The sequence below is a fragment of the Caloramator mitchellensis genome, from assembly GCF_001440545.1.
GTDB lineage: Bacteria > Bacillota > Clostridia > Clostridiales > Caloramatoraceae > Caloramator > Caloramator mitchellensis.
Genome location: NZ_LKHP01000005.1, coordinates 1 through 115,343, shown reverse-complemented (window position 1 = coordinate 115,343; position 115,343 = coordinate 1). Strand labels below are relative to the sequence as shown.

At 31.9% G+C, this 115,343-nt stretch carries 115 protein-coding genes; 15 read left to right on the top strand and 100 right to left on the bottom strand.

Annotated elements, in window-relative coordinates; translation table 11 throughout:
* Positions 1-41 precede the first annotated feature (41 nt).
* Together ABG79_RS06005 and ABG79_RS06000 are read left to right on the top strand one after the other, a co-directional pair.
* On the top strand, positions 42-1,436 hold the full coding sequence (locus tag ABG79_RS06005; protein ID WP_057978167.1) for an MBL fold metallo-hydrolase: 1,395 nt from the start codon (positions 42-44) through the stop codon (positions 1,434-1,436).
* Positions 1,437-1,463: 27 nt separating this feature from the next.
* Positions 1,464-2,309, top strand: a complete 846-nt coding sequence (locus tag ABG79_RS06000; protein WP_057978165.1) for a GNAT family N-acetyltransferase — start codon at positions 1,464-1,466, stop codon at positions 2,307-2,309.
* 90 nt (positions 2,310-2,399) lie between these two features.
* Here the strand turns inward: ABG79_RS06000 and ABG79_RS05995 are convergent, their stop codons facing one another.
* Positions 2,400-3,587, bottom strand: coding sequence for an aminotransferase-like domain-containing protein (locus ABG79_RS05995; RefSeq protein WP_057978163.1), 1,188 nt, complete (start codon positions 3,585-3,587; stop codon positions 2,400-2,402).
* Between the two features lie 156 nt (positions 3,588-3,743).
* Between ABG79_RS05995 and ABG79_RS05990 the strand changes: the two genes are divergently transcribed.
* The 7 genes from ABG79_RS05990 (at position 3,744) to ABG79_RS05960 (ending at position 12,965) form a co-directional block, all read left to right on the top strand.
* Entirely contained in the window at positions 3,744-4,415 is a 672-nt protein-coding gene (locus tag ABG79_RS05990) for a PrsW family glutamic-type intramembrane protease (RefSeq protein WP_057978161.1), read from the top strand.
* A gap of 88 nt (positions 4,416-4,503) precedes the next feature.
* Positions 4,504-5,847 (top strand): tRNA (N6-isopentenyl adenosine(37)-C2)-methylthiotransferase MiaB, encoded by a 1,344-nt coding sequence (gene miaB, locus ABG79_RS05985; protein WP_057978160.1) that lies wholly within the window; start codon positions 4,504-4,506, stop codon positions 5,845-5,847.
* Positions 5,848-5,936: 89 nt separating this feature from the next.
* A complete protein-coding gene (mutS, locus tag ABG79_RS05980; protein WP_057978157.1) occupies positions 5,937-8,522 on the top strand; it encodes a DNA mismatch repair protein MutS in 2,586 nt (861 codons plus the stop codon).
* Positions 8,523-8,526: 4 nt separating this feature from the next.
* The gene (gene mutL, locus ABG79_RS05975; protein ID WP_057978155.1) at positions 8,527-10,329 is read left to right on the top strand and encodes a DNA mismatch repair endonuclease MutL; all 1,803 of its coding nucleotides are present in this window, start codon (positions 8,527-8,529) and stop codon (positions 10,327-10,329) included.
* Positions 10,330-10,337: 8 nt separating this feature from the next.
* Positions 10,338-11,282: a tRNA (adenosine(37)-N6)-dimethylallyltransferase MiaA gene (gene miaA, locus ABG79_RS05970; RefSeq protein WP_057978153.1), complete on the top strand. Its 945-nt coding sequence runs from the start codon at positions 10,338-10,340 to the stop codon at positions 11,280-11,282.
* A 35-nt stretch (positions 11,283-11,317) separates the two neighbouring features.
* Entirely contained in the window at positions 11,318-11,566 is a 249-nt protein-coding gene (gene hfq, locus ABG79_RS05965) for an RNA chaperone Hfq (protein WP_057978151.1), read from the top strand.
* 124 nt (positions 11,567-11,690) lie between these two features.
* Positions 11,691-12,965 carry a methionine gamma-lyase family protein gene (locus ABG79_RS05960; RefSeq protein ID WP_057978148.1) on the top strand — a complete coding sequence of 425 codons (1,275 nt, stop codon included), beginning with the start codon at positions 11,691-11,693 and terminating at the stop codon, positions 12,963-12,965.
* 156 nt (positions 12,966-13,121) lie between these two features.
* Here ABG79_RS05960 and lexA read toward each other — a convergent pair whose 3' ends face one another.
* On the bottom strand, positions 13,122-13,727 hold the full coding sequence (gene lexA, locus ABG79_RS05955) for a transcriptional repressor LexA (protein ID WP_057978147.1): 606 nt from the start codon (positions 13,725-13,727) through the stop codon (positions 13,122-13,124).
* A 141-nt stretch (positions 13,728-13,868) separates the two neighbouring features.
* Here lexA and yneA point away from each other — a divergent pair, with 141 nt between their 5' ends.
* Together yneA and ABG79_RS05945 are read left to right on the top strand one after the other, a co-directional pair.
* On the top strand, positions 13,869-14,135 hold the full coding sequence (gene yneA / locus ABG79_RS05950) for a cell division suppressor protein YneA (RefSeq protein WP_057978145.1): 267 nt from the start codon (positions 13,869-13,871) through the stop codon (positions 14,133-14,135).
* A gap of 355 nt (positions 14,136-14,490) precedes the next feature.
* On the top strand, positions 14,491-14,829 hold the full coding sequence (locus tag ABG79_RS05945; RefSeq protein ID WP_057978143.1) for a hypothetical protein: 339 nt from the start codon (positions 14,491-14,493) through the stop codon (positions 14,827-14,829).
* Between the two features lie 83 nt (positions 14,830-14,912).
* Here ABG79_RS05945 and ABG79_RS05940 read toward each other — a convergent pair whose 3' ends face one another.
* The 73 genes from ABG79_RS05940 to pta all read right to left on the bottom strand — a co-directional run bounded on the left by ABG79_RS05940 (position 14,913) and on the right by pta (position 87,040).
* Entirely contained in the window at positions 14,913-15,881 is a 969-nt protein-coding gene (locus tag ABG79_RS05940; protein WP_057978141.1) for a tyrosine recombinase XerC, read from the bottom strand.
* Positions 15,882-16,083: 202 nt separating this feature from the next.
* Entirely contained in the window at positions 16,084-16,875 is a 792-nt protein-coding gene (proC, locus tag ABG79_RS05935) for a pyrroline-5-carboxylate reductase (protein WP_057978139.1), read from the bottom strand.
* Between the two features lie 491 nt (positions 16,876-17,366).
* A complete protein-coding gene (purB, locus tag ABG79_RS05930) occupies positions 17,367-18,797 on the bottom strand; it encodes an adenylosuccinate lyase (protein ID WP_057978137.1) in 1,431 nt (476 codons plus the stop codon).
* Positions 18,798-18,946: 149 nt separating this feature from the next.
* The gene (locus ABG79_RS05925) at positions 18,947-20,131 is read right to left on the bottom strand and encodes a pyridoxal phosphate-dependent aminotransferase (RefSeq protein ID WP_057978135.1); all 1,185 of its coding nucleotides are present in this window, start codon (positions 20,129-20,131) and stop codon (positions 18,947-18,949) included.
* 13 nt (positions 20,132-20,144) lie between these two features.
* Entirely contained in the window at positions 20,145-20,519 is a 375-nt protein-coding gene (locus tag ABG79_RS05920) for a PadR family transcriptional regulator (RefSeq protein ID WP_057978133.1), read from the bottom strand.
* Between the two features lie 401 nt (positions 20,520-20,920).
* Positions 20,921-21,181 (bottom strand): stage V sporulation protein S, encoded by a 261-nt coding sequence (locus tag ABG79_RS05915; protein WP_057978131.1) that lies wholly within the window; start codon positions 21,179-21,181, stop codon positions 20,921-20,923.
* Between the two features lie 104 nt (positions 21,182-21,285).
* On the bottom strand, positions 21,286-22,851 hold the full coding sequence (gene rny / locus ABG79_RS05910) for a ribonuclease Y (RefSeq protein ID WP_057978254.1): 1,566 nt from the start codon (positions 22,849-22,851) through the stop codon (positions 21,286-21,288).
* Between the two features lie 260 nt (positions 22,852-23,111).
* Positions 23,112-23,777, bottom strand: coding sequence for an ATPase (locus ABG79_RS05905; RefSeq protein WP_057978252.1), 666 nt, complete (start codon positions 23,775-23,777; stop codon positions 23,112-23,114).
* Between the two features lie 4 nt (positions 23,778-23,781).
* Positions 23,782-24,045, bottom strand: coding sequence for a hypothetical protein (locus ABG79_RS05900; RefSeq protein ID WP_057978129.1), 264 nt, complete (start codon positions 24,043-24,045; stop codon positions 23,782-23,784).
* Between the two features lies 1 nt (position 24,046).
* Positions 24,047-25,498: an AAA family ATPase gene (locus ABG79_RS05895; protein ID WP_057978127.1), complete on the bottom strand. Its 1,452-nt coding sequence runs from the start codon at positions 25,496-25,498 to the stop codon at positions 24,047-24,049.
* Positions 25,498-26,481: a metallophosphoesterase family protein gene (locus tag ABG79_RS05890; protein ID WP_057978125.1), complete on the bottom strand. Its 984-nt coding sequence runs from the start codon at positions 26,479-26,481 to the stop codon at positions 25,498-25,500. The genes ABG79_RS05895 and ABG79_RS05890 overlap by 1 nt, the downstream gene beginning before the upstream one ends.
* 1 nt (position 26,482) lies before the next feature.
* Positions 26,483-27,103 (bottom strand): regulatory protein RecX, encoded by a 621-nt coding sequence (locus ABG79_RS05885; protein WP_057978123.1) that lies wholly within the window; start codon positions 27,101-27,103, stop codon positions 26,483-26,485.
* Positions 27,104-27,141: 38 nt separating this feature from the next.
* On the bottom strand, positions 27,142-28,179 hold the full coding sequence (gene recA / locus ABG79_RS05880; RefSeq protein ID WP_057978250.1) for a recombinase RecA: 1,038 nt from the start codon (positions 28,177-28,179) through the stop codon (positions 27,142-27,144).
* Between the two features lie 465 nt (positions 28,180-28,644).
* Positions 28,645-29,163, bottom strand: a complete 519-nt coding sequence (gene pgsA / locus ABG79_RS05875; protein ID WP_057978121.1) for a CDP-diacylglycerol--glycerol-3-phosphate 3-phosphatidyltransferase — start codon at positions 29,161-29,163, stop codon at positions 28,645-28,647.
* On the bottom strand, positions 29,147-30,481 hold the full coding sequence (gene rimO, locus ABG79_RS05870) for a 30S ribosomal protein S12 methylthiotransferase RimO (protein ID WP_083490354.1): 1,335 nt from the start codon (positions 30,479-30,481) through the stop codon (positions 29,147-29,149). The genes pgsA and rimO overlap by 17 nt, the downstream gene beginning before the upstream one ends.
* Before the next feature lie 275 nt (positions 30,482-30,756).
* Positions 30,757-32,958: an FtsK/SpoIIIE family DNA translocase gene (locus tag ABG79_RS05865; protein ID WP_057978117.1), complete on the bottom strand. Its 2,202-nt coding sequence runs from the start codon at positions 32,956-32,958 to the stop codon at positions 30,757-30,759.
* A 93-nt stretch (positions 32,959-33,051) separates the two neighbouring features.
* Positions 33,052-33,783 (bottom strand): ClpP family protease, encoded by a 732-nt coding sequence (locus ABG79_RS05860; RefSeq protein ID WP_057978115.1) that lies wholly within the window; start codon positions 33,781-33,783, stop codon positions 33,052-33,054.
* Between the two features lie 91 nt (positions 33,784-33,874).
* Entirely contained in the window at positions 33,875-35,056 is a 1,182-nt protein-coding gene (gene dapG / locus ABG79_RS05855) for an aspartate kinase (protein WP_057978113.1), read from the bottom strand.
* A gap of 83 nt (positions 35,057-35,139) precedes the next feature.
* Positions 35,140-35,385: a YlmC/YmxH family sporulation protein gene (locus tag ABG79_RS05850; protein WP_057978111.1), complete on the bottom strand. Its 246-nt coding sequence runs from the start codon at positions 35,383-35,385 to the stop codon at positions 35,140-35,142.
* A gap of 52 nt (positions 35,386-35,437) precedes the next feature.
* Complete coding sequence (gene dut / locus ABG79_RS05845) at positions 35,438-35,878, bottom strand: dUTP diphosphatase (RefSeq protein ID WP_057978109.1); 441 nt, start codon at positions 35,876-35,878, stop codon at positions 35,438-35,440.
* Complete coding sequence (locus ABG79_RS05840) at positions 35,853-37,139, bottom strand: M16 family metallopeptidase (RefSeq protein ID WP_057978107.1); 1,287 nt, start codon at positions 37,137-37,139, stop codon at positions 35,853-35,855. The genes dut and ABG79_RS05840 overlap by 26 nt, the downstream gene beginning before the upstream one ends.
* A 141-nt stretch (positions 37,140-37,280) precedes the next feature.
* On the bottom strand, positions 37,281-39,389 hold the full coding sequence (locus ABG79_RS05835) for a polyribonucleotide nucleotidyltransferase (protein WP_057978105.1): 2,109 nt from the start codon (positions 39,387-39,389) through the stop codon (positions 37,281-37,283).
* Positions 39,390-39,498: 109 nt separating this feature from the next.
* On the bottom strand, positions 39,499-39,762 hold the full coding sequence (gene rpsO, locus ABG79_RS05830; RefSeq protein WP_057978104.1) for a 30S ribosomal protein S15: 264 nt from the start codon (positions 39,760-39,762) through the stop codon (positions 39,499-39,501).
* 116 nt (positions 39,763-39,878) lie between these two features.
* Positions 39,879-40,799 carry a bifunctional riboflavin kinase/FAD synthetase gene (locus ABG79_RS05825; RefSeq protein WP_057978102.1) on the bottom strand — a complete coding sequence of 307 codons (921 nt, stop codon included), beginning with the start codon at positions 40,797-40,799 and terminating at the stop codon, positions 39,879-39,881.
* Between the two features lie 9 nt (positions 40,800-40,808).
* Positions 40,809-41,672 carry a tRNA pseudouridine(55) synthase TruB gene (gene truB, locus ABG79_RS05820; RefSeq protein WP_057978100.1) on the bottom strand — a complete coding sequence of 288 codons (864 nt, stop codon included), beginning with the start codon at positions 41,670-41,672 and terminating at the stop codon, positions 40,809-40,811.
* 4 nt (positions 41,673-41,676) lie between these two features.
* Complete coding sequence (locus ABG79_RS05815) at positions 41,677-42,636, bottom strand: DHH family phosphoesterase (protein WP_057978098.1); 960 nt, start codon at positions 42,634-42,636, stop codon at positions 41,677-41,679.
* Positions 42,623-42,979 carry a 30S ribosome-binding factor RbfA gene (gene rbfA / locus ABG79_RS05810; RefSeq protein ID WP_057978096.1) on the bottom strand — a complete coding sequence of 119 codons (357 nt, stop codon included), beginning with the start codon at positions 42,977-42,979 and terminating at the stop codon, positions 42,623-42,625. The genes ABG79_RS05815 and rbfA overlap by 14 nt, the downstream gene beginning before the upstream one ends.
* Before the next feature lie 12 nt (positions 42,980-42,991).
* On the bottom strand, positions 42,992-45,112 hold the full coding sequence (gene infB / locus ABG79_RS05805) for a translation initiation factor IF-2 (RefSeq protein ID WP_057978094.1): 2,121 nt from the start codon (positions 45,110-45,112) through the stop codon (positions 42,992-42,994).
* Complete coding sequence (locus tag ABG79_RS05800) at positions 45,090-45,431, bottom strand: L7Ae/L30e/S12e/Gadd45 family ribosomal protein (RefSeq protein WP_083490352.1); 342 nt, start codon at positions 45,429-45,431, stop codon at positions 45,090-45,092. Before ABG79_RS05800 ends, infB begins: the two co-directional genes overlap by 23 nt.
* Entirely contained in the window at positions 45,424-45,690 is a 267-nt protein-coding gene (gene rnpM, locus ABG79_RS05795) for an RNase P modulator RnpM (RefSeq protein ID WP_057978090.1), read from the bottom strand. The genes ABG79_RS05800 and rnpM overlap by 8 nt, the downstream gene beginning before the upstream one ends.
* Before the next feature lie 20 nt (positions 45,691-45,710).
* Positions 45,711-46,769 carry a transcription termination factor NusA gene (nusA, locus tag ABG79_RS05790; protein ID WP_057978088.1) on the bottom strand — a complete coding sequence of 353 codons (1,059 nt, stop codon included), beginning with the start codon at positions 46,767-46,769 and terminating at the stop codon, positions 45,711-45,713.
* A 12-nt stretch (positions 46,770-46,781) separates the two neighbouring features.
* The gene (locus ABG79_RS05785; RefSeq protein WP_057978086.1) at positions 46,782-47,237 is read right to left on the bottom strand and encodes a ribosome maturation factor RimP; all 456 of its coding nucleotides are present in this window, start codon (positions 47,235-47,237) and stop codon (positions 46,782-46,784) included.
* A gap of 146 nt (positions 47,238-47,383) precedes the next feature.
* The gene (locus ABG79_RS05780) at positions 47,384-51,643 is read right to left on the bottom strand and encodes a PolC-type DNA polymerase III (RefSeq protein WP_057978084.1); all 4,260 of its coding nucleotides are present in this window, start codon (positions 51,641-51,643) and stop codon (positions 47,384-47,386) included.
* Between the two features lie 18 nt (positions 51,644-51,661).
* Entirely contained in the window at positions 51,662-52,288 is a 627-nt protein-coding gene (locus ABG79_RS05775; protein WP_057978248.1) for a glycosyltransferase, read from the bottom strand.
* Positions 52,289-52,305: 17 nt separating this feature from the next.
* The gene (ispG, locus tag ABG79_RS05770) at positions 52,306-53,352 is read right to left on the bottom strand and encodes a flavodoxin-dependent (E)-4-hydroxy-3-methylbut-2-enyl-diphosphate synthase (protein ID WP_057978082.1); all 1,047 of its coding nucleotides are present in this window, start codon (positions 53,350-53,352) and stop codon (positions 52,306-52,308) included.
* A 15-nt stretch (positions 53,353-53,367) separates the two neighbouring features.
* On the bottom strand, positions 53,368-54,375 hold the full coding sequence (rseP, locus tag ABG79_RS05765) for an RIP metalloprotease RseP (RefSeq protein ID WP_057978080.1): 1,008 nt from the start codon (positions 54,373-54,375) through the stop codon (positions 53,368-53,370).
* A 13-nt stretch (positions 54,376-54,388) separates the two neighbouring features.
* Positions 54,389-55,537: a 1-deoxy-D-xylulose-5-phosphate reductoisomerase gene (locus ABG79_RS05760; RefSeq protein ID WP_057978078.1), complete on the bottom strand. Its 1,149-nt coding sequence runs from the start codon at positions 55,535-55,537 to the stop codon at positions 54,389-54,391.
* 29 nt (positions 55,538-55,566) lie between these two features.
* On the bottom strand, positions 55,567-56,355 hold the full coding sequence (locus ABG79_RS05755; RefSeq protein ID WP_057978076.1) for a phosphatidate cytidylyltransferase: 789 nt from the start codon (positions 56,353-56,355) through the stop codon (positions 55,567-55,569).
* 13 nt (positions 56,356-56,368) lie between these two features.
* Complete coding sequence (locus tag ABG79_RS05750; RefSeq protein WP_057978074.1) at positions 56,369-57,133, bottom strand: isoprenyl transferase; 765 nt, start codon at positions 57,131-57,133, stop codon at positions 56,369-56,371.
* Positions 57,134-57,175: 42 nt separating this feature from the next.
* Positions 57,176-57,358 (bottom strand): hypothetical protein, encoded by a 183-nt coding sequence (locus ABG79_RS05745; RefSeq protein ID WP_057978072.1) that lies wholly within the window; start codon positions 57,356-57,358, stop codon positions 57,176-57,178.
* The gene (gene frr / locus ABG79_RS05740; RefSeq protein WP_057978069.1) at positions 57,358-57,912 is read right to left on the bottom strand and encodes a ribosome recycling factor; all 555 of its coding nucleotides are present in this window, start codon (positions 57,910-57,912) and stop codon (positions 57,358-57,360) included. The genes ABG79_RS05745 and frr overlap by 1 nt, the downstream gene beginning before the upstream one ends.
* A gap of 12 nt (positions 57,913-57,924) precedes the next feature.
* A complete protein-coding gene (pyrH, locus tag ABG79_RS05735) occupies positions 57,925-58,638 on the bottom strand; it encodes a UMP kinase (RefSeq protein ID WP_057978067.1) in 714 nt (237 codons plus the stop codon).
* Between the two features lie 94 nt (positions 58,639-58,732).
* Positions 58,733-59,650, bottom strand: a complete 918-nt coding sequence (gene tsf / locus ABG79_RS05730) for a translation elongation factor Ts (protein WP_057978065.1) — start codon at positions 59,648-59,650, stop codon at positions 58,733-58,735.
* Between the two features lie 66 nt (positions 59,651-59,716).
* Positions 59,717-60,415 (bottom strand): 30S ribosomal protein S2, encoded by a 699-nt coding sequence (gene rpsB, locus ABG79_RS05725; protein ID WP_057978063.1) that lies wholly within the window; start codon positions 60,413-60,415, stop codon positions 59,717-59,719.
* Between the two features lie 172 nt (positions 60,416-60,587).
* Positions 60,588-61,370: a GTP-sensing pleiotropic transcriptional regulator CodY gene (gene codY / locus ABG79_RS05720; RefSeq protein WP_057978246.1), complete on the bottom strand. Its 783-nt coding sequence runs from the start codon at positions 61,368-61,370 to the stop codon at positions 60,588-60,590.
* 19 nt (positions 61,371-61,389) lie between these two features.
* Positions 61,390-62,778, bottom strand: a complete 1,389-nt coding sequence (hslU, locus tag ABG79_RS05715; protein WP_057978060.1) for an ATP-dependent protease ATPase subunit HslU — start codon at positions 62,776-62,778, stop codon at positions 61,390-61,392.
* A gap of 23 nt (positions 62,779-62,801) precedes the next feature.
* Positions 62,802-63,332 carry an ATP-dependent protease subunit HslV gene (gene hslV, locus ABG79_RS05710; protein WP_057978058.1) on the bottom strand — a complete coding sequence of 177 codons (531 nt, stop codon included), beginning with the start codon at positions 63,330-63,332 and terminating at the stop codon, positions 62,802-62,804.
* A gap of 154 nt (positions 63,333-63,486) precedes the next feature.
* Positions 63,487-65,547 (bottom strand): type I DNA topoisomerase, encoded by a 2,061-nt coding sequence (gene topA, locus ABG79_RS05705; RefSeq protein WP_057978056.1) that lies wholly within the window; start codon positions 65,545-65,547, stop codon positions 63,487-63,489.
* 103 nt (positions 65,548-65,650) lie between these two features.
* Complete coding sequence (gene dprA / locus ABG79_RS05700; protein WP_057978054.1) at positions 65,651-66,715, bottom strand: DNA-processing protein DprA; 1,065 nt, start codon at positions 66,713-66,715, stop codon at positions 65,651-65,653.
* A 9-nt stretch (positions 66,716-66,724) separates the two neighbouring features.
* Positions 66,725-68,245: a YifB family Mg chelatase-like AAA ATPase gene (locus ABG79_RS05695; protein ID WP_057978052.1), complete on the bottom strand. Its 1,521-nt coding sequence runs from the start codon at positions 68,243-68,245 to the stop codon at positions 66,725-66,727.
* Between the two features lie 75 nt (positions 68,246-68,320).
* Positions 68,321-68,683, bottom strand: coding sequence for a YraN family protein (locus tag ABG79_RS05690; RefSeq protein ID WP_057978050.1), 363 nt, complete (start codon positions 68,681-68,683; stop codon positions 68,321-68,323).
* Between the two features lie 9 nt (positions 68,684-68,692).
* Positions 68,693-69,451: a ribonuclease HII gene (locus ABG79_RS05685; protein ID WP_242859313.1), complete on the bottom strand. Its 759-nt coding sequence runs from the start codon at positions 69,449-69,451 to the stop codon at positions 68,693-68,695.
* A gap of 1 nt (position 69,452) precedes the next feature.
* Positions 69,453-70,313 carry a ribosome biogenesis GTPase YlqF gene (ylqF, locus tag ABG79_RS05680; protein ID WP_057978046.1) on the bottom strand — a complete coding sequence of 287 codons (861 nt, stop codon included), beginning with the start codon at positions 70,311-70,313 and terminating at the stop codon, positions 69,453-69,455.
* Positions 70,314-70,411: 98 nt separating this feature from the next.
* Positions 70,412-70,759, bottom strand: coding sequence for a 50S ribosomal protein L19 (gene rplS, locus ABG79_RS05675; RefSeq protein WP_057978044.1), 348 nt, complete (start codon positions 70,757-70,759; stop codon positions 70,412-70,414).
* Positions 70,760-70,874: 115 nt separating this feature from the next.
* Positions 70,875-71,687: a TPM domain-containing protein gene (locus ABG79_RS05670; RefSeq protein WP_057978042.1), complete on the bottom strand. Its 813-nt coding sequence runs from the start codon at positions 71,685-71,687 to the stop codon at positions 70,875-70,877.
* Between the two features lie 11 nt (positions 71,688-71,698).
* Entirely contained in the window at positions 71,699-72,259 is a 561-nt protein-coding gene (locus ABG79_RS05665; RefSeq protein ID WP_057978040.1) for a LemA family protein, read from the bottom strand.
* Positions 72,260-72,347: 88 nt separating this feature from the next.
* Complete coding sequence (gene trmD, locus ABG79_RS05660; protein WP_057978038.1) at positions 72,348-73,085, bottom strand: tRNA (guanosine(37)-N1)-methyltransferase TrmD; 738 nt, start codon at positions 73,083-73,085, stop codon at positions 72,348-72,350.
* Positions 73,082-73,591 carry a ribosome maturation factor RimM gene (gene rimM / locus ABG79_RS05655; RefSeq protein WP_057978036.1) on the bottom strand — a complete coding sequence of 170 codons (510 nt, stop codon included), beginning with the start codon at positions 73,589-73,591 and terminating at the stop codon, positions 73,082-73,084. Before rimM ends, trmD begins: the two co-directional genes overlap by 4 nt.
* 52 nt (positions 73,592-73,643) lie before the next feature.
* Positions 73,644-73,871 carry a KH domain-containing protein gene (locus ABG79_RS05650; RefSeq protein ID WP_057978034.1) on the bottom strand — a complete coding sequence of 76 codons (228 nt, stop codon included), beginning with the start codon at positions 73,869-73,871 and terminating at the stop codon, positions 73,644-73,646.
* Between the two features lie 13 nt (positions 73,872-73,884).
* Positions 73,885-74,130 carry a 30S ribosomal protein S16 gene (gene rpsP / locus ABG79_RS05645; RefSeq protein WP_057978032.1) on the bottom strand — a complete coding sequence of 82 codons (246 nt, stop codon included), beginning with the start codon at positions 74,128-74,130 and terminating at the stop codon, positions 73,885-73,887.
* A 31-nt stretch (positions 74,131-74,161) separates the two neighbouring features.
* The gene (gene ffh / locus ABG79_RS05640; protein WP_057978030.1) at positions 74,162-75,508 is read right to left on the bottom strand and encodes a signal recognition particle protein; all 1,347 of its coding nucleotides are present in this window, start codon (positions 75,506-75,508) and stop codon (positions 74,162-74,164) included.
* 14 nt (positions 75,509-75,522) lie between these two features.
* Positions 75,523-75,852 (bottom strand): YlxM family DNA-binding protein, encoded by a 330-nt coding sequence (gene ylxM / locus ABG79_RS05635; protein WP_057978028.1) that lies wholly within the window; start codon positions 75,850-75,852, stop codon positions 75,523-75,525.
* A 63-nt stretch (positions 75,853-75,915) separates the two neighbouring features.
* Positions 75,916-76,824 carry a signal recognition particle-docking protein FtsY gene (gene ftsY, locus ABG79_RS05630; RefSeq protein ID WP_057978027.1) on the bottom strand — a complete coding sequence of 303 codons (909 nt, stop codon included), beginning with the start codon at positions 76,822-76,824 and terminating at the stop codon, positions 75,916-75,918.
* Entirely contained in the window at positions 76,824-80,369 is a 3,546-nt protein-coding gene (gene smc / locus ABG79_RS05625; protein ID WP_160318223.1) for a chromosome segregation protein SMC, read from the bottom strand. Before smc ends, ftsY begins: the two co-directional genes overlap by 1 nt.
* 92 nt (positions 80,370-80,461) lie before the next feature.
* Positions 80,462-80,722, bottom strand: coding sequence for a stage V sporulation protein S (locus ABG79_RS05620; protein ID WP_057978025.1), 261 nt, complete (start codon positions 80,720-80,722; stop codon positions 80,462-80,464).
* Positions 80,723-80,786: 64 nt separating this feature from the next.
* Complete coding sequence (locus ABG79_RS05615) at positions 80,787-81,857, bottom strand: elongator complex protein 3 (protein WP_057978023.1); 1,071 nt, start codon at positions 81,855-81,857, stop codon at positions 80,787-80,789.
* Complete coding sequence (rnc, locus tag ABG79_RS05610) at positions 81,850-82,566, bottom strand: ribonuclease III (protein WP_083490349.1); 717 nt, start codon at positions 82,564-82,566, stop codon at positions 81,850-81,852. The genes ABG79_RS05615 and rnc overlap by 8 nt, the downstream gene beginning before the upstream one ends.
* A 43-nt stretch (positions 82,567-82,609) precedes the next feature.
* Entirely contained in the window at positions 82,610-82,843 is a 234-nt protein-coding gene (gene acpP, locus ABG79_RS05605; protein ID WP_057978019.1) for an acyl carrier protein, read from the bottom strand.
* Between the two features lie 132 nt (positions 82,844-82,975).
* Positions 82,976-83,974, bottom strand: a complete 999-nt coding sequence (gene plsX / locus ABG79_RS05600) for a phosphate acyltransferase PlsX (RefSeq protein WP_057978016.1) — start codon at positions 83,972-83,974, stop codon at positions 82,976-82,978.
* A 94-nt stretch (positions 83,975-84,068) separates the two neighbouring features.
* Positions 84,069-84,245, bottom strand: coding sequence for a 50S ribosomal protein L32 (rpmF, locus tag ABG79_RS05595; protein ID WP_057978014.1), 177 nt, complete (start codon positions 84,243-84,245; stop codon positions 84,069-84,071).
* Positions 84,246-84,257: 12 nt separating this feature from the next.
* Positions 84,258-84,749 carry a YceD family protein gene (locus ABG79_RS05590; protein WP_057978012.1) on the bottom strand — a complete coding sequence of 164 codons (492 nt, stop codon included), beginning with the start codon at positions 84,747-84,749 and terminating at the stop codon, positions 84,258-84,260.
* Positions 84,750-84,819: 70 nt separating this feature from the next.
* Positions 84,820-86,022 (bottom strand): acetate/propionate family kinase, encoded by a 1,203-nt coding sequence (locus ABG79_RS05585; RefSeq protein WP_057978011.1) that lies wholly within the window; start codon positions 86,020-86,022, stop codon positions 84,820-84,822.
* Between the two features lie 25 nt (positions 86,023-86,047).
* A complete protein-coding gene (pta, locus tag ABG79_RS05580; protein WP_057978008.1) occupies positions 86,048-87,040 on the bottom strand; it encodes a phosphate acetyltransferase in 993 nt (330 codons plus the stop codon).
* Positions 87,041-87,204: 164 nt separating this feature from the next.
* Between pta and ABG79_RS05575 the strand changes: the two genes are divergently transcribed.
* Both ABG79_RS05575 and ABG79_RS05570 read left to right on the top strand, forming a co-directional pair.
* Complete coding sequence (locus ABG79_RS05575) at positions 87,205-88,419, top strand: nucleotidyltransferase (protein ID WP_057978007.1); 1,215 nt, start codon at positions 87,205-87,207, stop codon at positions 88,417-88,419.
* Positions 88,420-88,481: 62 nt separating this feature from the next.
* Positions 88,482-89,654 carry a hypothetical protein gene (locus ABG79_RS05570; protein ID WP_057978004.1) on the top strand — a complete coding sequence of 391 codons (1,173 nt, stop codon included), beginning with the start codon at positions 88,482-88,484 and terminating at the stop codon, positions 89,652-89,654.
* Between the two features lie 129 nt (positions 89,655-89,783).
* Here the strand turns inward: ABG79_RS05570 and coaD are convergent, their stop codons facing one another.
* The 7 genes from coaD to ABG79_RS05535 form a co-directional block, all read right to left on the bottom strand.
* Complete coding sequence (gene coaD / locus ABG79_RS05565) at positions 89,784-90,284, bottom strand: pantetheine-phosphate adenylyltransferase (protein ID WP_057978002.1); 501 nt, start codon at positions 90,282-90,284, stop codon at positions 89,784-89,786.
* Between the two features lies 1 nt (position 90,285).
* Complete coding sequence (gene rsmD / locus ABG79_RS05560; protein WP_057978000.1) at positions 90,286-90,840, bottom strand: 16S rRNA (guanine(966)-N(2))-methyltransferase RsmD; 555 nt, start codon at positions 90,838-90,840, stop codon at positions 90,286-90,288.
* 69 nt (positions 90,841-90,909) lie between these two features.
* A complete protein-coding gene (locus ABG79_RS05555) occupies positions 90,910-91,131 on the bottom strand; it encodes an alpha/beta-type small acid-soluble spore protein (protein WP_057977998.1) in 222 nt (73 codons plus the stop codon).
* Between the two features lie 149 nt (positions 91,132-91,280).
* A complete protein-coding gene (locus ABG79_RS05550; protein WP_057977996.1) occupies positions 91,281-91,496 on the bottom strand; it encodes an alpha/beta-type small acid-soluble spore protein in 216 nt (71 codons plus the stop codon).
* An 88-nt stretch (positions 91,497-91,584) separates the two neighbouring features.
* Positions 91,585-93,621: an ATP-dependent DNA helicase RecG gene (gene recG / locus ABG79_RS05545; RefSeq protein WP_242859312.1), complete on the bottom strand. Its 2,037-nt coding sequence runs from the start codon at positions 93,619-93,621 to the stop codon at positions 91,585-91,587.
* 229 nt (positions 93,622-93,850) lie between these two features.
* On the bottom strand, positions 93,851-95,479 hold the full coding sequence (locus ABG79_RS05540; RefSeq protein WP_057977991.1) for a DAK2 domain-containing protein: 1,629 nt from the start codon (positions 95,477-95,479) through the stop codon (positions 93,851-93,853).
* An 18-nt stretch (positions 95,480-95,497) separates the two neighbouring features.
* On the bottom strand, positions 95,498-95,848 hold the full coding sequence (locus ABG79_RS05535) for an Asp23/Gls24 family envelope stress response protein (RefSeq protein WP_057977989.1): 351 nt from the start codon (positions 95,846-95,848) through the stop codon (positions 95,498-95,500).
* Between the two features lie 275 nt (positions 95,849-96,123).
* Here ABG79_RS05535 and rpmB point away from each other — a divergent pair, with 275 nt between their 5' ends.
* On the top strand, positions 96,124-96,315 hold the full coding sequence (gene rpmB, locus ABG79_RS05530; RefSeq protein WP_057977987.1) for a 50S ribosomal protein L28: 192 nt from the start codon (positions 96,124-96,126) through the stop codon (positions 96,313-96,315).
* 244 nt (positions 96,316-96,559) lie between these two features.
* Here rpmB and ABG79_RS05520 read toward each other — a convergent pair whose 3' ends face one another.
* The 18 genes from ABG79_RS05520 to dapF all read right to left on the bottom strand — a co-directional run bounded on the left by ABG79_RS05520 (position 96,560) and on the right by dapF (position 113,523).
* Positions 96,560-97,216, bottom strand: a complete 657-nt coding sequence (locus ABG79_RS05520) for a thiamine diphosphokinase (RefSeq protein WP_057977984.1) — start codon at positions 97,214-97,216, stop codon at positions 96,560-96,562.
* Positions 97,194-97,871, bottom strand: coding sequence for a ribulose-phosphate 3-epimerase (gene rpe / locus ABG79_RS05515; RefSeq protein WP_057977982.1), 678 nt, complete (start codon positions 97,869-97,871; stop codon positions 97,194-97,196). The genes ABG79_RS05520 and rpe overlap by 23 nt, the downstream gene beginning before the upstream one ends.
* Positions 97,868-98,749 carry a ribosome small subunit-dependent GTPase A gene (gene rsgA, locus ABG79_RS05510; RefSeq protein WP_057977980.1) on the bottom strand — a complete coding sequence of 294 codons (882 nt, stop codon included), beginning with the start codon at positions 98,747-98,749 and terminating at the stop codon, positions 97,868-97,870. The genes rpe and rsgA overlap by 4 nt, the downstream gene beginning before the upstream one ends.
* Before the next feature lie 26 nt (positions 98,750-98,775).
* The gene (gene pknB, locus ABG79_RS05505) at positions 98,776-100,440 is read right to left on the bottom strand and encodes a Stk1 family PASTA domain-containing Ser/Thr kinase (RefSeq protein WP_057977978.1); all 1,665 of its coding nucleotides are present in this window, start codon (positions 100,438-100,440) and stop codon (positions 98,776-98,778) included.
* On the bottom strand, positions 100,437-101,162 hold the full coding sequence (locus tag ABG79_RS05500) for a Stp1/IreP family PP2C-type Ser/Thr phosphatase (RefSeq protein WP_057977976.1): 726 nt from the start codon (positions 101,160-101,162) through the stop codon (positions 100,437-100,439). Before ABG79_RS05500 ends, pknB begins: the two co-directional genes overlap by 4 nt.
* A gap of 9 nt (positions 101,163-101,171) precedes the next feature.
* On the bottom strand, positions 101,172-102,188 hold the full coding sequence (rlmN, locus tag ABG79_RS05495) for a dual-specificity RNA methyltransferase RlmN (RefSeq protein WP_057977974.1): 1,017 nt from the start codon (positions 102,186-102,188) through the stop codon (positions 101,172-101,174).
* A gap of 6 nt (positions 102,189-102,194) precedes the next feature.
* Positions 102,195-103,535, bottom strand: coding sequence for a 16S rRNA (cytosine(967)-C(5))-methyltransferase RsmB (gene rsmB / locus ABG79_RS05490; protein WP_057977972.1), 1,341 nt, complete (start codon positions 103,533-103,535; stop codon positions 102,195-102,197).
* 9 nt (positions 103,536-103,544) lie between these two features.
* Complete coding sequence (locus ABG79_RS05485; RefSeq protein ID WP_057977970.1) at positions 103,545-104,228, bottom strand: zinc metallopeptidase; 684 nt, start codon at positions 104,226-104,228, stop codon at positions 103,545-103,547.
* Positions 104,229-104,242: 14 nt separating this feature from the next.
* A complete protein-coding gene (gene fmt / locus ABG79_RS05480) occupies positions 104,243-105,172 on the bottom strand; it encodes a methionyl-tRNA formyltransferase (RefSeq protein WP_057977968.1) in 930 nt (309 codons plus the stop codon).
* Positions 105,169-105,624, bottom strand: coding sequence for a peptide deformylase (gene def / locus ABG79_RS05475; RefSeq protein ID WP_057977966.1), 456 nt, complete (start codon positions 105,622-105,624; stop codon positions 105,169-105,171). Before def ends, fmt begins: the two co-directional genes overlap by 4 nt.
* 12 nt (positions 105,625-105,636) lie before the next feature.
* A complete protein-coding gene (gene priA, locus ABG79_RS05470; protein WP_057977964.1) occupies positions 105,637-108,051 on the bottom strand; it encodes a primosomal protein N' in 2,415 nt (804 codons plus the stop codon).
* A 30-nt stretch (positions 108,052-108,081) separates the two neighbouring features.
* On the bottom strand, positions 108,082-109,275 hold the full coding sequence (gene coaBC / locus ABG79_RS05465; protein ID WP_057977962.1) for a bifunctional phosphopantothenoylcysteine decarboxylase/phosphopantothenate--cysteine ligase CoaBC: 1,194 nt from the start codon (positions 109,273-109,275) through the stop codon (positions 108,082-108,084).
* A gap of 12 nt (positions 109,276-109,287) precedes the next feature.
* Positions 109,288-109,518, bottom strand: coding sequence for a DNA-directed RNA polymerase subunit omega (rpoZ, locus tag ABG79_RS05460; RefSeq protein WP_057977960.1), 231 nt, complete (start codon positions 109,516-109,518; stop codon positions 109,288-109,290).
* Positions 109,519-110,130: a guanylate kinase gene (gene gmk, locus ABG79_RS05455; protein WP_057977957.1), complete on the bottom strand. Its 612-nt coding sequence runs from the start codon at positions 110,128-110,130 to the stop codon at positions 109,519-109,521. It abuts the gene before it with no gap.
* Between the two features lie 18 nt (positions 110,131-110,148).
* Positions 110,149-110,436 (bottom strand): extracellular matrix/biofilm regulator RemA, encoded by a 288-nt coding sequence (gene remA, locus ABG79_RS05450; RefSeq protein ID WP_057977955.1) that lies wholly within the window; start codon positions 110,434-110,436, stop codon positions 110,149-110,151.
* 16 nt (positions 110,437-110,452) lie between these two features.
* A complete protein-coding gene (locus tag ABG79_RS05445) occupies positions 110,453-111,331 on the bottom strand; it encodes a YicC/YloC family endoribonuclease (RefSeq protein ID WP_057977953.1) in 879 nt (292 codons plus the stop codon).
* A 133-nt stretch (positions 111,332-111,464) separates the two neighbouring features.
* A complete protein-coding gene (locus ABG79_RS05440) occupies positions 111,465-112,643 on the bottom strand; it encodes an aminotransferase class I/II-fold pyridoxal phosphate-dependent enzyme (protein WP_057977951.1) in 1,179 nt (392 codons plus the stop codon).
* Positions 112,644-112,698: 55 nt separating this feature from the next.
* Positions 112,699-113,523: a diaminopimelate epimerase gene (gene dapF / locus ABG79_RS05435; RefSeq protein ID WP_057977949.1), complete on the bottom strand. Its 825-nt coding sequence runs from the start codon at positions 113,521-113,523 to the stop codon at positions 112,699-112,701.
* A gap of 75 nt (positions 113,524-113,598) precedes the next feature.
* On the opposite strand from dapF, the gene ABG79_RS05430 reads away from it, so the two are divergent.
* On the top strand, positions 113,599-115,343 hold a 1,745-nt coding region (locus tag ABG79_RS05430), incomplete at its 3' end, for an Rqc2 family fibronectin-binding protein (RefSeq protein WP_057977947.1).

Here is a 115,343-nt window from a genome sequence, read left to right as displayed (position 1 = left end):
TAATACATGTCAACACTTTTTTAAAATTTTAGGGGGAAATTATGATTAAAATAAGATTTTTAGGCGCTACAAGAGCTGTTACTGGGTCATGTTATTACATTGAAACTTCTAAGAGAAAATTTTTAGTAGATTGCGGTATGTTTCAAGGAAAGGACGCTAAGTTGAATGTTAATGATTTTGTTTTTAATCCATCCGATATTGATTTTATTTTAATTACTCATGCTCATATAGACCATACAGGAAGATTGCCATTGCTAGTAAAACAGGGATTTAAGGGCTCTATTTTTTGCACAACTGCTACTGCAGATTTACTAAAGATTATGCTTGTGGATAGCGGACATATTCAAGAGATGGATGCTATTTCAGAGAACAAAAAAAGGCAACGCAAAGGACTACCTCCAATTGAGCCACTATATACTGCACAGGATGGAGATAGGGTAAAAGATTTTGTAACTTCAGTTCCATATAATTATACAATACAGGTTGATAAAAATATAAGCGTGAATTTTAAAGATGCAGGACATCTTTTAGGCTCGTCAATAATAGAAATTAATATTCTAGACGATGGTCAAAATAAGAAAATTGTATTTTCCGGAGACCTAGGCAATACTAATATACCAATAATTAAGGACTATGAGTTTGTTGATTATGCTGATTACTTGATTATCGAATCTACTTATGGCAATAGATTACATCCATCGTTAGATGAGGCATTAAATTTATATGATATAATTGAAAAGACTACTTCAAAGGGCGGCAATGTAGTTATTCCTTCCTTTGCTGTCGGAAGAACACAGGAATTACTATATATTTTAAATCATTACGTCGATATTGAAAAAATAAAAAGGATGTCTGAAATTGAAATATATCTTGATTCACCTCTTGCTGAAGAGGCAACTGGAGTTTTTGAAAGACATAAAGAATGTTATGATGAGGATGCACTAAAGAATTTAGCTCTTGATATTGATGTGCTAGACTTTAAAAATTTGCACTATGTGAAGACTAAGGAAGAGTCGATGGAGTTAAATAAAAAAAATGGGGTTGTTATTATATCATCAAGTGGTATGTGTGAAGCTGGAAGAATTAAGCATCATTTAAAATACAACCTTTGGAAAAAAAATTCTACAATCTTATTCGTAGGATACCAAGCAGAAGGAACATTGGGAAGAAGAATTTTAGATGGCGCCAAGAAAGTAAAAATATTTGGAGAAGAAATTGCAGTAAATGCAGAAGTTATAAATATGCCTGGACTTTCAGGCCATGCTGATTTAAATGGATTAGTAAATTGGTTTAAAAATATTAAAAATGGAGTAGGAAAAAGAGTCTTTATAACTCATGGAGAAGTGGAGGCAAGTTTTAATTTAAAAAAAGTATTTGAATCAATTTCGAATGTAAGCTGTTATATCCCTGATTTTATGGAAGAAATTATACTTTAATTCATTAATAATTTGAAAGGAGCAGCTATGCTTTCGCTTGAAGTAGCTAGAATAAGGGATTATTATATGATATTAAAATTATTAAAAAAACATAACAGAAAGAGCTTTGAATATTATAGTAATTTTAATGACAATATTTTTTCATATTTTATTACAAAAAACATTTATAAAATAAAAAGGCGAGAAAGAGTAGTCGGATTGATTATATGTAATTTTATAAAAAGAGAAGTATATTTTGTCCCAACAGTGAATATAAAAATAGATTTTAATGATATTTATAAGCTTCTCGTATCTAACTTTAAAGGGTATGATTTTCCTTTCGTTTATTATGGATTTGACTTAATAAATTCTTTGGGAATAGAAAATCAACTTGCCATTATCAAGAATTATAAAATAATGGTTAATAATATAAGTAATTTGAATTTTATAAATTCTAATATTGAAAATTTATCAGTTGAAAGAATGAAAATAACAGAGCAGGAAAGCTTGAGAGTAGAACTTCAAAATAAAATTTTTGGTAATTTAATTAACCGAAAAGTGCTTACTGTAAGCGAAGTAATTGCGGAAGAAAAAAAGAAAGAATTTTTGAAAGATTTATGTTTCTTTTTGAAATATCAGGATAAATATATAGGTTATGGACAAATTGTAATTAATAATGAAGGATATTTTTTAATTAATTTTGGTATATTAGAGGAATTTAGAGGGAAGGGCTATGCAAAGCTTTTTTTAAGTGAAATACTAAAAAATGCAAAGAATTACGGTGTGGAAACATTGTATTTAAAGGTTGATAATTATAATCTTAAAGCTATTAAACTTTATGAGGATTTAGGTTTTGAGGAACTGATCAATGTTGCAACAATTAAAATTTTTTAACAATCTATTAAAACGAAATTAGGCACCATGCATGAATTTTAGGCTCACATCATGGTGCCTTTTACAACTTAAATGCTTTCCGAAAAGTTTTTATCTATAAACTTCTTTTAAAACTTTTCCTAAACGTTTCATGCCTTCAACAATTTTTTCTTCGGTCATATTAGAAAAATTAAGTCTAAAATGGTTTGGATGTCCTCCATTAGGGAAGAAGGAACCGCCTGGAACAAAAGCTACTTTTTCCAAAAGAGCAGTCTTTAGAAGTTCTGCAGTGTCAATATCTTCTCTAAGTGAAACCCATGTAAACAATCCACCATGAGGATAGGTATATTTAACTTCTTCAGGGAATTCACTTTTTATCATTTCAATCATCAAATCTCTACGTTTTCTGTAAATAGCTTTTATTTTTTCAATATGTTCTTCAAGACTATATGTTGTCATAAAGAAGGCTGCTTCTCTTTGCGATATAGAGCTTGATTGCAAATCGGCTCCTTGCTTAACGATAATAAACTTATTTAACATCTCAATTTCAGCACAAATCCAACCCAATCTTAAACCAGGACAGAATGTTTTAGAGAATGTTCCAAGATAAATTACAAGTCCATTCTTATCCATGCTTTTTATAGTAGGAATATGTTCTCCTTCAAATCTAAGTTCCCCATAAGGATTGTCTTCAACTATTGGAATATTATATTTTTCGGCAAGTTGTAGCATTTTTACTCTTCTCTCATAGCTTAAAGTTTTGCCTGTTGGGTTTTGAAAGTCTGGTATTGTATAAATAAATTTAGCATTTGGATATTTTTCAATGGCTTTTTCAAGTTCCTCTACTATCATTCCGTCATCATCCATAGGAATCTCAACAAACTTTGGCATATATGCTCTAAAAGCATTTATAGCACCGAGATAGCTTGGACTTTCGCATATAACAACATCGTCCTTATCTAAAAATACTCTCCCTATAAAGTCAAGCCCCTGTTGTGAACCATTCGTTATTAAAATGTTTTCAAAACTTACATTTACCCCTACCGCTTTCATTCTTTGTTCTGCTATAATTTTTCTTAAAGGAGTGTAACCTTCAGTTGGTCCATATTGAAGTGCATTTTTTCCTTCAACATCGAGAACTTTGTGCGAGATTAGTTTCAATTGCTCAATTGGGAAAAGTTCTGGAGCTGGCAAGCCTCCTGCAAAGGATATGATGTCAGGTTGTTCAGTTAATTTTAATAATTCTCTGATTTCTGATGCTTTTAGATAGTTCATTCTTTCAGATAACCTCAGTTCCATAAAGGCACCCCCAAATATATTATACTTTTTTATGGGTAAAATATTAATGTATCTTTAACTGCCATTTTTATTATAACAAATAATAATAAGATAAACAACAAATATTGAAAGATTCTGAATTATTTTTTTAATCAAAAAATGAAATGAGGTGTTTTTATGTTAAAATTATTTGCAATTGCACTTGCACCTTCGATAGCTTTATTGATTTTTATCTATCAAAAAGATAGATATGATAGGGAGCCTGCTAATATATTGCTTACATTGTTTTTATTCGGTTTTCTTTCAACTGTTCCAGTATATTTTGTAGAAAGATTTTTGAGTTATTTTGGAAAAGGGCCATTTTATACTGCTTTTATAGTTGCGGGACTAACAGAAGAATTATTTAAATTTATTATTATTTATTCTATTACATTTAAATTGGTGGAATACAATGAAAAATTAGATGGAATTGTCTATAGTGTTTTTACTTCATTGGGTTTTGCCTCGGCTGAAAACATTCTTTATATATTGAATCAAAAAAATTTCATTGCGACAGGCATAATGAGGGGCTTATTTGCTGTTCCGGGTCACATGTTATTTGCAATCACTATGGGTTATTATTTGTCGCTTGCAAGGTTTGCAGATGATAAAAGACCGTTTTTCTTGATTAATGCGCTTTTAATGCCGATTCTGTTGCATGGAATTTATGACTTTATTTTGTTTTCAAGAATATATGGATATTTCGTTATATTTATTTTGTTCATCATATATCTTTGGAGGATAAATTTAAATAGATTGAACCGATATGTAAAGGAGTCAAGAGCCATATACGATAAAGATAACATATAAATTATTATGTTAACAAAAACTAATTATTGATTAATACAATTTATAATAGTATAATAACTTCGTATAATTTTATTCGGGAGGAATTTAAATGAATTTAAATAAAGCACGTTATTATCATATTATTACAATGGGATGTCAGATGAACGAGGAGGATTCCGAGAAAATTGCCGGAATGCTTGAGAAAATGGGGTATGTTAAAACTGAAGATAAGGAAAAAGCAGATGTTATTGTTATGAATACATGTGCGGTAAGAGAAAACCCCGAGACTAAAACTTATGGAAACTTAGGACAATTAAAGGCACTTAAATCCAAAAAACCTGATTTAATATTGGCTATAGGCGGTTGCATGATGCAACAAAAAGGAGTAGGCGAATTGGTTAAAAAGAAGTTCCCCTATGTGGACATTATCTTTGGAACTTTTAATATTCATAGATTCCCAGAACTATTGAATAATGCAATACAGAGCAACGATACTATACTTGAAATTTGGGACAAAGAGGGAGAAATTGTTGAAGGACTTCCTGTCCATAGAGAAAGCGATATAAAGGCATTCGTTACAATAATGCACGGGTGCAATAACTTCTGCACATACTGTATAGTTCCGTATACAAGAGGCAGGGAAAGAAGTAGAAAACCAGAGGCAATAATCGAAGAGATTAGAAATTTAGCTAAGGAAGGTTATAAAGAAATTACACTTTTAGGTCAGAATGTTAATTCGTATGGAAAAGACCTTGAAAACATGAGTTTTGCAAAACTTTTAAGATTGGTAAATGAAGTTGAAGGTATTGAAAGAATTCGCTTTATGACTTCGCATCCTAAGGATTTAACTGATGATGTTATTGATGCAATTAAAGAATGCGATAAGGTATGTGAACAGATTCATTTACCTGTTCAATCCGGCAGCACAAGAATTTTAGAAAAAATGAATAGAAAATATTCCAAAGAGCAATACCTTGAACTTGTAAATAAGATTAAATCAAAATTTGAAGATGTATCAATTACTACTGACATAATAGTTGGTTTCCCTGGAGAAACCGAAGAGGATTTTGAAGAAACTATTGATGTAGTAAAAAAAGTGGAATATGATTCAGCTTTTACCTTCATATATTCTATAAGGTCAGGAACCCCTGCTGAGAAATTTCAGGAACAGGTTCCAGAGGATGTTAAGCATAATAGATTTAACAGACTTGTAGAAGTTGTAAATCAAGTTGGAGAATTGAGGGGAAAAAGATATCAAGACAAGATAGTTGAAGTTTTAGTGGAAGGCCCTAGCAAAACTGATGAGAATAAGCTAACCGGACGAACTAGAACAGGAAAACTCGTTCATTTCACTGGTGGAGATAAATCACTAAAGGGAAAGTTAGTCAATGTTAAGGTCACTCAGGCACAAATGTTTATATTAATTGGAGAGTTTGTTGAAGTGATTAGATAAAAATAATGCCGCTATTAAAGTTTATCTTTAAGCGGCATTATTTTTGTAATATAATAATTATACATCTATATCTTGGGGAGGAATATAAATTGGGACTTACACCTATGATGCAGCAGTATCTTGAAATAAAAGATAAATATAAAGATTGTATATTGTTCTTCAGGCTTGGGGATTTTTATGAAATGTTTTTTGAAGATGCTGAAATTGCCTCGCGAGAGTTAGAAATAGCACTAACTGGAAGGGACTGCGGACTTGAAAAGAGGGCTCCAATGTGCGGAGTGCCGTTTCATTCAGCCGATACATATATCGCAAGATTAATAGAAAAGGGATATAAAGTAGCCATTTGTGAGCAGTTAGAGGACCCTAAATTTGCAAAGGGCATTGTGAAAAGGGATATAACAAGGATAATAACCCCTGGAACTATAATCGACTCAAATATGCTTGACGAAAAAGTTAATAATTTCATTGCAAGTGTTTATTTTAATATAGATAAAGTTGCTATTTCAATTGCTGATGTTTCAACTGGTGATTTCTATGTTACAAGTTTTATAGAAGAAAATAACAAGTTGATGAATGAGTTATCAAAATTCAAACCATCAGAAATGTTAATAATAAAAAATAGTTTTACTGAAAGATTTGAAACGTTAGTGTTAAACATTAAATCAAGATTTAATCTACTAATCAATTATGTTGAAGATAAAAGCAGTGAAAGTCTTTCAAACAAAGATTATAGCCATTTAAACGAATATGAAAAGGTTTCGGCTGTAAACCTATTAAAATATTTAAACGAGACTCAAAAAAGCAGCCTTGATCATATATCTAGTATTACTAGATATAAAACTGAAGATTTTATGCTCATTGATTCATTTACACGAAGAAATCTTGAACTTACTGAGACAATGAGGTCAAGAAGTAAAAAGGGGACACTTATTGACGTATTAGATAAAACTCAAACTGCTATGGGTGGAAGGTTGATTAGAAAATGGATTGAAGAACCATTGTTAATTAAGGATGAAATAGAAAAAAGATTAGAAGCCGTTGAGGAATTAATCGATAATATTTATATTTCTTCTGATTTAAGGGAATTTTTAAGAGGTATCTATGATATTGAGCGAATCATGGGAAAAATTAGCTGTGAGACTGCTAATGCCAGGGATTTGATATCATTAAAGCAGTCAATTAGATTTTTGCCAGATATAAGAGCAGCTATTTCAAATTGTAAAAGCATCCTTTTAAGTGAAATTTATAGGGATTTTGATGAACTTGGGGATATATTTCAATTAATTGATGAGTCTATTGATGAGAATCCTCCCATAACAATTAAAGAAGGGGGAATAATAAAAACTGGTTTTAATCAAGAAATTGATAAATTGAGAGATGCAATGACGAATGGCAAGAATTGGATAGCTGAATTGGAGCAGAAGGAAAGAGATTTGACTGGCATAAAATCATTAAAAATTGGTTATAACAAAGTGTTCGGTTATTATTTAGAGGTTACTAAATCTAACCTATCAAGCATTCCTCAGGATAGATATATAAGAAAACAAACCCTTGCTAATGCAGAAAGATTTATAACTCCGGAACTTAAGGAGATGGAGGAGATTGTTTCAGGTGCTGAAAGCAAAGTTGTTGATTTAGAATATGATATATTTGTGCATATAAGAAATAAAATTTATGGTGAAGTTTCAAGGATTAAAAAAGTTGCTCATTATCTTGCTATAATAGATAGCTTGCTATCCTTTGCAAAGGTTTCATTTGAGAATAATTATACAAAACCTAAAATTACTGATGATGGTGTCATTGAAATAAAGGAAGGAAGACACCCTGTTGTTGAAAAGATGATTAGTGGTGTTTTTGTTCCAAACGATACAATGCTTGATAATAAGGAAGATATGGTAATTATTATAACAGGACCTAATATGGCAGGTAAATCTACTTATTTAAGGCAAGTTGCTCTAATCACTTTAATGGCGCAAATAGGCTGCTTTGTGCCTGCTGCAAGTGCTAAAATATCAATAGTTGATAGAATATTTACAAGGATTGGTGCTTCAGATGATTTGTCATTAGGACAAAGCACATTTATGGTTGAAATGTCGGAGGTTTCAAATATATTAAACAATGCTACTAAAAATAGCCTGCTCATTTTGGATGAGGTGGGAAGGGGAACAAGCACATTTGATGGTTTAAGTATTGCATGGGCTGTTATTGAGTTTATAAGTCAAAGAATTGGGGCGAAGACTCTGTTTGCAACTCATTATCACGAGCTTACAGAGCTTGAAGGTAAAATAGATGGAGTTAAAAATTATTGTATATCTGTTAAGGAACATGGGGAAGATATAATATTTCTTAGAAAAATTATTCGAGGGGGAGCCGACCAAAGTTATGGTATTCAGGTTGCAAAACTTGCCGGTTTGCCTTCTGAGGTAATCGATAAAGCTAAAGAGATACTTGAAAAACTTGAGGAGAGCGATATAAGCAAAAAATTAAAAACAAAAACTAAGCCCGCTGTTGTTAAAGAGGCTGCCGCAACATTGTCTAATGAAATTAATCTGTTTAATTATAAAGAAAATGAATTAATTGAAGAAATTAAATCTATAGATGTTTTAAATATTACGCCAATTGAGGCTATAAATAAATTGTATAGTTTGGTGAATAAAGCAAAAGGTTTAAGGTGATATGATGGGAAGGATAAGAATATTAGATGACGATACTATAAGTAAGATTGCTGCCGGAGAAGTTGTTGAAAGACCTGCTTCTGTTGTTAAGGAACTTATTGAAAATTCAATTGATGCTGGTTCTAAAAATATTTATGTTGAAATACAAGATGGTGGAATTTCTTATATTAAGATAACCGATGATGGAAGTGGTATAGACTATGACGATGTTGAAATAGCTTTCTTAAGGCACGCAACAAGTAAAATTAGTAGTGATGAAGATTTATTTAATATTAGAACTTTAGGTTTTAGAGGTGAAGCGTTAGCAAGCATTTGTGCTGTATCAAAAGTTGAGCTTATTACAAGGACTAAAGAAAATGATTTAGGTGTTTTTATTAGAGTTGAAGGCGGGGAAATAATTGAAAAAAAAGAATGCGGTGCTCCATTAGGAACGACAATTATAGTAAGGGATTTGTTTTATAACACTCCAGCAAGATTGAAATTTTTGAAATCTCCAGGAAGAGAAGGAACAATTATTACCGAGATTATTCAAAATCTTGCTTTTTCGAATTCATCCATTTCTTTTAAATACAAGAACGGTGATAAACTGATTTTCGCAACCAAGGGAGATGATAATTTAAAAAACACCATGTTATCAATTTATGGTAAACAGGTAAATGACAACTTATTAGAAGTGAATTATGATGATGGTTCAGTTAGCATCAATGGCTATATTGGAAATAATGCCCTTGCAAAAAATAGCAGAAATTATCAATCGCTTTTTGTAAACAATAGGTATGTGAAGAATAAAACTATAAATGCAGCAATTGAAAACGCATTTAGGACTTTTACTACGGGCGATAAATTCCCAATGTATGTGTTGCACATAAATGTCGAACCATCAATAATTGATGTTAATGTTCACCCTACAAAGGCAGAAATTAAGTTTCAAAATGAACAGGAAATGTATAAAATTGTTTTTGATAGCATAAAAAAAGCATTTTCAACAACTAAGACAATTCCGAATATAATTTTTGAACCTAATGTTGTAAGCAAATCACCTTTGACTGCTAATCAGGAGAGAATAGATTTTGCTATTAATGAAAAAAGGGATTATAATATACCAGATGATAGTTCAAAAGAATATAAATATATAAATAGTGATTTTTCTTTTAATGAAGAATCCTCTTTGGATGATTTAAAGAAGGAAAAAGAGGAAATAATAATAACTGGTTCTAATGTTGAAAATAAACTACCAAGGTTAGCAGTTGTTGGTCAAATACATTTTATGTATATAATCGCAGAAGGTGAAGAAGATATGTTTATAATAGACCAACATGCAGCACACGAGAGGGTTTTATATGAAAAATATTTGTCAGAGTTTAGTGATGCAAAAATACAAAGTCAAACTTTATTGACTCCTATAATAGTGGAGTTGAGTAGCACTGAGAAGAATATTGTAGTTGAAAATTTAGATAATTTTGCTAAAATAGGATTTGGTATCGAGGATTTTGGTGGTAATACAGTTTCAATAAGAGCTGTTCCTGTTATATTAGGAAACCCTAACTATAAAGAACTTATATTTGATATCATAACTGAAATTCAAGAAGTTTCAGGTAATTTTTATAAGTCGATAAACAAAATAATTTATACAATGGCATGTAAGAGTGCGATTAAAGCAGGAGATAGGTTAACGATTGCCGAAATGAATAAACTTATAGAGGATCTAAGAAGGTGTTCAAATCCATTTGCCTGCCCCCATGGTAGGCCAGCGATAATAAAGATGAGCTATAACGAACTTGAAAGAAAATTTAGAAGGATACTTTAGGTGATTATATGAAAAAAAACATAGTTATTATAGCTGGACCAACAGCTTCCGGAAAAACAAAATTAGGTATAGAACTGGCTAAGAGAATAAATGGAGAAGTAGTATCGGCAGATTCCATGCAAATATATAAATATATGGATATAGGTTCTGCAAAACCGACAACAGAAGAAATGCAGGGAATACCTCACCATATGATAGATGTCGTTACGCCAGATGTTGAATTTAGCGTAGCAATGTATAGAAAAATGGCAGTTGAGTGCATTGATGACATTATTAAAAGAGGAAAAATTCCAATCGTGGTTGGCGGAACAGGACTTTATATTAATTCATTAATTTACCCCTTAGATTTCACTGAAACATCAAGAGATGAGGATTATAGACTTTATCTTGAAAATTTAGCTAAGGAAAAGGGAAATGCATATGTTCATGAAATGTTAAAGGAAGTTGATAATGAATCATATATAAGATTGCATCCAAACGACTTAAAAAGAATAATAAGAGCACTTGAAGTATACAAAAATACAGGGAAACCAATATCGGAATATCAAAGAGAATCTAAACTTAGGGATGTTGATTTTAATTTTGCATTTATTTGCTTGACTATGGATAGGGCAAAGTTGTATGATAGAATAAACAAAAGAGTTGATATTATGTTTGAAATGGGGCTTGTAGATGAAGTAAAAAGGCTAAAGGACATGGGATATACAAGGAACATGACATCTATGCAAGGAATAGGTTACAAGGAAGTTTTTGATTATCTTGATGGATATTTTACATTAGATGAAATAAAAGAATATATTAAACAAAGCACAAGACGATATGCTAAAAGGCAATTAACATGGTATAGAAGGGAGGATAGGATTTATTGGGTTAATCTCGATGAATACGACTCTTTTGACGAAGTTTTGGAAAATATTATAGGATATATAGAAGGAAAATTTAAAAATTTATAGAATTATATATTATAACTTAATTGGAGGATGATGGTATGGTTAAGAACGTAAATAATTTACAGGATGTTTTCTTAAATCAAGCACGTAAAAACAAGATTCAAGTTACGATATTCCTTGTATCAGGAGTTCAACTAAAAGGAAATGTTAAGGGTTTTGATAACTTTACTGTTATATTAGAATCAGAAGGAAAGCAAATGATGGTTTATAAGCATGCTATTTCAACGATAGTTCCTGCAAAACCAATCCTTTATACACCACAGTCCCAAGAAGAACTTGGTGAATAAAACTCGCATTTAGCGAGTTTTTTTAATGGGTGACATTCACTTGATTTCTTGACTTCTTGAATTGTTTGTCAATTTAATTTCGATGTTCAGATATTTTTACAAGCTGTTAAAATGGAGGTAAAAAATGCTGGATTTAACTAAGCAATTTATGTTAGAAAAATATGGATTTACAGAAAAAGCAATTGATTTAAGTGAAAAAGCAATGAAGGATATTTCTGATTTGTTTAATAAAATTGATGAAATAAAAGAGTATAATCAACTAAAAGTATTAAAAGCCATGCAGGACGAAAAGTTATCCGATGCTCATTTTACTCATTCAACAGGATATGGTTATGGAGATATTGGACGCGATACGTTAGATAGGGTGTATGCGAGGGTTTTTAACTCTGAGGATGCTCTTGTAAGGCCGCATATAGTATCAGGAACCCATGCTATAACCATAGCTTTGTTTGGCAATTTGCGTCCAAATGATACTTTACTTGCTATAACCGGAAGACCATATGATACATTGCTGCAAGTTATCGGTATCGAAGGTAGTAATATGGGTTCATTAAAGGAATATGGAGTTAATTATAAACAAATTAATTTGTTGGAAAATGGAAAAATAGATTTAGAATCAGTTGTTAATGAACTTTTGAATGATGATTCGATAAGAATGGTTGCTATTCAGCGTTCTACAGGCTACGGGTGGAGACCATCTCTTAGTATAAACGATATTGAAACTGCAATAAAGGAAATTAAAAAGATACGAGAGGATGTTATTATATTTGTAGATAACTGTTATGGGGAGTTTATTGATGTTAAGGAACCAACTGACGTCGGTGCAGATTTGGTTGCAGGGTCTCTTATTAAGAATATTGGAGGAGGTATTGCTCCAACAGGTGGTTATGTAGTTGGAAGAAAAGAATTAGTAGAAAATGCAGCTTATAGATTAACAGCCCCTGGAATAGGTAGGGAATGCGGTTCAACATTTGGTGTTATAAGGCCTATGTTTCAGGGGTTATTTATGGCACCGCATATAACTGCTGAAGCATTAAAAAGCGCTATATTTACATCGAGGATTATGGAGCTTGCTGGATATGAAGTTTCTCCAAAGTATTATGAAAGCAGAAGCGACTTAATTCAGGCAATAAAATTTAACAATAAAGAGCATTTAATTAAATTTATAAAAGGAATACAGAAAGGCTCTCCTGTAGATTCTTATGTAGATTGCGAGCCGTGGGACATGCCTGGCTATACTGACCAAGTTATTATGGCTGCAGGCGCTTTTATACAGGGCTCATCAATAGAATTAAGCGCTGATGCACCAATTAGACCACCATATATTGCCTATGTCCAAGGTGGGCTAACATTTGAACATGCCAAAATTGGAGTTTTAAAAGCATTATCAAATATTTAAATTTCCATAAAAATCAATATTCAAAGGAAAATCAAACAATCACATAGTTAAGTCTAAATTAAAAGGCCGCATAAACATGCGGCTTTTTTAAAATAATTGACTAGTCCAAATTGACAAACAATTCAAGAACTCAAGAAATCAAGTGAATGTCACCAATTACATTTTTCTTATTAAACCTTTTACTTTACCAAGTATTTTACATTCGTTAACAATAATTGGTTCCATGCTTGAATTTTCAGGTTGTAATCTAATATAGCCGTTTTCTTTGTAAAATGTTTTAACAGTAGCACTGTCATCAACCAATGCAACTACTATATCTCCATTATTTGCAGTTGATTGTTGTTCTACTATAAGTAAATCACCTTCAAATATTCCTTTTTCTATCATCGAATCTCCCTTAACCTTTAAAATGAAAGTGTTATTATTTGTTCGAATAAAATCTACTGGTAATGGAAATGTATCTTCTATATTTTCTACCGCAAGTATAGGTTGACCTGCTGCAACTTTACCAACTACAGGGACATTTATTATTTCTTTATCAACTTGCCCATCTAATACTTCAATAGCACGAGGTTTACTTGGGTCACGTCTTATTAATCCCTTCTTTTCAAGTCTCTCCAAATGACCATGAACGGTAGAAGTTGATCTTAAACCAACCGCATTGCATATTTCCCTTACTGAAGGAGGATATCCTTTAGATTGTAGTTCTTTTCTTATAAATTCTAATATTTCATGTTGTTTATCGCTATTTATATTTGACATGTAATTCCACCCCTTAGTATTTTATAAATAAATTATAGCATATATCAAAAAAAATAGCAAACTTATGTTCGCATAGCTATTGACAATCGAACATGTGTTCGTTATAATGATAATAGAACAAATGTTCGAGGAGGCGTTAAAATGAAAAAAGGAAAACTATTAATTTTTGTCCTAGTTATTATTTTAGTGGTATTTCCAGTATTCAAAAAAGTTAAAAGCGAAAAAATAAAGAACCAGGAATACATATACGTTACTGTTAAAAGTGGAGATACAGTTTGGAAGATTGCAAAAAAACATAACATAAATAAAAAAGATATTAGAAAATTAGTTTATGAAATAAGAGAAATAAATAAGCTTGACACATTGATTATTCACCCAGGTCAACTTATAAAGGTCCCCATTGAGTGACATTCACTTGATTTCTTGACTTCTTGAATTGTTTGCCAATTTGAACAAGCTAAATCTAATGAAATTAAGTGAAGAAATACATTGAAATTATTGTTTTTTAAGGAGTAGTTGCTACTCCTTAAATTTATATTATTTCATTTGTTTCTGCAATATTTAATACCAGCACTTAAATTTCCAATATTACTTACTAATACTTTAATAGACTAATACTTTAATTGAGAGAGGTTTGCTAGATCTCTCATCATTAGTCATTTCCTTTAAGATAGTTTTATTTAACTGTATTCCTTAACACTCTTGAGCAAAAATAATAATAATGCTATAATTTATCAGTAAAATTACACAAGGAGCTGATAATATGCAGAAATGTATTTTTGATGATAAAAAGATTTGTAATAATTGCAGCGATTGCAATATTTGCGATTTAGACCAAAGCAAAACATGTGACAACTGTGGAAAATGCATTAGTGTTGATTCCGAATACTTTGAAATTAAAGTTGAAGGTATTTTAGAGAACGAAAGTGAATTTGACGATTATATTTATGAAGAAGATTTAGCATTTGACGAAAAAAGCAATAATAATTCGAGCGAATATGAAGATTCTTGCGATGAAGTAGAGGAGTTGTTTATAGAAGATTTTCCTGAATTGAGAGACAAATATTATAAAAATTTAGAGAAAATATTCTTTAAGAAATAGCCTTGGCGACAGTAAAACCAAGGCTATTTTATCACATGTCCCATTTGACAAACAATTCAAGAACTCAAGAAATCAAGTGAATGTCACTCATTAAGAGGGTTGGACTTAACTGCATCTCTGAGTATTTCATCATCTAAATGGGTATAAATTTGGGTAGTTGAAACGCTTTCGTGTCCTAAAATGTGTTGCAGCGTTCTGATATCAACTCGCCCGTATTTATACATTAGAGTTGCAGCAGTGTGTCTTAATTTATGGGGTGTATATTTATCATCAAATAGACCCGCATTAACTATATATTTTTTAACGAGTAGTTCTACAGTTCTTTTATCAATTCTCTTTTTTCTTTCGCTTAAAAATAATGCATCCTTGTCTATAACTCCATCTTTTGGTCTAACTGTAAGATATGAGTTTATTGCTTTTATAACCAGTTCGTTAAGGTAAACAGTCCTTTCCTTATTACCTTTTCCAATAACAGTAAGTGTATCACCTTTAATTTTACTGATATCTATATTCACGAGCTCAGATAATCTAAGACCACAATTTAAAAATAAAACTATAATTGCATAATCTCTTTCCTTATTTCTACCGTTTATAGAATTTAGAAGAGCTTTGCTTTGCTCAAGAGTTAAATATATAGGATGCCTTTTATTAATTTTAGGGGATTCAAGTTCTCGTGCAGGGTTTTCCTTAAGTATTTTTGCTTTGGTTTCAAGGTAGTTAAAAAAAGACCTTATAGCAGCAGTTTTTCTTGCACGAGCATAGTTGCTGTTGTTTCTTTTGATCGATACATAATTGATAAATGAGTAGATATCATTTAGCTTAATCGATTTTATAAATTCCTCATCAACATCGTAGATATCAATATCTTCAATTTCATTTTTTAATCTATTTTTTATCTTTTTTAAATATTTTAAGAAGAGCCGTATTTCAATTTTGTAACCTGCAACTGTGTTAATGGATTTGCCTTTAACAGTGAACATATAACCTAAAAAATCGTTTAAAATAGGAGGCAGGTTGTCATCAAATATCAATTCCAGTTTATGGCTTTCCATAGCTACTCCCCCATCAATCAGAACTTTAACATTTCGCTAAATTAATATTTAGCGAAATGTTTTCTTCCACTACTTTTATTTATTTCAGTCACATTTTTTGATTTTTTTCTTTTTGAAAGACCTGAGAATAGTAATATACAAAAAGATATATAGATAATTGCAATGAATATAAATAATAAATACCTCAGTATAATCATTAAAATCACCTTATATTCTTTATATCTAAATTTTTCTTATATGTATTAATTATACACTCAATTATTGCACTTCTTAAACTTTTTTCTTCAAGAGTTCTAATACCTTCAATTGTTGTGCCTCCTGGTGATGTTACCATGTCTTTGAGTTCAGCTGGATGCCTTTCTGTTTTCAAGGCTAATTCAGCGCTACCGAGAATCATCATTTCAACAGCAGCATATGCATCCTTTCTTGGAATACCTAATAAAACAGCTGCATCAGCCATAGCTTCCATAAAATTAAATACAAAGGCTGGTCCGCTACCAGTAACCGCTGAATATGCATTCATTAAATCTTCTTTAATAACTTTAATCAAACCTATGTTTCTTAACAAACCTTCAAAATATTGTTTTTCACTATCATTCACAAACTCATTATAGGAAACAGCAATAAAACCTTTTCCTACTAATGATGGTGTATTGGGCATTGTTCTTATTATCTTCTTATACCCTACTACTGCTTCTACTCTTTTAATTTCATATCCTGCTGCCATTGTAATAATTATTTTTTCATCATCCAAAACATCCTTTATCTCATGTAATACATTATCATAAGCATAAGGTTTTACTGCAATAAATATATACTTTGATTTTGCTACAACATCTTTTTCGCTAATGCACACGTTTATACCTGCACTAATATCTTCAATTTTATTTTTATTATGGTCATAGGCAAATATTATATTTGGTTCCACTCCTCCTTGTATCATACCTTTAATAATAGCAGCTCCCATATTGCCACAACCAATAAATCCTATCATAAATTCAGCTCCTTTATTATTTTAAGTTATAATAATATTTTAGTCTATTTTAACTAATAAGAAAAGTTATTTTTGATTTATCAACAACGGTGAATAAGTCTGTTGATTATAATGCATTTTTTGAAGCAAACAAATTCTAATCTCATATTATCTTTCGACTTTTCAGATGAAAATAATTTTCAAATTATAAATGAGTAAAATATGTAAAATTATAGAGAATCCCTATGTAGCTATTTCGACTCATTTCTATTTCGTCCGGGACATTGTTAACATTTCAACAAAGTCTTATTTAAAATAGGATGAACATAAAGATTATGTCCATCCTAACTTTTAACATACTATGCAATTTTATTAATCGTTCATAAAGACAAAAGACTGATTGAATTAAATATCCCCTTATACAAATAAACAACCTATAATTATAGAGATTCTTGAATGCTTGTTTAAATTGACAAACAATTCAAGAACTCAAGAAATCAAGTGAATGTCACTCATACATTGATTTCAACTTTTATGTTTTTTTCTAAAAATTCATTTAAAACAGGGTTTACTTCTTGTTCTAAAAATTCTTCAACCTGTTCTTTGGAACGTCCTATATAATTAGATGGAATAATAGCAGCTTTAATTTCTTCTATATTTAGTTTAAATAAAGGATCTTCAGCAATTCTTGAAATCAAATCGTTATCAAGGCCCATTTCCTTTACTCTTTTGCCTGCCTCCATAGAATGCAATCTTATACGTTCATGCAGCTCCTGCCTGTCACCGCCTTTTTTTACTGCTTCCATCATTACATTTTCTGTAGCCATAAAAGGCAGTTCATCCATAACTCTTTTTTCAATTATTTTAGGATATACAACTAAATTTTCAGTAATGTTAATGTATAAATTTAATATTCCATCTAATGCTAGAAAAGATTCAGCAACTACTATTCTCTTGTTAGCAGAATCATCAAGAGTTCTTTCAAACCACTGTGTAGCTGCCGTTATTGCAGGATTTATAACGTTAGCAATAACATATCTTGAAAGGGATGAAATTCTTTCGCTTCTCATTGGGTTTCGCTTATAAGGCATTGCCGATGAGCCTATTTGATTTTCTTCAAATGGCTCTTCGATTTCTTTAAAACTTTGTAAAAGCCTTAAATCGTTGCTGAATTTATATGCACTTTGCGCGATACTTGCCAATACGTTTAAAACCATTGTATCCTGTTTTCTTGGATATGTTTGCCCGGTAATCTTAAAATATCTATCTTTAAATCCAAGCTTCTCGCAAACTAAATCATCCAATTTCTTCACCTTTTCATGGTCACCATCAAATAAATTTAAAAAGCTCGCCTGTGTTCCTGTTGTTCCTTTTACACCTAATAATTTTAATGAGTTTATTGTGTAGTTTAGGTATTCTAAGTCAATTAATAGGTCTTGAATCCATAGACATGCTCTTTTTCCGACTGTTGTTAATTGAGCAGGTTGTAGATGGGTGTAAGCTAGTGTTGGAAGTTCTTTATAATTTTCTGCAAACCTTTTTAAATTATCTATTACTTTAACTAGCTTCTTTCTTATTAATAGTAAAGCATTATACATTATTAAAACATCTGTATTGTCGCCTACATAACAGCTAGTTGCTCCAAGATGAATCATTGGTTTTGCCTTAGGACATTGTTCTCCATAGGCGTAAACATGTGACATAACATCATGGCGTGTTTGTTTTTCTCTTTCAATTGCAACCTCATAATTTATAGCATCAACATGTGACCGTAATTCATTTATTTGTTCATCTGTTATGTTAAGACCTAGTTCCTTCTCAGCTTCTGCTAAAGCTATCCAAAGTTTTCTCCATGTAATAAATTTATTGTCATCTGAAAATATGTATTGCATTTCATATGATGCATATCTGGTAGAAAGTGGACTTTGATATCTATCATGCATTTTCTTCACCTCATATAATTTATTACTTTATGATTATTATATAGTATTTATTTTAATACAAAAAATATTCTTCATAATATTGTGGACAATAGAATTGTTATTCATTTTATATTTCGGAATGATTGTAAAAAAATAAGAGGATTAACCTCTTATTTTAAGAAATTTTCAATTCTATCTAATCCTTTTTTAATATTTTCCATTGATGTTGCGTATGACAATCTTATAAAATCATCAGTTCCAAAACCTTCTCCAGGAATTGCTGCAACATGTTCTTCATTTAAAAGAGCGTTGCAAAAATCAACTGAACTATTTATTTTATAACCTTTGATTGTTTTACCCTTAATCTTTGTGATATTTATCATTACATAAAATGCTCCAGCAGGTTTTCTACATGAAAGACCTTCTATATTATTTATTCTATCAACCATATAATTTCTTCTCTTCTCAAATTCTTGTTTCATTTTTAAAACTTCATCTTGTGGTCCGTTTAAAGCCTCAACGCTTGCATATTGAGCTATAGTATTTGGGTTTGAAGTAGCATGGCTTTGTATATTAGCCATCAGCTTAGCTATTTCTTCACTGGATGCGGTATAACCAATTCTCCAGCCAGTCATAGCATAAGCCTTTGATACTCCATTTATTATAATTGTTCTGTCTTTAATGTCTTGTCCTAAAGAGGCAATGCTAATATGTTGTTTATCATCATAAATAAGTTTTTCATAAATTTCATCAGATATAATAATCAAGTCATATTTAATTGCTATTTCCGCGATAAATTTCAAATCGTCTAATGTATAAACGGAACCTGTTGGGTTGTTTGGACTGTTTAAAATAATTGCCTTGGTTTTGGATGTAATTGCCGCTTCTAAAACTTCCTTCTTATATCTAAAGTCATCTTCTTCCTTTGTTTCAACAAAAATAGGAACAGCGTCAACCAATTTAACCAACTCAGGATAACTTACCCAATATGGAACTGGAACTATAACTTCGTCACAAGGATTGCAAATAGCAGCAAGCGCATTGAATATGGAATGCTTTGCACCATTTGATATTACAATCTGTGATGGTTTGTATTCTAAATTATTTTCACTCTTTAGCTTTTTGCAAATTGCTTGTTTTAGTTCAATTATACCTGAAGCTGCTGTATATCGTGTTAAACCTTTCCTTATAGCTTCAATAGCTGAATCTTGAATGTTTTCAGGAGTGTTAAAATCAGGTTCACCTGCTCCAAAACTAACAACGTCGATTCCATCTTCCTTCATCTTTTTTGCTTTAGCAGTTATCTCCAAAGTAACTGAAGAAGATATTTGCTTTGCCTTTCTTGATAGTTCCATAAATATTGCCCCCTTAGTATTTATAAATCTCGTTTAAAGTATATTTAATAATATCAAGCGATTCTTCTAATAAAGGTTTATACATTGACTTTATTTTTTCATAATGCTTTAATCCGTTTTCGGTTATTTTATAATTTCTTTTAGTTTTTTTATCAGGCTCTTCCCACCAACCTTCTATTAACAAGTTTTCCTCCATATCCCTCAGCAATGGATAGACCATCCCTGGACTAGGCTTCCATCTGTAGTTTAAAGATTTTTCAATTTTATCTATCAATTCATTTCCATAATGATTTTTTTCCTTCAAAAAATGCAGCACAAAAAGTTTAACCAATGTCGTTGTATTTACCTTGCTTATAATTTGTCTATTCCTGTAGCTTCCATCATTCATAATTCCACCTCAATTTCAGGTATATTTTTAATATAGCATTAATTTATTCATGTGTCCATATGATTATGAAATTTTTCTTTCAAATTAGTGACATTCACTTGATTTCTTGACTTCTTGATTTGTTTGTCAATTTTAAATATAAAGCTTTCATAATATATTTTACGTCTACCTATAAATAAAATCGGCTCTACTGGTCATCTAAGGGTAACAAAACAATAGATTAAGTCCTCTAAATTACAATTAATCAGTTAAGCTTCGTCTAAATTAAAGAACCCCATGAATGATTCCTTTTGATTACTCTCATTAACCATTTTGTGTTTTAACACATTTGGCCAATGATTTAATAACAAAATCATTCAGGGGCTTTACAGACTTTAGAATAGAATTATTAAATAAATCCTTTATCTAGGTTGAACAATAAACTTGATAGCTGTTCTTTCTTCACCTTCTATTTCTATATCAGTGAAGGCAGGTATGCAAATTAAGTCTACTCCGCTTGGAGCAACGAAACCTCTAGCGATAGCCACAGCCTTAACAGCCTGGTTTATGGCTCCTGCACCTATCGCTTGAATTTCTGCAGTGCCTTTTTCTCTTATAACACCTGCTAAAGCGCCTGCTACTGAGTTTGGATTTGATTTTGCTGAAACCTTTAATACTTCCATTTTAATACCTCCTCGAGTTCTATTGTGTAGTCATATTTAATAAATTCTACAAAAATTTAGATTTTCCTGCTAATTAATAAAAAAAACCCCAAAATTATTGGGGTTTATTTTGCATATTCAATTGCTCTTACTTCCCTGATAACATTGACCTTTATTTGACCAGGATATTCGAGCTCGTTTTCAATCTTTTTAACTATGTCTCTTGCTACATGGATGATTTCATCATCGCTAATTTGTTCAGGTTTCACCATTATTCTAATTTCGCGACCTGCTTGTATAGCAAATGACTTTTCAACACCTTCAAATGAGTCTGCAATTTCTTCAAGTTTTTCAAGTCTTTTAATGTATGCTTCAAGTGTTTCTCTTCGTGCACCAGGTCTAGCAGCTGATATGGCATCGGCTGCCTGAACTAGAACCGCTTCTATTGTTAATGGTTCAACATCACCATGGTGTGCCGCAATTGCGTTAACAACAGCAGGTGATTCATTGAACTTCTTTGCAAGCTCACTACCAAGCAAAGCATGTGGTCCTTCTGTCTCGTGATCAATCGCTTTTCCAATGTCATGAAGAAGTCCTGCTCTTTTAGCTATATTAACATCTGCACCTAATTCAGCGGCCATAAGACCAGCTAAATATGCTACCTCAATTGAGTGTTTTAATACATTTTGACCATAACTAGTTCTGTATTTTAATCTACCTAACATTTTAACAAGCTCAATATGAAGTCCATGAACACCCGTCTCAAAGGCTGCCTGTTCACCCTGCTCTCTAATTTCATTGTCTATTTCTTTCTTTGCTTTATCAACCATTTCTTCAATTCGTGCTGGATGAATTCTTCCATCAGCAATTAATTTTTCGAGAGCAAGTCTTGCAACTTCTCTACGAATTGGGTCAAATCCTGAAAGAATAACTGCCTCAGGAGTGTCATCGATAATCAAATCTATACCTGTTAATGTTTCAAGAGTTCTTATGTTTCTGCCTTCTCTACCTATAATTCTTCCCTTCATTTCATCATTTGGTAGAGTTACAACAGAGACTGTTGTCTCAGCTACATGATCAGCTGCACATCTTTGAATAGCATATGAAATAATTTCTCTTGCCTTTTTATCAGCTTCTTCTTTTGTTTTGGTTTCGATGTCTTTTATTAGCAGTGCAGCTTCATGTCTAACCTCTTGTTCAACATTTTTTAATATTATTTGCTTTGCTTCTTCAGCAGTTAATCCAGCAATTCTTTCCAATTCTTCATTTTGCTTTTTATAGAGTTCTTCAACCTCATTTTGTAAATGTTCTATTTCTTGAAGCTTTTTATTTAGGCCATCTTCTCTTTGTTCAAGAGATTCTACTTTTTTATCAAGAGTTTCTTCTCTTAATATAAGCCTTCTCTCCATCCTTTGAAGTTCATTTCTTCTTTCTCTAACTTCTCTTTCAAATTCGTTTCTGAGCCTATGAACCTCTTCCTTAGCCTCTATAACAGCTTCCTTCTTTTTAGATTCAGCTTCTTTTTCTGCTTCTTGAATAATTCTATTTGCTTCTTCTTCAGCGCTCTTGATTTTGTTTTCTGCAATATTCTTTCTAATTATATATCCAGCTATAAAAGCTATTACCCCAACAACTACTATAGCTATTATCCAAATAATAGTTTGAATAATTACACCTCCTTTGTTTATCATATATTTATTGATATATAAATTCAAATAGCTTAAAATCTATTTGATTTACTCTCCAAGTTAATGAATTTGATACCTGGAGAACTAACGAGAAACAAATACTTGAAGCACATTTCACTTCCCATGACATTAGAAAATTTCAAATTCTTAATTAGGAAAAGCCTACCAAACATTATTATATCATGTCATCATGATATTGTGCAAGAATATTAGATTTCATTCCTGCATATGTTTGTTTAATTAATTGTATTATAGATTAATATTCATGTCAAGCTACCCTTGAGCTGTTCAACTTGGCTTATCCCATTATTTAATGTAACCCTGTATACATAGTCACCATTCTCTAATAGATGAACATTGTGAGTGACCATTATTACTTGCCTATTAAACATATCCGATAAATTCTTAATAAACTCGGCAACATTGACTATGTAATCATCACTTACATGTTTAGCTGGTTCATCTAAAACAAGTGGGCCTTCAATCTTAGGAGAATGAATTTCCATCATGGCTACTCTAATTGCAAGCGAAATAATGTCAACTACTCCCCCACCCCTGGCTTCTTGAGGTTTAGTTGCTACGATTGTTCCATTATGATTTGAAACAACATAAAATTCTGCATCTATTTTATCTGCTTTTTCTCTAAGCTCAATTTTAAATTCGATATTGCCATCAAAAATATATTGAAGACATTGAGTTATCAAATATTCCATCTGACTCTTTGACTGTTCTCTAGCAAATTCGGATGTCTTTTTTAGCAATACCTTCACTTTTCGTAATCTTTCCAACTCATCTTCTATTTGAATCAATTTTTCATTTTGCTCCTTTAAAGTTAGGAGCAAATTCTGTTTAATACCTTCTTTTATATAGTAGTTCTTATACTCATTTTCTAAATCTTGACTATATTTTGCTATTATATCGTCATACATGCTATCACCTGTTTCCATTGCCGTAAAGTATATTGTCTGGAGGCAGTGCTCCCTCAATTTCTTTTATTATTTGTTCAATTTCTTGCTTTAGCTTATCAATTTCAAGCTCAAGTTCATCAGGCTTAACGCCCATTTCTTCTAACTGCTTTATCAAATCATATTTTTGCTTTTGCAACGATTCAAGTTTTGTTTCTGCCTTTATCTTAAGGTTTTTTGCCCTTTCAATTTTTTCCTTTAATAATTGAAGCTTATCTTCGTAATTATTCATTTTAAATTTCTCCTTTCAATTCGTTTAGAACATGTTCTATAGAATTTTCATTAATCTCCGATAGGCACACTGGACACTTTCCAAGTTTTTTTAGATACTGAGCATATTCTTTTATATATTTTTCATTTTCTTTACTATGAGTTTCTATATTGTTTTTTTCCGTTTCAATTTCTAAATTTAATTGTTTTAACTTCGAAAATAATTCATTAATCCTATTAAATTTTTCTAATTGCTCACTAGCTTCATTAAAGTTTTGATTAGCTTTATTTATTAATCTAAAATATCCAATATATTCTTCTCCCTTTGAAATAGACTTGTTCAAAGAATTAAAGTCATTTAATTTGTCATAAAGTGTCTTTAATTTATTTATTCTATTCTCAACAAAATCTCTGTATTTTTCAGCATTTGAAACTTTAACAAGCAAATTTAAAATATAAAACAATTTTTCAATATCCTTTACTGTTGTAGAATATTTGTTAAGTTTATCTACCATAAAAGTAAGCTGGTTTGCTTTTTCAATAAATGTTTGGTATTTTTCAACGGCAAATTCCGTGTGTTGAGTAAGCTCTAAAACATTTTGGTTGTTATTAATCTCATCTGTCAAATTACACAGCTGCATATTCAGCTTTTGAAATTTCTTATATTTTTCATTTAAATTTATTAGATTATTTACAATTAAATATAATTCGTTTGCAGGCTTCAGATAATTTAAATAATAATTTATTTTACTGATTTCTTTATTAATTTCTTCAATTTCATATTTATATTTTAATAAAATTTTAATTTTTTCATCAAGCAGCTTGATTTTATCGACTAATTGTTCTTTTAACTTTAAGTAATTCAACTCTTCTTCTAAATTTTCATATTGTTTCAGGTCTTGATTAGTTTTATCTATACCTTCAATTATCTTTTTTCTGCTTACTTCAAAATTTAATATATCCCTATCGAGCATCTTCAAAGCAGCATCAATATAATGAACGCCTACTAGTTTTCCTATAGCCTTTGCCTTAATTGGTCCTGACTCGCTTAATAAAAAAGGGCCTTGTAACTGTTCGGCTATATTAATGCTTTCAACAGATTTTTCATCAATATAAACCTTTCTAATGCCATGCGCCTTTATAATATCTTCGGGAATATCATTACCAAAACCCTCAAATCTAGTTTCATGGCCTTCGGGATTAACTAAAATATATATATTCTTATTTTTACTTTTTTCTCTAATAATAACAGTATTATCATCTAACGTTAAGGTTACCTTGCAATTGCTTTCGCCCTGCCTTATAAAATCTGCTCCTTTAGGTTCATTATATAGAACCCATTTGAGAGCTCTTATTATAGCTGTCTTACCATTGTCGGACGGTCCAGAAATTACATTCAATCCATTTACAAAATCTATTTTTGAATGTTTATGTGATTGAAAATTTTCTATTTCAATAGTCTTTATATATCTCATCAATCAATCACTTCCTCTAAAGAGATTAGTTCCTGTGCCTTAGTTAATCTGTCCAGAGCTTCCTTTTTAATATCTTCTGGAATGTTTTCAATAGTTGCTATTTCATTTATCAATTTTTCTAATTTTAGCGTTTCAAAGTTTCCGTAGGATGTAATTTGATTTGCAAATTCATTAATTAAATTCATCTTCTTGTATTCTTCTTGTAGCTTCTCTTTATCTAAAACTTCTTCTCCCTTTTTAGCACACTTCAATTGCCTCAATTCTATAGAAATGTCATCATTTATTTCAATTACTAAATAAGAAGGCATTCTGTCTATTTCTGAGATTGAATTGCTTACTCTTGCTATTGCACCTGGATTAATAAAATACTTTTTATCATATTTTTTTATTCCAAACCCTGAGTGATAGTGACCGGCTATTGTTATATCAGCCATCGTCTTATTGCATATTTCATCAATTAGTGTATGATGTATTCCTTTGATAAAAGGTCTGTCAAGTAGAAAACCATGAACGATGTGAATTGCAAAATCAGCTGATTTTTCATTCAATATATATGAATCTTTATTTTCATCATCAACTCCATAAAAATAATGCCCACCTGTAATTTGAACAGTTTTACCCTCCCCAGCAAATAGTTTTGGTTCTTTGCTTAAAAATTCAATTATCCCCGTTTCTTCAAGTATTCCCAACATAGTTTTTCCAACAACTTCAGGATTTTGTCCAAAAACATCGTGATTTCCTATAACTGAATAAATAGGCAACGGAAATCTTTTTATGATAGATAAAAATTCTTTAACAACAGATATGGATACATCTGGCCTTTCAAATAAATCTCCGCCAAATAATACCGCATCTATTTTTTCTGACTTAGTCACTTCAACAAGTTCAATAAACTTGTTTTTTAATGTTTCAACAAAATTATCTTTTCTCGACTTAGGATTATTTCCTCTGATATGAGTATCGGTAAAAAACAAAAACTTCATATTAATCACCATCTTCAAAATTATCATTTAATATTTCTCTTAATACCTTTAATACTAAATCACTTTCATAACCTTTATAAGATAAAAAATTATAGAGCCTGCCTTTAATGTGTTTACTATCTTTAATATTTCTTAGTTTTTTTAGAGCTAATGTTTTGGCATTTTTATAAATTTCATCTTCATCAATATCTATTTCTTTTAAATCTACTTTGATTCCCTTATTTAATAATTTTAATCTAATATTTCTTGTTCCAACTTTTTTATTTAAACAATCATTTATAAACATTATAGCATATTTTTCATCGTCCAATAAATTATAGTCTGTAAGTTTTTCAATAACTTTGTTAACTATATCATTTGAAAAACCTTTGTTTATCATTTTTTCTCGAACTTCTTTTGTGGTATATCGTTTGATTCCTAATATTTTTAAAGAGTAATTATATGCTCTACTAAATTCACAGTTATAAATTATTTCATTAATTTCATCAACTGTATAATTTCTTCCTTCTTTTATGTCATACTTAATTAAATCTTCGATAGTTGATGTAAAAGAAACTTGATTATCCAATTTAATAATATAATAATCGTTATACTTGGATTTTTGAATATCAACAATTTTCATTTAAACCACTCCAAAAAAAACATCCCCTAAGGGATGTATTATTCAGCCTGCTTCAATTCATGATTTTCAATCGTGCTTAATTGTATCAAAGGTAAATTATACTTTTCACGAATTTTGTTTTCTATTTCAACTGCAATTTGAGGATTGTCCTTTAGATATACTTTGGCATTTTCTCTTCCTTGACCTAATTTAACGTCCTTATACGAAAACCAAGCTCCGCTCTTTTGAACTATATCGCAAGACACACCAACATCGAGTATGTTACTTTCTCTTGAAATACCCTCACCATACATAATATCAAATTCGGCTTGCTTAAATGGAGGAGCAACTTTATTTTTTACAACCTTTACCCTTGTTCTACTTCCAGTTATATCTTCACCCTGCTTAATTCCGTCAACCTTTCTAACGTCAAGTCTAACCGATGCATAGAATTTTAAAGCTCTACCACCTGGAGTAGTTTCGGGATTTCCAAACATAACGCCTACTTTTTCTCTTAATTGGTTTATAAAAATTGCAACACATCTCGATTTATTAATAGCTCCGGCAAGTTTTCTTAATGCTTGTGACATAAGTCTTGCTTGCAATCCAACATGGGCGTCTCCCATTTCACCTTCTATTTCAGCCTTTGGAACAAGCGCAGCAACAGAGTCGATTACTAAAACATCTATAGCACCCGACCTTACTAGCGCTTCAGCAATTTCAAGAGCTTGTTCTCCTGTATCTGGTTGTGATACGATAAGATTTTCGATATCAACTCCAAGTTTTCTAGCATAAACTGGGTCTAACGCATGCTCAGCATCAATGAATGCTGCTGCACCGCCAGTCTTTTGTGCTTCTGCAACAATATGAAGTGCAACAGTAGTTTTTCCTGACGATTCAGGACCATAAATTTCAACTATTCTTCCCCTTGGAACTCCACCAATACCAAGTGCAATATCTAAATCTAAAGAACCTGTAGAGATAGCTTCAACGTTTAATTTAGAGTTTTCACCAAGCTTCATTACAGAACCTTTACCAAATTGCTTTTCAATTTGGCTCATCGCCAATTCTAGTGCCTTTAATTTTTCGTTGTTCATCATTATCTCTCCTTTGCGAACATCTGTTCTTATTGTATTATACATTATTTTAATTATAAGGTCAATAAAAATAGTTTATTATTTAAATTATTTCATATTTATTTGTATGATAAACATATTTTTAAAATATTATTAAACCTTTATATCATTTATGATAATATCAGTTCTGATTATGTTATTTTACTTAGTCATTTAATAACATTTATTCCTATGTTTCTTGGTTTGACAATGAAGCATCCACGTTATCTTATATATATACTTACTAATTCAAACATTTTTTAATTAAATTATAAAACTTTATTCACGATGTCTTTAAAAAGGGCTAAGAATTAAAGTCTTTGCGAAGTTAAAGTGCTTGATTGGATTAGTTGGATTCATTTACTTGTCCTATTTGACAAACAATTCAAGAACTCAAGAAATCAAGTGAATGTCACTAATAAATAAGGCCCTCGAATGAGGGCCTTATCACGTTCTATAATCTATAACATCTTTATTTTTAACAAAATAATCAACGCCTGAAACAATTGTAATAACTATTGCAATAGCCATCAGTATTTCGCTATAGGGAACTTCGACTAGCGATGCTATTATTGCAATTATTTGAATAACTGTTTTTGCTTTGCCCCAGTTGCTTGCCGCAATAACTCTACCTTCTGAAGCAGCAAGGGAGCGAAGTCCTGTTACTGCAAATTCTCTTGCAACTATAATCATAACTGCCCATGAAGCTATTTTTTCAAGTTCAACAAGAGAAACAAGGGCCGATGTTACAATAAGTTTATCTGCCAGCGGGTCCATAAATTTTCCAAATTTAGTTACTTCCTTTCTACTACGAGCAATATATCCATCCAAAGTATCAGTAATAGCAGCTATTATAAATATTGCTGCAGCAAAAAGATTACCGTATTTAATTTTAATAGCAATAAAGAAAAGAAATACAGGAACAAGAATAATTCTAAGTATAGTAAGCTTATTTGCTAGATTCATAATAAACATCTCCCGCCAAATCATAAGTATAAGTTTTATTAATCTTCACTTTAACAATATCGCCTTTATTTAAATTATTTGAATTAACAAATACGTTCTGGTCAATTTCTGGTGCATCACCATAAGTTCTTCCGAAATATTGCCCCTTATTGTTCTTACCATCTATTATAACATCAAATATTTTTCCTAACAAGTTTTGGTTATTTTGTGCAGATATATAGCTTTGTTGTCTCATTAAAATGTCCTTTCTTTTTTCCTTAATTTCAACATCTATTTGGTCCGACATTTCAAATGCAGCTGTTCCTTCTTCAGGAGAATATGTGAAAATTCCCACTCTCTCAAGTTTATACTCATACAAAAATTCCTTTAACTCGTCGAAATCATCATCAGTTTCTCCTGGAAAACCAACAATTATTGAAGTCCTAATTACTGCATCATCAATTTGTTTTCTAATTTTATCTATCAATTCAATTATTTGTCCTTTTGTAGTTCTTCTATTCATTTTTCTTAAAATTTTATCGCTAATATGCTGGATAGGAATATCAAAATAATGCAATACCTTTTTACTATCCCTAATTGTTTCAATCAGTTCATCTGTAATCTCTTCAGGATAAGCATACATTAAACGTATCCATTCAATCCCCTCAATTTTTTCAATTTCATTTAGAAGTTTTGGTAGTTCTTTCTTTCCGTATATATCAACTCCATACATTGTTGTATCCTGAGCTACTAATATTACTTCCTTTACATTTTTTTGTGCAAGCTGCTCTACTTCTGTTATTATGTCCTCAATCCTCTTGCTTCTAAATCTGCCTCTTAGTTTCGGTATTATACAATATGAACAGTTGTTATTACATCCTTCAGCAATTTTAACATAAGCATAATGACTTGGCGTAGTAAGTATTCTATCTTCCATTTCAAGTCTAAAATCTAAAGGGTCTACTTTTACTATTCCATTAATACCCTTCAGTGTTTTGTCTACTATATCACAAATATCTCTATAACTTCCGACTCCAAGTATTGCGTCAATTTCTGGCATTTCCTGGAGTAATTCTTCTCTGTATCTTTGAGCCATGCAACCAGTAACGATAATAGATTTACATTGTCCCTCTTCTTTATTTTTAGCCATTTCTAATATTGTTTCTATTGATTCCATTTTAGCTGATTCAATAAAGCCACAAGTATTAACTATAATAACATCAGCTTTTTTCTCATCATTAACTATAGTATATCCATTTTTTGATAAAATTGATAACATAATCTCTGCATCTACTCTGTTTTTATCACAACCAAGTGATATAAAACCTACATTAAACATGTCAAACTCTCTCCTTCTATATTTCCTGGGTAATTTTAACATTCATGTCAATTACCGCATATAATCTTTGTTTTTCATCGTTTTTCTTTATTTTTCATAATAAAACATTTTATATTCAAAAGCGACATAAATATTATACTACAGGCCATAAAAAAATAATATATTTCGACACAAAAAATTATTAATTTTTCATTAATTATTAACTTCTTTGCTAAATAAAATACTCCCATTAATTTATTTCACATTACCTTAGGAAATAAATTAATGGGAGTAAATTAAAATTCATCTTTTGTAATTAATACCTGCCTTGGTTTACTGCCATCCTGTGGGCCTACTACTCCTCTTTTTTCCATCTCTTCTATCAACCTTGCTGCTCTATTAAATCCCACTCTTAGTCTTCTTTGTATCATAGATGCTGATATTTGACCAAGTTCAACCGCAAGTTCTATAGCCTCAGGAAGTAATTCGTCTGCTTCCTCATCAAATTCAACCTTATCCTTGCTCTGGTTAATTTTTTCAATAATGTCTTCGTTATATTCAACTTCAGAGGATTTTTTTAAGTATTCTACTATATTCTCGACTTCCTTTTCAGATATAAAAGCCCCTTGTATCCTTATAGGTTTATTTTCACCAATAGGTAAAAATAACATATCGCCCTTACCTAAAAGTTTTTCAGCTCCTGCCATATCAAGAATTGTTCTTGAGTCTATTTGGCTAGAAACAGCAAACGAAATCCTTGAGGGAATGTTAGCCTTAATAACTCCAGTAATAACATCAACGGAAGGCCTTTGCGTTGCAATAATAAGATGTATTCCTGCTGCTCTTGCCATTTGCGCAAGCCTCGTTATAGCATCCTCTACTTCATTTGGAGCTACCATCATCAAATCAGCCAATTCATCAATAATTACTACTATTTTGGGCAGTTTAACCCCATCTCCTTTATCTTCCATTAATTTATTATAGCTTTCAATATTTCTGACATTATTATCAGCAAATAGCTTATATCTATTTGTCATTTCTAAAACAGCCCATTCAAGCGCAGACGCTGCTTTTTTAGGTTCGGTAACAACCGGAATTATCAAATGGGGTATACCATTATAAATTGATAGTTCAACAACCTTTGGGTCTATTAAAAGCATTTTAACATCATTAGGTGATGATTTATATATAAGGCTGGTTATCAATGTGTTAATACATACACTTTTGCCAGAACCTGTTGCCCCTGCAATTAAAAGGTGCGGCATCTTTGCTATATCTGTTACAACACATTTTCCGCTTATATCTTTACCAAGAGCAAAAGCAACTGGTGAATTAAACTTTATAAATTCCTCGGACTCAATCACCTCTCTAAGGCTTACAGGAATTACTTCTTTATTTGGAACTTCTATACCTATTGCTGATTTCCCAGGGATTGGTGCTTCAATTCTAACGCTAGGAGCTGCAAGATTAAGCGCTATGTCATCTGCAAGATTGACAATTCTACTAACTTTAACCCCAGCTCCTGGATGGAGTTCATACCTTGTAACTGATGGTCCCTTTGTCACCTGAACTACCTTTGCTTCTATTCCAAAACTCTGTAAAGTTTCTTCAAGCGCCTTTGCGTTATTTATTAATTCCTTCTTATCTGTTGCTGATGATTTAATTTTAGTTTCACTTAATATGTTGATTGGAGGAATGGTATAATGGATATTTTTTTGACTCAAATTCTCACTCGGAATGTTTATATTGACATCTTCGCTCTTGTTCTTATTTTCTTTGCCATTATCTGAATTATTTAAATTAATCAATTTTGAGCCTTTCTTATTCTCAAAAGAATCATGCTCTTTTATTTTAATTGGTTCAACGATATTTATTTCTGAATTTTCATTCTCATCAATATTTTCATCTAATTCTTCATTTAATTGTTTGTTTGCTTTCTCCTTTGTCTTCATATTTAAATTAAAATTATGTATCTTGGTTAACATAAATTTAATTATGTCACCCACTGATTTTTCTGTAATTAATATTACCAATATAATTGCAATTGCAGTAAGAACTATATATGCTCCAATTTCTCCAAAAAGCTTTAATAATGGCAAATCGATTAGTTCGCTTAATATTCCTCCACCCTTTCTTGTAATACCTATATTGTATATTTTAATAAGTTTAGTTTTAAATTTAAGTTTAACAAACTCATTAGAATATTTGACATGAATAAATAATACTATATCAAATATTAATAACCAAATAGCAACAAATCTTTGCCTTAGCTTAATATTCTTATTGATTATCATAAAAATACCTATTAATATTAATGCAAAGGGAAATAAATAAGCACCTATACCTAATAGACCAAAAAAGAAATCTACAAATATTTTTCCAACGATGCCTGTAGGTTTAAAAAAAATACTTATTATTATTAATAGAGAAACAGCCGTTGTAATTATCCCATAAATTTCAGTAATAAATTTCTGATTCTTGTTCTTAGCTTTCCCCATAGATATCACCCCTTAAAATAATTCTACAAGTATTTTCTTTTCCCTGCAAAAAGTAATCAAATTATAACATAATTAAAAAAATAAATCAAAGGCTCAGTTTTGCCTTTGATTTATCATTTCCTTTAACTTGTTTATTGCCTGGCTCAATCCTCCAACTTCGTTAATAAGGCCTTCTTCAACCGCCTGTTTTCCAATTAATATTGTTCCCATATCATTTAATAGTTCATCAGTCTGAAGCATCATTTCTCTTAATCTTTCCTTATTTATACTTGAATTTCTTTCAATAAAGTTTAATATTCTATCCTGCATTTTACTAAAATATTCAAAAGTCTGTGGCACTCCAATTATCAGTCCATTCATCCTTATAGGATGAATAGTCATTGTAGCTGTAGGTGAAATGAAAGAATAATCAGTTGAAACAGCAAGTGGAACCCCAATACTATGTCCCCCACCTATAACCAGTGATACTGTAGGTTTTGATAAACTATTAATCATTTCTGCAATTGCAAGACCAGCTTCTACATCACCACCAACTGTATTTAATATAACTAAAACTCCCTTAATGTTTGGATTCTCTTCGATTGAAACAAGTTGAGGTAAAAGATGCTCATATCTTGTCGTCTTGGTTTGTGGTGGAAGAATTGTGTGTCCCTCAATCTGCCCGATTATCGTTATCGTAAAAATATCAGAATTATAATCAGGAATAGTGGGACTCCCAACTTCCTTCAGATTATCAAGTTTTTCATTTGCTTTTTCTTTTTCAACTGGCTGTATTTCATCATTTTCTATTGTTTGAGGTTTATCATCATTCTTTTTTTTCGGCATACTATCACCTCTCTAAAAATAGTCTAACCATATTTCAAAAACTAATTCAGCCATAAAAAATAATCTGTAGATATCTACAGATTATAGAGTATTATAACTCAAATGCTTTATGAAGAACATTTATTGCGTTAAATGTATCCTCTTCTTTTACAAGGCACCAAATAGTTGAGTGTGAATCGGCAGTTTGAAGTATTTTGATTCCATTTTGGTTAAGTGCTCTTAGTATTTTAGCCATAACACCAGGAACACCCTTCATTCCATTCCCTATTACAGCAATTTTACTACAGTTTGAAATAATATTATATTTTACATTTAAACCTTTTAGTAATTCTTCTACCTTTGGGACATCATTTGTATCAATTGTAAAAGCTTTATAAGTCGGGAAAACATTAATAAGATCAATACTAATTTTATTTTCAGCGAGAATATCGAATATTTCGTTATTATCTTCATCATCAAAGAAAACGCTTATTTGTGAACGATTAGATAAATGAGTTATTCCTGTTATAATCTTATTCTTGCTTTCTCGCGAAGAAGAAATTATTGTTCCAGGAGCATTAGAAAGAGTATTTTTTATATATAAGGGAATATTGCCCTTCATGGCGTATTCAACTGCTCTTGGATGAATCACCTTAGCACCCTGATCAGCCAATTGAAATACTTCGTTATAACTAATCCTATTAATTACCTTTGCATCAGGAACTATCCTTGGATCAGCAGTCATAATTCCATCTACATCAGTGTATATTTCAATACATTCAGCCTTTAAGGATTCACCTAGTATTGATGCTGTTAAATCGCTTGCTCCTCTTCCTAATGTAGTAAAATCTCCGTCTTTAGTCATTCCCTGAAATCCAGTGACTATTGGAGTGATTCCGGCATACAATAAATCCATTATGTTCTTAGTATCAACTTTTAATACTTCAGCATTTCCATATTCATTATTAGTTATAATTCCAGCTTGACCTCCTGTTAATACCCTAACCTTGTAGCCTCGTTTTTCCATTGTTTCAGCCATAACTACTGCCGAAATTATCTCTCCACAACTTAAAAGCAAATCTACTTCTCTTCTATTTATACTGCAATTTCCATTATTAATCAGAGATAATAATGTATCAGTTGCATATGGATCTCCTTTTCTTCCTATTGCTGATACAACAACTACTGGTTTATATCCTCTATCAATCGCCTCAATTATTCTATCGGCTACTATTTCTCTTCTTTGTTGTGTAGCAACAGAGGTTCCACCGAATTTTTGAACAATAAGTTTCATTATCTATTCCCCCTTAACAATTTGCAAAAACAAAGTCCTATTATATTATACATCTTTTTTGGGGGAATGGTGCAAGAATTTTGTTAACCTTTGTAATCAATTATCAAAGTTTTTTCTCCTATTTTTATTTTACTGTTCCAGGGAATTTCTATATAATCTTTTCCTTTTAAAAATAAAAACCTTGAATTTTCATCCTCAACAAGTATGGATTTTATCTCGCCACTTTTTTTGTCAAAAATTATTTCACTATCCCCTAAATATCCATACTTATAACCATTAAATACATTAACTATCTCTAAATCCATAAGCTCGCTTAATCTTATGCTCATTAAATCACCTCCATACAAAATCTTACTAAATATTATATTAAAGAAAAAGGCTTTATAGACCAGTTGATCCAAAGCCCTTTTCTCCTCTTTGTGTTTCATCCAATTCATTTAACTCTACTATTTCAGGCAACTCAATCCTATTTATAACCATCTGGGCAATTCTATCTCCTCTTTTGATTATAAATGGCTTATCTCCAAAATTAATCAAAATAACATTAATTTCGCCTCTATAGTCACTATCAATAGTTCCGGGGGTGTTAACAAGTGAAATTCCATGTTTTAATGCCAAACCACTCCTTGGCCTAATCTGTGCCTCAAACCCCTTAGGAAGCGATATAACTATTCCCGTAGGAATTAATTTTATCTTATTTGGTTCTAAAACGATTTCTTCATAAACATTAGCAAACAAATCCATCCCAGCGCTTCCATCTGTCATATACTTTGGCAAAGGTAAATCCTTAGCGTTTTCAACTCTTTTTAAATATAATTTCATTGCAATCACCTATCAGTTTTTTAAATTTATCTTCTTTTATTTTTCTACCCACAGCTGCTGCTGATAAGATTCCTTTGCTAAATACAAGCTCTATTATTTCATTTATATCATCTACTGTTATATCATCAATCTTTTTTAACACTTCCTTAGGCTCATAAACCTTATCAAGCATTAATTCAGATTTCCCAATTCCAAACATCCTGCTTGAAACAGATTCTAATCCAAGGATATAACTGCCTTTTAACTGTTCCTTTATTTTGTTCAACTGTTCCAAAGATATTTTTTTATCCATCAAGCTCTTTATTTCATTTGCAACTGAATTCATGGCTTTTTCTAAAAAAATCTTATTCAATGCAAACTGAATATTGAAGGTTCCTTTATTTTTATAAGAAGAGGTATAGGAATATATAGTATATACATATGCCATCTCTTCTCGAAGAACCTGGAATAATCTTGAACTCGTTCCTCCACCGAAATAATTATTTACAGCCAGCAGCGCATATAATTTTTCATTACCAAGTTCAATTCCATCTAAAGTCAATGCTACGTGAACTTGTTCTATATCTTTGTTTTTAACAAGTATATTGCTCTTTATTTCTGGATTTGAAAAAGAAATATTAGCATCGTCTTTAGCTGACCAATCTTCAAATTTGCTTTTTATTTCTTCAATTATCAAATCCTCATCAAAGTTTCCCGCAATAGAAATTACTGTGTTTTGTGGAGAGTAGGTTTTGTTAAAGTAGTTTACTATTTTCTCTTTATTTAATTCTTTAATAGTTTTTGTATAACCCAAAATAGGTAAAGACAGAGAATCATCTCCCCAAGTTGCTGAAGATAGTAAATCTGCAACCAAATCCTCAGGAGAATCTTCATACATATTTATTTCTTCAATTACTACGCCTTTTTCTTTATGTATATCTTCGTCAGAAAACCTTGGATTTTTTATCATATCACTCAAAACATCAATGCCTATTTTATAATGAGCATCAAGCATTTTTACATAGTAACACGTTGACTCTTTTCCTGTAAATGCATTAATTTGTCCACCTAAATCTTCAATATCCTCTGCTATTTGTTTTGCAGTTCTATTTTTTGTCCCTTTAAACATCATATGTTCGATGAAATGAGAAACTCCATTGTTTGTAATATTCTCGAATCTTGATCCACTTCCAATCCATACACCTATACTAATTGAGTTTACATAAGGAATTTTTTCATAAACAACTCTTATTCCATTTTTCAAAGTTAATTTTCTAAACATAAATCTCACCCTTTTAATATATTGCAAACAAAAATATTATAATTCAAAAATAAGAAAAATAAAACACTAATTTATTTCTCTATTTATATTATTTACAAAAATGCGATCAAAAAATCAAAAAAGGCTTAAAATAAGCCCTTTTTATGAATTTTCATCTGTTGCTTCCGGTTTTGGCAATGCATCTTTTCGTGATAGATTTATTCTTCCAAGGTTATCGATTTCAGTTACCTTAACCAAAACTTCATCGCCTATATTAACGACATCTTCAACCTTGTTAACTCTTTCATGAGCCAATTTTGAAATATGGCAAAGACCTTCTTTTCCTGGAAGAATTTCTATGAATGCTCCAAACTGAGTAATTCTATTGACTCTTCCAAGATAAAATTCTCCCACTTGAACTTCTTTTGTTATACCTTCAATTATCTTTTGTGCCATTTTTCCACTTTCTGGATTCGGACTGCTTATGTAAAGTCTTCCATCATCTTCTATATCTATTTTGACTCCAGTATCTGCAATTATTTTATTGATTGTCTTTCCTCCAGGTCCAATAACATCTCTTATCTTTTCAGGGTCTATCATCATGCTGATTATTCTTGGAGCATATTTTGACAATTCTTTTCTTGGTTCAGGAATCCTATCCAGCATAACCTTTAATATTTCCATTCTTGCCTTACGCGCTTGATGTATTGCTCTTTTAATAGTTTCCTCAGGTAGACCCTTTATTTTTGTATCAACCTGAATTGCAGTTATACCTTTTTCTGTTCCTGCTACTTTAAAATCCATATCTCCAAAGAAATCTTCTATTCCTTGTATATCTGTAAGTATTTCTGCTTGTGTTAAGTCTTCGTTTGTAACCAATCCCATAGCAATACCAGCAACTGGTCTAATAATCGGAACACCTGCATCCATTAGAGCAAGTGTGCTGGCACATACGCTTGCCTGAGAAGTTGAACCATTTGAACTTAAAACTTCAGAAACTAATCTTATAGTATACGGAAATTCAGTTTCCGATGGAATAACTGGTTCAAGAGCCCTTTCAGCAAGAGCACCATGGCCAATTTCTCTTCTTCCAGGTCCTCTTAAGAATTTAACTTCACCAGTTGAATATGGTGGGAAATTGTAGTGGTGCATATATCTTTTGAATTCCTCATCACCTAACCCATCAAGAATTTGAACATCCCCAAGTGCTCCTAAAGTTGCTACTGTTAACACCTGAGTTTGACCTCTCTGGAAAAGTCCCGAGCCATGAGTTCTTGGAAGTATTCCTACATCACTGTAAAGTGGTCTTATTTCTTCAAATGTTCTACCATCAGGTCTTCTCTTTTCTTCAAGAATCATCCTTCTCACATGTTCCTTCATAATTCGATATAGAACATCATCTATATCCTTTTCAGCTTCTGGGAAAATTTCAGCAAAATGTTCAAAAACATCTTCTTTAACTATATCTACGCTGTCCTGTCTCTCAATTCTATCAGTATGCTGCATTGCTTCCCAAAGCTTTTCAGTTGCATATTCTCTAACTGCTACTTCTATTTCATCAGGAACTTTATAAAGTATTGGAGTAACCTTCTCTTTCCCAATTTGAGCGGTTATTTCATCCTGAAATTCATTTATTTCCTGGCATGCCTTAAATCCAAACATAATAGCTTCAAACATGTCTTCCTCAGGCATTTCCTTAGCTCCAGCTTCAATCATCATTACCCTTTCCTTTGTTGCCGAAACGATTAGATGCAAATCCGATTTTTCTCTTTGCTCAGACGTTGGATTGATTATGAATTTTCCATCTATTCTACCGACAAGAACAGATGAAACTGGTCCCTCAAAAGGTATATCAGATATACACAATGCTAATGATGCAGCATTCATAGCTGCTATCTCTGGAGGATTATCTGGATCAACTGAAAGAACCGTGCAGACTATTTGCACATCGTTCCTATAACCTTTTGGAAATAATGGTCTTATAGGTCTATCTATTGCTCTTGCTGATAATATCGCCTTCTCTGTTGGTTTTCCCTCTCTTTTAATAAAGCCTCCAGGTATTTTGCCTATAGCATATAATCTTTCCTCGTAATCAACGCTTAGAGGAAAGAAGTCGATGCCCTCCTTTGGCTCTGGTGAAGCATTTGCAGTTGCTAAGATTACCGTGTCGCCATAGCTAAATAAAACAGCACCATTTGAAAGTAGTGCATATTTCCCTATATCAGCTTTAAATTTTCTTCCTGCAACTTCTCTCTCAAAAATATGTTGCATAATTTACCTCCCTTCAATTATCCTTCTAACTTTATTTTATCAAATTATAAAAACTTTTAAACAAAAATCGCAATTGATAAAATAATAGAGCGGTAACCCGCTCTATTTGTTACTTTCTTATACCTAATTCAGCAATAATTGTTCTGTATCTTTCGATATCAGTTTCCATTAGGTAGTTAAGTAAACCTCTTCTTTGACCAACCATCTTTAATAGACCTCTTCTTGAGTGGTGGTCCTTCTTGTGCATCTTTAAGTGGTCAGTTAAATGATTGATTCTTTCTGTTAAAAGCGCGATTTGAACTTCTGGTGAACCAGTATCACCTTCGTGTCTTGCAAATTTTGTTATAATTTCTTGCTTTCTTGCTTTGTCCATAATGGCACCTCCATAATTTATTATAAACGCCTTATGCTAAGTAAACGCCGGAGTTACGTCTAACCAAGCATAGGTTACATGGTATATTTTATCAAAATAAAATTAGATTGTAAATATCATGTTACAAAATATTTTTTAACAAACTGAATATCTAATTCTATTCTTTTTTTAAGGTCATCAATATTATTAAATTTAATCTCATCCCTAATAAATTCCAATAATTCAATTTTGATTTCCTTTTCATATAAATTGTCTGTAAAACTTAATATATGCGTTTCTAAAACTCTTTCTTTAGAATCAAACGTAGGATTAATACCAATGTTTGTCACAGAATGATATTCTATTCCATCTATAATAGTCTTAGTTATATAAACACCATTTCTGATACATAAATTTGGTTCAATTATTAAATTGGCAGTTGCAAAGCCAAGCCTTGCGCCTAACTGCTTCCCCCTTGACACATATCCTTTGATGTAGTAATTATATCCAAGCAATTTGTTTGCATAATTCAAATTACCAACCTTTAATAAATCTCTTATGATTGAACTCGACACTTTTTCACCTTCTATAGTGAATTCATCACATACAACTACATCAAGTCCAAAATAATTAGCGTTCTTTATTAAATATTCGGTATTGCCATTAGCGTTTTTTCCAAATGTATAATTATATCCACAAACTATTGTATCAACATTAATATTTTGTTTTAACATTAATAGAAAACGCTCTTGGCTTAAACTTAAAAAATTCTTTTCAAGTTTAACATAGAATAAATAATCAATATCTAATGATTTAATAAGCTCGTTCTTAATGTTTTTAGGTGTTATAAGATAATCGCTTGCATTTTTATTGAAATAAGTGAAAACAGGTTTTTCAAAGGTCAATACTGCACTTTTTATACCTTTTCTTTTTGAAATTTGTTTTGCACTTTCAATTATAGCTCTATGACCTAAATGCAATCCATCAAAGGTTCCTAATGCGACAACCAATTTTTCGTCATTATTAAGCTTAACAAATTCATTCTCGAGTATTACCATATTCTACACCTACGTAAACAATTTTTCTGGAATTAATATATCTTTTTCTACGATACCAATCCCAACAAATTTGCTCTCAATAAATATTTTTACCAGTCCATCTAATTTATCTTTATTTTCTATTTTTATTTTATTTCCATTTAATATTAATTTACTTTTTGAAGAATCCACAATTAAACTTGGAAAATTTAGAGCATCATGAATTTTGATTATATGTTCATTTAAATTATCACCTTCAATATGATTTAGAGGAATTGCATTTTCAATATTAAATCCACCTGACTTTGTTCTCAATAAAAAACTCATGTATCCGTGAACTCCAAGCGACTCACCGATGTCATTGCAAAGTGATCTTATATATGTTCCTTTTGAGCATTTCACTTTTAACATTACTTTGGGTATATTTGAATTTAATACATCGATTGAGTAAATAATTACTTTTCGTTTAGGCATTTCAACTGTTTTGCCCTTTCTTGCAAATTCATATGCCCTTTTTCCCTCAATTTTTATTGCAGAATACATTGGCGGAGTTTGTTCTATCTCACCAATGTATTCTTTTATTACATTATCTATATCCTCAATTCTGATATTGCTAAAATCACAAGAGTTTTCGTAAATAAATTTACCATATCTATCATATGTTTCAGTAGCATTCCCCAGGGTTAACTCGCAAATATATTCCTTTGTTGTACTCTGAATGTATTCAACTATTTTGGTAGCCTTGCCGACGCAAACCGGCAATACTCCCGCAGCACCAGGGTCAAGCGTGCCAGTATGTCCAATCTTTTTAATTTTAAGCTTTCTTCTTAAAACAGCAACAACATCATGGGATGTCATTCCAGGTGGTTTTAAAACATTTATAACTCCATCCATATTTTCACTTCCATTGAGACAATATTTCGTCGATCAACCTTTTCTTGACTTCAGCAAAATCACCTTTGATGGTGCATCCTGCAGCCCTTACATGTCCGCCACCATCAAACTTTTCAGCTATTAAACGAACATCCACTATATTTTTAGACCTTAAACTAATTCTAAATACTTTATCATCAATTTCTTTAATAAATACGCCAACTTCTGCAGTTTCTATATCCCTTGCTAAATTAACCATTTCAGATGCATCATCCTCAGATGCACCAGATTTATTTAGCATATCCCTAGTCATATAAATCAAGGCTAATTTATCATCATTATGCATCTCTAAAGTAGATGTAACAAGCGATAATAGCTTTATCTGGTTTACAGACTTTGTATCGAATAAAATTCTGTTTATTTCAGGAAAATCTATACCTGTATTTATTAAATCACCTGCAATATTAAAAGTCATTGACGTGGTATTGCTGTATTTAAAACCTCCTGTATCACTTATTATTGAAGTATACAAGCAGCACGCTGTATTTTTTGAAATATCATAACCGTTTAGCTTCAACAAATTATAAATAATCTCGCCAACAGAAGATGCATTTGAGTCAACATAATTAATATTTCCGTATAATGTATTTGAAATGTGGTGGTCAATATTTATAACTAGGTCAGTATGTTTTAAAATATCTACAAACTCTCCAAGTCTGTCTTCATCACCACAGTCAAGAACAAGAATGCATTCGTAATTTTCTTTGTATTGCTTCTGGTTTTTAATTTCATCAAACAATGGAAGATAACTAAATCTATTTGGCAGATTATCGGGGATAAATATATCTACGTTTTTACCTATCTCTTTCAAAGCATTATATAAGCCAAGAGATGAGCCTATAGCATCTCCATCAGGGGAGTAATGGGATATAATAGCAAAGTTACACTTTTCGCTAATTAGTTTACCGATTTCATTCAGTATCATCCTTTTTCATCTCCTGTAAAACCTTTGTTATGTGCATGCCGTATTCAATCGACTTATCCAATTCAAACAACACCTCTGGAGTATAGCGCGCCTTTATTTTCTTACCTATCTCTTTTCTTATAAACCCTGCAGCACTTTTTAATCCTTCCAAGCATTTTTGCTTCTCATCATCCTTTCCAAAAACGCTTATAAATACCTTGGCGTATCTTAAATCCTTTGTTACTTCAACGCCAGTTACAGACGTTAACATAGGTATTCTCGGATCCTTTAATTCATTTTGAATTATATCCCCAACTATTCTTTTAACTTCTTCATTTAGTCTTGAAGTTCTGGAAATACTCATAATTACACCTCTTTATGCTCTTTTTACTTCCTCGGTAGTGTAGGATTCCAGCGTATCCCCTTCTTTAATGTCATTAAATCTTTCTATAGTAAGACCACATTCATATCCTGCAGCAACTTCTCTAACGTCTTCCTTAAATCTTTTTAAAGACGAAATTCTGCCTTCGAATACTACAACACCGTTTCTTATAACTCTAATATTGTTATTTCTATTTATTTTGCCGTCTTCAACATAGCAACCTGCAATAGTTCCAATGCTTGAAACCTTAAATGTCTGTCTTACAGAAAGTCTTGCAGTTACAACTTCTCTATACTCAGGTTCAAGCATACCCTTCATAGCAGCTTCAATATCATCTATTGCTTCGTATATTATCCTATACGTTTTAACTTCGACCTTTTCCTTTTCAGCTAATTGCCTTGCCATATTATCCGGTCTAACATTAAATCCTATAATTATTGCGTTTGAAGCAGAAGCAAGTGTAATATCTGTTTCAGAAATTGCACCAACACCTGTGTGAATTACCCTAACTCTAACTTCATCATTTGTAAGCTTTTCAAGAGATTGTTTTAGTGCCTCTGCTGAACCTTGAACATCGGCCTTTACTATTATATTTAAGTCCTTAACTTTACCTTCTTTTATTTGACTAAACAAGTCTTCTAATGTAACTTTAGCGGTAGAAGCAAAATATTGCTGTCTTTCTTTTTCTTTTCTAAGTTCTGATATTTGTCTTGCTGTTTTTTCATCTGCAACTGTATACAATATGTCACCAGCATTTGGAACTTCTGAAAGTCCTAATATCTCAACCGGTATAGAAGGCCCTGCTGATTTTACCTTCTTGCCTTTGTCATCAACAAGAGCTCTAATCTTTCCATAAGTATTTCCTGCAATAACGCTGTCACCAACCTTTAGTGTTCCTTTTTGAACAATTGCAGTTGCTACTGGTCCTCTACCCTTATCAAGTTTAGCTTCTATTATAGTTCCCTTGGCTGTTCTGTTCGGGTTAGCTTTTAACTCCTGCATTTCAGCCACAAGCAAAATCATTTCAAGTAGTGTATCAATGCCTACCTTCGTCTTTGCTGAAACTGGAACGCAAATAGTATCACCACCCCAATCTTCTGCAACTAATCCGTATTCCGTCAATTCCTGTTTAACTCTATCAGGGTTTGCTCCAGGTTTATCTATCTTGTTTATTGCTACTATTATAGGCACGTTTGCTGCTTTAGCATGGTTTATAGCCTCAACTGTTTGAGGCATTACACCATCATCTGCTGCTACAACTAAAATTGCAATATCAGTAACCTGCGCACCTCTTGCTCTCATCGCAGTAAAAGCTTCATGTCCTGGAGTGTCAAGAAATACTATCTTCTTTTCATCAATATCAACTGTATAGGCACCTATGTGTTGTGTAATACCTCCCGCTTCTGTTTCTACTACTTTTGCATGTCTTATAGAATCTAAAAGCGAAGTCTTGCCGTGGTCAACGTGACCCATAACTGTAACAACAGGAGGTCTTGACATTAAATCCTCTTTTTTATCTTCGAAATCATTAATTAATACTTCTTCTCTTTCAAGCTTTACTTCCTTTTCAACTAATATGTTGTATTGTTCTGCTATTTTTTCAGCAACCTCAAAACTAATTTCATGGTTTATAGATACCATTACACCCATTAGTATAAGTTTCTTCAATATTTCGGTTGCAGGTCTTTTAATTTTTTCTGCAAGCGTGCTAACTTTAATAAAGTCGGGTATGGTAATAATACCAATATCTTCAACCTGCTCTTCTTCCTTCTTAACTTCTTTGTTTATCTTTTTAATTTTTTCACTCTTCACTTTCTTTCTAATCTTTTCGTTCTTCTTAAAATCGTCATCAACATCTAATTCTTCAAATTTTTCCAATTCAACTTCAGGTGAAACCGCTTGTGCTTCTTCCTTTACTTCTTCAGTATTTTCTTTTTTGTTAACTCCATTTTTTATTTCATCAACATATTCCATTATAATCTTAGCTTCTTCTCCTTCTATAGCGCTTAAATGATTTTTTACATCTATACCAAATTCATTATGAAGCAACTCTATAGCTTGTTTGCTAGACATATTAAGTTGTTTTGCCAATTCATATACTCTTATTATTGACAATAGATTCACCCCCAGTGTTTTCACTATTAAGTTTACTTAAAAAACCTTCTGCAAAATTTTTATCCTTAATCGATAGGACAGCTCTTGCAGATTTTCCAATAGAATTTCCTATTTTTGATTTTTGACCAAATAAAACAAATCTAATATTATTATTTTCACACATATTCATAAATCTTTTCATAGTATTCTCGCTTGCATCTTCAGCAATGATGACTAAATAGCTTTTTCTTTTTTTTATATCAATCTCAACACCATCATCGCCAGATGTCAATTTGCCTGCCCTTTGCATTAACCCAAGAAAAGAATAAAGATTATTCATTATCTAATTCCTCCCTGAGCCTTAGATAAATTTCATCTGAAATTTTGACCTCTAAAGCCCTGTCAAATCTCTTTGCTTTAATAGCTTTTTCTAGACAAGCAGCATCTTTGCATATATAAGCTCCTCTTCCGGCTTTTTTACCTGTAAAATCTATATTTATTTCACCTTCCGGGCTTCTAACAACTCTAATCAACTCTTTTTTAGGCTTCATTTCCTGACATCCAAGGCACATTCTCATTGGGACCTTTTTTACCTTCATACAACCACTCCCTTTGAAAATCAGACTTTTGCCTGGGATTCGCTTTTAATATCTATCTTCCAACCAGTTAATTTTGCAGCAAGTCTTGCATTTTGTCCTTCCTTGCCTATCGCTAATGATAGTTGATAATCAGGAACTACTACCTTTGCATTTCTTTCTTCTTCGTTAATTTCAACGCTAACAACCTTTGCAGGGCTTAGTGCATTTGCAATATATTCGGCAGGGTCCTTACTCCATTTTACAATGTCAATTTTTTCACCCTTCAACTCGTTAACAACGTTTTGAACTCTAACCCCCTTAGGTCCTACACAGGCGCCCGTTGGATCTACATTTTCATCTCTTGTGTAAACTGCAATTTTTGTTCTTGAACCTGCTTCTCTTGCAATGCTTTTTATTTCAACCACTCCGTTGAAAATTTCAGGAACTTCAAGTTCAAATAATCTTTTAACAAGGCCTGGATGAGTTCTTGAAATTACAATGTTTGGACCTTTGCTTGTTCTTTTTACTTCTGTGATATAAAATTTTAGCCTATCTCCCTGATTATAATCCTCATTGGGTATTTGTTCAGGTGGCGGTAAAATTGTTTCAATTTTACCAAGTTCTACTATGACATTGTATTTACTTGTATCCTTAATCCTTTCTATTTTTTGAACCATACCAGAAATAATATCATTTTCCTTTTCTACAAATTCTTTAAACAATATTTCACGTTCTGCCTCTCTTATTTTTTGAACAACGCTTTGCTTAGCTGTCTGTGCTGCTACTCTACCAAAGTCCTTAGGAGTAACTTCAAAATCAACAATATCCTCAAGTTCATATATAGGATTTATTTTTTTGGCATCTTCTAAGCTCACTTCCAACAAATCGTTTGTTATCTCTTCAACTACTTTCTTTTGTGCATAAACATGTATTTCCCCGGTCGTTCTGTTTATTGCAACCTTTACATTTTGTGAGGTGCCATAGTTTTTCTTATAGGCTGAAACCAACGCTGCTTCCAGTGCCTGAAATATAAAATCTTCATCAATTCCCTTTTCTTTAACTATTTCTTTTAAAGCTTCAATCAATTCAACAGTATTCACTCAAACCCCTCCTTAATCATTTAAATTAGCTAAAGAAATTTTATTTCTTTCTATTTCAATTTTTTCACCGTCTACGTTTAATAAGATTTTACCGTCCCTATAATCCTCTAAAAGACCTTTTAACACTTTTTTACCGTTAATAGCTTCGAATAATTTAATTTTAATATTGTGGTTAATAAATCTTTTAAAGTCCTTATCGTTTTTCAATGGTCTATTAATACCTGGCGATGATACTTCAAGATAATAACTAACGCTAATAGGATCTATTTCATCAAGTTTGTCGCTAAGCCTTCTACTTACATTTGTGCAATCATCAATTGTTATTCCTTCTTCTTTATCGATAAATACTCTCAAAAACCATTCGTTGTTTTCCTTAACAAATTGAACATCAACAACTTCTAGACCAAAAGACTCTGCAATTGGTCTTGCTAATTTCTCAACAATCTCTATAATCTTTTTGTTATCCATGTGCTTCCCACCTTTCTTTAATCTATTGTTTGTATATAAATACCTATGTATACATAAATACAAAGAGTGGGTTTATGCCCACTCTTTTTTACAAAGTATTATTACGTCTAAAGTAAATTATACCATTGTTAATTATACTTTGCAAGCTAAAACATTGAAAGTTGATTAGTTTCTGGAAGTTCATTTAAACAACCATGCCGTTGAAGTATATCTATTACAGTTTTTGATGCCTTACTCCTTAATCTTAAATCTTCTATTGACAAAAAAGGTCCCTCTCCTCTTGCTGCTACAATCGACCTTGCTGCTGCCTCACCAACACCTTGTAGTGACTTAAATGGAGGCAATATTCCATCCTGTGTAATCAAGAACCTAGTAGAATCAGATTTGTATAGATTAACTGGGACAAATTTAAGACCTCTTAAATACATCTCGAGGGCAATTTCCAATACGGTCAAGAGACCCTTATCCTTTTGAGTTACATTATTACCCATCATCTCTATTTCTCTAATCTTGTTTCTAATTGCCTTTTCTCCCTTAACAATCAAATCAGCATCAAAATCATCAGCCCTAACTGTAAAATAGGTTGCGTAAAAAGCTTCAGGATAATAAACCTTAAAATAAGCTATTCTAACGGCCATCATAACATATGCAACAGCATGACCTTTTGGGAACATATACTTGATCTTATTACAACTTTCAATATACCACTCAGGAACGTTGAACTTTTTCATTTCATCGATGTCTTCTTGCCTAAGTCCTTTTCCTTTTCTAACCCTTTCCATAATGTTAAATGCAGTTTTGGGATTTAATCCTCTATATATTAAATAAACCATTATATCGTCTCTTGTTGAAATTACATCCTTTAATGTTGCATATCCATTTTTTATTATATCCTGTGCGTTGTTTAACCAAACATCCGTTCCATGAGACAAACCTGAAATTCTAACCAATTCGGCAAAAGTTTTAGGTTGGGTATCGATAAGCATTTGCCTTACAAATTTAGTTCCAAATTCAGGGAGCCCTAATGTTCCAACATCACAGTTTAAATCTTGGCTACTTATACCAAGCGGTTCGGTTGATGTAAACAACTTAAGGACATTTTCATCTCCAAGTGGTATTTTTCTTGGATCTATTCCAGTCAAGTCCTGTAGCATTCTTAAAACTGTCGGGTCGTCGTGGCCTAATATGTCAAGTTTTAATAATCTACCACTAATTGAGTGGTAATCAAAATGAGTTGTAATAACATCAGAATCGGGGTCATCAGCTGGTTTTTGGACAGGTGTAAACTCATAAATTTCGTTATCGCGTGGAACAACCATAACTCCGCCAGGATGTTGGCCAGTTGTTCTTTTAACTCCTGTGCATCCCTTCACAAGCCTTTCAATTTCTGCCTGAGAAACTCTTATATTGTGTTCATCCAGATAATTTTTCACAAATCCAAAAGCAGTTTTCTCGGCTATAGTTCCTATTGTTCCTGCTCTAAAGACATGGCCTTTTCCAAATAGTTCTTCTGTATATTTATGTGCAACCGGCTGATACTCTCCTGAAAAGTTTAAATCTATATCAGGTTCTTTGTCTCCTTCAAATCCAAGGAACACTTCAAATGGTATATCGTGTCCATCTTTGTCGTATTTTTCACCACAATTTGGACATATCTTATCAGGTAGATCGGCACCCGAACCTATGCTTCCATCCAATATAAATTCGGAATTCTTGCATTTAGGACATACGTAATGTGGTGGTAATGGATTAACTTCAGTTATGTCACACATTGTGGCAACAAATGATGAACCTACTGAACCTCTTGAACCAACGAGATAACCATCATCTAACGACTTTTTAACAAGTTTATGGGCAATTAGATACATAACTGCATAACCGTTGTTGATTATAGAATTCAATTCTTTATCCAGTCTTTTTTGCACTACCTCCGGAAGATTTTCTCCATATATCGAATGAGCTTTTGAAAGTGTCATATTTCTTATATCTTCTTCAGCTCCTTCTATTTTGGGAGGGAAAGTTTCATCTGGTATAGGTTTTATTTCTTCAACTTCATCGGCAATTAAGTTTGTATTTTTAATTACAACTTCATAGGCTTTTTCTTCGCCTAAATAACTGAATTCTTCAAGCATTTCATCGGTTGTTTTAAAATATAAAGGAGCCTGGTTATCAGCATCTGAATATCCCTGACCATACATTAATATTCTTCTAAAATATTCATCGTAAGGGTCTAAAAAGTGAACGTCTCCCGTAGCCACAACTAATTTGCCATATTTATCTCCAAGTTCAACTATTTTTTTATTTAATTCTAATAATGCATCCTCATTCTCAACTTTGCCTTCTTCTAACAGATAATAGTTGTTCTGTCTTGGCTGAATTTCTAGATAGTCGTAGAACTTTACAATTTTTTCTATATCGCTATCATTTGCTCCGTTAAGCAGCGCCCTGTAAAGTTCACCAGCTTCGCAAGCAGAACCGATAATAAGTCCATCCCTCATACTTTCAATTAAGCTTTTGGGAATCCTTGGTCTTTTGTTAAAATATTCAATATGCGACTTTGATATTATTTTATATAAATTCCTAAGTCCAGTATAGTTTTTTGCTAATATAATAACATGATACAATTCAGCTTTTTTTATGTCTATATTTTCAAGATATAATCTGTTTATATCTTCTAAAGTTACAGCATTTCTTTCCTTAAGCATATTTAAAAACTTTATGAAAATTTGAGCTGTTGCCTCAGCATCATCAACTGCTCTGTGATGGTTTTCAAGTTTAATCCCAAGATGTTCTGCAATAATATTTAATTTATGCTTCTTTAAGTCCCTTAAAAGCCACCTTGAAAGAGTTAGAGTATCTATTATTGTATTTTCAAATTTTAAGTTTAGTTTTCTTGCCTTCTCCTTAATAAAGCTTGTATCAAACTTAGCATTATGCGCCACTACAGGTGATTTTCCTATGAATTCTAAAAACATAGGAAGAACAACATCTATTGTTGGCTGATCTTTTAGCATTTCATCGGTTATACCGGTAAGCTTAACTATTTCATCTGGCAATTTTTTTCCCGGATTTATAAGAGCAGAAAATTTATCTATAATTTTAAAATTCTTTATCTTAACTGCTCCAATTTCGGTTATTTCTTCCTTATTTGGATTAAATCCAGTGGTCTCAATATCAAATACCACAAATTCATCTTCTATAGAAGTATTTTGAGTTCTTAATATCAATGGTTCACCGTCGTTAACTAAATAACCTTCTACACCATAAATTATCTTTACTCCATTTGATGCAGCAGCATCCATTGCTTCAGGAAAAGCCTGAACAACGCCATGGTCAGTAATTGCGATTGCCTTATGCCCCCATTCCTTTGCTCTTTTAATAAGCGATTTAGCAGACGCTACAGCATCCATAGCGCTCATCTGTGTATGCAAATGAAGTTCCACTCTTTTTTGAGCAGCGTTGTCCATCCTTCTTTCGATTATAATTTTTTCAATAGACTTAGCCATTATAGCTAATTCCCTTAAAAATGGGTCGTCCTTTACCTCGCCCTGAACCTTAATCCACAATCCTGTAGTTAATTTGTTTTTCAATTCGTCTAATTTATTGGGTTTTGTAAACATTTTAACTGCAATAGAGGATGTATAATCTGTTATATACATTGTTATAATCACGTTGCCATTTTTGGTTTCCAAAAAATCTATCTTAAATATCTCACCTTTAACGATTACCGTCCCAGAATTTTGATTTAATGAAATTATTTTAACCTCATCACCTTCAAACTTTCGCCCATAAAGCGTATTTGAATTATCTTCCTTAATTACTTCATTCTTATTTACTTCTTTAATTTCATTTTTCTGTTTAGTTACAGATTTTAATATTAAATCTTTATCCTCTTGGTCCTTCTGAATTAAGTAATTATTTAGGTCAATTTCTTTCAAATCAAAAACAACATTTAATTTGCACTCAAAAAATTTTTGGATGTAATTTGATAAAAATACATCCACTCTTTTAGTTTGCAACAAGTTGTGACTAAAAGCATTGTTTATAACAATATGAAGCTCTTCATCCTCAATATAATATTCTGAATTAACAAGAAGGGAAGCTATGGCTGGACTTTCATCTAAAGCATCAATTATTATTTTTTTGTATACATCATTGCTCAATTCGCTTAGCTTTAATACTTCTTTATCCATTTCATCTACATATATTTGTATTCCAGTATTCAATCCCAATTTTTGGGATAAGAAATTGCTGATTTCAGACTTCCTATCTTCAGTTAATTTGAAGTTGGATTTCAAAAAAACATCTATCTTCCCCTCAGTTTTATTTACCATAATCTTTTTTACGTAAACATTCCTATAATCATCTACTTTTTTTCCTAAGACCTCATATAATGGTTTTAGCATTAGTTAACCACCTACCAGCTACATTTTTAAGCATCTTAAAATATCCCAATACATCTTCATTCTTGCTGCAAATCCCTTCCTAAATCCAAGTTTTTCTTCTTTCATTATATGGGTCAAATCCTTTAATTCTACGTTTACAACCCTATATCCTTCCCTCTCAACAGATTTAGTCAGTGCCACTTCAATACCGTATCTTGTTATATCAATGTTATTAATCTTAGTTATTATTTCTTTTTTAACTGCTCTTTGACCCGATAAATGCGGGGCTACAAACTGCGCTAAATCTGTTGCAAATCTTCCTTTAGCAAAAATTCCAATAGTCATATCAGCTTCATCCCTTAAAACTGGATTTAAAAGGTCAACTACATGTTCTTTAGTAAGTCCAATTAAATCAGCATCAAGCAAAAGTATTAATTCAGAATCAGCATTATCTACTCCAATTTTTACTGCAGCACCTTTACCCTTGTTTTCTTTAAGTTCATAAACAATAGCACCATGATTTCTTGCAATTGTTGCAGTATTGTCAGTTGAACCATCGCTTACTACAATCACCTTATTGATTATATCAACGCTTTTTACAACATCTATAACATCAGCGATTGTTTTTTCTTCATTATAAGCTGGTATTATACAAACTGCCTTCATCATGTAATCCCCCTGAGCTAAATTTTATTTATTTCTTCAATAAGCGAATCCAACAATTCATCCTCTTTTACCTTTTTTATTATCTGTCCTTTTTTAAAAATGAGCCCTTCTCCTATCCCTGCTGCAATACCAATGTCCGCTTCTCTTGCTTCTCCAGGTCCATTTACTGCACAACCCATAATAGCTACCTTAATTGGCTTATCCACCTTCGAAAGTCTTAAATTTGCCTCCTGAGCTAATTTTATCAAATCAATGCTTGTTCTGCCACATGTTGGACATGAAATGATTTCAATTCCGTTTCTCAATCCAACTGTTTTTAATATTTCCTTTGCAACCTTAATTTCATTCAAAGGTTCATCTGTCAAGCTAACTCTTATTGTATCACCTATTCCCTCTAATAAAAGCACTCCAATACCAATTGAGGATTTTATAGTTCCTGATAGTATTGTTCCAGCCTCTGTTAAACCTAAATGTAGCGGATAATTTGTTCTTGAGGATAATAATCTATATGTTTCTATATTTTCTAATACATTTGACGACTTAACTGAAATAATTATATCTTCAAAACCGAACTTTTCGAGTAAATTTACATTCTTGAGGGCACTTTCTACCAGTGCCTCGCTCGTTGGCCTTTTATATTTTTCAAGCAACTCCTTTTCTAAAGAACCAGAATTAACACCAACTCTTATTGGGATATTGTAATATTTAGCTGCATTAACAACCTCTAATATTTTGCTTTCTCCGCCAATATTGCCAGGATTTATTCTTATTTTATCCGCACCGTTTTCAATAGCTTTTATTGCAAGTTGATAGTCAAAATGAATATCAGCTACTATTGGAATACCAATTTGTTTCTTAATATGCTTAATTGCTTCAGCAGATTCAATATCCGGAACAGCTACCCTTATAATATCACAACCCGCATTTTCTAATTCCTTTATTTGTTTTACGGTCGACTTCACATCATAAGTCTTAGTATTTGTCATGGATTGAATTGTAACTGGACTATCTCCGCCTACAAAAATATTTCCAACTTTTATCTTACGTGTATTTCGCTTTTTCATATTATCACCTTAACCCTAGGAGAATATTCTAAGTATATCCCTATATGTTATTAAAACTGCCAAAAGCATTAACAAAGAAAAACCTATTAAATTAATCAATCCAATTTTATTTTCATCAAACTTTCTTCCCGTTACTCCCTCGAAAAGGGTTAGAATTACCCACCCACCGTCAAGGGCTGGAAAAGGTATTAAATTAAATACTCCAAGATTTATGCTTAAAAATCCTGCAAAGTATAACAAATTCCAAATTCCTACTCTAGCAACTTCACCAGACATCTTGACAATCGCAACAGGGCCGCCTATCTGCTCAGTTGAAACTTTTCTTGTAATTAATCCTCCAAGAATCACCAGCATTTGTTTAATGGATGCAAATGTTTCAATAAAGCTATGTTTAATTGATTCAGCAATGTTTCCTTTTTCTATCTTAGTAGATACACCAATCATATATTTGTTTTGTTCAGCGTTTAGAACTGGTGTCATCGTTTTATCAATTATGATATTGTCTCTTTTGATTGTTAATTTGAATGGTTTATCTTTATTTGAAGCAACAAATGTTACAAATTCTGTCCAAGAATATATTTTATTATCATTTATTGCTACTATTCTATCTCCAACTCTAATGTCTTGATTGTATGCTGGATAATTTGGAACAACTTCATTAATTGTCAAGGTTGTAACTCCCACATTGTAATAAACCAGCATAAAAAGAACTATCGCAAGAACAAAGTTCATAAATGCTCCAGCAATTAAAATTGAAAGTCTTCTCCAAGCATTTTGATTGTTAAAAGCCCTAGGATCGGAAGATTTTTCTTCTTCTCCAAGCATTTTTACATATCCTCCGATAGGAAATAGTCTCAAACTGTATGTCGTTTCCTTGGTGTTGAACTTAAGTATTCTTGGTCCCATTCCAATAGCAAATTCTAAAACCTTAACCCTATTCAATTTTGCCAGAGCAAAATGTCCCAACTCATGACCTGTTATCAATAAACCAAATACAAAAATTGAAGCAAGAAATGTTGTCAAAACAATCACCTTCCTATTTGATTAATTCATTTATATATTGTCTAGTTTTGTTTTCAATATCCAATATTTTATCAATGCTTAAATCATAAATCACATTATGATTTTTCATAGAAGCTTTTATTAATTCAGGTATATCCAAGAAACCTATTTTTCCATCTAAAAACAGCTTAACAGCCTCTTCGTTTGCAGCGTTTAACACAGTAGGCATAGAACCTCCAATTTTTCCAGCTTCGTATCCGAGTTTTAAGCATTCAAATGTTTCAAAATCAACCTCTTCAAATGTCAATTGCGAAACTTTTGTTAAGTTTAAATATTCGGTTACGCTATAACTTCTCTTTGGGTAATCTAATGCAAATTTTATTGGATTTTTCATATCTGTTACTCCAAGTTGTGCCATTACAGAACCATCGATATATTCCACCATCGAATGGATTACACTTTGGGGGTGAACAACAACATCGATTTTATCATATTCAATGTCAAAGAGCCAATGTGCCTCTATAACCTCAAGTGCCTTATTCATCAGTGTTGCTGAATCAACTGATATTTTCTTCCCCATATTCCATCTTGGGTGTTTTACTGCCATCTCTGGAGTTACGTTTTTCAGCTCCATTTTATTTTTACCCCTGAAGGGTCCGCCGGAGGCAGTTAATATGATTCTTCTTACTGTATTCTTTTCATTGTTCTGCAGGCATTGAAATATTGCGTTATGTTCACTGTCAACTGGAATAATAAAACTTTTGCTTTTTTTAAGTTCCTTCTTTATTATCTCTCCACCAACAACCATTGTCTCCTTATTAGCAAGAGCAATAGTTTTGTTTGCGCGTATTGCTGCAATAGTAGGTTTTAAACCTATCATTCCCACAACTGAAGTTAGAACTATTTCAACTTCATCATGAGAAGAGACCATTTCCAATCCTTCGACTCCACACAAAACTTCAATATTTGTGTGATTTAATCTATCTTTAAGGTTTTTTCTGTTTTTTTCTTCCGTAACCACTATAAACTTTGGATTGAATTCAAGCGCCTGTTCAGTAAGCAGTTCTATATTATTATTTGCTGATAATGCGATAACCTTATATTTTTCTTTGTTTTTTCTAATTATGTCCAATGCTTGAGTTCCAATAGAACCTGTTGAACCAAGTATGCATATTTTTTTCATATTTAGCTCCTTTCTTGAGTCTATTAAACTTAAACAATAAACAGTTCTATATAATAATATACTATTGGCGCAATAAATAATATACTGTCAAATCTATCGAGCACCCCTCCGTGACCTGGCATTATATTTCCATAATCCTTTATATTGACAAATCTTTTTATAAGCGATGCTGATAAATCACCAATTTGGGAAATAATACCTCCGAAAAATCCAAGTGCAATAAGATGCGCCACAGGTATTGTGATATCTTTAAATAAAAAATGCCATATTATTAAACCAATTATGCTTCCAAGTATTCCTCCAACCGCACCTTCAACCGTTTTTTTAGGGCTCACTTCGGGGCATAATTTGTGTCTTCCAAAAATTCTGCCTGAATAATAAGCAAAAGTATCTGATGCCCACGCTATCAAAAAAACTATCCAAATATATTTATATCCTTGAACTTCAGTTCTCAATAATACAAGAAATCCAAAAAAATTTACTATATAAATAAAGCCTATCACTGTAATAGCAGATGATATAATATTATACTTTTTTGTAAATATTGGAGTAGCCATGCTTACTACACAGATCAATATAATTAAAGGAAATAAAACTTCTAAATTCCTCATGTTTAAGATAACTGTATGTAATAATAGCCCAAATAAAAGTATTGGGACGATAACTTTGTTGTTTGTATTTTTATATGCATTTGAGTATTCATAAATTCCAATTAGGCTTAAAATAAAAACACCTATTTTAAATATTATACCACCTTTGATGGTAAAAAATAATAATAAAGGAATTGCAATTATTGCGCTAATTACTCTTTTATCCATATTATCACCTACTTTATTTTACTCCTCCAAACCTTCTGTCTCTTTTTTGATATTCTAAGATTGCCTTCAATAGTTCATTCTTGTTAAAGTCCGGCCAAAATATATTTGAAAACCATAATTCCGAATAAGCTATTTGCCATAATAAAAAATTGCTTATTCTTAACTCCCCACTTGGTCTTATCATCAAATCAGGATCCGGCATTCCTGCAGTATCCAAATATCCATTTATAAGTTCTTCATTAATATCTTCAGTTTTTAACTTTCCATCCCTTACATCAATTGCAATCTTTTTAATAGCCCTAATTATTTCATCCCTTGAGCCGTAATTTAATGCAAGATTTAATACCAAACCTGTGTTATCCTTTGTTTTTTCTTTTGCTCTTAATAGTTCTTCCTGACATATGGCAGGTAATTTTGCAATATCTCCAATCCAATTAATTACAACGTTATTTTTATCAAGCTCCTGAACCTCACGTCTTAAATATTCAACCAGTAGGTTCATAAGGGCATTAACCTCATCGGCTGGCCTTTTCCAATTTTCAGTAGAAAAAGCATATAAAGTTAAATACTTGACTCCTATATTCGAACATACTTTAACAATTTCTCTTATTGTTTCAACCCCTGCTTTATGACCCATAGTTCTAGGCAAGTTTCTTTTTTTTGCCCATCTTCCATTTCCGTCCATTATGATTGCAATATGTAGTGGTATATTGTTTTTATCTAATGAATCCAATAAATTATCGTCGCTTTGTTTTTTTTCTTTAATCAAATTAAACATTGCAATCCTCCTAATGTAAAAATTCCCCTCAAACTAGAGGGGTTAGAAATACGAAATAAAAATTTTTACGGTCTGACCTTCTTCTATCTTTACTATTCTTTTTTCTTCACCAATCTTTTCGCCCTTAGGGGTTAATAATTCGTAAATTTCATACTGTATATTTTGTTCTTCAAAAAAAGGAATTACATCTTCTAAAACATATCCTAAATACTTTTGAAGGTCCATTATACAGTCATTATCTCCTTTTCCTTAGCTTCAACTAATTTATCGATTTCCTTTATAAAGTTATCTGTTAATTTTTGAATATCTTCTTCGCCCTTCTTAATTTCGTCTTCGGATACTCCTTCTTTCTTAAGAGCCTTTATCTTATCATTTGCATCTCTTCTGATTGATCTAATTGCAACCTTTGCATCTTCTCCATGTTTTTTAACTACCTTTACTAAATTTTTTCTAGTTTCTTCTGTTAACTCAGGAATTACAAGTCTTACAACATTTCCATCTGCAATAGGATTTATACCTAAATCAGATTTTTGTATTGCTTTTTCAATGCTTTTAACTACACTCTTATCCCATGGCTGAATTACTAACACTCTTGGCTCAGGAACTGTTACTGTTGCAAGAGAAGATATATGAGTTGGAGTCCCGTAATAGTCAACTGTTATTTTATCAAGCATAGCAGGGTTAGCTCTTCCAGCCTTTAAACTTTGCAATTCATGTTTTAGAACTTCAATTGATTTTTTCATCTTTTCTTCATGAGATTTAATAACATCCTTAAGCATTTAAAACCCTCCTTAATTATTTGTTACAATAGTTCCGATATTTTCACCTAATACCGCTCTTTTTATATTCCCAGGAGTATCAAGACCAAAAACGATTATAGGTATGTTATTGTCCTTGCAAAGCGATGTTGCAGTAGAATCCATTACCTTTAGGTCTTTTTCTAACACTTCCTGGAAGGTAAGTTTGTCGAATTTTTGTGCTTCTGGATTAGTATTAGGATCCGAATCATAAACACCGTCAACTTTTTTAGCCAGCAATATTACTTCTGCTGAAATTTCTGCTGCCCTTAGTGCAGCAGCGGTGTCAGTTGAAAAATAAGGATTCCCTGTTCCTGCAGCAAATATTACAACACGTCCCTTTTCTAAATGTCTTACTGCTCTTCTTCTTACAAATGGCTCAGCAATCTCCCTCATCTCAATAGCCGTTTGAACCCTTGTAACAACCCCCATATTTTCAAGTATGTTTTGAAGTGCCATCGCATTAATACATGTTGCTAACATGCCCATATAGTCGGCGGTAGTTCTATCCATTCCAGCTCCATTTCTTCCTCTCCAAATGTTGCCTCCGCCTACTACGGCTCCAACTTGAACTCCCATTTCAACAAGGTCTTTAATTTCCATAGCGATTCTACTAACCACATCAAAATCAAATCCGTATCCATTTTGACCAGCAAGAGCTTCGCCACTTAGTTTAAGCATAACTCTATTATATTTAGGCAAAGACATAAAATTTACCTCCAAATAATATTTCTACAAAAATTAATAAATTCCTTCTTTAATTTGCTTTGTTTCAAAAAAAGAGAACACAGCAGTGTTCTCTTTACATTTTTGCTTGCTTCATAACTTCTTCAACGAAATTATCTTCCTTCTTTTCAATTCCTTCGCCCTTTTCAAATCTTGCAAATTTAACAATGCTGATATCATTTCCAGCTTCTTTTGATTTGTTTTCAAGCAATTTCTTTATAGTTAAATCCTGGTCTCTTATCCATAATTGTTCAACCAAGCATACTTCTTTGAAGTATTTTTGAATTCTTCCTTCAACCATCTTCTCAACTACTTTTTCAGGTTTGCCTTCATTAAGGGCCTGTTGTTTGTAAATTTCCTTTTCCTTTTCAATTACATCCTGAGGAACTTCTTCTCTTGTTAAGTAAAGTGGATTTGCTGCAGCTATTTGTAGCGCTAATTCCTTAGCAACTTCCTTTGAAACAGCTTCGTTCCCGCCATTAAGTTGAACCATAACTGCAATTCTTCCGCCACCGTGAATATAATCTGAAATTACACCGTTTTCAGTTGTGAATCTCTCAAATCTTCTGAGAGTCATATTTTCACCAAGCTTAGCTATTAAAGCTGTTATAGCTTCTTTTACGCTTAAGTTAGCATCTGCAATAAACTTTTCTTCAAGTATCTCTTCAACTGTAGCAGCATTTGATGCAGCAACTTGCTTAGCTATGTTCTTAGCAAGTTCTGCAAAATCAGCATTTTTAGCAACGAAGTCTGTCTCGCAGTTTAATTCAACAACTGCTCCTCTTTTTCCATCTTCTGATATGTATGTTTCAACCAATCCTTCTGCAGCAATTCTACCAGCTTTCTTTGCAGCAGCAGCTAATCCCTTTTCTCTCAAAATTTCTATAGCTTTATCCATATCTCCGCCAGCTTCTGTTAAAGCCTTCTTACAATCCATCATACCTGCGCCAGTTCTCTCTCTTAATTCACTGACCATCTTAGCAGTAATTTGCATAACTACTCCTCCTTATGTATATTTTGCTGATACTATGTTAAAGGTAAGGGAAACCCCTTACCTTAATTATTCAGCCATTTGTTCCCCTTGTCTTCCTTCGATGATTGCATCGGCTATCTTTGCAGCAATAAGTTTTACTGCTCTTATTGCATCATCATTTCCTGGAATTACATAATCAACATCATCTGGGTCACAATTAGTATCTACAATTCCTACAACTGGTATACCTAAAATTCTTGCTTCAGCTACAGCATTCTTTTCTTTTCTTGGGTCAACAATAAATAAAACTTCTGGAACCTTTTTCATGTTCTTTATACCACCAAGGTTCTTCTCAAGTTTTTCCTTTTCATGTCTTAATTTAATAACTTCCTTCTTTGGGAGAAGTTCAAATGTTCCATCCTGTTCCATTCTTTCAAGTTCTTCAAGTCTTTCTATTCTTGTTCTGATAGTCTTGAAGTTTGTAAGCATTCCGCCCAACCATCTTTCGTTAACAAAGTGCATGCCGCTTCTTATAGCCTCTTCTTTAACTGAATCTTGAGCCTGCTTTTTTGTTCCTACGAAAAGAACTTCCTTGCCTTCAGCTGCAGCAGCCTTAACGAATTCATAAGCTTCTTCAATTTTCTTTACAGTTTTTTGAAGATCGATAATGTAAATACCATTTCTTTCTGTAAAGATGTATGGAGCCATTTTAGGGTTCCATCTTCTTGTTTGATGTCCAAAATGAACACCTGCTTCTAATAATTGTTTCATTGATATAACTGACATAAAAGCACCTCCATTTGGTTATTCCTCCGCCATTCTCATTTTTTTAAAAGGCCTTACGGCACCCTTTTAAAAATCGGATGGCGTGTGTAATTTATTACCTTAAGTAGTATATCACATTATTTTTCAATTTACAACAATAATATTAAAAAATCCCTTGTTAACAAGGGATTTTTTAACTGTTTCTTAATTTTTTTAATTCATCAAGAAGCTTATCGTTTAATATTTTAATATGGGTTCCCTTCATTCCAAGAGATCTTGACTCAATAACACCAGCGCTTTCAAATTTCCTTAAAGCATTAACAATTACTGAACGAGTAATTCCAACCTTGTCAGCAATTTTGCTTGCAACTAGCAATCCTTCATTTCCTTCCAGTTCATTGAAAATGTGTTCAACAGCTTCTAGCTCTGAATATGATAAAGTTCCGATTGCAAGTTGAACAACTGCTTTCTTTCTAGCTTCTTCTTCTATTTCATCCTGTTTCGATCTAATAATTTCCATACCAACAATTGCAGCGCTATATTCAGCTAGAACTAAATCTTCATCAGTAAATTCTGAGCCATACCTTGCAATCAACAGCGTTCCCAATCTCTCTCTGTTCCCTATGATTGGAACTATAGTTGTAAACTTGTTTACATGGACACATTCTTCATTTCTGTCAAATACACATAAACCTTCATTTTTTAAATTCGATTTTGTTTCGTTGATAGTTAAAATTTGACTATTATAATCTTCTGGGAATTTTTGTTCACTAATAACAATTTCCTTGAGTATATCGCATTCAAATGAATCCACAATACTATGTCCTAAAACTTTACCCTTTCTACTAACGATGTAAACATTACAATTCATTACTTCACTTAATAATTTGCAAATGTCTGAAAATACAACCGGTTCGGTTGCTGATTTTTGCAATATCTTGTTTAAAACTCTAGTCTTTTCTAATAATGTTGCCATATTCATTATACCATCCTTTCTAAATAATGTATTTTGATGTATCGACATGCTTATATACTGTTTTTAGCTTGTCTTTAACATAGTTTTTATCTATTGTTACATTTTTGGGGCCTTCTGGTGCCTCAAATGATACATCCATCAAAACTTCCTCAAGAACTGTATGAAGTCTTCTTGCTCCTATGTTTTCGTTTTGCAAATTCAATATATATGCAACTTCTGCAATTTCATCTATTCCATCGTCAGTAAATTCAATACAAACTCCATCAGTTTTTAACAGTTCAACATATTGTTTTATTAACGCGTTTTTAGGTTTTGATAAAATCTCCTTAAAATCTTCTTTTGTTAAAGCTTTTAGTTCCACCTTTACAGGAAATCTTCCTTGCAACTCAGGTATTAAATCAGATACCTTTGAAACATGGAATGCTCCAGCTGCAATAAAAAGAATATGATCAGTTTTTACTGGGCCATATTTTGTATTAACTGTGCTGCCTTCAACAATTGGTAGTATATCTCTTTGAACACCTTCTCTTGAAACATCTGGGCCATGTCCTTTATTTTTTCCAGCGATTTTATCAATTTCGTCAATAAATACTATTCCATCTTCCTCAGCTCTTTTCTTAGCTTCGGTATAAACCAAATCCATATCTATTAATTTTGCAGCTTCTTCCTGTTCAAAAATTTTAATAGCATCCTTAATTGTTACCTTTTTGCTTTTTTTCTTTTTGGGGAATATGCCTCCAAATAATTCGCTTAAATTCATATTAATATCTTCTATGGAGGTCCCTGCTATTGCTTCGATTGGCATTAAAGAAGCATCTTCTACCTCAATTTCAACCATCATTTCATCTAACAACCCATCTTCAAGCTGTTTTCTTATCTGTTGTCTTTTAAGTTCCAAATCATCTTCGTTGATATTTTCATCTTCATTCTGTCTTTCAGTTTGAACTCCAAATAAGAATTCAAATGGATTTTTATTTTGATTTTTCTTTTTTGGATTTGGAGATAGAACTTCAATAATCTTATCTTTTGCGATAATTCTTGCCTTTTCTCTAACTTCATTCATTTTTTCTTCTTTAATTAGTCTAATCGATTCCTCAACTAAATCTCTTATAATCGAGTCTACATCTCTTCCCACATATCCTACTTCAGTAAATTTTGTTGCTTCAACTTTTACAAAAGGAGCTTTCACAAGCTTAGCAAGCCTGCGTGCAATTTCTGTTTTTCCAACGCCAGTTGGACCTATCATTAATATGTTTTTAGGTATCACATCTTCCTTTAATTCACCTACAAGCTGCCTTCTTCTATATCTATTTCTTAGAGCTATCGCTACCTTCTTTTTTGCATCATCTTGTCCAACGATAAATTTGTCTAACTCTTTGACGATTTCTTTTGGCGTCATATTGTTCATTTATACTCCCCCTTTAGGGATAATTAGAGCTTTTCTACAGAAATATTACTATTAGTATATACACATATTTCTGAAGCTATTAATAGAGCTTCTTTAGCAATATCCTCTGGATTTAGAGTAGATTTTCTTTTTAATGCTCTTGCAGCTGCTAATGCATACATGCCTCCTGAGCCAATTGCTGCAATACCATCATCAGGTTCAATTACTTCTCCATTGCCCGAAATTATTAAAAGTGTATCTTTATTGGCTGCAATCATTAGTGCTTCTAATTTTCTAAGCACTTTATCACTTCTCCAATATCCAGCTAAATCTACTGCTGCCTTTCTTATATTCCCATTATGCTGTTCAAGCTTTTCTTCAAATCTTTCGGACAAAGCAAATGCATCTGCAACTGAGCCCGCAAATCCAATTAGGACGCTATCATTATAAATCTTCTTAATCTTTTTTGCTGTGCTCTTTATAATAGTATTTTCTCCAAATGTTACCTGCCCATCACCTGCGATTGCAACAAAATCATTTATTTTTACTGCAACAATAGTAGTTGCCTTAAACATTTTAGCACCTTCCTCAACTTTTTTTATTAACTTTTTGTTAAAAAATTATAAATTTTTAAAAAATAATTTGTTAAAAAATTTTGAATAGTCTTAATTGTTTCAACAATTAAGACTAATATATCATAAAAATTCATTTTTATCAAGTATTCATGCATTACTCTTTGTATCCACAATTTTTGTCGTGACATACAAGATTCGTTTTTCCCTTTATGCTTTTTTCAAAAAGCATCTTCCCGCACTTTGGGCATTTCTTGTTTGTTGGCTTATCCCAACTTGCAAAATTGCATTCTGGATAATTGCCGCAGCCATAAAATGTCTTACCACTCTTACCCTTTCTTACTACTATTTTGCCGCCACATATTGGGCATGGAACATCCAATTCATCTACCAATGGCTTTGTGTTTTTACATTCGGGATATCCTGGGCACGCGAGAAATTTACCAAACCTGCCCTTTTTAATAACCATATTTCTTCCGCATTTTTCGCATATTATATCTGTTTCCTCTACTGGCTCTTCTATAGTTATCTTTCCAATTTTTTCTTCAGCAACTGCTATTTTTTCCTTTAGAGGTCTATAAAATTCGTCAATGACCTTTACCCAATTTTCGTCGCCCTCCTCGATTTTATCCAGCTTACTTTCCATTTCTGCTGTAAAATCAACGTCTACTATATTAGAAAAATATTCCTTCATTAGCTCGGTTACTATCTCCCCAAGTTCTGTAGGTTTTAAGTTTTTCTTTTCTCTCTCTACATAACCTCTATCTAATATTGTAGTAATAATAGGAGCATATGTTGAAGGTCTTCCTATACCGTATTCTTCCAAAGCTTTAACAAGTGTAGCTTCAGTAAATCTTGAAGGAGGCTGAGTAAAATGTTGTTTTGGATCTATCTTTTTTGCATCAAAAATTTCGCCTTTCTCTACCTCAGGCAACAGTTTATCTTCTTCTTCTTCGCCTGTTTTATATACAGCTAAAAATCCAGAAAACTTAAGAATACTTCCATTTGCTCTAAAAATAAAATCTTCTGCACTAAAATCAATTGTAACTGTATCATAAATTGCATCAGCCATTTGACTTGCAATGAATCTATCCCATATCAACTTATAAAGTTTAAATTGGTCATTAGTAAGTGAATCCTTTATAGATTCCGGGGTTTTTTCGACATATGTAGGCCTTATAGCCTCATGTGCATCCTGTGCAGCACCTTTAGTCTTAAACTGTCTTTCGTAATTTGGTAAGTAACTTTTTCCATAAGTTTTTGCTATAAAATCTCTTGCCATTTTTTTAGCTTCATCGGAAATTCTTACCGAATCAGTTCTCATATACGTAATTAAACCAACTGTCCCTTCTTTTTTTAGATCAATCCCCTCATACAACTGTTGGGCTATCGACATTGTCTTTTTGGTGCTAAAATTCAATTTTCTATAGGCTTCCTGTTGAAGTGAACTAGTTATGAAGGGTGGAGGGGGATTTTTCTTTTTTTCTTGTTTTTTTACATCCTCAACAGTAAATTTTTTATTCTTCAGCGTTTTTACAATTTCCTTTGCCAAATGTTCACTATTTATCTTTATTTTTTCTTTTCCTTTTGAAATGAGCTTGGCTTCTATTTCTTTATTATTGTTTTTTAAGTAAGCTGTGATGCTCCAATATTCTTCTGGAACAAAACTTTTTATCTCATTTTCTCTATCACAAATCAACCTGACAGCAACAGATTGAACTCTTCCAGCGCTTAATCCCCACTTTATTTTTCTCCATAGAACAGGACTTATTTCATAACCCACTAATCTATCTAGGACTCTTCTTGCCTGTTGAGCATCAACAAGGTTTTTATTAATCGTTCTTGGATTTTTTATAGCGTTTGTAACTGCATTTTTGGTAATTTCATGAAATTCTATTCTACATTTATCGCTCAAATTAATCCCAAGTATATTAGCAATATGCCATGAAATAGCTTCTCCCTCTCTATCGGGGTCAGTTGCAATGTATACTTTATTTGACTTTTTGGCTTCCTTCTTAAGTTCATTAATCAAATCACCCTTACCCCTAATAGTTATATATTTAGGCTTATAATCATTATCTATCTCTACGCCGAGCTGACTTTTAGGTAGGTCCCTTACATGCCCCATCGAAGCTTTAACTTTATAATTTTTGCCCAAAAACTTGCTTATTGTTTTTGCCTTGGCAGGTGATTCAACTATAACCAACGATTGCGCCATTTTTTCACCTCCAAAAATAAACTTATAGGCGACTTGTAGAATTATAACAAAAATCTGATTATTTTTCTACAATTAATTTATACATATTGTCATAAAATTTATTCTAAATGTTATTAAGTATTATAAAATTTCCGAAAGTCCTTTTAAGTATGCCCATACATTCAAGCTTACTTATAGCAGCAAGCACTTCATCAGAAGCAAAACTTAAGCTCTCAACAATATTTTCAACCGTCATTCCACCTATTTTTAATTTATTTAATATCGACAATTCTAATTCATTATATCCAGCTAAGGCATTATTATGCAATACTATTCCGTATTCCTCCAATATATCTTCAATTGTTGATACTAGTTTAGCCCCATCCTTTATTAAATTATTTGTTCCAATGCTGTTTACGCTGAATATGTTACCTGGAACTGCAAATACATCCTTACCTTGCTCAAGTGCGATATTAGCAGTTATTAATGAACCGCTTCTTTCTCCAGCCTCTACGACCAAGACGTAATCAGAAAGCCCGCTGATAATTCTATTCCTTCTAGGGAAATTATGAGCTAAAGGTTTTTCATCGGGTAAAAATTCAGAAACTACAGCTCCTTTCTTGATTATTTTACTTAATAGATTAATATTTTCTCTCGGATAAATATTCTTAAATCCGCTTCCCATAACAGCTATCGTTAATCCATCTGCATCAACCGCCCCATAATGGCTTGCAGCATCAATCCCTTTAGCAAGACCACTAATAATCACTATTCCCGCCTTGCTAAGCTCATAAGAAAATTTATATGCAACAGTAAGCCCATAATCGCTTGCCTTTCTTGACCCAACGATTGCAATACTTGGAAGTTTTTCATTAATTTCTCCCTTAATAAACAATCCTATTGGTGGGTCGTATATATTTTTTAGCCTCTCCGGGTAACCAATTTCATCGTATAAAACTAAATTAATATCATTTTCAGTTAAATATAAAGCAGTATCTTTAATCAATTTTTCTTTTTTTGATTCAATAATTTGTGTAGCTACATTTAAATTTATTCCCATGTTTGTCATTTCAATTAAAGTAAGATTGTAAATTTCATGTGGTTTCAAACCTAATTTTAACAAATCGAGCTTATCTCTATCCGTAATCTTTAAATTAAAAAACCAAATTTTATATAATAACTCATTCATTTTATCACCCTATCTCCAGAATCTTTTGTCCATATTTCTATATTGTATAGCTTCAGCAATATGCTTTTCACATATTTTTTCACTCGAATCCATGTCGGCAATGGTCCTTGAAATTTTTAATATTTTAGAATAACCTCTTGATGTAAGAGCAAGGTTTTTAAAGGCTATTTCTAATAATTTGCTAGCTTTTTCATCAAGTTTGCAATATTTTTTAATATGCTTTGGCTTCATTTGTGAATTACAAAAAATCCCTTCATCTTTAAACCTTTCAAGTTGAATTTTTCTGGCTTTTGTAACTCTTTCTCTTATTTTTAGTGAAGACTCTTCATCTTTTTCTCTGTTTAACTCTATAAACGAAACAGGTTCAACTGAGATATGTAAATCCAGTCTGTCTAACAATGGTCCTGAAATTTTATTCAAATAGCCCCTTATTTGATTTTCACTACAGTGACACTCTTTTATTGGATAGCCATAATATCCACATGGGCAGGGATTCATGCTTGCTATAATCATAAACCTTGCTGGATATGTATACTTGCCTTTTACCCTCGATATCGTTACCTTGCCGTCCTCTATTGGCTGCCTCAATGCCTCTAAAACATCCCTTCTAAACTCAGGAAGTTCGTCTAAAAATAAAACCCCATTATGAGCTAATGAAACTTCTCCTGGCATAGGATTACTGCCTCCACCAACAAATGAAGCTGCAGATACGCTGTGATGTGGGCCTCTAAAAGGCGGATTATTTATTAACCTACCCTTATCCTTTAATAGTCCGGCTACGCTGTATATTTTTGTTACTTCAACAGATTCTTCAAGCGATAATTCTGGCAGTATCGTCGGAACTCTCTGCGCAATCATGCTTTTGCCACTGCCTGGAGGTCCTATAAGCAATATATTGTGTCCTCCACTTACTGCAACTTCAATTGCCCTTTTAACATATTTTTGCCCCTTTACTTCATTGAAGTCTAAATCCTGAATGTCATTCTTATTAAAATTATCAATGTATGTCCTCTGTGGCGGCAAATCGTTGTTTATTGTATCCGCAACTTCATTAAGGTTTGAAATAGGAAATATTTCTATATCATCTATAAAACTTACTTCAAATTGATTTTCATAAGGTATAAAAGCTCTTTTGAACTTTCCTCTTGCCTCTAATAACATGGGCAATATTCCTCTAACCCCTCTTACTTCCCCATTAAGCGACAGCTCGCCAATAAAAACACATCCCCTCGTTTTAACATAATTTATTTCACCAATACAACATAATATTCCAACTGCAACTGCTAAATCCAAGTGAGTTCCTTCCTTTTTTAAATCAGCTGGTGCAAAATTAACTATAATTCTACCAGGCTCTAACAAGAAGTTAGAATTTTTTATCGCTGCTTTTACTCTCTCCTTTGATTCTTTTACAACAACATCTGGAAGCCCTACCATTGCAAAATATGGTAACCCACCTTGAACCTCCACTTCTACCTCTACTTCATATCCTTCTATTCCTACTAAAGTTATTGAATTAATTTTACTTAGCATAAAATCACCTCACATAACAATTATTGCCATTTAACATAGTTTTAAACAAAAAAAAAGACTGCTAAGCAGTCATAATTATTCAAATGCATTTTTGATTAAAAATATAGATTTCGCATCATTTTGCTCATTTAATATTATTTCTACAACATCAAATCTAATGTATTCATTGAATTGTTTCTTTTTAGCCAGATAAAGATTTGCCAAGTTTTTAATTCTTATTTGCTTATACCAGTCTACGGCTTCTCTCGGATATCCAAATTCAATGCTTCTTCTTGTCTTAACTTCAACAAAAACCAGGAATTTACCGTCGCGTGCAATTATATCAATTTCGCCAAATTTTGTTCTAAAGTTCTTCTGTATTATAGTATATCCGTTTCTTGTCAAATGCTTTGCAGCCAAGTCCTCTCCAATTTTACCCATGTCCTTTTTATTAAACATATAACCACCCTATAAGTTTTTAATAAAACTTTTTCTATGTAATTCACATGGTCCAAATTTTTTTAAAGCTTCAATATGCTCCTTTGTTCCATATCCTTTGTTTTCGTCAAATTTATATTCTGGATACTTTTCAGATATAAACTTCATAAACCTATCTCTTTCTACCTTTGCAATTATCGATGCAGCTCCAATTGAAACTGATAAATCATCACCTTTAATTATTGCCTTTTGAGGAATTTCAACATCTAGTTTAACTGCATCTATTAGCAAATAGTCAGGTTTTATTTTTAGATTTTCAATCGCTCTTATCATAGCCAATTTAGTAGCAATTAGTATGTTTAACTCGTCTATTTCACTTTGAGATGCAATTCCAATTGAATAATCCACTGATTTTTCAATTATCTCGCAGTATATCTTTTCTCTTGCCTTTTCGGATAACTTTTTAGAATCTTTTATTCCTAGAATTCTTTTATTTTTATCCAGTATAACAACAGCTGCATAAACTGGTCCTGCAAGAGGGCCTCTTCCTACCTCATCTATTCCTGCTACATATGTATACTGTTTGTAAAGTTCTTCTTCATAAATACTTCTTTGAATATACTCCTTTATAAGCTCATTTTCCTTTAAAATTTTATTTAATCTTTTATCAAATAGATTAATCACGGTTTTTCTACTATCAACTTTTAATATTTCAGACTTTAGATTATTTAATTCTTCTATGCTTATACATTTATCAATCATTACTTTTATTTCGTCAACCCTTAGCATATTATTCAACCCCAATTATCATATTAGGAGTTTCAAGAGATATTCTTCCAAGCTTACCTATCCTAAACTCTTCCATTAATACATTTGCAGCTCTATACATATCTATTTCCGAACCAGCAACGATACATCCTCTTTTGCGACCAATATCCTTAAGCATTTCCGTTGGATCATCCTTTATCTCTATCTTAAATCTGTCTTTTAGATTGTTTGGATTAGACTTTTTTATTTCATCTATAAACTTTATCGACAATTCAACTATATCTAAAATCTCTTCTTTAATCGCCTTTATATACGCAAGATGAAGAGCTACCATTTCATCATCAAATTTAGGCCAAAGTATTCCAGGAGTATCCATCAATTCAAATTCATTATTTACCTTGATCCACTGTTTGCTTTTGGTTACTCCAGGTCTATCACCTGTTTGGGCTGTAGATTTGTTGGCTATTTTATTTATAAAGGTCGATTTACCAACATTAGGAATGCCAACAACTAATGCTCTCACTGGTCTGCCTATAATACCTTTATTTATATCCTTTTGCAATTTGTTTTTAATAATGTTTTTTATGCTCGGGAAAATTTTATTTATGTTTTTACCAGTTATACAATCAACATCTAAAGCCACGATGTTGATTGACTTGTAGAAATTAATCCATTCTTTATTTATCTTTTCATCTGCCAAATCTGCTTTGTTCAAAATCACTATCTTGGGTTTGTTTGAAATGATTTCATCGATATCAGGGTTCTTGCTGCTGATTGGCGCTCTTGCGTCTAATAATTCTATTACAACATCAATTAATTTTAATGATTCAGATATTTGCCTTTTAGTTTTAACCATATGCCCTGGATACCACTGTATATTCATATGTAAGCCTCCTAGATAATACTGATTATATTTATTATACAAATTTATATTAAAAAAACAAGCATGACCAATAAAAAAGAGACTGCAGTGCAGCCTCTTTACTCAATGATTTCCTTAACTCTTGTAGCAGCCTTACCGATCTTCTTTCTGATGTAGTAAAGCTTAGCTCTTCTAACCTTACCTCTTCTAACCACTTCAATCTTATCGATTATTGGTGAATGAACAGGGAATGTTCTTTCAACACCTACACCGTAAGAAATTCTTCTTACTGTGAAAGTCTCTCTAACTCCACCATTTTGTCTCTTTAAAACTAAACCTTCAAAAACCTGAATTCTTTCTCTGTTTCCTTCTCTAACTTTTACGTGAACTTTTATAGTGTCACCTACATTGAAACTTGGAAGGTCATTCCTTAATTGTTCAGCTTCAATTGCTCTTATTAAATCCATGTTCTTTCCCTCCTTCCCGCATAGACGTTCATAGCCACCTAGAGGAACGCCCGTTTTCACACAGGGAATATTATAGCATATATCTTAATGTTTGACAACAGACTTTTTTATTATTTTACCAACTACCAGATGAGCCTCCTCCCCCAGACGACCCACCTCCAAATCCACCAGAGTTTCCTCCGCCTGAGCCTCCAAAACCGCTAGGCCCACCAAATCCTCCTGGTCCTCCAAATCCTCCACCTCCACGTCCCGAACGAAATCCAATTGCAATCAAATTTAGTATAAGTTTTAAAATTGACCATCTAAGAAATCTGCCGTCAATAAACAGTAGCAATATAATGAACATAATAAAAACTATATTTTCAAAATCAAATGCCTCATCTACAGTCTGCTTGGCATTATCGACAATATTTATTTTGTTTCCTTCAAGTGTAACTCCATATTCTTGAGCAATCTCATTGCATATAGCCTTGTAACCTAGCAGTATTCCTTTATCATAATCTTCATTCTTAAAGTAAGGAAGTATATATTCGTCTCTTATTCTGCCAGTTTTTCCATCTGGCAAAGCACCTTCCAAACCATAACCCACTTCTATTCTCATTTTTCTATCTTCTACTGCAACTAACAACAGAACGCCATTATTTTTATCCTTTTGACCTATGCCAAAGCTTCTAAAAATACCATTAGCGTATTCTTCAATTGTCATTTCTTCTGTTGATTTGATAACCACAACTGCTGCTTCAGCAGAAGTTTTACTGAATAGCTCCGAGCCTATTGAAATAATTTCTTCTTTAGTATGAACACCTAATATTCCTACATAATCGTTTACATATTTGTATTCAGTTGGCTCTGGAAACTGCGGAGCTGCATAAACTGCATGGGAAATAATAGTCAGGAAGGTTAAGAATATATAAATTAATTTTCGCATATATTCACCCCCTAAAACTTAACATTAGGGGTCTTTTGTGCACCTTCTTCAGCTTCAAAATAAGGTTTTTCATCAAATCCAAACAATTTAGCTATTATAACAGTTGGAAATCTTTTGATTTTAACATTATAAGCATTTACAGCTGAATTATAGTCTTTTCTTGCAACTGCAATTCTATTTTCAGTCCCAGCTAACTCATCCATCAATTGCCTGAAATTAGCATCTGCTTTTAAATTGGGATAATTTTCAACAACAACTAAGAGCCTTGATAAAACAGAACTCAATTCATCATTAGCTGCTGCCTGTTCACTCAGCGTTTTTGCTCCCGCAAGTTTAGCTCTTGCATCTGAAATGTTTTGTATTATTTCCTTTTCGTGTTTTGCATAACCTTTTACAGTTTCGACAAGATTGGGTATTAAGTCGCTTCTTCTTTGCAATTGATTCTGAATCTGACTATAGCTTTCTTTTGTTTTTTGATCTAAAGACACTAATGTATTATAGCTGCTAATTCCCCACAAAACTACTATTGCTAAAATTATGATTGTAATAAAACCCTTGCTTAATCTTCTCATTTATATCCCCCTTTACTCCACTTTTTATAATTATACCCCTCAATTAAGTATATAGCAAATTTACTTAAATTATATTCATGCTCTCCAACTATATTCCATTAAGCTCTTCCTTTATCTTATTCAACATTTTTAAATCTTCCTTGCTCAAGTTAGCCTTCTTTAAAAGGTCTGGTCTTCTTAGATAAGTAATTCTTAAAGATTGATATCTTCTCCATATCTCTATATTCTTATGATGCCCAGAAAGCAGGACGTCAGGAACTCGCATGCCTCTAAATTCCTCTGGTCGAGTATATTGTGGATATTCAAGCAAACCGTTATAAAATGACTCGTCTTCATAGCTTACGTTGGTTGATAAAACTCCCGGAATCAACCTCGAAACACTATCTATTATTACCATGCTTGCAAGCTCCCCACCAGTTAACACATAATCTCCAATCGTAATTTCCTCATCTACAAGCGGCATTATCCTTTCATCAATTCCTTCATAGTGTCCGCAAATTAACATAATATGTTTTATGTTTGCTAATTTTTTTGCCATTTCCTGGTCGAATTTTTTTCCTCGTGGAGTCAGAAAAATTGTGAAAGGTTTATATCCATATTTTTTTTCAATATTTTCAACAGCATTATATATGGGTTCTACCTGCATTACCATTCCAGCCCCGCCGCCATAAGGATAATCGTCTACTTTTTTATGTTTGTTGTTTGTAAAATCCCTAATATTAATCCTATTTATTTCAATCAGACCTGTCTCTTTTGCCCTTGCAATAATGCTATAATCGAATACATCGAACATTTCAGGAAAGAGCGTCAACACCTCAAATTTCATATCAATCCCTCAATCATATTTATTTTCATTGTTCTACCATTTATGTCTACTTCCTTTACAACATCCTTTATCGCTGGAATAAGAATAATTTTTCCTTCATCAGTTTCTAATTCATAAACATCATTGCTTCCTGTTGAGAATACAGATTTTATATTGCCATAAAGTTTTCCGGACTCAACGTCTACAACATTTATTCCAATTAAATCTGCAATAAAGTATGTATCCTCAGGAAGTTTGACTGCATTTTCCCTATCAATGTATAAATATTGTTCCTTTAATTTTTCTGCTGCATTCATGTTTTCAATCCCATCAATTTTTAATATGACGATATTTTTGAAAAACTTAACTCCATTTACCTCTTTTTTTATAAAATTATCATTTGATTTTAGGAATACAAACCTTAAATCTTTAAACCTGTTGATATCGTCAGTTAAAGGATAAACCTTTAGTTCCCCCTTAACTCCGTGTGTATTTATTATTTGCCCAATTTTTAAATATTCTACCATACAAATCACCCTCATAAAAAATAGTGAAAAAGAGTTAGGTATCCCTAACTCTTTATATTATCTCCACAACAACTCTTTTATTCATTTTTGTTGCTGCAGCTTTAACTACAGTTCTAATAGCTCTAGCTATTCTACCCTGCTTGCCAATTACTTTTCCCATATCTTCAGGAGCAACCTTAAGTTCAATAATAACAGATTGCTCTCCTGCTATTTCATTGACAACAACTGCATCAGGGTTATCCACAAGTGCCTTAGCAATGATTTCAACTAATTCCTTCATTTTAAGCACCCCTTTATTCAATGATGCCTGCCTTCTTTAAAAGATCTCTAACAGTATCTGTTGGTTGAGCACCGTTTGAAATCCACTTCTTTGCCTTTTCTACGTCGATTTTTACGTCAGCTGGTTCAGTTGTTGGATTGTAATATCCTAATTCTTCGATAAATCTACCATCTCTTGGTGATCTTGAATCAGCAACTACCAATCTGTAGAAAGGTGCTTTCTTAGCTCCCATTCTTCTTAATCTAATCTTTACTGCCATGTATTTCACCTCCTTAAAATATTGCATTTATTTATTTAAAGAAAGGAAATTTGAATTTTCCTTTTTTCATATGCTTTTGCATATCAGCAAACTGTTTCATCATCTTTCTGGCCTGCTCAAAGTTCGATAACAACTTGTTTACATCCTGAATCGTTGTTCCTGAACCTTTAGCAATTCTCTTTTTTCTACTTGAATTGATTATTGAAGGATTTTTTCTTTCTTCCTTAGTCATAGATTTAATAATCGCTTCTATTCTTGCCATTTCCTTTTCATTTTCATTTAAATCTATATCATCGAGTTTGCTTGTATCTAGTCCAGGAATCATTTTAATCAAGTCCTTCAACGGTCCCATTTTCTTCATTTGAGACATCTGGTCAAGAAAATCTTCAAGAGTAAATTCGTGTTTTTCAAGCTTTTGTTGCATTTCAAGCGCTTTTTTCTCATCTATTGTCTGTTGAGCCTTTTCAATTAGGCTAAGAATATCACCCATTCCAAGTATACGTGATGCCATTCTGTCTGGGTAGAATATTTCCAAATCGCTCAACTTTTCTCCAACACCAGCAAACTTTATGGGTTTTCCTGTTACTGCCTTTACAGAAATCGCAGCACCACCGCGAGTATCGCCGTCAAGTTTAGTTAATATTACGCCAGTTATATCCAATTTTTCATTAAAACTTTGAGCCACATTTACTGCATCCTGTCCTGTCATCGCATCAACTACTAGCAATGTCTCAAACGGCTCAACTTCACTTTTGATATTCTGCAACTCTTCCATCAATTCCTGGTCAATATGAAGTCTTCCGGCTGTATCTATAATAACTACGTCTTTTGCGTTTTTCTTAGCATTTTCAACTCCAGCTTTGGCAATATCTACAGGATTTGCCCTATCCCCTAAAGTAAATACCGGAACATCTATTTGCCCGCCGAGTATCTGTAACTGCTTGATAGCTGCTGGTCTATAAACGTCAGCTGCTACTAACAATATTGATTTGTTTGACTTTTTCAAGTGGAGTGCAAGTTTAGCAGCCATTGTTGTTTTACCAGCACCTTGAAGACCAACTAACATAATGACTGTAGGAGGTTTTGGCGATATATTTATCTTGCTTTCTCTGCCTCCCATAAGCATAATCAACTCTTCATTTACAATTTTGATTACATGCTGTCCAGGAGTTAAGCTTTCCATAACCTCCTGCCCAACAGCTCTTTGGCTTACAGAATTAATAAAGTCCTTAACGACTTTATAGTTTACGTCTGCTTCAAGAAGGGCTAACTTTACTTCTCTCATAGCTTCTTTTACATCTTTTTCAGTAAGTTTACCTTTTCCTCTTAGCTTCTTGAAAGTCTCTTGCAATTTATGGGTTAAACCCTCAAAAGCCATAGCACGCCCTCCCATTATAATTCAATTAATTCATCTATAATATCTATCGCTTTGGTGATTCTATCATCTTTCATCGCAGATAAAATGCTTTTTACTTCAATTAGTTTTTGCCTTTGCTTTAGAAATTTGTCAACAAGCTTGAGGTCATCCTCGTATTGAAATAATATCTTTTCACTTCTTTTTATGATATCATGAACAGCCTGTCTTGAAATATTCAATTCCTCTGATATTTCACTTAAAGACATATCCTCTTCAAAATGATAGGACATTATCATCCTTTGCTTTTCAGTTAATAGATTTCCATAGAAATCAAGTAGTAAAGTGATAAAACTTAATTTATCCATAATTATCATCCTTTTATATACTATCAAAAACATCTACTGGTGTCAAGTATTTTTACTTAACACTTAAAATAATGCGTCTACAAACATTTCAGGGTCAAATGCCTGTAAATCGTCTATACCTTCACCAACACCTATCATTTTAACAGGGATATTTAATTCATTGTTTATAGCAATTACTACTCCACCCTTTGCTGTTCCGTCAAGTTTTGTTAAAACTATACCATTAACATCTGCAACGTCAATAAATTCTTTTGCCTGATGAATAGCATTTTGTCCTGTTGTAGAATCCAGAACAAGGAGCGTCTCTTTATAAAAATCCCGCCCTTCCTTCTCTATAACCCTGTTTATTTTTCTAAGTTCCTCCATTAAATTCTTTTTATTATGAAGTCTTCCTGCCGTATCACATATCAATATATCAACCTTTCTTGCCTTTGCTGATTGAATTGCATCGAATACCACAGCAGCAGGGTCAGCACCTTCTTTTTGTTTAATTACCTCAACTCCACACCTTTGGCCCCAAACCTCAAGCTGGTCTATAGCTGCTGCTCTGAATGTATCTCCTGCAGCCATCATGACCTTGTATCCTCTTGATTTAAAGAAATTAGCAATCTTACCTATTGATGTAGTCTTTCCTACTCCGTTTACTCCAACAACCATAAAAACTGCAGGTGTCTTAGGAGGAATTATATCAATGTTTTTATCCCCCCTCATTATTTCAACTATTATATTTTTTAATTCATCTTTTGCTTCTTGAATTTGATTGATTTTCTTTTCTTTTATTCTTTTCTTTAATTTTTCTACTATTGCAGTTGTAGTATTAAAGCCTACATCTGCGACTATTAGTGCTTCCTCAAGTTCTTCAAAAAAATCATCGTCTAATTCTGATGTAAAATTAAATATTGCCTCTACCTTTTGAGTCAAATTATCCCTTGTTTTTGTCAGACCTTCCTTAAGTTTTTCAAACCAGCCCATTAGATTGCCTCCTTTAATTTTAGTGATACTAATTTAGATACTCCCTTCTCCTCCATAGTAACACCATATAGAGCATCAGCAGCTCCCATGGACCCCTTTCTATGGGTTATTAAAACAAATTGCGTTTTATGGGAATAATGTTTTAAATAATTCGCAAATCTTAATACATTTGCATCATCGAGTGCAGCTTCAATTTCATCAAGGACACAGAATGGTGTAGGTTTAAATTTTAATAGTGCGAAAATCAAAGCAATTGCTGAAAGTCCCTTTTCACCACCTGAAAGCAAGCTTATACTTTGTAGCTTTTTACCAGGTGGTTGAACTATTATTTCAATTCCAGATTCCAAAATATTTTCTCCGTCTATTTTTAAATCTGCATGTCCTCCTCCAAATAATTCTTTAAAAGTTTCGTTAAAGTATTTTTTAATTATAGCAAAGTTTGCTTCAAATTGCACCTTCATTTTATTAGTAATTTCATCAATGACCTCAATTAAAGATTTTTCAGCATTTTCAAGGTCATCACGCTGAACTTTTAAGAAGGTATATCTTTCTTTTACTTTTTTAAGTTCTTCTATGCTTCCTATGTTAACCTCTCCAAGCTCTTTAATTTTGCTTTTGAATTCATTTATTTTTTTAGTAGATTCTAAATTATTAAATTCAGAAACTTTATATTTTAAAGCCTGTGGTATGCTCATCTCATATTCATCCCAAAGCCTTTGGTTTAATAGTTCTATTTCAGATTCCTGTTTAGCCTGCGTCATCTCTAATTTATGAACAATCCCGATTATATCTGATAACTCTCTATTCTTTTTATTTAATTGTTCTTCTATTTTTCCAGTTGTATCTATAATTTGGTTCTTTTTAATCAATAACTCATTTTCTTTTTCTTTACCATTTTTAAAATCCAATGTAAGTTTAAAAATTTCATCTTTAGTTTTGCTGATCTCATTATCAAACTCTAAAATTCTATTTTCAATAAATAAAATCTCTTTACTATATTCTTCTATTTTTAATTTACTTCTTTCAATTAAGCTCTCAACTTCTGTTATCTTTTCTTCTAAAGAATCCAATTCCTTTTTCTTTTCTGCAAAAATAATTTTTTCATTTGTCAATTTATTGTTAATGTCGTCTTTCATTTTTTCAAAATTCTTAAGAGCTTCATTTAATTCAATTAGTTCATTGTTTTTCTGTTTTTCTAGCAAGCTATTTCTTTCAATTTCTATAGAATAAGTATTTTTATCGTTTTCAATTTTTGAAAGTTCATTTGTAAGATGTTCAATTTCAACGTTCGATGCTTCTATCTCATTGTTTAGGTCGTGTATTTTATTTTTAATATCAGCTAATAAATTATTAAAGTTATTATCCTGAATATATGCATTATTAATTTTTGATTTTAAATCTTCTATTTCTAAAATGGCATTCTTTTTTTCAAACTCATTCTTTTCTATCTCAAAATCGAGTTGTTTAATTTTTTCTTTCTCTATATTCAATTTTTTTTCAATCTCAATAATATCATTTTTTCGTTTGAAAATACCTATATTCTTATAACTTGAACCTCCAGTTAAAGAACCTCCAATATTAATTATTTCTCCATCTAAAGTAACAATTCTAAAACTAAAATCAGTTTTTTGGGCTAAATTTATAGCATTATCTATATCATTGCAAATTAATGTTCTTCCAAGCAAATTAGAAACAACATTGCTATATTTTGAGTTAAAATTCACTACACCCGAAGCAATGCCAATAAAACCATTAAACTTTTTAAAATCATCTTCTCTTAAAACATCTCTTGCTTTAACTGTGGTCAATGGTAAAAATGTTGCTCTTCCAGTTTTGTTTCGCTTTAAATATTCAATCATTTCCTTTGCATAATGTTCATTTTCAACGACTATATTTTGAACTGCATTTCCAAGCGCTGCTTCAATTGCCGTTTCATATCCCTCTGGAACATCAATAATATCTGCAACAGTCCCAATAAAGCCACTATTTTTATTGTATTTTTCAATAATAGATTTAACAGCTTTATTATATCCCTCATGTTCCTTTTCCATTTCAAGCAACATATTTAATCTCGCTTCATTTGTTTTCATATTTTGAAAAATTTTATTTTTGTCAATAATAAATTTATTTATTTTAGTTTCGATTTCCTTTAAATTATTTTGTGCTGCATTAATACTTTGGTTGTAAATATTTATGCTCTTATTAATAATATTTCTTTCGTTTGTCTTTTGATTGTATATTTGTTCAAGTTCATTCTTTTTATCAATTTTGCTTTTATTGATTAAATGTAAATTATTTAACTGTTTAGTTATGTTCTCCTCTATAAATAAAAGTGATGAGATTTTATTTTTTGTCTCAGACAAATTCTTTAGAACTTCTAATATGTCGTTCTTTTTATCTTCTATACTCTGTTCATGTTTTTTATATTCCTTATAATAATTATTTAATTCATTTTCATATTCTTTTATTTTTTCTTCTTGTCGTTTTAATTTTCCCTGAATGTAGTTTTTTTCTGATATCAGTTTTATTTTCTTTTGCTCTTCTAATTCAATATATTTTCTTAGGTTTTCAACATCTCCATTCAATCTATATTTATCATTAGTTGCATTCTCTTTTCTTTCAATAATTAAATTTAATTCAGCAGTTTTTCTTTGTATATTTTTATCAATTTCAAAATTTAAATTATACGTCTCATCATATTCTCTTAGAATTATATTTAATGCTTTTTTTTGTTTTTCAATTTGTTCTGTAAATGTTTGGATTTCTTCCATAATATTCTCTTTTTCTCTTACCTTCTTTTCTATTTCAATTGAAGTAATATCTAGCTTTTGCTTAATAATATCGTAATTGTATAATATTGAATTAATTTCAAGGTTCATCAAATCTTTCTTATACTCTAAATATTTCTCGGCCTTTTTTGCCTGCAATTCAAGAGGACTAATCTGAGATTCAAGTTCAGATATTATATCGTTAATTCTTATCAAATTTTGTCTTGTATTTTCAAGTTTTTTCTCGGCTTCAATTTTTCTTGATTTAAATTTTGTTATTCCTGTTGCCTCTTCAAAAATGCTCCTTCTATCTTCTGCCTTTGAGCTTAATATTTCTTCAACTTTTCCCTGACCAATAATTGAATAGCCATCAACACCTATTCCTGTATCCATTAATAGCTCATATATATCTTTTAATCTGCAAATCGAATTATTAAGCATATACTCGCTTTCTCCAGATCGATATAATCTTCGTGTAATTTTAACTTCATTATATTCAATAGGCAAAAGCCCATCTCCATTGTCTAAAATTAATGATACCTCAGCATAGTTTAATTGCTTTCTATTTTCTGTCCCTGCAAATATCACGTCCTCCATCTTGGCTCCACGTAATGTTTTTGCACTTTGTTCACCTAAAACCCATCTTATGGCATCTACAATGTTGCTTTTACCACTACCATTTGGGCCAACGATTGCAGTTATTCCATGAGTAAAATCTAAGTCAACTTTATCCGCAAAAGATTTAAATCCTTTTATTTCGACACTTTTTAATTGCAAGTATACCACCCCGAAATTAGCAATATCGAATACAGTATATCATTAATTTTATAACAATACAATGCAAAATAAAAAGACCTGCTACACAGGTCTTATCTTGGCTGAACTATAAATTTTATTGCAGTTCTTTCTTCGCCTTCTATTTCAATTTCTGAAAAGGCTGGAACAACAACAAGATCGATTCCATTAGGAGCGACATATCCTCTTGTGATTGCAATTGCCTTTACTGCTTGATTAACTGCTCCAGCGCCTACAGCCTGAATTTCAGCAGAAGCTCTTTCTCTTAAAACTGCAGCTAGTGCTCCTGCTACTGCTTTAGGTTGTGATTGAGCTGATACCTTTAAAATTTCCATGTAAATTCCTCCCTCGAATACTATTTTATATGATATATTCTATATCAATTAGAAAAATCCTTCTTTAAATAGAAATTTTTGCATAATCTTTTATAGACATTTTTCTACTTAATTTGTCGGATTCAAATAACAAGTATTCTCCTTCAAGGGAATAATCTGTTTCTATATTCAGTTTTATATTTTTTAGCCGTTCCTTGAGGTCATTGTAGTATTTTTTCTTTCCAGCATAAAGCTTTGAAATATAATTATTCGATATCCTGATTCTTAATAAATTTTCTTCATTAAAATATTCGTTTACAACAAATTCAATCATATCGCTCAAAATGCTTGACTCAACCAATTCTCTAAAGGAAGGGTGAAATGGACCTGCAATAACATCCTTTCCTAAATTAATACCTTCGCTGGCTTGTAATCCTATTCTAATTACAGGAATATCGCTTTTTAAGAACATTAAATAAACTTTTTTGCTCACAAATATAGCTTCATCTAAACTTAAAGGAGTATAAATCCCATTATAATACATCCATTCCATATATGTATCTTTAATAATTAATGCAGGATAAATTCTTACAAAATCAGGCTTTAATTCTATTATTTTTTGAGCAGTATCTATGTCTTTAATTAAATTATCCTTTGGAAGCCCTATCATCATTTGAAGTCCAAGTTTTAAACCAAAACTTTTTATTAATCTCACCGCATTAAACACGTCTTCTGTTGTATGACCTCTTTCTGATGCTTTTAAAACTTCTTCATCTAGAGATTGAACTCCTAATTCTATTATACCAACATTATACTTACTAAGATTTTCCAATATAAATCTGTTAATATAATCAGGCCTTGTTGAAATACGAATATCATCAATTTTACCTTCTAAGAGAATATTATTGGCAGCTTTTAGCAACTCATTTTGATAATCAACTGGAATTCCTGTAAAACTACCTCCATAAAATGATAACTCAATATGTGAATTATTCCTATCTATTGTCTTTAAATAATCATCTACCTGACTATAGACAAAGTTTTCATCTATTTCAATTTCTGAGCCTGTTATTTTTTTTTGGTTACAAAACACACAATCATGAGGACATCCTTTATGTGGAACGAATATCGGGATTATATAATATTTTTTATTCATCTAAATCTACTCCTAATTTTAATAATGCATTTTTTGCTGCTATCTGCTCTGCCTCTTTTTTGGATTTTCCTATTCCATTTCCATATTTAGTGTTATCTAAAAAAACGTCAATAGAGAAGGTTTTATTGTGATCCGGTCCCCAGGAATCAACAACATCATATTTAATTGCAGATAGTAAATTCTTTTGAACATATTCTTGTAATTTTGTTTTATAATCGATATATTCCTTCTTTTTTGCAATGGCCCCAATTTTATCTTTCAAATACTCTAACACAAAATCCTTTGCTCTATCATATCCTTTGTCTAGATATATAGCTGCAATAACCGCTTCAGTTGCATCGGCTAGAAGCGAATCTTTTTCTCGTCCCCCCGTCATTTCTTCTCCTCGCCCAATGCGAATAAAATGATTTATTTTTATTTTTCTAGCGATTTCTGCTAAAGACGCTTCACAAACAACACTGGCTCTTAAGCGACTTAGCTTTCCCTCTTCTCTATTCTTAAATTTCTTAAATATATATTCACTTACCACTAGTCCTAAAATAGAATCCCCTAAAAATTCCAACCTTTCATTATGTTCATTATAACTAAGTCCGTGTTCATTGGCAAAGGATGTGTGTGTTAAGGCATGGTCAAGCAATTTTATATCATCAAAATCAACTCTAATTATTTTTTCAAATTCTTTGAGTTGTTTTTGCCTTTCTTTTTCCATTACAACCTCCATAAAATTAAAGCCCCGAATAATCGGGACTAAATTACATATCTGTATGCTCCTTTATGTATTCAACAACATCTCCTACAGTTTGGATTTTTTCTGCGTCTTCGTCTGGTATTTCTAAATCGAAATCCTCCTCAAGAGCCATTATAAGCTCAACTATATCCAATGAATCCGCACCTAAATCATCAATAAAATGTGAATCCATAGTAATATCGTCTGTATCAACACCGAGTATATCAGATATTCTCTCCTTTACTTTTTCGAATATCATTGTCTTCACCTCCCTTCAAAGGATTCAAATATATAATATTATATAACCTCTAATGCGTCAACATAATTTATATCTTTTTGATAAATTAATATTATTCTAATTAATTATTTATTACTAAGTAAAAAAATTATTTTATAAATCATATTTTAAGACTTCATTCTCTATTGTTTCAATAATTTTACCTTCTATGCATCTAATAGCCTGTCCAGCTGCATTTTTAATAGCTTTTGCATCTGAGCTTCCATGTGCTTTTATAACATAACCCTTTATACCGATGAGTATCGCCCCACCATGTTCTGCATAATCAAAGTCTCTCTTGAACTTTTTAAAAACAGGCTTTAGAAATATCCCTCCAATCTTATTTCTTAAAGACGAATAAATTTCCTTTTTTAAAATATCGAATATAGTAGACGCGACACCCTCAAACAATTTTAGGACTACATTACCAACAAATCCATCTGCCAGGACAACGTCGCATTCTCCTTTTGGGATTTCTCTAGCTTCAATGTTTCCAATAAAATTCATGTTGCTGTTCTTCAACAGATTATAGCTTTCCTTTATGAATTCTGTTCCCTTTTCTTCTTCAGCCCCAATATTTATTATCCCAATTTTAGGATTTATCTTGCCTAAAACTTTCCTCGAGTAAATATCTCCCATTATGCCAAATTGAAGTATATTTTTGGGTTTACATTCAGCATTTGCTCCAGCATCTAACAACATAAATGCACCCTTCTCTCCTGGAATTACAGGTGCTAGAGCAGGTCTATCTATCCCGTTAATTCTCCCAACAACAAATAGTCCTCCCGCCAGCAAAGCTCCTGTGCTTCCTGCAGAAATGAATGCATCTGCCTCACCTTCCCGTAGCATTTTAAGACCTTTTACCATGGAAGAGTCCTTTTTCCTTCTAATTGCCATCGTGGGTGATTCATCATTTGTTATCACTTCGGAAGCATGAACAATTTCAATTTTATCATTCTCGTCAAATCCTATTTTTTGAATAATTTCACTTACTTTTTCTTTATCTCCAACCAGTAATGCTCGTATGCCATATTCCTTAACCGCCATCAATGCACCTTTTACGATTTCAAAGGGGGCATTATCTCCACCCATCGCATCAAAAATTATTTTCATATACTTACCTCCAAAATAAACATCACCCTTATTATACAATAATTTTATCAGATATAAAAGACAAAAGCACACCGTAAGGTGTGCTAAATTTCAATTATTTCTCAACTACTACTCTATCCTTGTAGTATCCACAATTTCCGCATACTCTATGAGCTAACTTCATCTCGTGGCATTGTGGACATTCTACCATACCTGGCATAGCAAGCTTCCAAGTTTGCGCTCTTCTCTTGTCTCTTCTTGTCTTTGAATGTCTTCTCGCAGGATTACCCATCGTTACACCTCCTCAATCGCCTTTAAAAAACTGTTTTAGCGTTTCAAGCCTAGGATCAATACTATCACTATGGCAATCGCATTGGCCTTGATTTAAATCTTGGCCACATATAGGACAAAGTCCTTTGCAATTTTCATTGCATAAAACTCTTAATGGTAGAGACAGAATTAAATTGTCAAAAATAGCATCATCTAGTTCAATTCTGTCCTCAATAATTGGATATATGTCTTCCCCCTGTTGTTTTGAGAATGTTTCTTCAAAATCAAATTCCAGAGGGTAATCAACTGGTTTTAAACAGCGTGAACAAATCGTTTCAATCATTGTTTCAACTTTAGCTCTAACAATGATAATTTGTCCATCGTAGTGAGCAATTCCTTTAAAATGAATTGGTGTCCTAAAAACAACCATCATATCGTCCCTTTGGAATTTATCGATTTTAAACAAAACATCAAAGGACTTTTGGCTTGTTTTTTTTCTAATAAGTTCCGAAACATCTAAAAACATGTGCTCACCTCAAATAACGCTACAATTCATTATATAAACTTGGCAGTATAATGTCAAGTTTTGTTATTAATTATTTTATATTTGCAACTATATCTTTTGTATCTCTTGCAATCATAAGTTCTTCGTTTGTTGGAATAAGGAATACTTTTACCTTTGAATCATCTGTAGAAACTTCAGTTAGTTTTCCTCTTACCTTATTCTTAGCTTCGTCAATCTTAACACCTAAGAATTCAAGTCCCTGACAAACAAAGTATCTGCACTCTGGTGAGTTTTCACCAAGTCCTGCTGTAAATACTATAGCATCTACTCCGCCCATCGCAGCTGCATATGCTCCTATATACTTCTTGACTCTATAATAGAACATGTCTAAAGCAAGTTGAGCTCTCTCATTTCCATTAGCAGCAGCATCTTCAACATCTCTAAAGTCACTACTTACGCCCGAAATTCCAAGAACTCCAGATTTTTTATTCATTATATTGTTAACTTCCTTTGATGATATATTTTCAGCTTCTTGAAGGAACGTAACAATCGCTGGGTCCATATCTCCACTTCTTGTTCCCATCATTAAACCTTCAAGTGGAGTGAAACCCATTGTTGTATCAACAGATTTTCCTCCATCTATAGCTGCAACAGAAGCACCATTGCCTAAATGGCATGTTATAATTTTGCATTCTTTCAAATCTTTTCCTAACATATCAGCTGCAATTTTGCTAACATATCTATGTGACGTTCCATGGAAACCATATCTTCTAATGCCATGTTTTACATATAATTCATATGGAAGAGCATACATGAAAGCATGTTTTGGCATTCTTTGATGGAATGCAGTATCAAACACAGCAACCATAGGAGTATTTGGCATTAGTTCCTTGCATGCATAAATACCAGTTAAATTTGGAGGGTTATGTAATGGTGCAAGGTGTGAAACTTCTTCTAAAGTCTTTAATACATCTTCATCTATAAGAACTGATTCTGAATATTTTTCTCCACCATGAACTACTCTATGACCAACTGCAGAAATTTCATTCATGTCTTTAATTACACCATATTCTACATTTGTTAATGCCTCAAGAACTAATTTAATGGCTGCTTTATGGTCTGGCATAGGTTTTTCAATAACCACCTTTTCTTTTCCTTCGGGCTTATGTCCTAATAGTGACCCTTCTAGACCTATTCTTTCTGCAAGACCCTTAGCAAGAACTGATTCATTTTCCATGTTGATTAGTTGGTACTTTAATGAAGAACTACCACAGTTAATTACTAATACGTTCATCTTACGAACCCCTTTCATTTTCTTATTATTGGGCTTGAACTGCTGTTATAGCAACAACATTTACTATATCTTCAACGCTACATCCACGTGAAAGGTCATTCACTGGTGCAGCAAAGCCCTGACAAATTGGTCCAATTGCTTCTGCGTTAGCAAGTCTTTGAACAAGTTTGTATCCAATGTTTCCTGATTGTAAATCTGGGAATATTAACACATTTGCCTTGCCTGCTACAGAACTTCCTGGCGCTTTAAGCTCTGCGACTTTTGGAACTATAGCAGCATCTAATTGCAATTCTCCATCAATCATTAAATCTGGAGCTTTTTCTCTGGCTATTTTTGTAGCTTCAACCACCTTGTCAACCAATTCATGCTTAGCACTTCCTTTAGTCGAGAATGATAACATAGCTACTCTTGGCTCTATTCCACATAGTGATTTTGCATTCTCAGCACTTGCAATAGCAATTGAAGCAAGTTCTTCAGCATTTGGATTTGGATTTACTGCACAATCAGCAAAAATAAATAATCCATTTTCTCCAAATATTGAATTTGGAACCTCCATTACAAAGAAACTCGATGCAATAGAAACTCCAGGTTTAGTTTTTATAATCTGCATTGCAGGTCTTAAAAGGTCTCCAGTTGAATGAATAGCACCTGAAACCATTCCGTCTGCATCATTTAATTTAACCATCATTGTTCCATAATACATTTCATCTTTTACAATTTCTCTTGCCTGGTCTATAGTTACACCTTTATTTTTTCTGATTTCATAGAGACTTTGAGCATAACTTTCGAATTTTTCGCTTTGAACAGGGTTAATTATCTGAACTCCTTCAAGGCTAACTCCCTGTTCCTTTGCTACGCTATGTATTTTTTCTTCATCCCCAAGAAGAACTAGTTTAGCAAGACCCTCTTTTACTATAATCTCTGCTGCTTTAACTGTTCTTGGTTCTGCTCCTTCCGGCAATACAATCGTTTTTTTATTTAACTTCGCCTTAGCCTTAATTTGTTCCATCAAAGCCATTTTAAAACCCCTTTCGTTTGTATATATTGTATATTAAATATTAATCAGCATAAGTTATTATGTTACATTTTTCAATTCCCATATTATATTATATAATAATTATGTCAATAAACAAATAAAATTATTAAAAAAATAATAAAAATTTTATATTTAGGGTGATATTAATGAAGATTGCAGGTATAATTGTCGAATATAATCCGTTACATAATGGTCATGTGTATCATATAGAAAATACAAGAAAAACAACAAAATGCGATTTTTTAGTTGCAGTAATGAGTGGTAATTTTGTTCAAAGAGGTGAACCTGCTATAATTGATAAGTGGTCAAGAACTGAAGCAGCTTTAAAGGCAGGAATAGATTTAGTAATTGAACTTCCTTTCATATACAGCATAAGCAGTGCAGAAAAGTTTGCATTCGGAGCAATACAAACTTTAGATGCATTAAAAAAAATAGATTATGTATGTTTTGGAAGCGAATTAGGTTGCATCGTGCCACTAAATGATATTGCTGAATTGCTCATTAACGAACCAATTGAATTTCAAAATTTGATTAAAACTTATTTAAATTATGGACTTCCATTTGCTAAGTCAAGGGAAAAAGCAATAACGGATTACTTTAAAAAAAATAAAATTAAAATTGAAGTGGAAAAAATAATAAAAAATTCTAATAACATTCTCGGAATTGAATACATTAAAGCTCTAAAAAAAATATCGAGTAATATTCAGCCAATTACGATTAAAAGAATCAAAAACAACTACAACGATATAGAAATAACATCATCGATATCTAGTGCTACTTCAATAAGAGTAAACTTTGAAAATAAAGAACTGATAAAAAAGGTTATGCCTAATTATACCTTTAATATTTTGAACAGGGAAATAGAATATGGAAAATGCCCAGTTGAATTGAATTCATTTTTTGAAATACTGCTTTATAAAATAAGGACATCTTCATTGGAATATTTGAGAACAATTCATGATGTTACTGAAGGTTTGGAATATAAACTAAAAAGAGCAGCTGAGGATTTTACTACCCTTAATGATTTTATAAATTCAGTAATGAGTAAAAGATACACTAAAACTCGTATCCAAAGAATACTATTATATATAATGTTTGATATTACAAAAGAAATTTATACTTCAGAAACACAAAATATAAAATATATAAGAATATTAGGAGCAAATAAAAAAGGAAGAGAATTAATTAAAGAATTAAAAGAAATTGTCGAATTGCCAATAATAACCAATGTCTCAAAAAAAGAAAAGGAGCTTCTAAAATTCGATATTATGGCTTCAAATATTTATGTGTTAGGATACAAAAATAAAGAAAGAAAAAAAGCAATGCAGGATTTGAAAACCTCTCCCATTTTAGTCGAATGAACATGAATTATATTTAAGAAAACCGCATAAATTGTAGTGAAGCAATAAGATAGGCGTTAAAAATGTTGATATTTCTTCAAATACTTTTTGTAATTAGCATTCTTTCATTCTTTTTTATAAACAAAAGATATGGAATAAAAATATTTCTTTTATTAATACTATTTAGCATGTTTTTATTTCCGAGTGTATCAATAAAAAATGCTAGACATGGTTATGAATTGTGGGTATCAGTAATAATTTCTTCATTATTGCCTTTTTTTATATTGAATGATTTGATGATTTATTTTGAAATTCCTGATGCTCTTTTTCACTTATTTTCGAAACCTTTTGAAATATTATTTAAAACATCTGGTTATGGTGCCTACGTATTTATTTTGAGCATATTTTCAGGATATCCCACCGGAGCTAAAATTGTTTCACAATTAATCAGTGAAAAAAAGATAAGTGAATATGAGGGGCAGAAAATACTTAATTTTGCAAGCACTTCTGGTCCTTTATTTGTTGTTGGAGCTGTTGGCGCTGGAATGTTAAAAAACGAAATAGCAGGTTATGTTGTTTTTATATCCCATATATTAGGTGCGATAGCAAATGGGATTTTATATTCCTTCTTTTATAAAAGGACATCAAAAAACATATTTAATTTTAAAAATAAGAATGAAAAAACTAAAAACATATTTTATTCAGCCATAACAAATTCTTTATTGACAACTGGTTTAATTGGAGGGTATATAATATTTTTCTCAGTAATAATAGGAATTTTTAAACACATAAAATTATTTACTATGTTAACTTTTTTATTATCTAAATTTTTGCCTGGAAAACTACCTGAAATATTAATATTATTATTTCAAAGTATCATTGAAATTTCAAATGGATGTAATATTATTGCTACTTCAAATTTAAGTTTAGAAATGATATTGATTCTTGAATGCTTTATAATTTCATTCAGTGGTGTTTCGATAATCATGCAGGCTGTAACAATACTACATGACTGTAAAATAAATATAAAAAACTATATCATATCAAAATTTAGCCATGCATTATTATCTTCAATTATTTGCTATATATTATTAAAGATTAGACTATTTAATTCTATTTCAGTTTCTAATTTCAATAATATTCATATACCAAACAAATTTATATTAATCCAGTTGATGCTAATAATAATATTATTTTCACTGTTAATCTATAGAATAAAAGCATATTATAAAACAATTAAATTAATGAGAAAGTAATTTAAAAGCCCTATGAATGATTTACTTGGATTTGCTTATAGAACCTAAAAACTCTAACGTTCATGAACACTACATCTTAGCAATATATTCTTCGGGCCGTAAAGATAACTTCTTTTATTTCATAAAATTTTATTTACTGCTATATCCTTCTCTAATTTTTTGCAAAATATCTTGTAAAACTTCGTCAGGGACTAGTTCCTTTATACAGCCTCCATACATTGCAACCTGTTTTACAAGGCTTGAACTTAAAAATGAGTATTTATTACTTGTCATCATAAAAATAGTCTCAATATTTTCATCAAGCTTATTATTCATCATCGCCATTTGCAATTCATATTCAAAGTCCGTTACTGCTCGTAAACCTTTTATAATAACTTGAGCATTCTTTCTTTTAGCATAGTTTACTAAAAGTCCTCTAAAACTTTCAACTTCTACATTCTTTAAATGCATAGTAACTCTCTTAATAAGTTCTACCCTTTCTTCAATTGAAAAAAGAGGGTTCTTCTTGTCAGGATTTTCTAGAACAGCAACAATCAATTTGTCACAAACATTTGCAGCCCTGATTATTATATCAAGGTGTCCATTTGTAATTGGGTCAAAGCTTCCAGGGTAAACTGCAATTTTTTCCATATTAATCCTCCCTATTCCATAGAGCAATCAGCGTTCTACCATACTTTTCTACTCTATAATTTTTAAATTCTCCTATATTTTCTATTATAGCATCATTTTGATCAAGTTCTGCAACTATTAAACAATTATCGCTAAATATTTTCAATTCATAAATAGCTCCAATTGACCTTTCAACTAAACCTTTCCCATATGGTGGGTCTAAAAATATCAAATCATATTTCATATTTTGGTTTCTTATACTCTTTAATATTGTAAAAGAATCTCCAAAATATGTAGTTGATTTATCATCAAAGCATAAATTATAGATATTTTCTTTAAGAACTCTAAAAGCATTTTTATCAGATTCAATAAAAGTGCAATGTTTTGCACCCCTGCTTAATGCTTCGAGCCCAAGGTTACCGCTACCAGCAAATAAATCCAATACATTTGAATCATAAACTTTATTTCTTATGATATTGAATAATGCTTCTTTTACTCTATCAGATGTGGGCCTAGTTATCATCCCCTCTGGGGCCTTTATAATTCTCCCCTTAGCTAATCCAGTAATAATTCTCATATATGCCTCCTATAAATTAGTCATAAAGAAAAGGGAAGATAAACTTCCCTTTTCTTTATTTTATATTAATTACTTTCTTCCTGCAAGCCCTCTTTCATAAGCTTCAACCATCTTTTTAACCATATATCCGCCAACTGATCCACATTCTCTTGATGTCATATTTCCCCAGTATCCAGTTGTTGGAACTTGAACACCAATTTCATTAGCTACTTCATATTTAAATTGTTGAAGCCCACTCTTTGCTTCTGGAACTACCTTTTGATTAGTTCTTCCTACTATGCTTTCGTTCATCCTTTTCACCTCCTGTTTCAGTTGCTTATTATTAATTTCCCCAGTATTCGACAATATATTCATGTAATTTTTGGTAATTTATTTAAATATTAAAAGGGATGTGGAGAAAATCCCCACATCCCTTTTTATCTAATTGTGCTACCGCCTTATTATCTTCTTTGTGCTAAGCCTTTTTCATAAGCTTCTACCATCTTTTTAACCATATATCCGCCAACTGATCCGCATTCTCTTGATGTCATATTTCCCCAGTATCCAGTTGTTGGAACTTGAACACCAATTTCATTTGCAACTTCATATTTAAATTGTTCAAGTGCTGCCTGAGCTTCTGGAACTAATGCTCTATTTCTTGATTGAATGTTTATCATATTGTTTCACCTCCTGTTTCTGTTTCTATTTATAATTTAACCACTTAACAAAAAATTATAACAGGAAGTTTTATGTAAACAATGCAACCTAATTTAATGCAAAGGAATCATCTACAATATTGGTAAGCTCATATACCTTGTTCCTTAAATTTGAATATGAGTTATCTTCTATTTTATTATTCTCTATAAGCTCCTTTGCAATTTCTCTAGTTTGTTTTAATATATCAATATCGTGAATTATATCTGCTACTTTCAATTCAGGCAATCCGTGTTGCTTGGTTCCAAAAAATTCGCCAGTTCCTCTCAGCTTCAAATCAAATTCAGCAATTTCAAAACCATCAGTGGTTTTTGTCATAACTTTCATTCTTTCAATAGATTCGTCTGATTTTGCATCAGCTATTAAAAAACAATAAGATTTATGACTGCCTCTTCCAACTCTACCTCTTAGCTGATGAAGCTGTGATAAACCAAATCTATCTGCATTTTCAATAACCATTACGCTTGCATTAGGGACATTAACACCAACTTCAACTACGGTTGTTGAAACAAGGACTTGAGTCTTATTTTCTTTAAAATTTAACATCGCTCTATCCTTTTCCTGTGCGGACATTTTGCCATGTAAAAGTCCAATATTATACTCCTTTAGAAAATTTTTCTTCAAAAATTCAGCCATCTCAGTTGCAGATTCTGCTTCTAATTTTTCTGATTCTTCAACAAGTGGACAAATAACATATGCCTGTCTGCCATTATCTAATTCTTTCTTTACAAATTCATAAACCTTTTCTTTGGAATTTGGTCTTATAAAATATGTTTCAATTTTCTGCCTTCCTGGAGGAAGCTGATTAATAATAGAAATATCCATATCTCCATACATAAACAATGCCAGGGTCCTTGGTATAGGAGTTGCTGTCATAACTAAAACATGGGGGTTATGTCCCTTATTAACTAGGTTTGCTCTCTGCCTTACACCAAATCTATGTTGTTCATCAGTTATTGCTAGAGCTAAATTTTTAAATTCAACATTATCCTGTATAATAGCATGGGTTCCAACAATAATTGAAATCTCTCCATTAGCTATTTTGCGCAATATTTCGTCCTTCTCCTTTTTTGGTGTGCTACCGACCAATAGTGCAATTTTTATTTTCCATTCCTTTAATATATTAGTGATAGTGTGATAATGCTGTTCAGCTAATATTTCTGTAGGAGCCATCATAGCCGCCTGATAACCATTCATGGCTGCATTAAAAAGAGCGATAACAGAAATAACAGTTTTACCTGAACCTACATCACCCTGCAACAGTCTATTCATTGGCTTATCGCTTTTCATATCTTTTAATATTTCTCTAATAGCCTTTGACTGAGCTTCTGTAAGTTCAAAAGGAAGTTTGTTTTTTAAGTCAATCATTTCTTTACAAACCGGCATTGCATAGGAAGTCTTATTTTTACTATAAGTTTTTTTTAAATAAAAAAGTCCCAACTGAATTGTTAATAATTCTTCGAATTTTACTCTATATCTTGCTAATTCCAGCATCTCTTTATTTGATGGGAAATGAATATTGTATATAGTTGTTTTTATATCTAATAGATTGTATAATTTTAAAATGCTCAAAGGAAGGATTTCCTCAACTTCAGAATCAATATGTTCCAATGCTGATTTAATAACTTTTCTTAACAATTTTTGATTTACATTTTTATTCAATGGATAAATGGGGTTGATTCCATAAGTTTTTTCATAATCCTTTTCGATTTGAGGATCAACTATAGTTGTCTTTCCATTAAATTTTGATATTTTACCATATAATAGAACATTGTCACCAACTTTTAAATAATTTTTAATATATGGTTGATTAAACCATACGCCGGTAATATATCCAGTTTCGTTTTCAAAAACGACTTCGTTCATAGTTTTACCTGTTCTTGTTTTCTTTGACGGATATACAATCGACACACTGGCAACAATTGTTGCAATATCATCTTCTTTTAGCATATTTATAGGCTTTATATTCGTTCTATCCTCATAATCCCTTGGAAAATAAAAAAGAGCATCTTTAATTGTGTTTATTCCAAGGCTTTTTAAACTACTTGCAATTTTAGGTCCAACACCCTTTAGATATTGGATGTCCATACAAACACCTCTCATTTTATTCTTATCATTCACAAATTCATTAAATTTAATTTAAATTATTTTCTCTTCATCTTATATTATAACCCCATGAATGGATTGCTAATCGGTATCTCTCATGACCCATAATAACTCTTGGAACAAGAGAAAATAGCCGTGAAATCCTTCATGGGGCTAATCTGATTAAAAATATTAATTAACAATAAAAATCTAATGCATTTTCAACAACCAATCATTCTGCTGAAATTATATAATAATATATTGGCTGTCCACCGTAATTTAAGCTAAAATCAATATCAGGATATTTTTCTTCAAAGTAATATTGTATTTCTTGCGCATCTTCTTCCTTTAAATCATTGCCGTAGAATATTGAAACAAGCTCAGTATCATCGTCGAGCATAGCATCTATTAATTGTTTTGTTGTTTCATTTATATCTTTCCCTGCATTTATTAATTTTCCATTGAAAATCCCTATAATATTTCCTTCTTTTACTTCTACATCGTTCATAACAGTGTCTCTTACAGCAAATGTTACTTGACCTGTTTTTACCCTTAACATTGCTTTTGCCATTTCCTCTTCATTTTCTTTTGCATTTGCTTCTGGATTAAAGTTGAGCATCGCAGTTATACCTTGAGGAATACTTTTTGTTGGTATTACAATAACATTCTTATTGCTTAAATCTTTTGCCTGCTCAGCTGCTAAAATTATATTCTTGTTATTTGGATATATAAAAATATTTTTAGCATTAATTTTATTAATTGAATTCAATATATCCTGTGTGCTTGGATTCATAGTTTGCCCGCCTTCAATTATCTCATCAACGCCCAATTCTTCAAATATTTGCTTAAATCCTTCTCCAAAGCTTATAGCCACAAATCCATATTCTTTTTCTTCATTGTCCTCTTTATCTTTTTCTATATCTACGTCCTCTTCAACTATGCTTCGATGTTGTTCTTTCATATTATCGATTTTTATCTTTATTAGTTCTCCAATTTTCAATCCTTCCTCAAGAACGATTCCAGGGTTATTAGTATGAATATGAACCTTTATTAATTCTTCAGTTCCAACAGAAACTATTGAATCACCGTATTTCGTGATAATATCTCTAAATTTATCAGGGTCTCCATTTTTAGTTTTAATAAAGAATTCTGTGCAATATGCAAATTTTATTTCTGAAGTATCAATCTCATCATACTTAATTTCTTTTACCTTTTCAATATTTAGGCTTTCTTTTGTATTTACCTCGCCAATTAACATTTTATAGTAACCATAATAAATCAAAGCTAATCCTTTTCCACCAGCATCAACAACACCTGCTTGTTTTAATACAGGTAGCATTTCAGGGGTTTTATTTAATGATATATTAGAATGCTCATAAATCCTTTTCATGAACACTTCAAAGTCATTTTCCTTTTTTGCAATTTCAATGGCTTTGTCTGCAGTTTCTCTTGCTACTGTGAGAATTGTCCCTTCAGTAGGCTTCATTACCGCTTTATAAGCTGTTGTAACGCCTTCCTTTAGAGCCATTGCAAAATCATTTGTGCTTATTTTTTCTTTATCCTTTAAATATTTAGCAAAGCCTCTTAATAGCTGTGAAAGTATAACACCTGAGTTTCCTCTTGCACCCATAAGCGAACCCATAGCTATAGCATCACATACATTTCTTACTGTAATATTTTTTATTTTCTCTAGTTCGCTTACAGCTGATAGTATTGTAGCCGACATATTAGTTCCTGTATCGCCATCTGGAACTGGAAAAACGTTTAATGAATTAACCAATTCCTTATTTTTTTCAAGCTCGTATGCTCCGTTAATAAATAAATCTTTAAGTAATTGTCCATCAATGTATGATTGTTTCAATGTTTAAACCTCCCTGCTTCAAACTCTTATGTCCTGGACATAAACATTTACTTTTGAAACTTTTATACCTGTAAAGTTCTCAATAGCGTATTTAACTTTTTGTTTGATGTTTTCAGCGATAACAGGTATCTTGGTTCCATATTCAACGATGATAAACAAATCAACTATAATTTCATCATTGCTAACAGAAACTTTAACACCTTTATTTAATTGTTCTTTTTTTAATAATTCCCAGATGCCATCAGTAGCTCTTTTTGATGCCATTCCAACTACTCCATAGCATTCAGTAGTTGCAGCGCCAGCAAGTTTCGCCAATAATTCATCCGTGAACTCAATATAGCCATACTCGTTATAAACTTTTACAGACATATCTAAACCTCCCGTATAATAAATTAGGGAATAATCAACCCACTATGTAGATATTAATCCTATTTTATCTTTATTCTATAATTTTATATTAAATGAAAAGATTCTTCAAGATAAAATATTTTTTGCTGTAAAGGAAAAATACTTTACAAATTAGCAAATGCATTATATAATAATTAATGTGATTTTTATGTGATTATTGCATTAGTTCCTAATATCTGTTAAAATATATATGTTTATAATTAGGTATTATTGTTTCTAGTTAAGGAGGTGCCACGATGTCAAGAAAATGCGAAATATGCAACAAGGGTCTTGTTTTTGGAATTCAATATAGCCATTCACATCGCAAAACAAACAGAAGTTGGGCTCCAAATTTAAAGAAGGTTAAAGTTATATTAAACGGAACTCCAAAAAGAGTTTATGTTTGCACAAGATGCCTTCGTTCAGGAAAAGTTCAAAGAGCATTATAATTATGCATAAAAAAAATGTGCCAAAAGCACATTTTTTTTATAAGTTTTTCCAAATATACCATACTGAAATAAAAATGCAAATAGAAGCTATTAGCACCCAAAACCAGAAAGGAAGTATTATTGTAATAATCATACCTAATCCAATGCCAAGCAATATTATTAAAATCACATCAAAAACACTAATTTTGAATTTATTATGCCCCATTAAATCACCAAAAAAACTATTTGTAACTATATTATGCATTTAACGCTCATTTGACACAATTTTATTTTGCTTAAATACTAACACTTCTCCTTTTTTAATTTTTATTTCACACCTATTTTCTACCATTATATTAGAAATTCCTAAAGGTTTTCCAAATTCTATCGTAGAATTTTCTAGTCCATATTTAAGACCTTTTGTTGATAGTCCTTTTGCGTCATTAAAAATTGGTATTATAGAAATCAAATCCCCTTTGCTCCCTATTAATTCAATTTCATTGCTTACTAGATAAATATTAAATTCATCTGTAACAAAATACCCCTTTGCTCCTTTAGTATTAATATAATGCAAAATGTTTAGATTTGCTAAAGTATGGTCTATCCTTCCACCAACTCCCCCTATTATGCAAATCACGCTGCATCCCATTTCAATTGCCTTGTTTATACAAAGTTCAGTATCTGTAAAATCCTTTTCCTGAGGATATTGAATAATATTTATTCCCTTGTTTTGAAATTCAGATAAAACATCCATATTAATTGAATCAAAGTCACCAATCAAAAAATCAGGGACTAATCCAATTTCATAAACATAATTAGCCCCTCCATCGGCACAAAATATATAGTCTGTATTCTTTAATTCATTTTTAATTAACTGTAAATTATCTAGTTTACCATAATTAAAAACAACAGCCTTTTTCATATTTCTCACCAAATCTTTTAAATCTATCTATTGTGTCCTTTATATTCTCACTTTCAAAAATTGCTGACCCTGCTACTATTACATTTGCCCCAGCCTTAATTACATCGTCGACATTGTTTAAATTAATTCCACCGTCAACTTCAATATCAATGCTCAACCTCTCAGCATCAATTTTTTTCTTTATTTCATTTATTTTTTTAATCGAAGAATCAATAAATTTTTGCCCACCAAATCCTGGATTAACACTCATGATTAAAATCATATCAATATCATCTAAAACATAATCTAAAACATTTAAATGGGTAGCAGGATTAATTGCAACACCTGCTTTTTTCCCGAAACTTTTAATTAAGTTTATCGTCCTATTTAAATGTATACAAGCTTCTGCATGAACCGTTATTATATCTGAACCTGCTTTAGCAAACTGTTCGATATATTTATCAGGGTCTTCTATCATCAAATGAACATCAAATACCAAATTGCTTAATTTTCTTAGTGATTTAACTACTAATGGACCAATAGTTATATTGGGAACAAAATGGCCATCCATAACGTCAATATGAACATAATCTGCGCCATATTTTTCAATCAATTTTACTTCTTCACCAAGCTTGCTAAAATCAGCTGACAAAATTGAAGGAGCTAATTTCATCATTTGCTAATCCTCCTGTTGTTTTTTATTTCGAGCAAAAATAATTTATAATTATCATATCTTCTCCTGCTCAACAAACCATTTTCTACACTTTCAATAATAGCACACCCTTTTTCATTCAAGTGCAGACATGAAGAAAATTTACACCGACCTAAATATTCCTTGAATTCCCTAAAATAATGCATCAATTCAAATTCATCGATATGAGATAAATCCAGCATGGAAAATCCAGGAGTATCAACTATATAGGAATCGTGCTCCAGATTGATTAATTGAGCATGTCGTGTAGTATGTTTTCCTCTTGATATTTTTGAACTAATTTCTCCAGTTTCCATTTTAACTTTATCCTGTAATACATTAAACAATGTTGATTTTCCAACGCCAGATGGTCCTGCAAAAACTGTTATTTTATCTCTCAATAGACCTTTCAACTCTTCTATTCCATTGTTATTTACTACATCTGTCTTTATCACTTTATAACCAGCATCAATATAAATCCTTGAAACTTCATTATATTCTTCTTCTGTTACAAGGTCTGATTTACTAAAACACAATATCGTATCTAATTTATTTTTTTCGATTTGAACCAAAATTCTATCTAAAAGCGTATAATTGATATAAGGTTCCTTTATGGAAAAAACTACAACCACCTGATCAACGTTTGAAACTGCAGGTCTTATCAATTGAGACCTTCTTTCTTTAATATCTATTATATACCCAGAATTATTATCAGTAACTTCTATTACAACTCTATCACCTACAAGTGGAGTTATATTTTTCTTTCTGAATTTTCCCCTTGCTCTACACTCAAATATATCTTTACTTTCAGTTTCGACATAATAAAATCCACCTATTCCTTTTATTATAATTCCTTCCTGCATACATTCCTCCCTCGTTATTGATTGTTTTATTGTCCTTGTTGAACATTATCATCTAGTTTATTAACAATAACATCGATCATACTTCCTTGTCTTACTTCTATATCTTCTGCTACTCCCTGCATTATTACATCTCCATCTTCGTAGTTTGGATCATATCCATATTTAATCATACCTAAATTCAGCCCAGCGGTTTTTAATGCATTCTTAGCCTGCTCAAGTGGCATACCAACTATATTAGGAACCTTAACAACTTTTATCTCTGGCCCATCACTAATTATTATATCCACTGAAGTTCCTTCTTTAACTTCCATATCAGTATTAGGAGATTGACTCATAATTATACCTTTTGGAACTGTATCGCTATATTGTTTTTCAATAGAGCCTATTTCCAACTTGTATTTTTTTAATATATTCTCAGCATAGCTTATATCAAATCCTTTAATTTCTGGAACCTTGACTGTTTTTGGTCCTGAACTTATTATTACTTTTACTATTGAATTTTCCTTAACAAGTGTTCCTTCCTCTGGAATAGAAGAAATAACTGTTCCTTCTGGAAAGTCACTGCTTTGTGTGGATTCTATTTCCATATTAAGTTTATTGCTTATAAGTAAGCTCCTGGCATTTTCTTCTGATAATCCAACTAATTTAGGAACAGAAACATCCCTCACTACAAAATATTTATTAAACGCAAAATAACTCGCTCCAAAAATCAATAGCAGTATAATAAGAGTCATTAAAACATTTATTGTTTTTCTTTTTCTTTTTTTCCTAATATCACTTTTATCTAATTCTTCATTTATAACATCAGATGATATTATTCTTGTTTTTTCAAATTCAACTCTTTTATCTATCAAAGCGTTATTAGGATTGATATTTGCCCTATTTATGTCCTCTATCAATTCCCTTGAAGTCTGATATCTTTTGGTCATATCCTTTTCCATTGATTTTATTACAATATCATTTACAGCTTGTGGAATTGATGGTTCCAACTTTATAGGTTCAACTACTTCGTCCTGTATGTGTTTCAACGCAATAGTTATAGGACTTTCAGCATCATAAGGTGGCTTCCCAGTTAACAGTTCATACATCACAACACCTAATGAATATATATCGGTCCTGTGGTCACTGAATCCTCCCCTGGCCTGTTCTGGCGAAAGATAATGGACAGACCCCATTACTTTTCCAGTATTAGTTACTGTATTCGTGGTTGAAGCTCTTGCTATCCCAAAATCTGCGACTTTTACAATATTATCTTCAGTAACTAAAATATTATGGGGCTTAATATCCCTGTGAACAACTCCATTTTTGTGAGCATGTTCAAGGGCAAGGGCTATCTGGTAAACAATCCTTAATGTTTCCTGATAGTTTAGTTTAATTCTCTCTTTAATATATTCCTTTAAAGTTCTACCATTAACAAACTCCATTACAATAAAGTTTAAACCATCATTTTCGCCAACATCATAAATGCTTACAATATTAGGATGGGATAAACTCGCAGCAGCCATGGATTCCCTTTTAAACTTGCTAACGAAATCTTCGTCAGAATTAAACTCTGGACGTAATATTTTAACAGCAACATATCTATTTAGTATCGAATCTTTAGCCTTATAAACTAAAGCCATACCTCCGTCTCCAATTTTGTCGAGCAGTATATATCTATTATTCAATATCTTGCCGCTCAATTCGTTCATCTCCCATCCTCCTTCCTTGCAATAACCACTGAAATGTTGTCAAATCCTCCGCGTGAATTAGCTAAATCAATCAAATCCTCTACTGCGTCTTCTTTTTTCTCTGTTACTATTTGGTATATTTCTTCCTTAGTTAGGTATGAAGTCAATCCATCGGAACAGATAAGTATGATGTCATTAGGATTAATATCTATAAAGAATGTATCAACAATAACGTTTTCTTCTACTCCAACTGCTCTGGTTATCAGGTTTTTCTGAGGGTGATTTTCTGCTTCAGTTTCTGTTATAGTTCCATTTTTAACAAGTTGTTGAACATACGAATGGTCCTCAGTTAATTTAGTTATCCCTATTTCATTGATTAAATATGCTCGGCTGTCACCTACATGTCCTACATAAGCCCTATCCTTTATAAGAAGACAACAGGTCAGCGTCGTTCCCATTCCCTTTAAATTCTGTAGTTTTTGGGACTTTTCAAATACTTTTTTGTTTGCTAAAACCATAGCATCTCTAATCAATTCTTCTTTATCTTCATAATTATAAAAGTTATTAAAAACAAATTCTCTGACTGTTGTTGCTGCAATACTGCTTGCTACTTCACCAGCATTATGCCCTCCCATCCCATCTGCTACAGCGATAAAAGAATAATTGTTCGAAATTAGAGTAATTACATAATCTTCGTTTAATTCTCTTGATTTCCCAATATCGGTTTTACATTTAATATACACAAAACCACCTCACATATGCCTTCTTCTTAGCTGTCCACAAGCCGCATCAATATCAGAACCTAATTCTCTTCTTATAGTAGCATTTATACCTGAAGAAGTAAGCACATCTTTAAATTGTTCGATTCTAAATTTATTTGGTTTTTCATATTCTCTTTCCATAATTGGATTTATAGGTATTAGGTTAACATGACACAAAATTCCATCAAGCCTTCGAGCTAATTCATAGGCATTTTCAACGCTATCGTTTATTCCTTGCATCAGAGCATATTCAAAAGTAATCCTTCTATTTGTCATTTCGGTATAATATCTGCAAGCATCCAACAATTCGTCTAAACCATATTTTTTAGCAACAGGCATTATATTCTTACGAATATCATCGTTAGGTGCATGAAGTGAAATTGCTAAAGTGATTTGAAGCTTTAATTCTGCCAATCTTTTAATTTCAGGAACTAATCCGCACGTTGATAATGTTATATGCCTCATTCCTATATTGATTCCATTAGGGTCATTTACTATATTTAAAAATTTAATTACATTTTCAAAATTATCAAGTGGTTCTCCAGTTCCCATAAGAACTATGTTATTAATTTTAATATTTTGGTCCTTCATTATTGTGAGTATTTGTCCAAGCATTTCTCCCGCTGTCAAATTTCTAACCTTACCACCGATTGTAGAAGCACAGAAGCTACATCCCATACTACAGCCAGCCTGAGTCGATAAACAAATAGAATTGCCATACTCATATCGCATTAAAACGCATTCGATCAAGTTTCCATCTAATAATTTTAATAGATACTTCACAGTTCCATCTTTTGATGCAGCCTTTGTCTCAATAGACATGTTTTCAATATAAAAATATGTCTTTAAACGTTGCCTCAAATTTTTTGATAAATCTGTCATTTCATCAAAATCAGTAATCCCCGTATGTATCCATTTGAATATCTGTTTTGCTCTAAATTTTTTTTCATTTATTCCTTCTAAAAAATTTTCAAGTTCTAAAATTGAAAAATCTCTTATTTCATTCATTATATCTCACCATTTCCTTTTTAATTTTGCAATAAAAAATCCATCAGTATCAAATTCATTAGGAAACAGTCTGATCATACCTGTATTATAAACACAACTTTTCATCTTCTCAGGGACAGAATTTGTTATATCGCATAATTCAAAATTACTGTTTCTACTCAAAAAGCTATTTATTATATCTTCATTTTCCTCTTTTGAAATTGTGCATGTGCTGTATGTCATCTCTCCACCTATTCTTAGATATCTAGAAGCATTTTCAAGCAAAATTTGTTGTATTTTCGTCAATTCCAATATATCGCTCAAATTTATATTCCACCTAATTTCTGGTTTTTTTCTAATAAGACCTAATCCTGAACAAGGAGCATCTAACAATATTTTATCGAATTTTTCAATATATTCTTCATTAAAAATAGATGCATCCTTTAATAAAGGCTCAATTATGTTGATGCCCAACCTTTTGGCATTCTCGTTTATGAGTTGCAATTTATGTTCATAAATATCAAATGCATAAATTTTACCCTTATTTTTCATAAACTGCGCCAAGTGAGTAGTTTTACCTCCTGGCGCAGCACACATATCAAGTATTGTTTCACCGGACCTCGGATTTAAAATATGTGCAACAAGCATTGAACTAATATCCTGAATAAAGAATAGACCTTTATTAAATTCTTCAAGCTTATCGAGCTGGAACACTTCATTGATAATTAGAGCATCGTCTAATATACCATATTTTACGTCTATTCCCCTGTTATTTAGTTTTTCAACCAGTTCATCCCTTGTGCACTTTAATGTGTTTACTCTAATCGTCAAATTTGGTGAACCATTGTTCGCTGCCATAAGGTCCTTTAAAAAATCACCATTGAATTGTTTCATAAAGTGTTTTATAAACCACTCGGGATGAGAATATTCTATCGACAATTTTGTTATTTCATCTTTCACTTCTATCTTATCAAATACTTCTTTATTTCTTAGAACGCTTCTTAATACACCGTTGACAAAGCCTGATAACTTTTTATCTTTGAGCTTTGACAATTCAACGGATTCATTGACTGCAGCAAAATGTGGAACCTTATCAAGAAAAAATATTTGATAGATAGCAATTCTAATTGAATTTAATGCCCAAATGTCTATTTTGTTTAAAGGTATTTTTGAAAATTTTTGTATTAAATAGTCTATTTTAAGTTTCCATCTAATTGTCCCATAAACAATCTCAGTTGCAAAGGCTCTATCTATTGGTTGCAAATCATATTTTTTAAAATATAGATTAAGCTTAATATTTGAATAGGCTTTTTTCTCGTCAATATCACAAAGAACCTTTACAGCAATATATCTTGCTTTATCCTTCATTTTAGCCTCCTAATCTCTATCCCTTGAAATGAGTAGAAGTCTTAACAATTGTGAAACAGCCATTAACGTTGCTGCAACATAGGTTAAAGCTGCTGCACTCAAAACTTTTTTAGCTCCCCTAATTTCATCTTCATATAAAACTCCATTGGACTCTAATTCTAATAATGCCCTTGAACTTGCGTTATATTCAACTGGTAATGTGATGATTTGGAATAATACTACAGATGAAAAAAGCAATATACCAAGTCTAACAAGACCAAATGCTCCGAGGAAAAATCCCATTAAAATTAATACCCATGAAACATTTGAACCTATATTAGCTACTGGCACCAAGGAGTTTCTTAACATTAAAGGAGCATACGCCTTTGAATGTTGAATTGCGTGGCCTGCCTCATGAGCTGCTACACCTATTGAAGCAATTGAATTGCTATAATAGACGTCTTCACTAAGTCTTAGAACCCTCTGTGTAGGGTCATAATGGTCAGTTAGCCTTCCTCTAATAGCAACTACAGGAACATCATACAGTCCGTTTCTATCAAGTATCAAACGTGCGGCCTCTGCTCCCGTTAATCCTCTCATAGCTCGGACCTTAAAATATTTTGCGAAGGTAGATTGTATTTTCCCCTGCGCATAGAAGGATAATATAAGCGCTGGTATTAATAATATAAAAGTTGGATCATAACCAAAATACATAACCACTCCCCCAATCACTTTAATATTTTGCCTTTTTCTAATTTATGGCCATTCAAATATGAAGCAACATCCATTTTCTTTCCTCCAACCTCCTGAAGTTCAAGTATCTCTATGGAACCTTCTTTGCAAGCAACCTCAATACCATTCTTTGTTATTTCGATTATTTCACCAGGTTTACCACAAACCGCATTATTTTTCTTTCTAGACTTCCATATCTTTATCATCTGATCCTCATAATAGGAGTAGGCCCCTGGCCATGGAATCAACCCTCTTATTAAATTGTGTATTTCTTCAAAATTCCTATCCCAATTAATATGCCCCATTTCTTTGCTAAGCATTGGTGCATAACTTGAAAATTTATCATCCTGCTTTTCAGGAATGATTATACCCTTTTCTAGCCCTTCTAATGTTTCTATAAGTAAATCAGCCCCAATAAGCATCAGATTGTCATGTAATTCTCCAGCCGTTTGGTTTTCTAAAATCTCCACCTCTTTTTTTAATAACATATCACCGGTATCTAAACCTACATCCATCAGCATTGTAGTTATACCTGTTTTTGATTCTCCATTTATTATAGCCCAATTAATTGGAGCTGCTCCCCTTAGCTTAGGAAGCAATGAGGCATGCACATTTATACTACCTAATCTAGGAGCCTCAAGAATCGATTTTGGTAGAATCTGACCGTAAGCCACAACCACTATTGCATCTGCATTAAGTTCTTTTATTAAATTTTCAACTTCTGAGTTGTTTTTTAAACGTTCTGGCTGATAAACTTTAATATTTTTTTTAATAGCAAATTCTTTCACCGGAGTAAATTGCATTTTTTGTCCCCTGCCCTTTGGTTTATCCGGTTGAGTAAAAACTGCAATAACTTCATGTTTTTCTGTAAGTTTTTCCAATGTAGGGACAGCAAATTCTGGAGTTCCCATAAATATTATCTTCATTCAACCACCTCTGCGTCTTCTGCTTTATCTACATACAGGACTCCATTTAAATGGTCTATTTCATGACAAAGAGCCCTGGCAAAAAAATCCTCAGCGTCTATTATAATATCCTGTCCCATTTCATTTAAAGCCTTTACTTTTACTCTTTTAGGCCTTTTAACAACTCCACTTCTATTAGGAATTGACAAGCAACCCTCTTCGTCAATTTGCTCTCCCTCTTCATGTATTATTTCTGGGTTGATAAGTTTATAAACTCCTTCTCCTACATCCACTACTATAGCTCTTTTAAGAATTCCGACCTGAGGTGCTGCAAGTCCAACCCCATTTGCATGATACATCGTTTCAACCATATCATCAAGCAAAGTTAAAAGCCTTGCATCAATTTTTTCTACGGGTTTACTTACCTTTCTTAAAACGTCATCTCCAATTGTTCTAATTTTTCTTATTGCCATAATTATCCTCCTCTATAACATATTAACAGGATTTATATCCATCGAAAAAGCAATGGGCTTATTCTTCAAAATATAATTAAACAATTCATATATTTTATTATAATACAATTTGACATCACCTTTAAATATAATATTCCACCTAAATGTATTTTTAATTTTAGATATATGACATGGTGAAGGACCTAATATTAATAATTCATTTTTGTAATCTCTATCTAATATGTTCTTTATTTCATGAGAAAATTTAATCAATTCGTTTTCATTTGATGAAGTCAATAATACATATAGTATATCTGTATATGGCGGATTATTCATCATCCTTCTCATCTGTATCTCATAGTTATAAAAACTTATAAAATCGTGTTCTTTTGCAAAGTTTAAAATAGGATTATCCGGCTCATATGTTTGTATAATAACCTTTCCAATTTTTTCTCCTCTTCCAGCCCTCCCAGAAACCTGTGAAATCAATTGAAAAGTCCTTTCGGCTGACCTGTAATCTGGCAAGTTCAAACTGGTATCGGCTGAAATTATACCAACTAGCGTTACATTTTTAAAGTCCATTCCCTTTGCTATCATCTGTGTTCCAATTAAAATATCAGCTTCTCCATTCTTAAACTGTTTATAAATATTTTCATGCGCACCTTTTTTTCTCGTGGTATCCATATCCATTCTTAATACTTTAGCCGCCGGGAATAAATTGTTTATCTCCTCCTCAATTTTTTCTGTTCCAGCACCAAAATACTTTATGTATTTGCTTCCGCACTTTGGACATGTATTTGGAACATTGTATTCTCTCCCACAATAATGGCAACTTAACCTATTGTTATAGTAATGATAAGTCAAAGTTACATCACAATCCCTACATTTAGCTACAAAGCCACATGAGCGACAAGAAACAAAGGTTGAGTATCCGCGTCTATTCATGAATAAAATAATTTGATTCTTCAATTCTAAATTGTTTCTTATTTCTTCAACAAGTTGCTGACTAAATATATTTCGATTGCCATTTTTTAGCTCTTCCCTCATATCGATTATATTTACTTCTGGCAATATAGAATTATTTGCCCTATTTAATATCTCGACTAAATTAAACTGACCATTCTTTGCTTTATAATAACTCTCAATTGATGGCGTCGCCGAACCTAAAACTAATATCCCATCCATCTGACTTATTCTAAATTCAGCAACATCCTTAGCATCATATTTAGGAGTAATTTCAGACTTGTAAGTATGCTCATGTTCTTCATCAATAATTATCAATTTTAAATTTCTAACCGGTGCAAATATCGCTGACCTTGCTCCAATAACAATATTTACTTCTCCTCTGTAAATTCTTCTCCATTCATCAAACCGTTCACCATCAGATAATCTACTATGAAGAACAGCTATTTTATCGCCTAATCTGCCTTTGAATCTTTCAACAGTCTGTGGAGTTAAAGATATCTCCGGAACCAAAACAATTGCACCATAACCTTCATTAATCATTCTCTCGATTAGTTCTAAATAAACTTCAGTTTTTCCCGAACCTGTAACCCCGTGAATTAATGTTACATTATTACCATTAGTATGACTTTCCAATATTACTTTTACGGCATTTGATTGTTCTTCATTTAATTCAACTTTTGAGTGGTAATAATTTCTATCAAAAGGATTTCTATATACCTCTACAGTTGATTCTCCAAGCAAACCCTTTTCAACTAAAGATTTTACTACAGCTTTTGTAACATTTGCTCTATCTATAATCTCCTTAATAGTAAAAGCTTTATCATCCTTTATAAGTTCCCTTAAAACAATACACTGTTTTTCTAATGTTTTATTTTTATTATTTATTACAAAATCCAAAGCTTTGTCTTTATTAATTAAAAAATAAACCTTTTCAGTTTTTGCCTTTATACCGTTTGAAATATTTTCCTTTACTTCTATAATTCCAAGTTTTTTTAATTTAAGCAGGGTCGAATTGTTTATTTTTTTGCCTATCCTGTTTTCTACTTTCTTAATTGATATAAAATTTTCTTCAATATGATTTAACAATTCGTATTTATTAGCTAAATCTTTATCTCTTTTAATTAGTTTTATCTGTGTATCTCTTTTCAGTATAGTTGTAGTTGGAATTACAAGTTTTAAAGCTTCGTATGTAGTGCATATATATTTGTTCTTTATATAATTTGCTAAATCCAACATTTCATCATTTATAATTATTTCATAATCTGCTATTTCATCTATATGCTTTAAATTAATGTTTTCATATGTTTCACTCTCGTCTAAAGAGAGCACAACTGCTTCTAATTTCTTGTTACCGTTTCCAAACGGAACAATGACTCTCATACCCCTTGAAATCAACTCTTCAAGTTCAACAGGGACAATATAATCATATATTTTATCCAATTCCTTAATATTAGTATTAATAGCAACAGAGGCAATTTTCATGTAAACCCTCCTAAAAGAATAAAAAGCGCCTTAGCGCTTAATCTTTAATTCTATAATATAATTTAGAATGATGTCTGCCAATTCCTGTTTTAACATATTAGGAAGCTGAATTACTTGTCCATCTCCTTTTATAATTTTAACAGTATTTGTATCGTAATTAAAACCTGCATTTTCCATTGTTACATCATTTGCAACTATCATATCAAGGTTCTTATTTTGTAGCTTGATGCTGGCGTTAGAGAGCAAATCATTAGTCTCTGCAGCAAAGCCAACTAACAATTGATTAGTTTTTAATTTGCCAATATCATATAATATATCTTTATTTTTAACAAGTTTAATTAAAAGGTCTTCATCGTTTTTCTTTATTTTAACATTGCTTATAGTCTCGGGCCTATAATCTGCCACAGCTGCAGCCTTAATTGCAATGTCAACATCTTTAAAATGCTCCATCACCGCATTATACATTTGTTCTGCAGTCTTAACAGGAACTACATTTACACAAACAGGAGGCTGCAAATTAGTCGGACCAGTTATAAGCGTAACCTCTGCTCCTCTATTTCTTGCAGCTCTAGCAATTGCATATCCCATCTTACCAGATGACCTGTTCGAAATGAACCTAACAGGGTCAATATCTTCAACGGTAGGCCCAGCAGTTATTAACACTTTTTTGCCCTTCAAATCCTTTTTCTTGCATAATAACATTTCAATATAATCTAATATTGTGTTAATATCATTAAGCTTGCCTTTTCCATTATAGCCGCAAGCTAATCTTCCTTCTACAGCATCTACAAAATAATACCCCATCTCCTTTAAGAAAGATATATTTCGTTGAACTATTTTATTTTCATACATATGAACATTCATCGCTGGAGCAAATAAAACTGGTGCCTTTGTTGCCATGATAGTAGTTGTTAACATATCGTCAGCTATTCCATTTGCAACCTTTCCAATAACATTTGCAGTTGCTGGAACGACTGCAAATACATCTGCCTTATCTGCAAGTGATACATGTTGAATTTCCCAGCTCTTGGGCTCAGCAAACATATCTACGATAACTTGGTTTTGGCTGAGAGACTGAAAACTTAACGGTGTTACAAATTTAGTAGCTGAATCAGTCATTATAACATGAACATCTATGTCTTTTTTCTTAAGTTTGCTGACAAGGTCTAACGCTTTATAAGCAGCTATTCCACCAGAAACTCCCAACACAACAGTTTTTGACATATTTCACCTCGATTACTTAATTCCAGCCTTAACTGTATGATATTTAATTTTTCCATTGTTAATTTCATTAACTGCAATTGTTACGGGTTGATTTGAATCAATTTTAACTAATGGTTCAGCACCACCTATCAACTGTCTTGCTCTTTTTGCTGTTACTACAACAAGAGAATATCTATTATCAATCTTTTCTAATAAAGATAGTATTGGTGGATTAATCATTGAACTTTCTTTAGCAAAATTCATTTACTTTCCCTCCTGCTCAAAATATCCAGTTTTTAACATTCTGTTGCACCTGCATTTTTCTGCAACAATTATGCTCTCAACCTTTCTGACAGCATCTTCAACTACATCGTTAACTACAGCATAATCATATTTAGACATATATTTGATTTCATCATATGCTGCACTAAATCTTTTATTGAAGGACTCTTCTGTCTCTGAACCCCTTTTTATAATTCTGTTTTTTAGTTCTTCCATAGAAGGTGGCAGTATAAAAATGAAAACACCTTCCGGATATCTTTCCTTAACCATTAGTGCACCCTGTATATCTATTTCTAATATAATATCATTTCCCTTGTTTATTTCCTCTTCCACATAGCTTCTTGGCGTTCCGTAATAATTTCCATAAACAGTAGCATATTCAAGAAAATCATTCTTTTCAATCATTTCAGCAAACTTTTCTTTATTTATAAAATAATAGTTCACTCCATCAATTTCGCCATCTCTTGGCATTCTCGTTGTGCAGGATACAGAAATTTTAATATCCTTGTTTTTCTCTAATAGTGCTTTACAAATCGTTCCCTTCCCCGCTCCTGAAGGTCCTGATATCACTATCAATAAACCTTTGTTTTGCATTTTATACTCCCTTTCATATCATTCTTCATCATTTTCATCTGAATCATCGATATCCTCTTCTACATCCCTTGTAGTTAATCTATGAGCAACAGTTTCAGGTTGAACTGCAGAAAGTATTATGTGGTCGCTATCAGTTATTATAACAGCTCTTGTCCTTCTGCCATATGTAGCATCTATCAACATACCTCTATCTCTTGCTTCTTGAATTATTCTTTTAATTGGTGCTGATTCAGGACTTACTATAGCAACTAATCTGTTAGCAGAAACTATGTTGCCAAAACCAATATTTATTAATTTTATAGCCATAAATAAACCTCCTAAATTATTCAATATTTTGAATCTGTTCTCTTATCTTTTCCAGTTCACTTTTGACATCGACCACAATATTTGTAATGAATAAATCATTTGATTTTGAACCGATTGTATTAATTTCTCTGTTCATTTCCTGAATTAAAAAGTCCAATTTCCTACCAACTGAATCTTTACTTTCTAAGGTAGACTTTAACTGATCAACGTGACTTTTTAATCTCACTATTTCTTCTGTAATGTTAACTTTATCAGCAAAAAAAGCAACTTCATTTAATAGTCTTGCTTGGTCAATCTCTACTTCCTTTAGAAATTCAGATACCCTATTTTTAATCTTTTCTCTGAATTCATCAACTACTAAAGGAGCCCTTTGTTCAATTTCAATAACTTTTGACAAAATCAATTCGCTTCTGTCTAATATATCTTTTTTTAATTTTAACCCTTCCCTATGTCTCATGTCAATAAAAACACTCAATGCCTTATCAAGCGCATGTTTTATTGTTCCCCAAACTTCTTCAATATCTTCTTCTCTTTTTTCAATTATTATTACATCCGGTGCCTTAGCCAATAAAGATAAACTAATCTCTTCACTCAAATTAAATTTATTTTTTAGCTGATTATAAACATTAAAATATACATTTGCAATCTGCTCATCTACAGTAACTTTTATATCCTCATCGCTAAACTTTTCCTGATTCAAAAAAACATCAATTTTGCCTCTTGAAACATTTGAAGAAATATATTTTCTTATATTATCCTCAAGCGCAGTCAAATGTCTTGGAAGCCTTATGTTGATATCTAAATATCTATTGTTAACCGACTTTAGCTCAATTGTAAATTTTCTTCCTAATTCCTCACATTCACCGCGTCCGTAACCAGTCATGCTCTTAATCATAAAATTCACCTACCATATAGTATATCATATAATACATTCCTACTAATTATACATAATAATATGTCATTTTTTCAAGCTGAATTTACATTATATTGTGAACAAAGGACTTAATCCAATTGTAATTATTAATAAATTATATCTGAATAAGTATGTCATTTAAAGATTTGGCCATTTTTATCATTGCTTCTTCCAATGTTTTTAAATCCTTCGTAAGCGAAATTCTACAGTAGCCTTCTCCAATATTTCCAAAGGCATCACCGGGCGTTAACAAAACATTTGAAGCACTCAATAAAAATTTACAAAATTCTTCACTCTTATAACCATCAGGAATTTTAAACCAAACATAGAAAGTTCCATTGCTATTGTAAATATTAATACCAATATTGCTCAGATAATATTCTACCAATTTCCTTCGTTCAAGATAGATTTTGTTAATATATTCAATGTATTTATCACCATTGTTTAGAGCTTCAGCAGCAGCGTATTGAACTGGTATAAATACCCCTGAATCAAAATTATTTTTTATCAGCATAAGTTTCTTTATTATTTCCCTATTCCCAACTATATAACCAATTCTCCAACCAGCCATGTTATAGGTCTTTGATAAGCTGCCAACTTCTACAGCAATGTCCTTCGCACCATCTACTTGCAAAATGCTGATACTATACTTTTCATCATTAACAATGTTAATATAAGCTGAATCATTGATGATTGCAATATCATTTCTCTTACCAAATTTTATTACGTCCTTCAAAAAACTATAATTTGCTACCGCACCGGTTGGATTGTTGGGATAATTAATAATCAGCATTTTAGCTCTTCTTGCTACTTCCGGATATATAGAATAAATATTGGGCAGGTAATCATTTTGTTGACTTAAGTTCATGCAATATGGCATGCAACCACAGATTTGAGCACAGGATAAATAAACAGGATATCCCGGGTTTGGAATCAAAACGTAATCCGATGGGTCTGTTAATGCTAAAAATAAATGCGCAATTCCTTCCTTTGAACCTATAAGCACCCCAACTTCATCTCTATAATCAAGCTCAACATCGAATTTTCTCCTATAATAATTTGCAACTGCCCTCTTAAATTCAATAATTCCCGAATAGGGAGGATATTTATTATATCCTTCACAACTCAATCTATTGATAAATTCATCTTTTATGAAATCAGGTGTGGGCAAATCCGGGTCGCCGATGCTCAAGTCATAAATTCTAGCACCTTTATCAATCAAATTATTTTTCGTCTCCTCAAGACTCGAAAAAATATAGTCCTGAATTTTTACCAATCTATTAGTAATCTTCATAATAACCCCTCCAGGAATTAATAATATTATATAATATTCCTGGCTAGTTTTTTTGTTACAACAATATTTTACCTTCACATATAAATTCCGCAGGCCCTTCCATAAAAACTTTATCGTTTAAATATTCTATTAATAATTTACCTCCAAAAAGTTCTACTTCAACTTTGTTTTCTGTCTTATTTAATAAATACGAACAAACAACTGATGCGCAGGAGCCTGTTCCGCATGCTAAAGTTAAACCAGCCCCTCTTTCCCACGTTTTTACCTTTATCTTATCCCTGCTTACGACCTCTACAAAATTTACATTTGTTTTATGTGGATAAATTGCCATGTTTTCAATTTGTGGTCCAAATTTAATTATTTCTTTCTCATCAAGCTCATCAACATATACAACCGTATGTGGAACTCCCATCAGAATTGTAGAGGCATCAAATTCACGTTCTTCAATTTTTATTTTATAATTCAAATTGTTTTCTTTTGATTTATAAATAATATTAATATCATCTATCTTAGGTGTTCCCATATCTATTTTAATTGCTTTTACCACATCATCTTTAACATTTAGCTCTGCCACCATTACCCCCGCCAACGTTTCTATTTTGATTATATCTTTTTTAACTATATTTTTTTCAAATATATATTTTGAAAAACACCTTATTCCATTTCCGCACATTTCAGCTATGCTTCCATCGCTGTTTATTATATTCATTCTTATATCTGCAATATCTGATTTTTCAACCACTAATATTCCATCAGCTCCTACTCCAAAATGCCTATCGCAAACTTTAACAGCTAAACTGGAGTAGTCAATATTGTCTAAATTAAGATTTTCAATTACTATAAAATCATTTCCTAAACCGTGCATCTTAGCAAAATTCATAACAAGCCTCCTATCTTTTATTAATATATATTAAATGATATAATGTAATCTAGATTCATAAAAGGGGGAATATATATGCCTTTTGACGGAATATTTACTTGTGCCATAGTTAATCAATTGACAAATTTAATAGGTGCTAAAATAGATAAAATTCATCAGCCTAACAAAGATGATATACTTATTAATATAAAAAAGGAAAAGAATAGTTTCAAACTATTGTTATCATCCAATCCATCTTCGCCAAGAATTCAAATTACAAATATTAGCAGAGAAAATCCTGATGTCGCACCTAACTTTGTCATGGTTTTGAGAAAACATATACTTAATTCTCGAATAGTGCAAATAAAACAGCTCAATTTCGACCGTTTAGTTGAAATTAAACTTGAAAGTAAAAACGAACTTGGCTACTCATCCTTTTATCATTTAATTATAGAGATTATGGGCAAGCATAGCAACATAATTTTGTTAAATGATAAAAATGTAATTGTTGATGCTATAAAACACCTTAGCAGCGATATGAATAGATATAGGCTTGTTTTGGCAGGTTTGGAATATGTTTCTCCGCCTGTCAAGAATAAAGTTAATCCTTTAGAAATTTCCGTTGAAGAATTTGATAATATGTTAAAAGAAAATAAGGATAAAAAGATTATAAATTTATTTTCTGAAAATTTTTTAGGTCTCAGCAAATTATTTATAAAACAAGTTAGCTTGGAATTAGAAGAATTGTCGTCTGGTGAATTAGATGAAAAACAACAAATGATATTAAAAAACAGATTTTTTTATTATATTTCAAAAATAAAGAGCAATGATTTTAAATATATATTATATTATGAAAACAACAAACCGTTTGATTTTTATATATTCGATATAGATGCTTACAAAGAAAATAAAATTGAATATTTAACAAATCCATCAGAACTTTTGGATAAATACTACAGCAACAAGGATTTTTCAGATGCTGTTAAGCAAAAATACAGCGACCTTGTAAAAATAGTAAAAAATCTGCTGGAAAGGACAAATAAAAGAATTGAATTAGCTTATAACAAAATTGATGAATGTAGGGATTATGAAAAGTATAAAATTTATGCAGATATATTAATGGCTAATCAAATAAACATACTACCCAATTTAAAAACAGTGGAATTACAAAACTTTTACGATAAAAATCTATCAATAATTCAGATACCTCTTGAAGAGAATTTAAATGCTGTTGAAAATGCTCAGAGATATTATAAAAAATACACCAAAGAAAAGGGAACACTTGAAATAGTTACAAAACAGCTTGAGGAATTGATAAACGAAAAGAATTATTTAGAGGGCATATTGTATAATATAGAAGGCGCAACTGATTTTGAAACTCTTGAAGAAATTAAAATTGAGCTAATTTCATCAGGTTATTTAAAGAATAAAAAGAAAAAAACAAAGGAAAAGGAGTCAAAATCCAGTCCGCATCATTTTGTTTCGACCGATGGTTATGACATATACGTAGGAAAAAACAACTTTCAAAATGATTATTTAACTTTGAAATTTGCAAAAGAGGATGACATTTGGATGCATACAAAAAATATTCCTGGCTCCCATGTTATAATTAAATCCAAAGCAGGCTTTGTAAGCGATACTGCATTGCTTGAGGGGGCACTGCTTGCTGCTCATTTTAGCAAAGCTAAAGGTTCAACTAATGTTCCTGTAGATTATACTAACCGCAAAAATGTTAAAAAACCGTCTGGTGCAAAACCCGGAATGGTTATCTATTTAACCAATAAAACTATTTATGTAACTCCAGATGAGGATAAGATTAATAAAATAAAAGTAATAGGTAG

Coding starts and splice junctions, on each gene's coding strand:
- ABG79_RS06005 (WP_057978167.1), top strand. CDS start 42: ATGATTAAAATAAGATTTTTAGGCGCTACAAGAGCTGTTACTGGGTCA.
- ABG79_RS06000 (WP_057978165.1), top strand. CDS start 1,464: ATGCTTTCGCTTGAAGTAGCTAGAATAAGGGATTATTATATGATATTA.
- ABG79_RS05995 (WP_057978163.1), bottom strand. CDS start 3,587: ATGGAACTGAGGTTATCTGAAAGAATGAACTATCTAAAAGCATCAGAA.
- ABG79_RS05990 (WP_057978161.1), top strand. CDS start 3,744: ATGTTAAAATTATTTGCAATTGCACTTGCACCTTCGATAGCTTTATTG.
- miaB (WP_057978160.1), top strand. CDS start 4,504: ATGAATTTAAATAAAGCACGTTATTATCATATTATTACAATGGGATGT.
- mutL (WP_057978155.1), top strand. CDS start 8,527: ATGGGAAGGATAAGAATATTAGATGACGATACTATAAGTAAGATTGCT.
- miaA (WP_057978153.1), top strand. CDS start 10,338: ATGAAAAAAAACATAGTTATTATAGCTGGACCAACAGCTTCCGGAAAA.
- hfq (WP_057978151.1), top strand. CDS start 11,318: ATGGTTAAGAACGTAAATAATTTACAGGATGTTTTCTTAAATCAAGCA.
- ABG79_RS05960 (WP_057978148.1), top strand. CDS start 11,691: ATGCTGGATTTAACTAAGCAATTTATGTTAGAAAAATATGGATTTACA.
- lexA (WP_057978147.1), bottom strand. CDS start 13,727: ATGTCAAATATAAATAGCGATAAACAACATGAAATATTAGAATTTATA.
- yneA (WP_057978145.1), top strand. CDS start 13,869: ATGAAAAAAGGAAAACTATTAATTTTTGTCCTAGTTATTATTTTAGTG.
- ABG79_RS05945 (WP_057978143.1), top strand. CDS start 14,491: ATGCAGAAATGTATTTTTGATGATAAAAAGATTTGTAATAATTGCAGC.
- ABG79_RS05940 (WP_057978141.1), bottom strand. CDS start 15,881: ATGGAAAGCCATAAACTGGAATTGATATTTGATGACAACCTGCCTCCT.
- proC (WP_057978139.1), bottom strand. CDS start 16,875: ATGATAGGATTTATTGGTTGTGGCAATATGGGAGCTGCTATTATTAAA.
- purB (WP_057978137.1), bottom strand. CDS start 18,797: ATGCATGATAGATATCAAAGTCCACTTTCTACCAGATATGCATCATAT.
- ABG79_RS05925 (WP_057978135.1), bottom strand. CDS start 20,131: ATGGAACTATCAAGAAAGGCAAAGCAAATATCTTCTTCAGTTACTTTG.
- ABG79_RS05920 (WP_057978133.1), bottom strand. CDS start 20,519: ATGAATGATGGAAGCTACAGGAATAGACAAATTATAAGCAAGGTAAAT.
- ABG79_RS05915 (WP_057978131.1), bottom strand. CDS start 21,181: ATGGAAGTATTAAAGGTTTCAGCAAAATCAAATCCAAACTCAGTAGCA.
- rny (WP_057978254.1), bottom strand. CDS start 22,851: ATGATAAACAAAGGAGGTGTAATTATTCAAACTATTATTTGGATAATA.
- ABG79_RS05905 (WP_057978252.1), bottom strand. CDS start 23,777: ATGTATGACGATATAATAGCAAAATATAGTCAAGATTTAGAAAATGAG.
- ABG79_RS05900 (WP_057978129.1), bottom strand. CDS start 24,045: ATGAATAATTACGAAGATAAGCTTCAATTATTAAAGGAAAAAATTGAA.
- ABG79_RS05895 (WP_057978127.1), bottom strand. CDS start 25,498: ATGAGATATATAAAGACTATTGAAATAGAAAATTTTCAATCACATAAA.
- ABG79_RS05890 (WP_057978125.1), bottom strand. CDS start 26,481: ATGAAGTTTTTGTTTTTTACCGATACTCATATCAGAGGAAATAATCCT.
- ABG79_RS05885 (WP_057978123.1), bottom strand. CDS start 27,103: ATGAAAATTGTTGATATTCAAAAATCCAAGTATAACGATTATTATATT.
- recA (WP_057978250.1), bottom strand. CDS start 28,179: ATGAACAACGAAAAATTAAAGGCACTAGAATTGGCGATGAGCCAAATT.
- pgsA (WP_057978121.1), bottom strand. CDS start 29,163: ATGAATCTAGCAAATAAGCTTACTATACTTAGAATTATTCTTGTTCCT.
- rimO (WP_083490354.1), bottom strand. CDS start 30,481: ATGTTTAATGTAGGTTTTATATCACTTGGTTGTGATAAAAACAGAGTA.
- ABG79_RS05865 (WP_057978117.1), bottom strand. CDS start 32,958: ATGGGGAAAGCTAAGAACAAGAATCAGAAATTTATTACTGAAATTTAT.
- ABG79_RS05860 (WP_057978115.1), bottom strand. CDS start 33,783: ATGCCGAAAAAAAAGAATGATGATAAACCTCAAACAATAGAAAATGAT.
- dapG (WP_057978113.1), bottom strand. CDS start 35,056: ATGAAACTTATTGTTCAAAAATTCGGTGGAACCTCTGTTGCTACACAA.
- ABG79_RS05850 (WP_057978111.1), bottom strand. CDS start 35,385: ATGAGCATAAGATTAAGCGAGCTTATGGATTTAGAGATAGTTAATGTA.
- dut (WP_057978109.1), bottom strand. CDS start 35,878: ATGAAATTATATTTAAAAAGAGTTGAAAACGCTAAGGATTTACCTTTG.
- ABG79_RS05840 (WP_057978107.1), bottom strand. CDS start 37,139: ATGTTTAGAAAATTAACTTTGAAAAATGGAATAAGAGTTGTTTATGAA.
- ABG79_RS05835 (WP_057978105.1), bottom strand. CDS start 39,389: ATGCAACATATTTTTGAGAGAGAAGTTGCAGGAAGAAAATTTAAAGCT.
- rpsO (WP_057978104.1), bottom strand. CDS start 39,762: ATGGACAAAGCAAGAAAGCAAGAAATTATAACAAAATTTGCAAGACAC.
- ABG79_RS05825 (WP_057978102.1), bottom strand. CDS start 40,799: ATGGTAATACTCGAGAATGAATTTGTTAAGCTTAATAATGACGAAAAA.
- truB (WP_057978100.1), bottom strand. CDS start 41,672: ATGGATGGAGTTATAAATGTTTTAAAACCACCTGGAATGACATCCCAT.
- ABG79_RS05815 (WP_057978098.1), bottom strand. CDS start 42,636: ATGATACTGAATGAAATCGGTAAACTAATTAGCGAAAAGTGTAACTTT.
- rbfA (WP_057978096.1), bottom strand. CDS start 42,979: ATGAGTATTTCCAGAACTTCAAGACTAAATGAAGAAGTTAAAAGAATA.
- ABG79_RS05800 (WP_083490352.1), bottom strand. CDS start 45,431: ATGAATAATCTTTATTCTTTTCTTGGGTTAATGCAAAGGGCAGGCAAA.
- rnpM (WP_057978090.1), bottom strand. CDS start 45,690: ATGAAGGTAAAAAAGGTCCCAATGAGAATGTGCCTTGGATGTCAGGAA.
- ABG79_RS05785 (WP_057978086.1), bottom strand. CDS start 47,237: ATGGATAACAAAAAGATTATAGAGATTGTTGAGAAATTAGCAAGACCA.
- ABG79_RS05780 (WP_057978084.1), bottom strand. CDS start 51,643: ATGCTAAAACCATTATATGAGGTCTTAGGAAAAAAAGTAGATGATTAT.
- ABG79_RS05775 (WP_057978248.1), bottom strand. CDS start 52,288: ATGAAGGCAGTTTGTATAATACCAGCTTATAATGAAGAAAAAACAATC.
- ispG (WP_057978082.1), bottom strand. CDS start 53,352: ATGAAAAAGCGAAATACACGTAAGATAAAAGTTGGAAATATTTTTGTA.
- ABG79_RS05760 (WP_057978078.1), bottom strand. CDS start 55,537: ATGAAAAAAATATGCATACTTGGTTCAACAGGTTCTATTGGAACTCAA.
- ABG79_RS05755 (WP_057978076.1), bottom strand. CDS start 56,355: ATGGATAAAAGAGTAATTAGCGCAATAATTGCAATTCCTTTATTATTA.
- ABG79_RS05750 (WP_057978074.1), bottom strand. CDS start 57,133: ATGTTTAATTTGATTAAAGAAAAAAAACAAAGCGACGATAATTTATTG.
- ABG79_RS05745 (WP_057978072.1), bottom strand. CDS start 57,358: ATGGACCTTCAAAAGTATTTAGGATATGTTTTAGAAGATGTAATTCCT.
- frr (WP_057978069.1), bottom strand. CDS start 57,912: ATGCTTAAGGATGTTATTAAATCTCATGAAGAAAAGATGAAAAAATCA.
- pyrH (WP_057978067.1), bottom strand. CDS start 58,638: ATGTCTTTGCCTAAATATAATAGAGTTATGCTTAAACTAAGTGGCGAA.
- tsf (WP_057978065.1), bottom strand. CDS start 59,650: ATGCAAATTACTGCTAAGATGGTCAGTGAATTAAGAGAGAGAACTGGC.
- rpsB (WP_057978063.1), bottom strand. CDS start 60,415: ATGTCAGTTATATCAATGAAACAATTATTAGAAGCAGGTGTTCATTTT.
- codY (WP_057978246.1), bottom strand. CDS start 61,370: ATGGCAACATTATTAGAAAAGACTAGAGTTTTAAACAAGATATTGCAA.
- hslU (WP_057978060.1), bottom strand. CDS start 62,778: ATGAACAATATGACGCCAAAAGAAATCGTCAAAGAGTTAGACAAATTT.
- hslV (WP_057978058.1), bottom strand. CDS start 63,332: ATGTTTAAGGCAACTACTATTGTTGCAGTAAAAATAAATGATTTTGTT.
- topA (WP_057978056.1), bottom strand. CDS start 65,547: ATGGCGCAATCGTTGGTTATAGTTGAATCACCTGCCAAGGCAAAAACA.
- dprA (WP_057978054.1), bottom strand. CDS start 66,715: ATGAATGAGTTATTATATAAAATTTGGTTTTTTAATTTAAAGATTACG.
- ABG79_RS05695 (WP_057978052.1), bottom strand. CDS start 68,245: ATGCTAAGTAAAATTAATTCAATAACTTTAGTAGGAATAGAAGGATAT.
- ABG79_RS05690 (WP_057978050.1), bottom strand. CDS start 68,683: ATGTTTAATAAAAAGGACATGGGTAAAATTGGAGAGGACTTGGCTGCA.
- ABG79_RS05685 (WP_242859313.1), bottom strand. CDS start 69,451: ATGCTAAGGGTTGACGAAATAAAAGTAATGATTGATAAATGTATAAGC.
- ylqF (WP_057978046.1), bottom strand. CDS start 70,313: ATGAATATACAGTGGTATCCAGGGCATATGGTTAAAACTAAAAGGCAA.
- rplS (WP_057978044.1), bottom strand. CDS start 70,759: ATGGATTTAATAAGAGCAATTGAAGCTGAACAATTAAGGAATGACCTT.
- ABG79_RS05670 (WP_057978042.1), bottom strand. CDS start 71,687: ATGCGAAAATTAATTTATATATTCTTAACCTTCCTGACTATTATTTCC.
- ABG79_RS05665 (WP_057978040.1), bottom strand. CDS start 72,259: ATGAGAAGATTAAGCAAGGGTTTTATTACAATCATAATTTTAGCAATA.
- trmD (WP_057978038.1), bottom strand. CDS start 73,085: ATGAAATTTGAGGTGTTGACGCTCTTTCCTGAAATGTTCGATGTATTC.
- rimM (WP_057978036.1), bottom strand. CDS start 73,591: ATGGTAGAATATTTAAAAATTGGGCAAATAATAAATACACACGGAGTT.
- ABG79_RS05650 (WP_057978034.1), bottom strand. CDS start 73,871: ATGAAGGAATTAGTTGAAATCATTGCTAAGGCACTTGTGGATAACCCT.
- rpsP (WP_057978032.1), bottom strand. CDS start 74,130: ATGGCAGTAAAGATTAGATTAAGAAGAATGGGAGCTAAGAAAGCACCT.
- ffh (WP_057978030.1), bottom strand. CDS start 75,508: ATGGCTTTTGAGGGTTTAACCCATAAATTGCAAGAGACTTTCAAGAAG.
- ylxM (WP_057978028.1), bottom strand. CDS start 75,852: ATGGATAAATTAAGTTTTATCACTTTACTACTTGATTTCTATGGAAAT.
- ftsY (WP_057978027.1), bottom strand. CDS start 76,824: ATGGGCTGGTTTGAAAAACTTAAGGAAGGTCTGACAAAAACAAGGGAT.
- ABG79_RS05620 (WP_057978025.1), bottom strand. CDS start 80,722: ATGGAAATTTTAAAGGTATCAGCTCAATCACAACCTAAAGCAGTAGCA.
- ABG79_RS05615 (WP_057978023.1), bottom strand. CDS start 81,857: ATGAATAAAAAATATTATATAATCCCGATATTCGTTCCACATAAAGGA.
- rnc (WP_083490349.1), bottom strand. CDS start 82,566: ATGGAAAAAGAAAGGCAAAAACAACTCAAAGAATTTGAAAAAATAATT.
- acpP (WP_057978019.1), bottom strand. CDS start 82,843: ATGATATTCGAAAAAGTAAAGGAGAGAATATCTGATATACTCGGTGTT.
- plsX (WP_057978016.1), bottom strand. CDS start 83,974: ATGAAAATAATTTTTGATGCGATGGGTGGAGATAATGCCCCCTTTGAA.
- rpmF (WP_057978014.1), bottom strand. CDS start 84,245: ATGGGTAATCCTGCGAGAAGACATTCAAAGACAAGAAGAGACAAGAGA.
- ABG79_RS05590 (WP_057978012.1), bottom strand. CDS start 84,749: ATGTTTTTAGATGTTTCGGAACTTATTAGAAAAAAAACAAGCCAAAAG.
- ABG79_RS05585 (WP_057978011.1), bottom strand. CDS start 86,022: ATGAACGTATTAGTAATTAACTGTGGTAGTTCTTCATTAAAGTACCAA.
- pta (WP_057978008.1), bottom strand. CDS start 87,040: ATGGCTTTGATGGAACAAATTAAGGCTAAGGCGAAGTTAAATAAAAAA.
- ABG79_RS05575 (WP_057978007.1), top strand. CDS start 87,205: ATGAAGATTGCAGGTATAATTGTCGAATATAATCCGTTACATAATGGT.
- ABG79_RS05570 (WP_057978004.1), top strand. CDS start 88,482: ATGTTGATATTTCTTCAAATACTTTTTGTAATTAGCATTCTTTCATTC.
- coaD (WP_057978002.1), bottom strand. CDS start 90,284: ATGGAAAAAATTGCAGTTTACCCTGGAAGCTTTGACCCAATTACAAAT.
- rsmD (WP_057978000.1), bottom strand. CDS start 90,840: ATGAGAATTATTACTGGATTAGCTAAGGGGAGAATTATAAAGGCCCCA.
- ABG79_RS05555 (WP_057977998.1), bottom strand. CDS start 91,131: ATGAACGAAAGCATAGTAGGAAGAACTAATCAAAAGGTAGTTCCAGAA.
- ABG79_RS05550 (WP_057977996.1), bottom strand. CDS start 91,496: ATGATAAACATTCAATCAAGAAATAGAGCATTAGTTCCAGAAGCTCAG.
- recG (WP_242859312.1), bottom strand. CDS start 93,621: ATGGACATCCAATATCTAAAGGGTGTTGGACCTAAAATTGCAAGTAGT.
- ABG79_RS05535 (WP_057977989.1), bottom strand. CDS start 95,848: ATGTCTGTAAAAGTTTATAACGAGTATGGCTATATTGAGTTCACGGAT.
- rpmB (WP_057977987.1), top strand. CDS start 96,124: ATGTCAAGAAAATGCGAAATATGCAACAAGGGTCTTGTTTTTGGAATT.
- ABG79_RS05520 (WP_057977984.1), bottom strand. CDS start 97,216: ATGAAAAAGGCTGTTGTTTTTAATTATGGTAAACTAGATAATTTACAG.
- rpe (WP_057977982.1), bottom strand. CDS start 97,871: ATGATGAAATTAGCTCCTTCAATTTTGTCAGCTGATTTTAGCAAGCTT.
- rsgA (WP_057977980.1), bottom strand. CDS start 98,749: ATGCAGGAAGGAATTATAATAAAAGGAATAGGTGGATTTTATTATGTC.
- pknB (WP_057977978.1), bottom strand. CDS start 100,440: ATGAACGAATTGAGCGGCAAGATATTGAATAATAGATATATACTGCTC.
- rlmN (WP_057977974.1), bottom strand. CDS start 102,188: ATGAATGAAATAAGAGATTTTTCAATTTTAGAACTTGAAAATTTTTTA.
- rsmB (WP_057977972.1), bottom strand. CDS start 103,535: ATGAAGGATAAAGCAAGATATATTGCTGTAAAGGTTCTTTGTGATATT.
- ABG79_RS05485 (WP_057977970.1), bottom strand. CDS start 104,228: ATGTATTTTGGTTATGATCCAACTTTTATATTATTAATACCAGCGCTT.
- fmt (WP_057977968.1), bottom strand. CDS start 105,172: ATGAAGATAATATTTATGGGAACTCCAGAATTTGCTGTCCCTACATTG.
- def (WP_057977966.1), bottom strand. CDS start 105,624: ATGGCAATAAGAAAAATTAGAACAATTGGAGATGACGTTTTAAGAAAG.
- priA (WP_057977964.1), bottom strand. CDS start 108,051: ATGAAAATTGCCTCTGTTGCTATTAATACTAATATTAAGGAATTGGAT.
- coaBC (WP_057977962.1), bottom strand. CDS start 109,275: ATGTCAAAAACTGTTGTGTTGGGAGTTTCTGGTGGAATAGCTGCTTAT.
- rpoZ (WP_057977960.1), bottom strand. CDS start 109,518: ATGAATTTTGCTAAAGAAAGTTCAATGATTAATCCACCAATACTATCT.
- gmk (WP_057977957.1), bottom strand. CDS start 110,130: ATGCAAAACAAAGGTTTATTGATAGTGATATCAGGACCTTCAGGAGCG.
- remA (WP_057977955.1), bottom strand. CDS start 110,436: ATGGCTATAAAATTAATAAATATTGGTTTTGGCAACATAGTTTCTGCT.
- ABG79_RS05445 (WP_057977953.1), bottom strand. CDS start 111,331: ATGATTAAGAGCATGACTGGTTACGGACGCGGTGAATGTGAGGAATTA.
- ABG79_RS05440 (WP_057977951.1), bottom strand. CDS start 112,643: ATGAAGATTACTAATAGATTGGTAAAAATTCAGGACTATATTTTTTCG.
- dapF (WP_057977949.1), bottom strand. CDS start 113,523: ATGAATTTTGCTAAGATGCACGGTTTAGGAAATGATTTTATAGTAATT.